The organism is Methylocella silvestris, assembly GCF_002891535.1.
Classification (GTDB): domain Bacteria; phylum Pseudomonadota; class Alphaproteobacteria; order Rhizobiales; family Beijerinckiaceae; genus Methylocapsa; species Methylocapsa silvestris_A.
Window position 1 is genome coordinate 1 of sequence record NZ_PDZR01000004.1, and the last position, 111,220, is coordinate 111,220.

General features: G+C 63.0%; 113 protein-coding genes, 1 tRNA gene and 2 pseudogenes (1 of these 116 cut by a window edge). 55 read left to right on the plus strand and 61 right to left on the minus strand.

What is annotated here, in order from left to right; genetic code table 11:
• Positions 1 to 123: 123 nt before the first annotated feature.
• Positions 124 to 438: a hypothetical protein gene (locus tag CR492_RS05575; RefSeq protein ID WP_102842765.1), complete on the plus strand. Its 315-nt coding sequence runs from the start codon at positions 124 to 126 to the stop codon at positions 436 to 438.
• Positions 439 to 492: 54 nt separating this feature from the next.
• On the opposite strand, the gene tolB is transcribed toward CR492_RS05575, so the two are convergent.
• The 5 genes from tolB to ybgC all read right to left on the minus strand — a co-directional run bounded on the left by tolB (position 493) and on the right by ybgC (position 4,965).
• A complete protein-coding gene (gene tolB / locus CR492_RS05580; protein ID WP_180982441.1) occupies positions 493 to 1,875 on the minus strand; it encodes a Tol-Pal system beta propeller repeat protein TolB in 1,383 nt (460 codons plus the stop codon).
• Positions 1,830 to 3,002 (minus strand): cell envelope biogenesis protein TolA, encoded by a 1,173-nt coding sequence (locus CR492_RS05585; RefSeq protein ID WP_102842766.1) that lies wholly within the window; start codon positions 3,000 to 3,002, stop codon positions 1,830 to 1,832. Before CR492_RS05585 ends, tolB begins: the two co-directional genes overlap by 46 nt.
• Before the next feature lie 5 nt (positions 3,003 to 3,007).
• Complete coding sequence (locus tag CR492_RS05590) at positions 3,008 to 3,454, minus strand: ExbD/TolR family protein (RefSeq protein ID WP_180982442.1); 447 nt, start codon at positions 3,452 to 3,454, stop codon at positions 3,008 to 3,010.
• A gap of 130 nt (positions 3,455 to 3,584) precedes the next feature.
• On the minus strand, positions 3,585 to 4,331 hold the full coding sequence (gene tolQ, locus CR492_RS05595; RefSeq protein ID WP_102842768.1) for a protein TolQ: 747 nt from the start codon (positions 4,329 to 4,331) through the stop codon (positions 3,585 to 3,587).
• Positions 4,332 to 4,515: 184 nt separating this feature from the next.
• A complete protein-coding gene (gene ybgC, locus CR492_RS05600) occupies positions 4,516 to 4,965 on the minus strand; it encodes a tol-pal system-associated acyl-CoA thioesterase (protein ID WP_102842769.1) in 450 nt (149 codons plus the stop codon).
• A gap of 156 nt (positions 4,966 to 5,121) precedes the next feature.
• Here ybgC and CR492_RS05605 point away from each other — a divergent pair, with 156 nt between their 5' ends.
• The 3 genes from CR492_RS05605 (at position 5,122) to CR492_RS05615 (ending at position 7,897) form a co-directional block, all read left to right on the plus strand.
• The gene (locus tag CR492_RS05605) at positions 5,122 to 6,141 is read left to right on the plus strand and encodes an NAD(P)H-dependent glycerol-3-phosphate dehydrogenase (protein WP_102842770.1); all 1,020 of its coding nucleotides are present in this window, start codon (positions 5,122 to 5,124) and stop codon (positions 6,139 to 6,141) included.
• A gap of 47 nt (positions 6,142 to 6,188) precedes the next feature.
• On the plus strand, positions 6,189 to 6,605 hold the full coding sequence (locus tag CR492_RS05610) for an EVE domain-containing protein (protein ID WP_102842771.1): 417 nt from the start codon (positions 6,189 to 6,191) through the stop codon (positions 6,603 to 6,605).
• Between the two features lie 176 nt (positions 6,606 to 6,781).
• A complete protein-coding gene (locus CR492_RS05615) occupies positions 6,782 to 7,897 on the plus strand; it encodes a hypothetical protein (protein ID WP_102842772.1) in 1,116 nt (371 codons plus the stop codon).
• A gap of 64 nt (positions 7,898 to 7,961) precedes the next feature.
• Here CR492_RS05615 and ampH read toward each other — a convergent pair whose 3' ends face one another.
• The gene (gene ampH / locus CR492_RS05620; RefSeq protein WP_102842773.1) at positions 7,962 to 9,083 is read right to left on the minus strand and encodes a D-alanyl-D-alanine-carboxypeptidase/endopeptidase AmpH; all 1,122 of its coding nucleotides are present in this window, start codon (positions 9,081 to 9,083) and stop codon (positions 7,962 to 7,964) included.
• A gap of 125 nt (positions 9,084 to 9,208) precedes the next feature.
• Here ampH and CR492_RS05625 point away from each other — a divergent pair, with 125 nt between their 5' ends.
• A complete protein-coding gene (locus tag CR492_RS05625; RefSeq protein ID WP_180982443.1) occupies positions 9,209 to 9,622 on the plus strand; it encodes a protease inhibitor I42 family protein in 414 nt (137 codons plus the stop codon).
• Between the two features lie 186 nt (positions 9,623 to 9,808).
• Positions 9,809 to 10,129 (plus strand): annotated as a pseudogene (locus tag CR492_RS05630) (Rieske 2Fe-2S domain-containing protein); the annotation flags it as partial.
• Positions 10,130 to 10,221: 92 nt separating this feature from the next.
• Here CR492_RS05630 and ahcY read toward each other — a convergent pair.
• Both ahcY and CR492_RS05640 read right to left on the minus strand, forming a co-directional pair.
• A complete protein-coding gene (ahcY, locus tag CR492_RS05635; protein ID WP_102842776.1) occupies positions 10,222 to 11,628 on the minus strand; it encodes an adenosylhomocysteinase in 1,407 nt (468 codons plus the stop codon).
• An 89-nt stretch (positions 11,629 to 11,717) separates the two neighbouring features.
• A complete protein-coding gene (locus tag CR492_RS05640) occupies positions 11,718 to 13,043 on the minus strand; it encodes a glycosyltransferase (protein WP_102842777.1) in 1,326 nt (441 codons plus the stop codon).
• A 458-nt stretch (positions 13,044 to 13,501) separates the two neighbouring features.
• On the opposite strand from CR492_RS05640, the gene CR492_RS05645 reads away from it, so the two are divergent.
• From CR492_RS05645 to CR492_RS05660, 4 genes are all read left to right on the plus strand, one after another.
• On the plus strand, positions 13,502 to 14,290 hold the full coding sequence (locus tag CR492_RS05645) for a sulfotransferase domain-containing protein (protein WP_180982444.1): 789 nt from the start codon (positions 13,502 to 13,504) through the stop codon (positions 14,288 to 14,290).
• A 130-nt stretch (positions 14,291 to 14,420) separates the two neighbouring features.
• On the plus strand, positions 14,421 to 15,326 hold the full coding sequence (locus CR492_RS05650; RefSeq protein WP_245411980.1) for a hypothetical protein: 906 nt from the start codon (positions 14,421 to 14,423) through the stop codon (positions 15,324 to 15,326).
• Between the two features lie 11 nt (positions 15,327 to 15,337).
• Entirely contained in the window at positions 15,338 to 16,477 is a 1,140-nt protein-coding gene (locus tag CR492_RS05655) for an LptF/LptG family permease (RefSeq protein WP_102842780.1), read from the plus strand.
• Positions 16,474 to 16,869 carry a winged helix-turn-helix domain-containing protein gene (locus tag CR492_RS05660; RefSeq protein WP_102842781.1) on the plus strand — a complete coding sequence of 132 codons (396 nt, stop codon included), beginning with the start codon at positions 16,474 to 16,476 and terminating at the stop codon, positions 16,867 to 16,869. The genes CR492_RS05655 and CR492_RS05660 overlap by 4 nt, the downstream gene beginning before the upstream one ends.
• A gap of 38 nt (positions 16,870 to 16,907) precedes the next feature.
• Here CR492_RS05660 and CR492_RS05665 read toward each other — a convergent pair whose 3' ends face one another.
• Both CR492_RS05665 and CR492_RS05670 read right to left on the minus strand, forming a co-directional pair.
• Positions 16,908 to 17,672 carry an ABC transporter ATP-binding protein gene (locus CR492_RS05665; protein ID WP_102842782.1) on the minus strand — a complete coding sequence of 255 codons (765 nt, stop codon included), beginning with the start codon at positions 17,670 to 17,672 and terminating at the stop codon, positions 16,908 to 16,910.
• On the minus strand, positions 17,662 to 18,408 hold the full coding sequence (locus CR492_RS05670; RefSeq protein WP_348626706.1) for an ABC transporter permease: 747 nt from the start codon (positions 18,406 to 18,408) through the stop codon (positions 17,662 to 17,664). Before CR492_RS05670 ends, CR492_RS05665 begins: the two co-directional genes overlap by 11 nt.
• Positions 18,409 to 18,676: 268 nt before the next feature.
• Between CR492_RS05670 and CR492_RS05675 the strand changes: the two genes are divergently transcribed.
• Positions 18,677 to 18,871, plus strand: a complete 195-nt coding sequence (locus CR492_RS05675; protein WP_102842911.1) for a CsbD family protein — start codon at positions 18,677 to 18,679, stop codon at positions 18,869 to 18,871.
• 60 nt (positions 18,872 to 18,931) lie between these two features.
• Here the strand turns inward: CR492_RS05675 and CR492_RS05680 are convergent, their stop codons facing one another.
• Positions 18,932 to 19,678 (minus strand): GlcG/HbpS family heme-binding protein, encoded by a 747-nt coding sequence (locus CR492_RS05680; protein ID WP_102842912.1) that lies wholly within the window; start codon positions 19,676 to 19,678, stop codon positions 18,932 to 18,934.
• A 263-nt stretch (positions 19,679 to 19,941) separates the two neighbouring features.
• Between CR492_RS05680 and CR492_RS05685 the strand changes: the two genes are divergently transcribed.
• The 6 genes from CR492_RS05685 to CR492_RS05710 all read left to right on the plus strand — a co-directional run bounded on the left by CR492_RS05685 (position 19,942) and on the right by CR492_RS05710 (position 27,063).
• On the plus strand, positions 19,942 to 20,856 hold the full coding sequence (locus tag CR492_RS05685; protein WP_102842913.1) for a dienelactone hydrolase family protein: 915 nt from the start codon (positions 19,942 to 19,944) through the stop codon (positions 20,854 to 20,856).
• Between the two features lie 233 nt (positions 20,857 to 21,089).
• The gene (locus CR492_RS05690) at positions 21,090 to 22,253 is read left to right on the plus strand and encodes an efflux RND transporter periplasmic adaptor subunit (RefSeq protein WP_102842784.1); all 1,164 of its coding nucleotides are present in this window, start codon (positions 21,090 to 21,092) and stop codon (positions 22,251 to 22,253) included.
• 2 nt (positions 22,254 to 22,255) lie between these two features.
• A complete protein-coding gene (locus CR492_RS05695; protein ID WP_102842785.1) occupies positions 22,256 to 25,378 on the plus strand; it encodes an efflux RND transporter permease subunit in 3,123 nt (1,040 codons plus the stop codon).
• A 117-nt stretch (positions 25,379 to 25,495) separates the two neighbouring features.
• On the plus strand, positions 25,496 to 25,903 hold the full coding sequence (locus tag CR492_RS05700) for a thioredoxin family protein (RefSeq protein WP_102842786.1): 408 nt from the start codon (positions 25,496 to 25,498) through the stop codon (positions 25,901 to 25,903).
• A complete protein-coding gene (locus CR492_RS05705; protein ID WP_102842787.1) occupies positions 25,900 to 26,619 on the plus strand; it encodes a cytochrome c biogenesis CcdA family protein in 720 nt (239 codons plus the stop codon). The genes CR492_RS05700 and CR492_RS05705 overlap by 4 nt, the downstream gene beginning before the upstream one ends.
• A 21-nt stretch (positions 26,620 to 26,640) precedes the next feature.
• The gene (locus tag CR492_RS05710; RefSeq protein WP_102842788.1) at positions 26,641 to 27,063 is read left to right on the plus strand and encodes a hypothetical protein; all 423 of its coding nucleotides are present in this window, start codon (positions 26,641 to 26,643) and stop codon (positions 27,061 to 27,063) included.
• Here CR492_RS05710 and CR492_RS05715 read toward each other — a convergent pair.
• Together CR492_RS05715 and CR492_RS05720 are read right to left on the minus strand one after the other, a co-directional pair.
• The gene (locus CR492_RS05715; protein ID WP_245411981.1) at positions 27,048 to 28,316 is read right to left on the minus strand and encodes an MFS transporter; all 1,269 of its coding nucleotides are present in this window, start codon (positions 28,314 to 28,316) and stop codon (positions 27,048 to 27,050) included. The genes CR492_RS05710 and CR492_RS05715 overlap by 16 nt on opposite strands.
• Positions 28,317 to 28,330: 14 nt before the next feature.
• Complete coding sequence (locus CR492_RS05720) at positions 28,331 to 28,948, minus strand: helix-turn-helix domain-containing protein (RefSeq protein ID WP_102842789.1); 618 nt, start codon at positions 28,946 to 28,948, stop codon at positions 28,331 to 28,333.
• Between the two features lie 202 nt (positions 28,949 to 29,150).
• On the opposite strand from CR492_RS05720, the gene CR492_RS05725 reads away from it, so the two are divergent.
• The 5 genes from CR492_RS05725 (at position 29,151) to CR492_RS05745 (ending at position 36,779) form a co-directional block, all read left to right on the plus strand.
• Positions 29,151 to 29,969: a UDP-2,3-diacylglucosamine diphosphatase gene (locus tag CR492_RS05725; protein WP_102842790.1), complete on the plus strand. Its 819-nt coding sequence runs from the start codon at positions 29,151 to 29,153 to the stop codon at positions 29,967 to 29,969.
• The gene (locus CR492_RS05730; RefSeq protein ID WP_102842791.1) at positions 29,969 to 31,006 is read left to right on the plus strand and encodes a glycosyltransferase family 4 protein; all 1,038 of its coding nucleotides are present in this window, start codon (positions 29,969 to 29,971) and stop codon (positions 31,004 to 31,006) included. The genes CR492_RS05725 and CR492_RS05730 overlap by 1 nt, the downstream gene beginning before the upstream one ends.
• Before the next feature lie 184 nt (positions 31,007 to 31,190).
• Positions 31,191 to 32,210 carry a S1C family serine protease gene (locus CR492_RS05735; RefSeq protein ID WP_102842792.1) on the plus strand — a complete coding sequence of 340 codons (1,020 nt, stop codon included), beginning with the start codon at positions 31,191 to 31,193 and terminating at the stop codon, positions 32,208 to 32,210.
• Positions 32,211 to 32,542: 332 nt separating this feature from the next.
• The gene (locus CR492_RS05740; protein ID WP_102842793.1) at positions 32,543 to 34,036 is read left to right on the plus strand and encodes a DEAD/DEAH box helicase; all 1,494 of its coding nucleotides are present in this window, start codon (positions 32,543 to 32,545) and stop codon (positions 34,034 to 34,036) included.
• Between the two features lie 367 nt (positions 34,037 to 34,403).
• Complete coding sequence (locus CR492_RS05745) at positions 34,404 to 36,779, plus strand: TonB-dependent receptor (RefSeq protein ID WP_245411982.1); 2,376 nt, start codon at positions 34,404 to 34,406, stop codon at positions 36,777 to 36,779.
• 214 nt (positions 36,780 to 36,993) lie between these two features.
• Here CR492_RS05745 and CR492_RS05750 read toward each other — a convergent pair whose 3' ends face one another.
• Positions 36,994 to 37,632 (minus strand): transglutaminase-like cysteine peptidase, encoded by a 639-nt coding sequence (locus CR492_RS05750; RefSeq protein ID WP_102842915.1) that lies wholly within the window; start codon positions 37,630 to 37,632, stop codon positions 36,994 to 36,996.
• 348 nt (positions 37,633 to 37,980) lie between these two features.
• On the opposite strand from CR492_RS05750, the gene CR492_RS05755 reads away from it, so the two are divergent.
• Positions 37,981 to 38,838 carry an EcsC family protein gene (locus tag CR492_RS05755; RefSeq protein WP_245411983.1) on the plus strand — a complete coding sequence of 286 codons (858 nt, stop codon included), beginning with the start codon at positions 37,981 to 37,983 and terminating at the stop codon, positions 38,836 to 38,838.
• A 117-nt stretch (positions 38,839 to 38,955) separates the two neighbouring features.
• Positions 38,956 to 39,501 (plus strand): hypothetical protein, encoded by a 546-nt coding sequence (locus tag CR492_RS05760; protein ID WP_102842795.1) that lies wholly within the window; start codon positions 38,956 to 38,958, stop codon positions 39,499 to 39,501.
• Here CR492_RS05760 and CR492_RS05765 read toward each other — a convergent pair.
• The 3 genes from CR492_RS05765 to CR492_RS05775 all read right to left on the minus strand — a co-directional run bounded on the left by CR492_RS05765 (position 39,498) and on the right by CR492_RS05775 (position 41,996).
• Positions 39,498 to 40,208, minus strand: a complete 711-nt coding sequence (locus tag CR492_RS05765) for a hypothetical protein (protein WP_102842796.1) — start codon at positions 40,206 to 40,208, stop codon at positions 39,498 to 39,500. The two genes, CR492_RS05760 and CR492_RS05765, sit on opposite strands and share 4 nt — an antisense overlap.
• Before the next feature lies 1 nt (position 40,209).
• Positions 40,210 to 41,358, minus strand: a complete 1,149-nt coding sequence (locus CR492_RS05770; RefSeq protein ID WP_102842797.1) for an AI-2E family transporter — start codon at positions 41,356 to 41,358, stop codon at positions 40,210 to 40,212.
• An 89-nt stretch (positions 41,359 to 41,447) separates the two neighbouring features.
• Positions 41,448 to 41,996, minus strand: a complete 549-nt coding sequence (locus tag CR492_RS05775; protein WP_102842798.1) for a CDP-alcohol phosphatidyltransferase family protein — start codon at positions 41,994 to 41,996, stop codon at positions 41,448 to 41,450.
• 152 nt (positions 41,997 to 42,148) lie between these two features.
• Here CR492_RS05775 and purM point away from each other — a divergent pair, with 152 nt between their 5' ends.
• Positions 42,149 to 43,210, plus strand: a complete 1,062-nt coding sequence (purM, locus tag CR492_RS05780; protein ID WP_102842799.1) for a phosphoribosylformylglycinamidine cyclo-ligase — start codon at positions 42,149 to 42,151, stop codon at positions 43,208 to 43,210.
• 13 nt (positions 43,211 to 43,223) lie between these two features.
• Positions 43,224 to 43,880: a phosphoribosylglycinamide formyltransferase gene (gene purN, locus CR492_RS05785; RefSeq protein ID WP_102842800.1), complete on the plus strand. Its 657-nt coding sequence runs from the start codon at positions 43,224 to 43,226 to the stop codon at positions 43,878 to 43,880.
• A 15-nt stretch (positions 43,881 to 43,895) separates the two neighbouring features.
• Here the strand turns inward: purN and CR492_RS05790 are convergent, their stop codons facing one another.
• Positions 43,896 to 44,201: a putative quinol monooxygenase gene (locus tag CR492_RS05790; protein ID WP_102842801.1), complete on the minus strand. Its 306-nt coding sequence runs from the start codon at positions 44,199 to 44,201 to the stop codon at positions 43,896 to 43,898.
• Positions 44,202 to 44,303: 102 nt separating this feature from the next.
• Here CR492_RS05790 and CR492_RS05795 point away from each other — a divergent pair, with 102 nt between their 5' ends.
• On the plus strand, positions 44,304 to 45,326 hold the full coding sequence (locus CR492_RS05795) for a GlxA family transcriptional regulator (RefSeq protein ID WP_102842917.1): 1,023 nt from the start codon (positions 44,304 to 44,306) through the stop codon (positions 45,324 to 45,326).
• 71 nt (positions 45,327 to 45,397) lie between these two features.
• Entirely contained in the window at positions 45,398 to 46,342 is a 945-nt protein-coding gene (locus CR492_RS05800) for an aliphatic sulfonate ABC transporter substrate-binding protein (RefSeq protein WP_102842802.1), read from the plus strand.
• Between the two features lie 56 nt (positions 46,343 to 46,398).
• Here the strand turns inward: CR492_RS05800 and ndk are convergent, their stop codons facing one another.
• Positions 46,399 to 46,821 (minus strand): nucleoside-diphosphate kinase, encoded by a 423-nt coding sequence (gene ndk, locus CR492_RS05805; RefSeq protein ID WP_102842918.1) that lies wholly within the window; start codon positions 46,819 to 46,821, stop codon positions 46,399 to 46,401.
• A gap of 150 nt (positions 46,822 to 46,971) precedes the next feature.
• On the opposite strand from ndk, the gene CR492_RS05810 reads away from it, so the two are divergent.
• Positions 46,972 to 47,889, plus strand: coding sequence for a LysR substrate-binding domain-containing protein (locus tag CR492_RS05810; RefSeq protein WP_102842803.1), 918 nt, complete (start codon positions 46,972 to 46,974; stop codon positions 47,887 to 47,889).
• 72 nt (positions 47,890 to 47,961) lie between these two features.
• Here the strand turns inward: CR492_RS05810 and CR492_RS05815 are convergent, their stop codons facing one another.
• Positions 47,962 to 48,498, minus strand: coding sequence for a carboxymuconolactone decarboxylase family protein (locus tag CR492_RS05815; protein ID WP_102842804.1), 537 nt, complete (start codon positions 48,496 to 48,498; stop codon positions 47,962 to 47,964).
• Complete coding sequence (locus CR492_RS05820; RefSeq protein ID WP_102842919.1) at positions 48,498 to 49,052, minus strand: peroxiredoxin; 555 nt, start codon at positions 49,050 to 49,052, stop codon at positions 48,498 to 48,500. The genes CR492_RS05815 and CR492_RS05820 overlap by 1 nt, the downstream gene beginning before the upstream one ends.
• Positions 49,053 to 49,448: 396 nt before the next feature.
• Between CR492_RS05820 and CR492_RS05825 the strand changes: the two genes are divergently transcribed.
• On the plus strand, positions 49,449 to 51,329 hold the full coding sequence (locus tag CR492_RS05825; protein WP_102842805.1) for an ABC-F family ATP-binding cassette domain-containing protein: 1,881 nt from the start codon (positions 49,449 to 49,451) through the stop codon (positions 51,327 to 51,329).
• Positions 51,330 to 51,624: 295 nt separating this feature from the next.
• Complete coding sequence (locus tag CR492_RS05830) at positions 51,625 to 52,470, plus strand: class I SAM-dependent methyltransferase (protein WP_245411984.1); 846 nt, start codon at positions 51,625 to 51,627, stop codon at positions 52,468 to 52,470.
• 29 nt (positions 52,471 to 52,499) lie between these two features.
• On the opposite strand, the gene CR492_RS05835 is transcribed toward CR492_RS05830, so the two are convergent.
• The 5 genes from CR492_RS05835 to mobB form a co-directional block, all read right to left on the minus strand.
• Positions 52,500 to 53,012 carry a hypothetical protein gene (locus CR492_RS05835; RefSeq protein WP_102842807.1) on the minus strand — a complete coding sequence of 171 codons (513 nt, stop codon included), beginning with the start codon at positions 53,010 to 53,012 and terminating at the stop codon, positions 52,500 to 52,502.
• A 71-nt stretch (positions 53,013 to 53,083) separates the two neighbouring features.
• A complete protein-coding gene (locus CR492_RS05840; protein ID WP_146030184.1) occupies positions 53,084 to 53,263 on the minus strand; it encodes a hypothetical protein in 180 nt (59 codons plus the stop codon).
• A 172-nt stretch (positions 53,264 to 53,435) separates the two neighbouring features.
• Positions 53,436 to 53,831: a fluoride efflux transporter CrcB gene (crcB, locus tag CR492_RS05845; protein ID WP_102842920.1), complete on the minus strand. Its 396-nt coding sequence runs from the start codon at positions 53,829 to 53,831 to the stop codon at positions 53,436 to 53,438.
• Between the two features lie 60 nt (positions 53,832 to 53,891).
• Entirely contained in the window at positions 53,892 to 55,172 is a 1,281-nt protein-coding gene (locus tag CR492_RS05850) for a molybdopterin molybdotransferase MoeA (RefSeq protein ID WP_102842809.1), read from the minus strand.
• The gene (gene mobB / locus CR492_RS05855; protein WP_146030185.1) at positions 55,169 to 55,765 is read right to left on the minus strand and encodes a molybdopterin-guanine dinucleotide biosynthesis protein B; all 597 of its coding nucleotides are present in this window, start codon (positions 55,763 to 55,765) and stop codon (positions 55,169 to 55,171) included. The genes CR492_RS05850 and mobB overlap by 4 nt, the downstream gene beginning before the upstream one ends.
• A gap of 27 nt (positions 55,766 to 55,792) precedes the next feature.
• Here mobB and CR492_RS05860 point away from each other — a divergent pair, with 27 nt between their 5' ends.
• The 3 genes from CR492_RS05860 to CR492_RS05870 are packed head-to-tail and all read left to right on the plus strand — an operon-like array spanning position 55,793 to position 57,383.
• Positions 55,793 to 56,092: a sulfurtransferase TusA family protein gene (locus CR492_RS05860; RefSeq protein ID WP_432431198.1), complete on the plus strand. Its 300-nt coding sequence runs from the start codon at positions 55,793 to 55,795 to the stop codon at positions 56,090 to 56,092.
• A complete protein-coding gene (locus CR492_RS05865; protein WP_102842810.1) occupies positions 56,089 to 56,658 on the plus strand; it encodes a DUF2478 domain-containing protein in 570 nt (189 codons plus the stop codon). The genes CR492_RS05860 and CR492_RS05865 overlap by 4 nt, the downstream gene beginning before the upstream one ends.
• Positions 56,655 to 57,383, plus strand: a complete 729-nt coding sequence (locus CR492_RS05870; RefSeq protein ID WP_102842811.1) for an NUDIX hydrolase — start codon at positions 56,655 to 56,657, stop codon at positions 57,381 to 57,383. The genes CR492_RS05865 and CR492_RS05870 overlap by 4 nt, the downstream gene beginning before the upstream one ends.
• On the opposite strand, the gene CR492_RS05875 is transcribed toward CR492_RS05870, so the two are convergent.
• The 15 genes from CR492_RS05875 to CR492_RS05950 form a co-directional block, all read right to left on the minus strand.
• Complete coding sequence (locus tag CR492_RS05875; RefSeq protein ID WP_102842812.1) at positions 57,380 to 57,742, minus strand: hypothetical protein; 363 nt, start codon at positions 57,740 to 57,742, stop codon at positions 57,380 to 57,382. The genes CR492_RS05870 and CR492_RS05875 overlap by 4 nt on opposite strands.
• Positions 57,743 to 57,792: 50 nt before the next feature.
• Complete coding sequence (locus CR492_RS05880; protein WP_102842813.1) at positions 57,793 to 58,992, minus strand: FAD-dependent monooxygenase; 1,200 nt, start codon at positions 58,990 to 58,992, stop codon at positions 57,793 to 57,795.
• 22 nt (positions 58,993 to 59,014) lie between these two features.
• Positions 59,015 to 59,263, minus strand: coding sequence for a zinc-finger domain-containing protein (locus CR492_RS05885; RefSeq protein WP_102842923.1), 249 nt, complete (start codon positions 59,261 to 59,263; stop codon positions 59,015 to 59,017).
• Between the two features lie 67 nt (positions 59,264 to 59,330).
• Positions 59,331 to 60,389, minus strand: a complete 1,059-nt coding sequence (locus CR492_RS05890) for a glycosyltransferase family 4 protein (RefSeq protein ID WP_180982445.1) — start codon at positions 60,387 to 60,389, stop codon at positions 59,331 to 59,333.
• Between the two features lie 354 nt (positions 60,390 to 60,743).
• Positions 60,744 to 61,784, minus strand: coding sequence for a CgeB family protein (locus tag CR492_RS05895; protein ID WP_102842815.1), 1,041 nt, complete (start codon positions 61,782 to 61,784; stop codon positions 60,744 to 60,746).
• 124 nt (positions 61,785 to 61,908) lie between these two features.
• Entirely contained in the window at positions 61,909 to 62,478 is a 570-nt protein-coding gene (locus tag CR492_RS05900) for a D-glycero-alpha-D-manno-heptose-1,7-bisphosphate 7-phosphatase (RefSeq protein ID WP_102842816.1), read from the minus strand.
• Positions 62,479 to 62,564: 86 nt separating this feature from the next.
• Positions 62,565 to 63,707, minus strand: coding sequence for a glycosyltransferase family 9 protein (locus tag CR492_RS05905; RefSeq protein WP_102842817.1), 1,143 nt, complete (start codon positions 63,705 to 63,707; stop codon positions 62,565 to 62,567).
• Between the two features lie 512 nt (positions 63,708 to 64,219).
• Positions 64,220 to 64,831, minus strand: a complete 612-nt coding sequence (gene gmk / locus CR492_RS05915) for a guanylate kinase (RefSeq protein WP_102842924.1) — start codon at positions 64,829 to 64,831, stop codon at positions 64,220 to 64,222.
• 97 nt (positions 64,832 to 64,928) lie between these two features.
• Positions 64,929 to 65,813 carry a YicC/YloC family endoribonuclease gene (locus CR492_RS05920; RefSeq protein ID WP_102842819.1) on the minus strand — a complete coding sequence of 295 codons (885 nt, stop codon included), beginning with the start codon at positions 65,811 to 65,813 and terminating at the stop codon, positions 64,929 to 64,931.
• A gap of 100 nt (positions 65,814 to 65,913) precedes the next feature.
• Positions 65,914 to 66,846, minus strand: a complete 933-nt coding sequence (gene era, locus CR492_RS05925; protein ID WP_102842820.1) for a GTPase Era — start codon at positions 66,844 to 66,846, stop codon at positions 65,914 to 65,916.
• On the minus strand, positions 66,843 to 67,550 hold the full coding sequence (rnc, locus tag CR492_RS05930) for a ribonuclease III (RefSeq protein ID WP_102842821.1): 708 nt from the start codon (positions 67,548 to 67,550) through the stop codon (positions 66,843 to 66,845). The genes era and rnc overlap by 4 nt, the downstream gene beginning before the upstream one ends.
• 2 nt (positions 67,551 to 67,552) lie before the next feature.
• A complete protein-coding gene (gene lepB / locus CR492_RS05935) occupies positions 67,553 to 68,344 on the minus strand; it encodes a signal peptidase I (RefSeq protein WP_102842822.1) in 792 nt (263 codons plus the stop codon).
• A gap of 290 nt (positions 68,345 to 68,634) precedes the next feature.
• The gene (gene acpS / locus CR492_RS05940; protein WP_102842823.1) at positions 68,635 to 69,072 is read right to left on the minus strand and encodes a holo-ACP synthase; all 438 of its coding nucleotides are present in this window, start codon (positions 69,070 to 69,072) and stop codon (positions 68,635 to 68,637) included.
• Entirely contained in the window at positions 69,069 to 69,848 is a 780-nt protein-coding gene (locus CR492_RS05945; protein ID WP_102842925.1) for a pyridoxine 5'-phosphate synthase, read from the minus strand. Before CR492_RS05945 ends, acpS begins: the two co-directional genes overlap by 4 nt.
• A gap of 90 nt (positions 69,849 to 69,938) precedes the next feature.
• On the minus strand, positions 69,939 to 70,721 hold the full coding sequence (locus tag CR492_RS05950; RefSeq protein WP_102842824.1) for a pentapeptide repeat-containing protein: 783 nt from the start codon (positions 70,719 to 70,721) through the stop codon (positions 69,939 to 69,941).
• Between the two features lie 298 nt (positions 70,722 to 71,019).
• On the opposite strand from CR492_RS05950, the gene CR492_RS05955 reads away from it, so the two are divergent.
• Positions 71,020 to 71,790 carry a hypothetical protein gene (locus tag CR492_RS05955; RefSeq protein ID WP_146030186.1) on the plus strand — a complete coding sequence of 257 codons (771 nt, stop codon included), beginning with the start codon at positions 71,020 to 71,022 and terminating at the stop codon, positions 71,788 to 71,790.
• Between the two features lie 8 nt (positions 71,791 to 71,798).
• Entirely contained in the window at positions 71,799 to 72,704 is a 906-nt protein-coding gene (locus tag CR492_RS05960; protein ID WP_180982446.1) for a tetratricopeptide repeat protein, read from the plus strand.
• A 9-nt stretch (positions 72,705 to 72,713) separates the two neighbouring features.
• Here CR492_RS05960 and CR492_RS05965 read toward each other — a convergent pair whose 3' ends face one another.
• Both CR492_RS05965 and rpoZ read right to left on the minus strand, forming a co-directional pair.
• Positions 72,714 to 74,927 (minus strand): RelA/SpoT family protein, encoded by a 2,214-nt coding sequence (locus CR492_RS05965; RefSeq protein WP_102842827.1) that lies wholly within the window; start codon positions 74,925 to 74,927, stop codon positions 72,714 to 72,716.
• 321 nt (positions 74,928 to 75,248) lie between these two features.
• Positions 75,249 to 75,638 (minus strand): DNA-directed RNA polymerase subunit omega, encoded by a 390-nt coding sequence (rpoZ, locus tag CR492_RS05970; RefSeq protein ID WP_102842828.1) that lies wholly within the window; start codon positions 75,636 to 75,638, stop codon positions 75,249 to 75,251.
• A gap of 401 nt (positions 75,639 to 76,039) precedes the next feature.
• On the opposite strand from rpoZ, the gene CR492_RS05975 reads away from it, so the two are divergent.
• Together CR492_RS05975 and CR492_RS05980 are read left to right on the plus strand one after the other, a co-directional pair.
• Positions 76,040 to 76,657, plus strand: a complete 618-nt coding sequence (locus tag CR492_RS05975; RefSeq protein ID WP_102842829.1) for an NYN domain-containing protein — start codon at positions 76,040 to 76,042, stop codon at positions 76,655 to 76,657.
• A 32-nt stretch (positions 76,658 to 76,689) separates the two neighbouring features.
• Positions 76,690 to 77,379: a uracil-DNA glycosylase gene (locus CR492_RS05980; RefSeq protein WP_102842830.1), complete on the plus strand. Its 690-nt coding sequence runs from the start codon at positions 76,690 to 76,692 to the stop codon at positions 77,377 to 77,379.
• Positions 77,380 to 77,496: 117 nt separating this feature from the next.
• Here the strand turns inward: CR492_RS05980 and CR492_RS05985 are convergent, their stop codons facing one another.
• On the minus strand, positions 77,497 to 78,879 hold the full coding sequence (locus CR492_RS05985) for a M20/M25/M40 family metallo-hydrolase (protein WP_102842831.1): 1,383 nt from the start codon (positions 78,877 to 78,879) through the stop codon (positions 77,497 to 77,499).
• 210 nt (positions 78,880 to 79,089) lie between these two features.
• On the opposite strand from CR492_RS05985, the gene CR492_RS05990 reads away from it, so the two are divergent.
• The 5 genes from CR492_RS05990 (at position 79,090) to CR492_RS06010 (ending at position 83,781) form a co-directional block, all read left to right on the plus strand.
• Positions 79,090 to 79,428 carry a DUF1491 family protein gene (locus CR492_RS05990; protein ID WP_102842926.1) on the plus strand — a complete coding sequence of 113 codons (339 nt, stop codon included), beginning with the start codon at positions 79,090 to 79,092 and terminating at the stop codon, positions 79,426 to 79,428.
• 16 nt (positions 79,429 to 79,444) lie between these two features.
• A complete protein-coding gene (locus tag CR492_RS05995; protein ID WP_102842832.1) occupies positions 79,445 to 79,849 on the plus strand; it encodes a lysozyme inhibitor LprI family protein in 405 nt (134 codons plus the stop codon).
• 86 nt (positions 79,850 to 79,935) lie between these two features.
• Entirely contained in the window at positions 79,936 to 80,379 is a 444-nt protein-coding gene (locus CR492_RS06000; RefSeq protein WP_102842833.1) for an acyl-CoA thioesterase, read from the plus strand.
• Between the two features lie 116 nt (positions 80,380 to 80,495).
• On the plus strand, positions 80,496 to 80,888 hold the full coding sequence (locus CR492_RS06005) for a hypothetical protein (protein WP_102842834.1): 393 nt from the start codon (positions 80,496 to 80,498) through the stop codon (positions 80,886 to 80,888).
• 631 nt (positions 80,889 to 81,519) lie between these two features.
• Positions 81,520 to 83,781, plus strand: a complete 2,262-nt coding sequence (locus CR492_RS06010; protein WP_102842835.1) for a polysaccharide biosynthesis tyrosine autokinase — start codon at positions 81,520 to 81,522, stop codon at positions 83,779 to 83,781.
• A gap of 306 nt (positions 83,782 to 84,087) precedes the next feature.
• On the opposite strand, the gene CR492_RS06015 is transcribed toward CR492_RS06010, so the two are convergent.
• Positions 84,088 to 84,172, minus strand: a tRNA-Tyr gene (locus CR492_RS06015).
• 164 nt (positions 84,173 to 84,336) lie between these two features.
• Between CR492_RS06015 and rlmB the strand changes: the two genes are divergently transcribed.
• Positions 84,337 to 85,206 (plus strand): 23S rRNA (guanosine(2251)-2'-O)-methyltransferase RlmB, encoded by an 870-nt coding sequence (gene rlmB / locus CR492_RS06020; RefSeq protein ID WP_102842927.1) that lies wholly within the window; start codon positions 84,337 to 84,339, stop codon positions 85,204 to 85,206.
• A gap of 21 nt (positions 85,207 to 85,227) precedes the next feature.
• On the opposite strand, the pseudogene yidD reads toward rlmB, so the two are convergent.
• Positions 85,228 to 85,524 (minus strand): annotated as a pseudogene (gene yidD, locus CR492_RS06025) (membrane protein insertion efficiency factor YidD); the annotation flags it as partial.
• 141 nt (positions 85,525 to 85,665) lie between these two features.
• On the opposite strand from yidD, the gene CR492_RS06030 reads away from it, so the two are divergent.
• Positions 85,666 to 86,490, plus strand: coding sequence for a MipA/OmpV family protein (locus tag CR492_RS06030; protein WP_180982448.1), 825 nt, complete (start codon positions 85,666 to 85,668; stop codon positions 86,488 to 86,490).
• Between the two features lie 25 nt (positions 86,491 to 86,515).
• On the opposite strand, the gene CR492_RS06035 is transcribed toward CR492_RS06030, so the two are convergent.
• On the minus strand, positions 86,516 to 86,965 hold the full coding sequence (locus CR492_RS06035) for an iron-sulfur cluster assembly scaffold protein (RefSeq protein ID WP_102842837.1): 450 nt from the start codon (positions 86,963 to 86,965) through the stop codon (positions 86,516 to 86,518).
• Positions 86,966 to 87,193: 228 nt separating this feature from the next.
• Here CR492_RS06035 and folE point away from each other — a divergent pair, with 228 nt between their 5' ends.
• The 3 genes from folE to CR492_RS06050 all read left to right on the plus strand — a co-directional run bounded on the left by folE (position 87,194) and on the right by CR492_RS06050 (position 89,684).
• The gene (folE, locus tag CR492_RS06040; protein ID WP_102842838.1) at positions 87,194 to 87,835 is read left to right on the plus strand and encodes a GTP cyclohydrolase I FolE; all 642 of its coding nucleotides are present in this window, start codon (positions 87,194 to 87,196) and stop codon (positions 87,833 to 87,835) included.
• Between the two features lie 65 nt (positions 87,836 to 87,900).
• Complete coding sequence (gene hisI, locus CR492_RS06045) at positions 87,901 to 88,323, plus strand: phosphoribosyl-AMP cyclohydrolase (RefSeq protein ID WP_102842839.1); 423 nt, start codon at positions 87,901 to 87,903, stop codon at positions 88,321 to 88,323.
• Between the two features lie 392 nt (positions 88,324 to 88,715).
• Positions 88,716 to 89,684 carry a patatin-like phospholipase family protein gene (locus CR492_RS06050; RefSeq protein ID WP_102842928.1) on the plus strand — a complete coding sequence of 323 codons (969 nt, stop codon included), beginning with the start codon at positions 88,716 to 88,718 and terminating at the stop codon, positions 89,682 to 89,684.
• Between the two features lie 81 nt (positions 89,685 to 89,765).
• On the opposite strand, the gene CR492_RS06055 is transcribed toward CR492_RS06050, so the two are convergent.
• On the minus strand, positions 89,766 to 90,197 hold the full coding sequence (locus tag CR492_RS06055) for a CBS domain-containing protein (protein ID WP_102842840.1): 432 nt from the start codon (positions 90,195 to 90,197) through the stop codon (positions 89,766 to 89,768).
• 201 nt (positions 90,198 to 90,398) lie between these two features.
• Positions 90,399 to 91,124, minus strand: a complete 726-nt coding sequence (locus CR492_RS06060) for a carbonic anhydrase (RefSeq protein ID WP_102842841.1) — start codon at positions 91,122 to 91,124, stop codon at positions 90,399 to 90,401.
• A gap of 171 nt (positions 91,125 to 91,295) precedes the next feature.
• On the opposite strand from CR492_RS06060, the gene CR492_RS06065 reads away from it, so the two are divergent.
• Entirely contained in the window at positions 91,296 to 92,219 is a 924-nt protein-coding gene (locus CR492_RS06065) for a cation diffusion facilitator family transporter (RefSeq protein WP_180982449.1), read from the plus strand.
• Between the two features lie 15 nt (positions 92,220 to 92,234).
• Here CR492_RS06065 and CR492_RS06070 read toward each other — a convergent pair whose 3' ends face one another.
• A complete protein-coding gene (locus tag CR492_RS06070; protein WP_102842843.1) occupies positions 92,235 to 94,043 on the minus strand; it encodes an ABC-F family ATP-binding cassette domain-containing protein in 1,809 nt (602 codons plus the stop codon).
• Positions 94,044 to 94,222: 179 nt separating this feature from the next.
• Here CR492_RS06070 and CR492_RS06075 point away from each other — a divergent pair, with 179 nt between their 5' ends.
• Complete coding sequence (locus tag CR492_RS06075; protein ID WP_146030187.1) at positions 94,223 to 95,947, plus strand: adenylate/guanylate cyclase domain-containing protein; 1,725 nt, start codon at positions 94,223 to 94,225, stop codon at positions 95,945 to 95,947.
• Between the two features lie 119 nt (positions 95,948 to 96,066).
• Positions 96,067 to 96,339 carry a hypothetical protein gene (locus tag CR492_RS06080; protein WP_102842845.1) on the plus strand — a complete coding sequence of 91 codons (273 nt, stop codon included), beginning with the start codon at positions 96,067 to 96,069 and terminating at the stop codon, positions 96,337 to 96,339.
• A 321-nt stretch (positions 96,340 to 96,660) separates the two neighbouring features.
• Here the strand turns inward: CR492_RS06080 and CR492_RS06085 are convergent, their stop codons facing one another.
• From CR492_RS06085 to leuS, 8 genes are all read right to left on the minus strand, one after another.
• Entirely contained in the window at positions 96,661 to 97,062 is a 402-nt protein-coding gene (locus tag CR492_RS06085; RefSeq protein ID WP_102842846.1) for a F0F1 ATP synthase subunit epsilon, read from the minus strand.
• A 121-nt stretch (positions 97,063 to 97,183) separates the two neighbouring features.
• Complete coding sequence (atpD, locus tag CR492_RS06090) at positions 97,184 to 98,635, minus strand: F0F1 ATP synthase subunit beta (protein WP_012589392.1); 1,452 nt, start codon at positions 98,633 to 98,635, stop codon at positions 97,184 to 97,186.
• 27 nt (positions 98,636 to 98,662) lie between these two features.
• Positions 98,663 to 99,538 (minus strand): F0F1 ATP synthase subunit gamma, encoded by an 876-nt coding sequence (locus CR492_RS06095; protein WP_102842847.1) that lies wholly within the window; start codon positions 99,536 to 99,538, stop codon positions 98,663 to 98,665.
• A 55-nt stretch (positions 99,539 to 99,593) separates the two neighbouring features.
• Complete coding sequence (atpA, locus tag CR492_RS06100; RefSeq protein ID WP_102842848.1) at positions 99,594 to 101,123, minus strand: F0F1 ATP synthase subunit alpha; 1,530 nt, start codon at positions 101,121 to 101,123, stop codon at positions 99,594 to 99,596.
• Positions 101,123 to 101,689 carry a F0F1 ATP synthase subunit delta gene (locus CR492_RS06105; protein WP_102842849.1) on the minus strand — a complete coding sequence of 189 codons (567 nt, stop codon included), beginning with the start codon at positions 101,687 to 101,689 and terminating at the stop codon, positions 101,123 to 101,125. The genes atpA and CR492_RS06105 overlap by 1 nt, the downstream gene beginning before the upstream one ends.
• A 262-nt stretch (positions 101,690 to 101,951) precedes the next feature.
• A complete protein-coding gene (gene holA / locus CR492_RS06110) occupies positions 101,952 to 102,968 on the minus strand; it encodes a DNA polymerase III subunit delta (protein WP_102842850.1) in 1,017 nt (338 codons plus the stop codon).
• 57 nt (positions 102,969 to 103,025) lie between these two features.
• Positions 103,026 to 103,565, minus strand: coding sequence for a hypothetical protein (locus tag CR492_RS06115; RefSeq protein ID WP_102842851.1), 540 nt, complete (start codon positions 103,563 to 103,565; stop codon positions 103,026 to 103,028).
• On the minus strand, positions 103,552 to 106,176 hold the full coding sequence (gene leuS, locus CR492_RS06120) for a leucine--tRNA ligase (RefSeq protein WP_102842852.1): 2,625 nt from the start codon (positions 106,174 to 106,176) through the stop codon (positions 103,552 to 103,554). The genes CR492_RS06115 and leuS overlap by 14 nt, the downstream gene beginning before the upstream one ends.
• A 146-nt stretch (positions 106,177 to 106,322) precedes the next feature.
• On the opposite strand from leuS, the gene CR492_RS06125 reads away from it, so the two are divergent.
• A complete protein-coding gene (locus CR492_RS06125; RefSeq protein ID WP_102842853.1) occupies positions 106,323 to 107,015 on the plus strand; it encodes a YggS family pyridoxal phosphate-dependent enzyme in 693 nt (230 codons plus the stop codon).
• Positions 107,016 to 107,053: 38 nt separating this feature from the next.
• Here the strand turns inward: CR492_RS06125 and CR492_RS06130 are convergent, their stop codons facing one another.
• Positions 107,054 to 107,611, minus strand: a complete 558-nt coding sequence (locus CR492_RS06130) for a L,D-transpeptidase family protein (RefSeq protein ID WP_245411985.1) — start codon at positions 107,609 to 107,611, stop codon at positions 107,054 to 107,056.
• A gap of 310 nt (positions 107,612 to 107,921) precedes the next feature.
• On the opposite strand from CR492_RS06130, the gene CR492_RS06135 reads away from it, so the two are divergent.
• On the plus strand, positions 107,922 to 108,608 hold the full coding sequence (locus CR492_RS06135) for a response regulator transcription factor (protein WP_102842854.1): 687 nt from the start codon (positions 107,922 to 107,924) through the stop codon (positions 108,606 to 108,608).
• 22 nt (positions 108,609 to 108,630) lie between these two features.
• Positions 108,631 to 109,083: a cyclic nucleotide-binding domain-containing protein gene (locus tag CR492_RS06140; protein WP_102842855.1), complete on the plus strand. Its 453-nt coding sequence runs from the start codon at positions 108,631 to 108,633 to the stop codon at positions 109,081 to 109,083.
• Between the two features lie 13 nt (positions 109,084 to 109,096).
• Here the strand turns inward: CR492_RS06140 and CR492_RS06145 are convergent, their stop codons facing one another.
• Together CR492_RS06145 and CR492_RS06150 are read right to left on the minus strand one after the other, a co-directional pair.
• Entirely contained in the window at positions 109,097 to 109,909 is an 813-nt protein-coding gene (locus CR492_RS06145) for an exodeoxyribonuclease III (RefSeq protein WP_102842856.1), read from the minus strand.
• A 272-nt stretch (positions 109,910 to 110,181) separates the two neighbouring features.
• Entirely contained in the window at positions 110,182 to 110,892 is a 711-nt protein-coding gene (locus CR492_RS06150; RefSeq protein WP_102842857.1) for an outer-membrane lipoprotein carrier protein LolA, read from the minus strand.
• Between the two features lie 219 nt (positions 110,893 to 111,111).
• Here CR492_RS06150 and metB point away from each other — a divergent pair, with 219 nt between their 5' ends.
• Positions 111,112 to 111,220: the 5' portion of a cystathionine gamma-synthase gene (metB, locus tag CR492_RS06155; RefSeq protein WP_102842858.1), read on the plus strand. 1,055 nt of this gene lie beyond the right edge of the window; 109 of the gene's 1,164 nt are visible here — the first part of the coding sequence; its start codon is at positions 111,112 to 111,114; its stop codon lies off the right edge, out of view.

Here is a 111,220-nt window from a genome sequence, read left to right on the forward strand (position 1 = left end):
GTTTGGCGCGGTAATCACTACTTTTTTTTTTAAAGCGGAAGACGGCATACGAGATTACTACGCGTCTCGTGGGCTCGGAGATGTGTATAAGAGACAGCCCCCGCGGAGCCCGAGCCGCCACAGATGACCTTGGTCGGCGTGGTCCGCGGCGAAGAGTTCAGCGTCGGCCTGTTTGCCGATGAATCCGGGAAGTCCCTGCGGTTGCGCATCGGCGAGGCGGATGACGGCGGGTGGACCGTGCGCTCGGTCGGCCCGCGCTCGGCGACGCTCGAAAAAGAAACCCGTGAGGTCACGCTGGAATTGCCCGCGCGCGACGCCGAGATCGCTTCCGAGCCGCCGCCTGCCATGGCGGCCCTGAATGGGGCGAGCGAGGAGCGCGTCATTCCGAGGCTCCGCGGCAGGCTCGGGCGCGCGGAAGAATCCCCTTCAGGCGAATAAATTTCAGTCCCGCGCGACCATGGCCGCCGGCTGTTGTCGGCCGGCGGCGCCCGGTCAATTCAGCAAGGGGCTCCAGGTCGGGTCCGACGCATAGCTCGGCGTCGGCACCAAAAACTCCCCGCGGCCGAACACATCGACCATATAGATCTTTGAGCCGCCGGAGCCGCCGGGATCGCGGAAGAACATCAGATATAATCCGTTCGGCGCCCAGGTCGGTCCCTCATTGTGGAATCCTTCCGTCAGGATGCGCTCGCCCGTGCCGTCTGGACGCATCACGCCGATGGCGAAAGTGTCGCCCTTCTGTCGTGTGAAGGCGATGAGATCGCCCTTCGGCGACCAAACCGGCGTCGAATAGCGGCCTTCGCCAAAGGACAGCCGCTTTGGCACCCCCCCGCTCGCCGACATCGTATAGAGCTGCGGGCTGCCGCCGCGATCGGATTCGAACACGATCTGCGAGCCATCCGGCGAATACGACGGGGACGTGTCGATCGCGCCTGAATCGGTCAGTCGCGTCGTCGTGCGCGACTTGATATCCATGGCGTAGAGATTGGTCGCCGCGCCCTGCGAGAGAGACATGACGATCTTCTGTCCGTCGGGCGAGAAGCGCGGCGCGAAGGTCATGCCGGGAAAATTTCCGACTACCTCCCGCTGTCCGGTCTCGATGTTCAGCAGCAGAACTTTGGGATCGGCCGCGCCAAAGGACATATAGGTCACGTCCTGCGAGGACGGCGAGAAGCGCGGGGTCACGACGAGGTCGTCGCCGCGCGACAGATAGCGCACATTGGCGCCGTCCTGATCCATGATCGCAAGGCGCTTGCGGCGGCGCTCCGGCGGCCCCGTCTCATCGACGAAGACGATCCGCGTATCGAACACGCCGCCCTCCCCGGTGATCCGCGAAAATATGGCGTCGGAGACGATATGGGCGACGCGCCGCGAATTATTCGGATCGGTCACATATTGCTGGCCGGCGACCTGCTGACCGGTTGCCACGTCGAACAGACGAAACTCCGTCTGCAACCTCCCGTCGGCATTGCGCCCACTCCGGCCGGTCACCACGAATTGGGCGTTTAATGCGCGAAACGGCGTCATATCGGGCGTCTGATCTGGACTTGCCGCCGGCCCTGCAAAACTTTTCGGGTCAATCGGCGCGAGAAAGACCGAACGCTTGAAATTATTGGTGATGATGTTCGTAACCTGCGCGGCGGCCGTCGGATCGCCGGCGAAGGGCGTCACCGCGATCGAGACCGGATTGAACTCGCCGCGGCGGACGTCGAGATAGCGGTCCTCGGCGTGGGCGCTCCACAGCGCCAACGGGTTGACGGCGAGGATCGCGCACAGGGCGAAAGGAGCGATCAGGAGGGCGAAAAAACGGCGGTTCAACCTTGCAATGTTCAAAGCATGTCTTCCGGATCGAAGCGGACGATCCGGCCTTTCCATTGGTCATAGAAGGGCTGGTACTGCGCGGGAATGCGCAGCGGGTTACAGCGGCGCACTGCCCGCAGCGCGCTGTCGGCGAGCGAGCGCAGATTGGGGTCGGCCGGCGGGTTCAGCAATTCAGGCGCGCCGACGAGCCCGCCATCCTGCGCATATTGCACATGAATCTGCGGCACATATTTCTGTTGCCCGGCCAGTCCGACGAAATTCCAGCAGTGGCGGTACTGGTCCTGCAGGATGCCGTCGAGCTGGGCCCACAGGCTGGGCGACATTTTTGACGCGCTCGCCGTCGGAGAGCCGAGCGAGGCAACCTGCTGCAACTCGCGTCCCGTCGCCGCTTTCTGCTGCGGCGCGTCCTTGTTGAGCAAGCGGCTAATCGCCGAGAGGTCGAACTTTGGCGTCGGTTCGGCGCTCTCCTCGCCCGATTTTGGCTTCGCCGGCATCTCCTGCGGCTTGTCCTTTGGCTTTTGCTCCTCAAGCAATTTGGCGAGCTCGTCCGGCTTGAATTTTGGCTCGGGCTTTTTCTGCGGCTCAACTGGCCGCGGCTTGGGCTCAGCAACGATTTTCTTCGGCTCGGGCTTGGCCTCCGCGACCTTCTTCGGCTCCGGCTTCGGTTTGGCGACGGGCTTTGGCTCTTCGGCGTCCGGCGCAACAGCGTCCGGCGGCGTCACGGCCGCCTGTTTCGCAGGCTCGGCTTTCGCTGCTGGCTCGGTCTTGGCGGGCTCGGCCTTCTGCGGCTCCGGCTGCGCTTTGGCGGGTTCGTCCACAGGACGCTCCGGGGGCGTCGGCGCGGCTTTCGCCTCCTCGCTGCGGCCGGGATCCTCCACCGGCTGGGCGCGCGGCGGCGGGGTGGGAACGTCGGTCTTGGCGGGATCGCGCGTGACAACCGGCTTCGCCTCGGCGATTTCAGCGAGCTTTTGCGCCTTCTGCTGCGGCTTCTCGCTGAGTTTGGCGGTCTTTTCGCCCTTCATGATCTGGTTGAATTGCGAGTCGGTCAGCATCTCGACAGGAATCGTCTCCTGCGCATCGTCGAATTTCGAGGAATGGGCGAACGAAAAGACCATGGCTGCGAGCAGCAGGGCGTGCCCGCCGCCGGACAGAGCGGCTCCTGGATGATCGCGCAGCGACATAGGCGTCAGGACTTGCTCGGATCGGTAACGAGGGCGACCTTCTTGAATCCGGCGGTCGTGATGATCGACATCACCTCGGCGATCTTGCCGTAATTCACCTGATTGGCGCCGCGGACATAAATGCGCTCGTCGAATCCGGACTTGGCGAGTTCTTTCAATTTGTCGGCGAGCTTGGCCATATCAACCGGCTCATCCATGACAAACACCGCGCCCTTGTCGTCGACCGCGACGGACAGAGGCTTTTGCTCGACATTGAGCGCCGCCGATTTGGTCTGCGGCAGATCGATCGCGACCCCGGTCGCAAGCAAGGGCGCCGCCACCATGAAGATAATCAAGAGCACCAGCATGACGTCGATAAAGGGCGTCATGTTGATGTCGGCCATCGGCCGGTAGCGCGGCGAGCCGCGGCGCCCGCGCCCGCCCTTGCGTCCCGCAATTGTCGACATCGCCATGGTCAATCTCCCGCGTGCGGCGCGCGGCCCTGTCCCTTCAGACAGAACCCTATCCCGCCTTCAGCGCTGTTCGCGACGCTTAAGCAGCGCCGTTTGAATGCGTCTTCTGCAGCCGGCCAGTCGGCCGACTTCACGCCGCTTGATCGTGGGCGGCGCGCTGATCGATCTGGCGCGACAGGATCGACGAGAATTCGTCTGCGAAGCCCTCGAGCTGGGCCTGCTTCTTGGCGACGTCGCCCTGCAGCTTGTTATAGGCGATCAGCGCCGGAATGGCGGCGAATAGGCCGATGGCGGTCGCAAACAGCGCCTCCGCGATGCCTGGCGCGACCACGGCAAGCGAAGTGTTGCGCGAGGCCGCGATCGAGCGAAACGACGACATGATGCCCCAGACCGTGCCAAACAGGCCGATAAAGGGGCTGGCGGAGGCGACCGTCGCCAGCACCAAAAGATTCGATTCGAGCTTTTCCACCTCGCGCGCGATGGAGACGTCGAGCACCTTCTCGATGCGCGCCTGCAAGCCCATGAAAGTGGAGGTTGCCGCCCCCTGCACTGAGCGCCGCCATTCGCGCATGGCGGCGACAAAGAGGCTCGCCATGCCTGAGGTCGGGCGCGCCGATAGCGTCGTATAAAGCTCGTCAAGCGAGGCGCCAGACCAGAAGACTTCTTCAAACTGATCGATGGCCCGCTGCGTGCGGCGCAAAAGGATCGCCTTGTTGATGATGATCGCCCAGCACCAGACGGAGGCCGCCAGCAGCCCGAGCATGACAAGCTTGACGACGATATGCGCCGACCAGAACATCGACAGAAGGGAAACTTCGCTGCCCTGGGCGAAACCTGTCGCGGCCACGCCGGTCGCCGCAATATCGGCTGGATTCATTTCAAATCATCCTCAAATCGGCTGGCGGCGGCGAGTCCCACGGGTCGCCGCGTCGCTCCGCCTCGAGACCCAAGCAGTTCTCTTGACGCCGAAATCGGTCATTTCTGCGGCTTGCACGTCTGTGTCCGGCAAGTCTGCGCCTTGCGTGACGCTTTCCGCCGGCCGCGCCCGATTTAGACTTCGTTCAGGTTAAGATCGGGTTAGCCGCTTCGGAATTGTCGATGAGTCTTGCCCGCATCTGTCCGGGGATACGGATCGCCTTGCCGGCGCCGACGACAGCGATCTTCACCTTCGCCTCGACCAGGATCTCGTCGCCGCGAAGAACCTTCTGAGCCATGCCGATCGAGGCGCCGCCAACTGCCTCGATCCGCGTCTCGACGACCAGGAGATCGTCCATCAGCGCCGGCTTCTTGAAATCGAGCGTCATGGCCCGCACGGCGAAATAGAAGCTGTCGCCCTGCTCGAAGATCGTCCGATGCTCAAGTCCGATCGCGCGCAGGAATTCTGTGCGGCCCCGCTCGAGGAAGCGCAAATAGGAGGCGTGATAGACGACGCCGGAAAAATCCGTGTCTTCATAATAGACGCGCAGCTCGAAAATGCGGGCGTGCGGATGCGGCTGGAGTTTTCGTTGCATGAATCCTTCTATCGCTGGCCGATCGCCCGGCGGCGATCACGAAAAAGCTTAGCTTCATTGCAATCGCTTGCCCAAGCTTCCGCCCGTTGCCAACGAATCGAAATCGAACGTAGTTAAGGTCGGGGGCGAGTCTCGTTCAATAAAGGGACGACGAGTATGGCGTCGAGGGAGGGCAGCCGCAAGATCGCGGTTCTGGGGGCCGGCGCGTGGGGGACGGCGCTGGCCAATCTGGCCGCGCGCGGCGGCCGCGCGAAGACGGACAGCGAGATTATCCTTTATGCGCGCGACCCGGATCACGTCGCCGAAATGGCGGCGACCGGCGTCAATGCGCGGCGGCTTCCCGGCGTGCCGCTGCTCTCCAATGTGACCCCCGTCGCCGACCTCAAGGCGGCGGCCGACGCCGACATCATTCTCGCCGTCGTCCCGGCGCAGGCGCTGCGCCAGGTGCTCATCGAGATCGCCCCCCTGCTCGAAGGAACGCCGCCGATCGTCGTCTGCGCCAAGGGAATCGAGCATGGCACGGGCCGTTTCGTGACCGACATCGTCCGTGAGGCGCTGCCGGAGCATATCGCTGCGATCCTGTCCGGCCCGAGCTTCGCGCAGGACGTCGCGCGGGGCCTCCCGACAGCCGTGACGCTCGCCGCCCGCGATCCGAATGTGGCGTCCGCCCTCGCCGCCATCGTCGCGGGGCCGGGCTTTCGCGTCTATTCGTCGAGCGATGTTCGCGGCGTCGAGATCGGCGGCGCAGCCAAGAATGTGCTCGCCATCGCGAGCGGCGTCGCCGCCGGCCGCGAGCTTGGCGCCAGCGCCGGGGCGGCGCTCATCGCAAGGGGCTTCGCCGAGCTCAGCCGATTCGGCCGCGCTTACGAGGCCGAGCCCGCGACGCTGATGGGCCTTTCGGGCCTCGGCGATCTTGTCCTTACCTGCACCTCGCCGCTCTCGCGCAATTTTTCCCTTGGCCTCGCGCTTGGCCGCGGCGAAACGATCGCGCAGGCAACGGAACGGGTCGGGCTGGCCGAGGGCGTCTTTACCTGCGGCGTGCTGGTCGATCTCGCGCGCGCCGCGGGCGTCGACATGCCCATCGCCAACGCGGTCGACGCCGTGCTGGCGGAACGGATCACCATCGATGAGGCCATCGCGGAACTTCTCGCGCGACCCTCGAAACCCGAAGGCTGACGCGGCATAATCGCAGCAGCGCCCGAATCGGCGCGCGGGAGAAAAAGATGGCGCATTGGCTGCTCAAGAGCGAGCCTTCCTCGTGGTCCTGGGACAAGCAGGTCGAGGCGGGCAAGAAAGGCACGTTCTGGAATGGCGTGCGCAACCATTCCGCAAAACTCAATCTGATGGCGATGAAGGTCGGCGAAGAGGCGTTTTTCTACCATTCCAACGAAGGCAAGGAGATCGTCGGGATCGTCGAGATCATCAAGCCCTATTATCCTGATCCATCCGACGCCAGCGGCAAGTTCGGCATGGTCGACGTGCGCGCCAAGGCGCCCTTGAAGCGCCCCGTGACGCTGGAGGAGATCAAGGCCGATCCGCGCCTCAAGGCTATGATCCTCGTGAATAACTCCCGCCTTTCGGTGCAGCCGGTGAGCGAGGCGGAATGGCAGATCATCTGCGCCGAAGGCGGCCGTGGTTGATTGCGGCTTCACGCTGAACGCGCGCCCGCAAGCGGTGGTCGAAGCGGACGCGGGCCGCGGGTTCTCGGCCCGGGGAAAAATACAAATCCGTATTTCATGGAACGATCGGAAGATCGTGGAAGACGGAGAGCGAACCCCATTGCTTATTGGCTCCCAAGCCAAGTGGGGGACGCCTGATGAGAGTTTACGCCAATTCGACCGTTCGCTGGATCACGCGCGCGGGGCTCGCCTGCGTCGCCGCTCTGGCGGCCTTCGCCGCTCCCGGCGCGCGCGCCAATGACAACAGCCCGTGGCAACCGCACAGCATGCGGCAGACCCTGGTCCTCGAAGATGAAGGAAGCTTTTTCATCGGCGGCCAGAAGCTCCATACCGATTTTCCGAGCTCAGCGCCGACAGGGTTGAATGCGCCCGGAACCTATACCGTCAACCAGATGTATGTTCACTACTGGATTCCGTGGCCCTCCGAACGCAAGCTGCCCGTCATCATGGTGCATGGGTCGAATCATACAGGCATGACCTATGAAACGACGCCGGACGGCCGAGAAGGTTGGGCGACCTATTTCGTGCGCCACGGCTATCCGGTCTATGTCGTCGACCAGGCCGGACGGGGCCGCTCGAGTTTCAACCCGACCGCAGTCAATCAGGCGATTGCGCAGCAGAATGTCGCGCTGCTACCCCCTGCCGGCTTTCAGCTCTATCCAGTCGAAGGCGCATGGGTGAATTTTCTGTTTGGCCCATCTTACGGAACCGCGTGGCCGGACGAACGCTTTCCGCTTCCCTCGCTGGATGAGTACCAGAAGCAGCTCGTCCCCAACACGGAAGTTACGCTCGTCAACGGCGGAACGAACACCACCAATGATCTCGCGCTGCTGCTCGACAAGATCGGCCCGGCGATCCTCGTCGTTCATTCGCAGTCCGGCGCCCTCGGTTTGGGAACGGTCGTGCAACGCTCCAATCTGGTTAAGGGCCTGATCTCCGTCGAGGGAGGCTGCACGCCGATCAATTCGTCGGACGTGACATCCCATTATAAGAAGGTGCCGTTCATTTCGTTCTGGGGCGATCACAGCGTCGGCGCGGTCGGCGCGAATGGCGATCAAAGACGCAATGACTGCAAGGCCACCGTAAATTCATTCAAAAGCGCCGGCGGCGACGCCACTTTTCTCTCGTTGCCGGATGATCTCGGCATTCATGGCAACAGCCATATGCTCATGATGGACAACAACAATCTACAGCTGGCGGACATCCTGCTGAAGTGGATCAAACAAAACGTCGAGAAACCCCGTCGCCACTAGGTCTGGTCAGCAACGCGCGTGGGGCCGGTCGCGACATCATCCTCGCGACCGGCGCAGCGCCTGGCTAGCGCGTGACGAGATCCATGACTATCCCGTTCGCCATTTCGGTGAGCGGTTTGAACATGCCAAAATCGGCGCGGTTGACGGCGACGAACAGGCCGACGCCGCGTCCGGGCGCAAAGACGATATAGCTCATGAACCCGACGCCGCCGCCGCTCTTGGCGATCAGCGTCGGACGAATCCCCTGCCCCGCCGTGATCACCCAACCGAGGCCAAGGCCCGACATCGGTCCCGCCTCGTCGAAACCGATCGCCGCATCGAGCGCCTGGCGCTGCCGGTAGACCGCATGGCTCAGCGCCAGCGGGCCGTCATTGGCGTCCTCAAGATTGTGGCGCAGCCAGCGCGCCATATCATTGGCCGTGCTGTAGAGTCCGCCGCTGCCGTCGGTCGCTGTCGTGTCGACGCAGGGGCCGGCGCCTCCGAGCCCCGAGCCAACCATCAGCCTTTCACATTGCGCCGGCGTCGGCGAAAACATTGTGTTGGCCATGCCGAGCGGCGCCGTCACGCGCGTGCGCAACACAGTTGGATAGGGTTCGCCTGCGGCGGTCTCGATCGCGTCGGCGAGAAGATCGAAGCTGACGTTCGAATAGGAAGCAATTGCGCCCGGCGTCCATGGCAGCTTGTAGCCCGGCAGCCAGGCCCAGCGGTCGGCCCTCGTCGGCCAGGCGCGCTGCATCACCCCTTCGGGCGATTGCCCCATTTCGCGCGGCAGCGCCGCCGAATGGGTCGCAAGATCGAGCAACGTAATCTCATGGCCGCTCAACGCCGGAACCTTGGCCGCGCCCGCATAACGTTGCAGCGTGTCGGTGAGCCGCAGCTTGCCTTCCGCCGAAAGAGCGGCGAGCGTTTCCGTCGCGAACACCTTTGTGATCGAATTCAGCCGAACCAGCGTCTCCCCGTCAGGCTGGCGCTTGTTGCCTTTTTCTGTCTCGCCATAGCCGACCACGAGACTGTGGCCGCCGCGCACGACCGCGAGCACCATGCCCGGCGCGCCGGACTCCATGAACATTACCACGCCGCCGACGTCGGTCGCCGCGGCGAGCACGGGGTCCGCGCCATCGTCGGCGCGCGACGCAAATGGCGCCGCCAGGATTGCAATCGACAGGAAAATGGCTCGCCTGTTCACGCAGATGCTCCCTTTCTTTGGCGAAGCGTTCCGAGGAAAGGACTGGCTCCCGGTCCGGCTGCGCCTATAATCTTGGGGAGACCTTAGCCGAGGCCATAGCCACGCGTAAGATAGCGAGATCGCCAATGGCCCGCGCACGTATCAAGGCCCTTATCGCAGCCTGCGCCTGCGCTGTGCTGGCGAGCGGCGCTGCCCTGGCGCAGGAGGCGGGCCGCATCGCCGACGAAGCGGACAATGGCGGAACGATCCGGCTTCACGCCGGAGAAACAATCACCCTGCGGCTGCCCGAAAATCCCTCGACCGGCTATGGCTGGAGCCTCGAGCCTTATGACGCCGAATTGCTCGACGTGCGGCAGGGCCCGTATCGGGCGCGGGCGGGCGCGCTCGGCGCTGGAGGCGAAGCAAGCTGGACGATTCGGGCAAGAGCGGCGGGATCGTCCACGAAAAAGACCACCCTCGGGCTCAAGTTGTGGCTCCAATGGGAGGGCGATCCATCCATCGTCAAGCGCTTTGGCGTGACGCTGCCGGTGGCGCCCTGAACGCCGGAGGAAAGCCGCCGCCGTTTCGTGGCGCATCGGCGAAACAGAATCGGCTGATTTGTTGAGAATCCTCCGCGGCAAGGTCATTTTCACGACATTTGACGGAGATCACGCCGGGCAGCGCGCCTTTTTTCTGGTCCGCAATTTGCTGCCCGGCTCTGGCGTTCACGGCGAGAGACGGAATCGATGGCGTTTATCTCAATCTGCAGCGCCGACGCGGTCGGCGAAGGAAGCATGGGCCTCTTCCAGGCTGGAAAGAAAAGCATTCTGCTGGTCTGGCCGGCCGGCGGCGAGCTCAAGGCCTATCGCGGGCGCTGCCCCCATGCCGACATGCCGCTGACCGAGTCGAGCTTCGACGGCAGAAAGGTGACCTGCCTGCACCATAACTGGGGCTTTGAGTGCGACACCGGCAAATGCGTCACCCACGCCGTGCGCAACGCCTTGCATCCCTATCCGCTGCGTATCGAGGGAGAGGAGATCTGGGCCCGGTCAGGGAGCCCCGCGCGAAGAGCTGAAGGCGGAAGGCAATGCCTCCGGCACAAAAGCAAACAAAAAGGCCGCCCTCGCGGACGGCCTTTTTTATGGGCTGAGTCTACCGCTCAATACCGGTAGTGATCCGGCTTGAACGGGCCGTGCTCCGGCACGCCGAGATAGATCGACTGGGCCGGGGTCAGCTTCGAGAGCTTCACGCCGATCTTGTCGAGATGCAGCAGCGCGACTTTTTCGTCGAGGTGCTTTGGCAGCGTGTAGACCTTCTTTTCATAATGGCCCTGCTTGGTCCACAGCTCGATTTGCGCCAGCGTCTGATTGGTGAAGGAGGCCGACATCACGAATGACGGGTGGCCTGTAGCGTTGCCGAGATTCACGAGCCGGCCTTCCGACAACAGGATGATGCGCTTGCCGTCCGTGAACTCGATCTCGTCCACCTGCGGCTTCACATTATGCCATTTGAGGTTGCGCAGGCCCGCGACCTGAATTTCGGAATCGAAATGGCCGATGTTGCAGACGATGGCGCGGTCTTTCATCGCCCGCATGTGGTCGAGCGTGATGACGTCGATATTGCCGGTACAGGTGACGAAGATGTCGGCGCGGGGCGCCGCGTCTTCCATTGTGGTGACTTCATAGCCTTCCATCGCCGCCTGCAAAGCGCAGATCGGATCAACTTCCGAGACCAGCACGCGGGCGCCGGCGTTGCGCAGCGAGGCCGCAGAACCCTTGCCGACGTCGCCGAAGCCCGCCACCATCGCCACCTTGCCAGCCATCATCACATCGGTGCCACGGCGGATGCCGTCGACGAGCGATTCACGGCAGCCGTAGAGATTGTCGAATTTCGACTTGGTCACGGAATCATTGACGTTGATCGCCGGCCACAGCAGCTTGCCGTCCTTCTCCATCAGATAGAGCCGGTGCACGCCAGTGGTGGTCTCTTCGCTGACGCCTTTGATCGCCTGGCCATATTTCGTGTAGATGCCGGGATGGGAGGCGAGCCGCCGCTTGATCGCGGCGAAGAAGAATTCCTCTTCTTCATTGCCGGGCGTCTCGAGGAAAGCCGTATCGCCCGCTTCGGCGCGCATGCCAAGATGCACGAGCATGGTGGCGTCGCCGCCGTCGTCAAGGATGAGGTTCGGCGCGCCGCCGTCGTCCCATTCGAAAATCTTGTGGGTATATTCCCAATAGTCGTAAAGGCTCTCGCCCTTGCGCGCGAAGACCGGAATGCCGGCCGCGGCGATCGCGGCGGCGGCGTGGTCCTGCGTCGAATAGATGTTGCAGGAGGCCCAGCGGATGTCGGCGCCGAGCGCCTTGAGCGTCTCGATCAGCACCGCCGTCTGGATCGTCATATGCAGCGAGCCGGCGATGCGCGCGCCCTTCAGCGGCTGGCTCGGCCCATATTCCGCGCGGGTCGCCATGAGCCCGGGCATTTCCGTCTCGGCGATGGCGAGTTCGCGCCGGCCCCAATCGGCGAGCTTGATGTCGGTAATGGCGTAATCATTGAAAGAATGGGTCATGGCTGGCTCCGGCGCTCTAAATTTCGAAGCTGTATAACAGGCGCGGCCAACCAAGGCAATAAAGATATAAGCAAGTCTTTATATGGTTTTTAAAGCCCAAGCATCGGCCCGGCGATCCGCGCCAGCGCCGAACGATAGGCGTCAAAACCAAAATGCGCCTCATAGGCGCGTCGCGTGTCCGAGGAGCTGCGGTCGGCGGGTTGCGCGTGACATGATGCATGCGCCCGGGCCAGCGCCGCGGCGAAGGCCGCCGGCTCCGTCGCCAGCGCCACATTGCGCAATTGCGCCGGATCGATCTGCATGCCGCGAAAGGCGTGCGGCGTCGCGATCAGCGGCGCGCCGGAGGACAGCGCCTCGATTGTCTTGATCGAAATGCCATGCCCCTCGGTCGTCGGCAGGAGGATGGCGGCGGCGGCGGCGTAGGCCGCGTCAAGATCCTCGATCCGCCCGGAAAACAGCGCGGCATGGCGCCTGAACAGAGCCGGCGCGCGGGTGCGGAATTCGCGATCGATATTGCCGATGATTTTCACCGCGACATTCGGCGCGAGCGGCAGAACCTGTTCGAGAAACCAGACAACGCCAAGAAAATTCGCATAATTGGCGCTGGCGACGATGATGAAATCAGGGCCGCCGGCTCCGATCCCGACGGGCGGCGTCGCCGGATAGACGAGTTCATGCCGGCTCGACGGCAACAGCATCTTGAAACTCGCCGCCTCCTCATTGTTGAGATGCAGCAGCACGTCGGCTTTGCCGAGCTCGGCGAGCTCGATCCCGAGCATGGCGTCGAATTTTGCCCGCGGCGGGACGGTCCAGCCGGATTCATTGCGCAGGGCATATTGCCGCGCCTGGAGATCATGGGTGTCGAGCGCGACCGGTGCGCCATGGCGCTGTTTCATCGCCATGGCCACGGGCATGCAGAAAAAATGATTGCAATGGATGAAATCGATCTTTGTCTCGGCCGGGAGAGCGGCGGGGATCGGCGCGAGCCTTGCGCTTTCGACCAGAATGGCGGCGAAATTGCCGTGCAGCCAGAGCCGAGCCGCATTGAGAAAAGCCGGACGCGGCACGCGCGCCAGCGGCATGCCCGAATAGAATCGAGTGTCCGCCTCAAGATCCTGCGTCGCCGCGGCATAGGCTTTATGCGCGCGTGAGCCTTCCACTGCGCCCGGTGAATCGGCGATGGCGAGGCTGAGGACACGCGCGCCAAGGCTGCGATAGGCTCGCGCTTGCGATACAAACACCTGATGGCTGCCGCAGGAATGCCAGGCCGGATGGATGAGCAGCACGGTCTTGCCGGCAAGTTCGGCAGTGATCGCCAGGCGCCGATCCTCTTGCGCAAGCGCCGCCTCCGCGTCCTGCGGCGGCGGGGAAGCCGCCGCGCGACCGAGGTTGGAATTTGTCGTGATGCCCGTCATCGCCCGCTCATGAAATCACGTTTGCGTGAGGGCCGAATCGCTTCAAGCCCAAGAAACTCATTGATCCATCGGGGCGCCGGATGCGGCCGTAAGCCGGCCTCTGCGCCACGACATCAGGCTCTAGGGCATTTTCGGCGAACGGGGCAAATCTCAGACAGATCCGCACGCAAGTTAAATAGCAGCTTGTTCAAAAACACGCCGCCAAGGATGGCTTAGGGCAGCGCGACGCGCGAAGGCGAAGATTTAAAACGTTCCAAATCGGGGGCCTTGATCGGGAAATAATTATTCTATTTTAGCGAAACGCGAAAATCAGTTCTGTCCAAACAAAGCATGATTTGTAATATTCCGTGAAGAAAAACCCAAAACCGCGCCAGCGGCCCGGCGCGGGCAACTTGAGGAAAAGGGCTGATATGTCGGCTTTCGAAAGGATCGGCGCTTTCTTGCAAAGGACAGGAGCCTTGCAAGGCTCGTCAAAAAAAAAATTCGTCCCTGAAGGCTTTACGCCGATCGGCGAATATTTGCCGGAAGATATTTTCGTCGTGGGATTTCCCAAGTCCGGCAACACCTGGTTTCAAAACCTCGTCGCCGGCGCGGTGTTCGGCGTGGACATCAATCTCAGTCCGCCGGGACTGGCGCATGATCTCGCGCCCGACGTAAACCATGGCAGATTCTACAAGCGCTATGCGACGCCGATGTTTTTCAAGTCGCATGATTTGCCTTTGCCTAATTTTCGGCGGGTCGTTTATCTGTTGCGCGACGGCCGTGACGCCATGGTGTCCTATCGCCACTATCGCGAGGTGATGGACCGCCGGGCGATCGATCTTCTGGAGTTTGTCAACCGGGCGACGCCGCTTTATCCCTGCCATTGGAGCGAACATGTCGAGGCCTGGGCGAAAAACCCCTATGGCGCGGACATGATCGTAATCAAATATGAAGATCTGCTGCGCGATACCGTGGCCGAGCTGCGGCGCTTTTGCGCATTCGCAGGCGTCTCCCGCGACGACGAGCATCTTCGGAGGGTGGCGGAAGCGAGCTCCTTCGACAAATTGCGCGAAAAAGAGACAAAACAGGGATTCGGCCGCGACGATCACGCTTTTGACCGCCCGTTTTTTTTCCGTCGCGGCGAAGCCGGCAGCTACAAGGATGAGATGTCGCCCGAGGCGTTGCGAATCTTCATGGATCAGGCGCGATCCACGCTCGAACGATACGGCTATCTCGACGAGGCGGATCAGGCTGCATCGCGATGAACCGGAGCCCCGCGCTCTGGCGCGATCGGCGTCGATGAAGCCTCACCGGCGCCGATTTTACTTGCATGCGGCGTTGCGCTATGGGCGATGCTTAATCAACATGGCCTGACTCATTCTGATGCGCGAACCTATGTTAGACGATCAAACCGGCCAGCAGCCGGCTGTCGCCGCCCCCGTTGTGCGGCCCGCCGAGGCCGCGGCGGGCAAGACGGGCGCAAGGGGCGTCGCCATCGTCGCCAATGACCGGATTTCCGACTGGCTGCTGCCCTTTCTCGAAAGCTATGCGGCGACAAATGCGAAAACGCCGCTCTATCTCATTCCTTATGACGATAATTTGACCTTGACCCGCCGGGCGGCCGACATCTACGGCGTCCACCTCGTCACCGAGGATTCGCGCGAGCTCGACGCCCTGGCCAGCCGGCTCTATCCCCTGTTTCCGGGACATCGGCGCCGCTTGCGGAAATTTCTGTCTCTCGCCCTGCCGCTTGACGAGGTGCTCTATATCGACGTCGACACAATCCTCTTCCGCGACGTCAGCGAGGCGTTCGGCAAGCTGGAGCCGGGCAAGACCGATTTCATCATGGCGTCGACCAGCGATGAATATGTCTACAACAAGAAACGCGCGAAATATGATTTTCTGCGCGACGTCAGGCTGTTCAACGACGGCTTTTTCATCACCTCGAACAAGATCCTGTCGCTGCAGCATTTTTATGAAGTGATCGAGCGCGACGAGGCGATTTTTCATGACGTGCGCAAGCATGGCATGCTGTTCGCTCAGCCTCTGAGCAATTTCATCACGCATCGGCGCGGGCTCAAGATCGCCTCGCTGACGGAACGCGTTCCGGGCGCCTCCGACGAAAGCTTCTACAAGGCGCAGGACGTCACCTTCGACGTCGAGGGTCTGCCGCTCGACGGAGCGAAAGACCGGATTTTCTTCGCCCATTGGGCCGGCGCCACGTCGCTGCCAAGCCGCCGCGTTTTCGACAAGGCATGGCTCGATTATTCAAAGAGAGCGCACGCGCGCCTCAAACTCTGAGGAGCTGCGATATGCCGCGGCTGCTGACCCTCTATCTTGCGAAACGGATTGCCGTCGCCGCGCTACTGATAGAGGCGATGCTGTGCATTCCGCTGGTGATGACGTCCTTGTTCCAGACGCTGCCGGCGGCGGCCATCCGCGGCGGCCTGCTCTTGCCCGCCCTGCTCGGCACCTTGCCGACCGTGCTTTATCTTGCCCTGCCGCTGTCGGTCGGGGTCGCCGTTGCGCTCGAATTCAGCCGCATGTCGTCGGACGGCATGATCGCGGTCCTCTACTCGATCCGGCTTTCGGTCTGGTCCCTCTGCGCGCCGGTGCTAATCGTCGCTGTGGCGGCCGTCAGCCTCGGCTACGCTCTTTCGTCCTACATCGCCCCCTCTTATGTCGGTCAGATGCATGACGTCATCCATGTCATCCGCAATTCGCTCAATCACCGTATGCTCGAGCCGGCGCATTTCTACACTTTCGACAAGGGCGCGCGGACCATGTTCTTCCAGCGCTGGCGCTCCTCCGACGTCGCCTCCGGCATGTTCATCTACCAATATTCCGCTGAAAAGAACGAGGAGCAGATCATCAATGCGGAGGAGGCCGAATTCCGCCGCAACGAGCAGGGCGTGGTGATCGTCCTCAATCATGGCTCGATCCAGACGCTGCCGTCCGGGGCGCAGGCGATGCGCAACGCCAATTTCGAGCAATATGCGCTGCCGATCGACATGCAGGGCGCGGGAGCCCTGCCGAAACGAGACTGGCGCGGCGTTTTCGAACTGCCGCTTGGCGATTTCTTCGCCGCCCTGCCGCCCGAGCGATGGGATCCGCGCGGCTATGCGGAATGGATGAGCGAAGCAGCAAAGCGCTGCTTCATTCCGATTCTGGCGCTGACCCATGCGCTGCTCGCGGTGGGGCTCGTCTTGACCGTCGCGGCGGCGACGGGACGCGGCTCGGCGGCGACGACCTCGACCATTCTCGCCATTCCGCTGATCCACGTCGGCATCCTGGTCGGCTCGGAGTCGATCGTGCGTGAAAACCCGCATCTGATCTGGCTGATCGGCCTCGCCATCGCCGCCGAGCTTGGCCTTGCTCTCTTCCTGATCGCGCGGCGCAACGCCAAATTCGGCGCGGTCGAACCGCCAGAGCTTTTGCCGGCGCCCGCGTGACCGGCGGCAAGCGCGCCGCCGTCGTCAAGATCGAACTGCACTGGCCGAACGGCGGTTCGCTCGGGCCGGCGGACGTTGAACTGATCGACATGATTCGCGCCAAGCGATCCATCATCGGGGCGAGTCGCGCCGTCGGGCTCTCCTATAGAACATGCTGGCTAAGCGTCGATCGCCTGAACCGCTGCTTCGACCGACCGATCGTCGAGACCTTCCCGGGCCGGCGCGACTGGGGCGCGGCGATCACCGAATTCGGCGAAGCTCTGATCGCGCTCTATCATTCGATCGCCGCCGAGGCCGCAGCCTCTGCGCGCCATTCGCTGGCCCCTTTTGCAGCGGCGGCGGATTTGAATTTTGATCCGAAAGCGAAAGCCCCCCGAAAGGCGCGGGGCTGACCTTGCCGGAATAAACGCTCCGCCTCGAGACCGAGCCGTCAGGCCGAAGCCACCTTGACGGCGCGCGGCCGACCGTCGATCTCGTGGAGATAGTCGTCGATGATATCCTCCGGAGCGCCAAGGTCGCGCACGGCGCCGTCATCGATCCAGATCACGCGATCGCAGAGATGCGACAGCATCTTCATGTCATGCGAGACGACGAGGATCGTCCCCTTTTTGGCGAAATCCTGAATAAAGGCGTCGCATTTGGCCTGGAAGGCGCCGTCGCCCACCGAAAGCGCCTCATCGACGATCAGAATATCGGCGTCTGCATAGGCGCAGACGGCAAAGGCGAGCCGGGCCGCCATGCCGGTCGAATACATTTTCAGCGGCTGATAGAAGAAATCGCCAATATCTGCAAAGGCCGCGACATCGCTCAGCCGCGCCTCGATCACGGAGCGCTTGACGCCAAGGATCGCGCCGCCGATCAAGGCGTTCTCACGGCCGGTGAGTTCAAGGTCGAAACCCGAGCCAAGCGCGAGGATCGGCGCGACGCGGCCGGAAACGGTGACGCTGCCGATGGTCGGCCTGGTAATGCCGCAGATGATCTGCAGCAGCGTCGTTTTGCCTGCGCCATTGCGGCCGATGATGCCCACCCGCTCGCCCTGATGGACCTTGAAGCTGACGTCCTTCAACACCCAATGCTGGCGGTAAAACTGCTTCCAGCGGCCAAAAAGGGCCTGCTTCAGCTGGTCGTTGCGATGGATATACAGCTGATACGCTTTGCCGACATGGCTGCAGCTGATGACGAGTTCAGATGACATCGACGAAAACGGCCTTGTACTGCATGAAAAAACGATAGCCGAAATAAAAGACGAGGAGCGATCCGGCGACTGTCCCGAAATACAGCAGCGCATCGGGCAATCGGCCGAACAAAAGCAGATCGCGCATCATCTCTACGTTATTGCCTATGGGATTTAAATGTACGTAAAGGCGCAAATGCGGCGGAACGTCGTCGATCGAATAGAAGATGGGCGTCGCGAACATGAAAACCGGGACGATCGAGATCATCAGGTGAGCGACGTCGCGCGTGAAGGAGCCGAGCGCCATCAGGAACCAGGAGATCCCCAGCAGCGATAAAAAGAACGGGATCGCAACGAGGGGCGTCAACAATATCGTCCAGGGCAGCGAAAAAGACGCGCCGATCTTGAACAAGATCAGCACTGCGACGCTGATCAAGGCGTAGACCGAGCCGCGAATGGTCGCGGTCCAGGCCAGCGTCTCGCTGGGGAAGATCGATTTCTTGATGAGCGCCGCCTGCTCGTGCAGCATGCCCGGCGAGCGATAGGCGATCTCGCTGAAAAGATTGAAAATAATCAGCCCGGTAAAGATCGACAGGGCATAGCCGCCGACGCCGACGTTTTTAGCCGAGGCGGGAACGCCGACCGCGCTCGAAAAAATGATCGTATAGGCGGAGAGCATGACCAGCGGGCCGAACACCGCCCACAGCCAACCAAGAATGGAGCCGCGAAAGCGGACCGCCAATTCACGTCGAACCACGGCCCGGATCAGCTCCTGATACCGCCAGGCGTTCTCAAAAGGCGTCGCTAAGTTCATCCCCGAACCGGTTTTAAGTTGGAAGCCTGCGCAATGTCGGCGGATGTAGACCAGCTTGGGGCAAATTCGTCAACGCGGCTCGCTCAAGGCTGAACCTTGTCCCGCCAAACCGCAATTTTTCCGCCTGGCGCAGCGCCGATTCCCGCCCGCCGCCTTTGGAACCAAGCCGGAAGTCCGCCGTTTCCGGTGCATCTTCACGAGAGGAAAAGACATGGTCGATAAAGAGCACATCAAAGGCGCGGCTGACAAGGTGAAGGGCGCGGTTAAGGAAGCAGCCGGCAAGGTGACCGGCAATGACCGACTTGTCGCCGAAGGCAAGGCCGACAAGGCCGAAGGCGCCGTGCGCCAGTCGGTCGGCGATGTGAAGGACGCCGGCCGCAAGGTCTCGGACGCCGTCAAGCGCTGATTCCCGAAAATCTTTAGCTGATGGCGCGCCCCTTCAAGGGGCGCGCCTTTTCGTATTCGATCAGGGCGTTATATCGCTCGGGAAGCAGTGCGGCTGCTGGAAGCCGGTCGGCGCGACGCCGAGCGCAGCGTAGTCGATATTGTCTGTGCCGCCCGGGCCGACGCCACCGGGGATATTGTCGAGTTTGGCCGCCTTTCGCATGCGATAGGCGATCGCATGATCGGCGCAGGAACTGTCGCCGCTGACGCCAAGGCCGCCAAGGACTTTTTTGTTGGCGTCATAGAGGGCGACGCCGCCGCCAAAGGTGATAATGCCGCCGGGAACCTTGCCGTTGCGCGACAGCTCCGGGAAACTATCGACCGAGGCGACCTGCGACGACGACGCCTGCGGGAGCGAATCCTGCGCGAGGAACGCGGGATCGAACGGGTTTGAGTTGTTGAGCCCGTAGAGCGAGCCGCCGGGCTGCGTCGGCGCATAGAGATTTGCGGTCGACAAGGCCAAACCGTCATTGCTGAAGTCATTCGCCGTTCCGGCTTTGGCGATGGCGATGGCGCGGCTGCCCGGCCAGGCGTCGCCGATGCTTATCACGGAACAGATCTGGCCTTTGCGATCGACAATCGCCGACCACATGCGGTTCGGTTTGAAGATGCCGCCATTGGCGTCTGCAAGCTTGATGACTTTGTCGAGCTGAGCTTGAACATTCTTTACCGTCGCGTCAGGGATATTGCACGCCATGCGCGCGTCAGCGGGCGCCGCGGCAAGTTGCGCCAACAGGCCCAATCCGAGCACAACTGTCATTTTTTTCATATCGTCCCTCCCCACTTGTAATTCTTCTTTGAACGCGCGGACTTCGCGAGCCGAAACAAGGTGAGACGCGTCGAGATCGACGCTTCCGCCTTGCGAAGTCTGCGCGATCAAGAAATATCACGGTGCGGGAGGCGCCAAAATTATGAAACTATTAAGATTGCGAGGCCCGTGACGCTCGCGGCGGTATGTTGGATGCTCCGCGGCGACCTTATATAAGCGGCTCGCAATTTCGCTCGGAGAGCAACGTGGACGAAAGGTCGCTCATGCGCCGCAAAGCAACCCTCAATCCCAATGAAGTCGCCGCTGCAAGCGATACGTCCGACGTCCGCGGCTTGACCCGCGCAGCGCCCCTCTCGCGGCGCGGCTTCATGGGTTCGTCAGCGGCGCTTGCGGCCGGCTATACGATTGCGGGCGGCCCCGTCAGGGCTGAGGCCATTCGCACCGACGCCGATGGGCTTGTCGCAGGAATGACGACCATCAAAACCGGCGACGGCGCCATGCCGGCCTACTTCGCGCGGCCCGCGGGCGTCGACAGGCCGCCGATCATTCTTGTCGCGATGGAAGTGTTCGGGCTGCACGAGCACATCAAGGACGTCACCCGCCGCCTCGCCAAGCTCGGCGCTTTGGCGCTGGCTCCAGATCTCTATTTCCGCAAGGGCGACCTCACAAAAATCGAGAGCATTTCCGACCTGATGCCGCTCGTAAACAGCAAGCCTGACGCCGAGTTGTTCTCCGATCTTGACGCCAGCGCCGCCTACGCCATCGCGCAGGGGGGCGACGGCGAGCGTCTCGGCATCATCGGATTTTGTCGCGGCGGCCGCACCGTCTGGCTTTACGCGACGCATAATCCGGCTCTTAAGGCCGGCGTCTCCTTCTACGGCAGCCTTATGGACCCGCCGAGCGCGGCGATGCCGCAGAACGCCTTTGCGCTCGCCGGCCAGGTGCAGGCTCCGGTGCTCGGCCTCTATGGCGCCGAGGATCAAGGCATTCCGCCCGATCAGGTCCGCCAAATGGAAGAAAAACTCAAAACTGCGGGCAAAATCGCCGAATTTGAAATCTATGAGGGCGCGCCACATGGGTTTTTCGCTGATTACCGTGCGAGCTACCGCAAGGAACAGGCAGAGGACGCCTGGAAACACGCAATCGCCTGGTTCAGGACCTATCGGGTTCTCGCATAGGTTTTGCGACACCGCGAGGGGCCGGAATTCATGAGTTTGTTGTCGAGATTTTGTTTTGAAGGCCGGCCCTGCCCGAAGTAGTGATGGAGCCGTATTTGCCAAAGCCGGAATTTGGACGCAAAAACCCCGTCAGAGTGACAGGGAAGACGCTTTTGCTCTTGCGGTATTGAAGGGCGCGCGCTGAAACCGCGTCGTCCGACCGCTATTTCTTTCGACCCTACCAGGGCACAAACTTGAAACGCACACTCAGTCTTATCGTCGTTTTCCTCGTGCTCGCCGGGCTCGCCGCCGCACTGGGCTATTTTCAATTTGTAACCAAGCCGCAGATGATCCGGCAGTTCATCTCCCAGGCGGCGCCCCCGCCCGCGACAGTCGCCGTCGCCGGGGCGATGGCTGAATCCTGGACGCCGCAACTGCCGGCGATCGGCAGTTTTCGCGCCGTGCAGGGCATCGACGTCGCGCCGCAGATCGGCGGCGCGCTCGTCGCCGTCAAGGCGCAGTCGGGTCAGGACGTGGACAAGGGCGCGCCGCTGTTCGAGATCGACAATTTCGTCGAACAGGCCGACCTCAAGAACAATCTCGCCATCCTCAAAAACGCCGATTTTGCGCTGCAGCGCCAGCGCCAGCTGACCGTCACCGGCAATACCGCGAAGGCCAATCTCGACTCAGCCGAAGCGACGCGCGATTCCGCCGCCGCCGCCGTCGAAAAGGTGCGCGCGACAATCGCGCAAAAGCAGATCGTCGCGCCCTTCGCGGGCCGGCTCGGCATCCGCAAGATGGATCTTGGCCAATATGTCTCGCCGGGAACGACCCTGATCACGCTGCAGCAGCTCGATCCGATCTATGTCGATTTTCCCGCGCCGGAAAAATGGCTCGGCATGCTGAAGCCCGGCCAGGAGATCGAGGTCACGGTCGACGCCCATCCCGGCCAGATCTTCCGGGGCAAGATCGAGACCGTCGACGCGCGCGTCGCCGCCGACAGCCGCAATGTGCTGGTGCGCGGCCTGTTCGCAAACAAGGACAGGCTGCTTTTGCCGGGCATGTTCGCCAATGTGATGGTCGGCGCCGGCGCCCCGGTCGAGGTCACGACCGTGCCGCGCACGGCCATTACCTATTCGCTCTATGGCGACACCGTCTTCGTCGTCAAGCCGGCCGATCCCGCCCCGCAGGCGGGCGCGGCCCAGGCGGCGCCGGGCGGCGCCGACGGGCCGATGAAGCTGGAACGCCGTTTCGTTCGGCTCGGCGAGACGAAGGCCGATCGCGTCGCGATCCTCGACGGCGTCAAGCCAGGGGAGCTCGTCGTGAGCGAAGGCCAGGTCAAGCTCGCGCCCGATATGGCGGTGCAAATCGATCCGGACGCGAAACTTTCGCCGCTCCCTGTCCGCCCGAAGGAATGAGAATGTCCTTTACCGATATTTTCATCCGCCGGCCGGTTCTAGCGAGCGTCGTCAGCCTGCTCATTCTGCTGGTCGGCCTGCAGGCGATGTCGAAGCTTCAGGTCCGGCAATATCCCGAGCTGTCTTCGACGACGATCACCATCACGACGCAATATCCGGGCGCCAACGCCGACGTCATCAAGGGCTTCATCACGACGCCGATCGCGCAGGCTGTCGCGAGCGCCGAAGGCATCGACACGCTGGTGTCGAACTCGCAGCAGAATACCTCGACGATCACGCTGAACCTCATCCTCAACGCCAATGCTGACCGCGCCGTCGCGGACGTCTTGTCGAAGGTGAGCCAGGTCAAATATCAGCTGCCGCGCGAGGCGCTCGATCCGATTGTCGTCAAGCAGACAGGCGATTCCACGGCGCTGCTTTATATGTCCTTCAATTCGAAGGTCATGTCGGGCTCGCAAATCACCGACTATCTGACCCGCGTGGTGCAGCCGAAGCTGCAGACCATCGACGGCGTCGCCAACGCCCAGATTCTTGGCGGCCAGACCTTCGCCATGCGAGTCTGGCTCGACCCGAACCGGATGGCGGCGCGCGGCGTCACCCCAAATGACGTCAGGGCAGCTCTGGCCGCAAATAATTTCACGGCCGCCGCAGGCCAGATCAAGGGCGATTTCGTCCAGACCAGCATCAATGCGCAAACCTCGCTCGATTCCGCGCAGGCTTTCAGCCAATTGGTGGTTTCGGCGAAGGGCGACGCGCTGACCCGGCTCGGGGCCATCGCCGACATCGAGCTTGGCCCCGAATCGGTGGATTCCTCGTCCGTTTTCGATGGGCTGAAGGCCGTCTTCGTCGGCATCTATCCGACCCCGACCGCCAATCCGCTCGACGTCATCAACAATGTGCGCGAGGCCTTCCCCGAGCTCAAGGCGCAGCTTCCGGTCGGCCTCGACGCGGCGATCGCCTATGACGCCACGGAATTCATTCGCGCCTCGATCTACGAGGTCAAGAAAACGCTGATCGAGGCGGCGCTCGTCGTCATCGTCGTCATCTTTCTGTTTCTCGGCAGCCTGCGCGCAACGATCATCCCGATCGTCACGATCCCGCTCTCCCTCGTCGGCGTGATGATTATTTTGCTGGCGCTCGGCTATTCGCTCAATCTGATGACCCTGCTCGCCCTCGTGCTGGCGATTGGACTTGTCGTCGACGACGCCATCGTCGTCGTCGAGAATATCTACCGGCACATTGAGGACGGCATGTCGCCGAAAGAGGCCTCGCTGCAGGGCGCGCGCGAGATCACCGGCCCTGTCATCTCGATGACGATTACGCTCGCCTGCGTCTATGCGCCGATTGGCTTCGTCTCCGGCCTCACCGGCGCGCTTTTCCGCGAATTCGCCTTCACCCTCGCCGGCGCGGTGGTTGTCTCGGGCGTCATTGCGCTGACCCTGTCGCCGATGATGTGTTCGCTGCTGCTGAAGCCGCCCTCGGACAAGCATCGCGGCTTTCCGGCTTTGCTCGACCGCCTGTTCAACTGGCTGCGCGACGCCTATCAAAGGCGCCTGCACAAAACGCTGAATTTCCGCGCCATGACGATGCTGATCCTCGTCGGCGTGCTCGCCCTCACCGCCGTGATGTTCGTCTCGACGCCGCAGGAGCTCGCTCCCGAGGAGGACCAGGGCGCGATCTTCACGCTGATCAAGGCGCCGCAATACGCCAATCTCGATTATCTCGAAAAGGCGACCGCGCAGGTTCAGCGGGCGGCCGACGAGATTCCTGAGAAAGACCATGTCTTTCTCATCAACGGGTCGGGCGGCGTGCATCAAGGATTCGGCGGCCTGATCCTGAAGCCTTGGGGAGACCGCCAGCGCAATCAGAAAAAGATCCTGGCCGAGCTCCAGCCGAAATTGGCGAAAGTGACTGGCGCGCAGATTCTCGCCTTCTCGCCGCCAGCGCTGCCGGGATCGACCGGCGGCCCGCCGATCCAGTTCGTCGTTCGCTCGATCGGAGACTACAAGGACATCGCCGACGTCATGGCCAAGATTCAGGCGGCGGCGCAGGAGAGCGGCCTGTTTATCTTCACCGACAGCGATCTGAAATTCGACCTGCCGCAGATCGAACTGAAAATCGACGCCGCCAAGGCGAACCGGATCGGCCTCAATATGCAGGAGATCGGCTCCTCGCTCGCGACCTTGCTCGGCGGCAATTACGTTAATCGCTTTAGCATGAACGGCCGCAGCTATGAGGTGATCGCCCAGGCCCCGCGCGACTTCAGGCTGACGCCGGACTGGCTGACGCGCTATCAGGTCCGCGCCGCCAATGGCGACCTCGTCTCGCTGGCGACGGTCGCCAGCATTTCGAACAGCGTGCAGCCGAACGGACTGCCGACCTTCCAGCAATTGAATTCGGCTACCTTGCAGGCGGTGCCCTTCCCCGGCCACACCATGGGCGAGGCAATCAATTTTCTGCAAGCCAAGGCGAAGGAACTGATGCCTGCCGGCTTCACCGTCGATTACCAGGGCGAGAGCCGGCAATTTGTCCAGGAAGGCAATACGCTGCTGCTGACGTTTGTCTTCGCGCTGATCGTCATCTTCCTGGTGCTCGCGGCGCAGTTCGAAAGCTTTCGCGATCCCTTCATCATCCTGATCGCTTTGCCGACCTCGATGTTCGGCGCGCTCCTGCCGTTGAACATCCTCGGCGTCGTCGGCGCGGCGAGCATGAACATCTATTCGCAAATTGGTCTCGTGACGCTGATCGGGCTGATTTCGAAGCATGGCATCCTGATGGTCGAATTCGCCAACCGGATGCAGGAAGACGAAGGCATGAACCGGCGCGAGGCGATCGAACATGCGGCGGCGGTGCGGCTGCGGCCGATCCTGATGACGACGGCGGCGATGGTCGTCGGCATGATCCCGCTGATCCTCGCCGAGGGCGCAGGCGCGAGCAGCCGTTTCGCCATTGGCGTCGTGATCGCCTCCGGCATGAGCATCGGCACGCTGTTCACGCTGTTCGTGACGCCGGCGGTCTATACGCTGATCGCGCGCGATCACAACCGGCCGGAGGCCGCGGCCGATCTCGACATTTACCCGGCGATCGCCACCGCGGCGACGAAACATTCCGACGCGGCCGAATGACGACGGCGCCGCCGGTCAAGAAAGAGTGAGGCCGTAATAAATCCGGCCGCTCCGGCGAAGACAGAGACGCCAAGCCTGCAAATCAGGACGGCGTTCTTTCGCGCACGGAGTTAAAACATGCATCGCCGCACTGTCCTTGCCGCCTTGGCGGGCGCTTTGGCCCTTTTCAGCGTCGCGTCCGGCCACGCCGCCGAGCCCGCGGAATTTACGCAGGGCGACTTCGAGGCAGCGCAGAAGGCGGGCCGGCCGATCCTGATCGAGATTACCGCGCCCTGGTGCCCGACCTGCCGCGCGCAAAAGCCGATCCTCAGCGAATTGACCGCCGCGCCAAAATTCGAGGATTTGGCCGTGTTCGATGTCGATTTCGACAGCCGCAAGGATGTCTTGCGGCTTTTTCACACACAATCGCAGAGCACCCTGATTGCGTTCAGGGGACCAGAAGAGGTCGGCCGCTCCGTCGGCGACACCGCTCCCGCGTCCATCGCCGCCCTGCTCAACAAAACGCTATCGAGCGCGACGCCATGATCCTCCCCCTTGGACTGGCCTTCGTCGCCGGACTGCTCTCGGCCTTATCGCCCTGCGTGCTTCCGCTCTTGCCGATTGTGTTCGGCGCTGCAGCCAGCGAGCATCGACTTGGCCCCGCCGCCCTCGCCTGCGGCGTCGCGCTGTCTTTCGTCGCGATCGGCCTCTTCGTCGCGACGGCCGGTTTCGCCATCGGTCTTGACGGCGACGTTTTTCGCAAGGCCGCGGCGGCTCTCCTGCTCGTCCTAGGCGTCGTGCTGATCTTCCCAAAACTTCAGGCGTGGGCGGCCGCCGTGGCGGGGCCCGTCAGCGATTGGGCGAACCGCCGGCTCGGGCGGTTCTCGACGAGCGGGCTCGCCGGGCAATTTGGCGTCGGACTGCTGCTTGGCGCGGTTTGGAGCCCATGCGTCGGCCCGACGCTCGGCGCCGCCTCCGTGCTGGCGGCGCAGGGAAAAAACCTCGGACAGGTCGCGCTGACCATGGGCGCATTCGGTCTTGGCGCGGCGGCGCCGCTGCTCCTGCTTGGCATGCTCTCGCGCGAGACGTTTCGGCGTTGGCGCGGCAATCTCGCCAAGGCCGGCAGCGGGTTTAAATCGGCGCTTGGCGTCGCTTTCGTCGCGACCGCCGCAAGCCTCCTGCTTGGGGTCGACAAGGCGATCGAGGCGGCGTTGGTCGCCGCGTCGCCAGAGTGGCTGACGCAACTCACGACGCGGTTTTAGGTTTTTCGGGGACCGAACGCCATGGAGACACGCAAGACGGCGACTGCCCCCGAGGGCGCGACGTGGGCGCGGATCGGAGCAGGCTTCTATGTCGCCTGGGGCTTGTTTCACCTTCGTGTCGCCTATGACATTTATGAACTCGGCGCCGGGCAGTCGGGTCTGGCGCAGGGCCGAATCTTTCAGCTCGCGGCCTATATGCTGACGATCTCCCTTTTCGTGATCGCCGTCGCCGTCCTCAAGAATTCACGGAACGATCGAACAGGCTATTGGCTCAATCTGATCGTCGCCGGTTGGGCTGACCTGATTTGGGTCGCGGTCGTCGTCGCGCCTGGCTATGTCGGCCTCTTGCGCGGGCTCGCGCCGCCCGCGATATTTCTTGCGGGCGCGGCCGCGACGACGCTCGCGCGGCGCGCCAAGATTTTGTCTGATCAGCCGGTAATCTGAAGCCCGCGCTTCAGCCAGCCGGCGGCGAGGGCGATCACGCCGCCCGTCGCGGCAAGCGCGGCCATCGCCAGATAGGCCTCGTCGCCAAAGCGCGCCGTCAGCCAGCCGCTGCCATAGGTCGCGGCGGCTAGGCTCAGCGCCCCCGCCGCCGCAAGCCAGCCCTGCATGCGGGCGCGGTGGGTCGCAGAGGCGAGCGCGCCGAGCAGAAGCACGCTGCCGCAGGTCGTCGCGCCGAAGCTGAAGGCATGCAAGGTCTGCAGCGCGATGACGGCTTCGGCGCCGGGCGCGAAGCTCATGGCGGTCCAGCGCAAGGCCGCCCCAGCCGCCCCGAGCAGCAGCAAGGGGACGGCGCTCCGCTCGGAGCGGAAATAACGCGCGGCGAGCAAAAAGATGAGGATTTCCGCCCCGACCCCGACCGCCCAGGCGGCGCCAATCGCGCCGGGCGAAAGGCCTGCCGCGCGCCATCGGATCGTCCCGAATGCATAGACTTCGGCGTGGCTCGCCTGAATCAGCGCGGCCGCGGCGATCGTCAGCAGCGCGAGCCGCAGCCGGGCCGAATCGGCGGTGAGGCGGCCCGCCGTCGCGCCTGCGTAAAGATGCGCCCGGTTCATCCGGATGGCCGCGAACAATGCCGCCCCGACCGAGGGCAGCGAGAGCAGGATCAGCGCGACGATGATCTGTTCGCCGGGCAGCGCCTCGACGATCGCGGCCGAGGCCAGCATCGTCGCGAGCACCCCGATCGAGGTCCAGACCCGGATATGGCCATAAGCGATTGGCGGGCGCCCATCCGTCTCGGCGTGGCGGATTTCGCTCAAGGTGAGCGCATCGGCGAGCGCGGGCATTGATCCCATCGCCACCGAGACAAGCACCGCGCCGGCGAAGATCGGCGCAAAGCCTGAGCCAAAGCGCAGCCCGCAATAGGTTGCAAATACGGTGAGGGCGCAGGCGGTGACGGCGAGGCCGACGCCGCGTTTGTCGGCGAAGGCGGCGATGAGCGGAGTCGCGATCACGCGCGCGACCAGCGGCGTCGCGATGGCCGCGGCGATCTCTTCCGCGGTGAGCCCGCGCGCGGCGAGCCAGACCGGAAAATAGGGCAGATGCAGGCCCAGCGGCAGAAACAGCAGGCCCGCAAAAATCGAAAGATCGCGCGCTTCATGGCCGCCGGAGACCTCAGCCTTGCGATGGCGGGGGTCGGCGAGGGTCAAATGCGGTCCGCCTTGCTGGTTCTTGCTGGGAAGTTCGGTCAGCGTCACACAGGAAGGCGCCTCTACTCCATCGCCGCGGCCTTCAGGATACACACCATCATTGCGCTCGCCGGCCGGTCGGAAACATTGCGAATGATATGGGGGCGGTCGCAACGGTAGCGCAGCGTGTCGCCGGTCTTGGCGCGCTCGATCACGCCGGCGACCTCGACTTCGAGTTCGCCCTCGCTGATCGAAAGACTTTCCACCGAGCCGCGCTGATGCGCCTCGGATTCCAGCGCGCCGCCGGGCTCGGCGGAAAAATCATACCATTGCAGCCATTCGACCGTCTTGATCCAGCCGATGATCGAAAGCCTGCATTTGCCATCGTCGGAGACGAGGATCGGCGTCTCGTGACGCGCCGTCTTTTCGAGGAAGGGCTCGTCGTCGGCCGCCTGCAGAACGCGCTCGATCGAGACATCGAGGGCCTGCGACAGCCTCCAGATCGTCGCCAGCGTCGGATTGGTTTCGTTGCGCTCGATCTGGCTGATGATCGATTTGGCGACGCCGGATTGTTCGGAAAGCTCCGACAGCGAGAAATTATAGGCCTTGCGCAGTCTTTGTACGGTTTTGCCGAGCTGCCCCGACAAAGCGAGCGCGCCAGCTTCCATCACCTTGACCTTGTCGCGTCCCTCGACGCCCATGCTCGATCCGCTCATTCATTTGACGACGCCGCTGTCGCGCAGGACGCGTTTGCGTCCCGAACGGTAGCGGATTTCGTTTGGAATATCGAACGATTTGTCGGTTCCGCAAGCCCCCTCGGCGGATCGCCCCCGGCGGTGTCATCCAAAAGCCACGCGAATCTGTTCTTTAGGACGTGACGCAAATCAGGTTCGGGGTCCGCCGGTGAGCGACGTAAAAGAGCCAAGACGCTTTCGCACTCTCTTCCTGTCCGATATCCATCTCGGCACGAAAGACTGCCAGGCCGGTCTCCTGATCGACTTTTTGAAGCACAATGAAGCGGACACGATCTATCTTGTCGGCGACATTATTGACGGCTGGCGGCTGAAAAGCGGCTGGTACTGGCCGCAGGCGCAAAATGACGTCGTTCAGAAGCTGCTGCGCCAAGCGCGCAAGGGCGTCAAAATCTATTATACGCCGGGCAATCACGATGAATTCGCGCGCGATTTTCTCGGGATCTTCTTTGGCGGCGTCGAAATCATCGACCATGCGATCCATGAGACGGCTGACGGCAAGCGCCTTCTCGTCATCCACGGCGATCAGTTCGACGTCGTCGTCAAGCATGCCCGCTGGCTCGCCTTTCTCGGCGATTGGGCTTATGAATTCGCGCTCTGGGCCAATCGCTGGTTCAATCAGATCCGGCGCTCGTTCGGTTTTCCCTACTGGTCACTGTCGGCCTGGGCCAAGCTCAAGGTGAAGAATGCGGTGAGTTTCATCGGCGATTATGAATCCGCCCTCGCCGACGCGGCGCGCCGTCATCAGACGGACGGCGTCGTTTGCGGCCATATTCATCACGCTGCGATCCGCGACATCGACGGGATGCTTTACGTAAATACCGGCGATTTCGTCGAATCCTGCACGGCTGTCGCCGAACACGCCAACGGGACGCTCGAGATCCTGCACTGGCAGGCGACCGCCGCCGAACAGGCGCAGGCCAATGCTCTGGCGCAGGCCCGCCTTCCAGGCCGTCAGGCGGCGGCCTGATGCGGATCCTCATTGCCACCGACGCCTGGAAGCCCCAGGTCAATGGCGTCGTGCGATCGCTGGAGTCGGTCGCAAAAGCGCTGCGGGAATTCGGCGCCGAGATTGAATTTTTGACGCCGCAGGGATTCGCCTCCGTGCCGCTGCCGACCTATAGCGAAATCAAGCTCGCCTTCGCCAGCGCCGGTTCGATCCGCAAGAGGCTCGACGGCGCGCCGATCGACCATATCCATATCGCGACTGAGGGGCCCGTCGGCTTTGCCGCGCGACGCTATTGCCTGCGTAACAAACGGGCTTTCACGACGAGCTACCACACGCGTTTTCCCGAATATATCAGGGCGCGCACCTTTCTCCCGGAGTCGATCACCTATTCCGTTCTGCGCCGGTTTCACAATGCAGGTTCGGGCGTCATGGTGTCGACGGCCTCGATCGCCAATGACCTCGAAAAACGCGGCTTCGAGAGGCTGATGTTCTGGTCGCGCGGCGTCGACCACCGCCTGTTTTCGCCGGACCGGCGGATCAAGCTCGATCTGCCGGGGCCGATCTATCTTTACGCCGGCCGTCTTGCGCCCGAAAAAAACATTGAGGGCTTTTTGTCGCTCGATCTGCCGGGCTCAAAAGTGGTGGTCGGCGACGGGCCCTCGCGCCGCGCGCTGGAGGCGGCCTACCCCGACGCCCATTTCGTCGGCGCGAAGGACAGCGACACGCTCGCCGCCTATTATGCGTCCTCCGACGTTTTCGTGTTTCCGAGCCGCACCGACACCTTCGGCATGGTTCTGCTTGAGGCGCTCTCCTGTGGATTGCCGGTCGCCGCGCTGCCCGTCGCCGGCCCTCTTGACGTCATCGGATCGAGCGGAGTCGGCGTGCTCGACGAGGATCTGCGCGCCGCCTGCCTCAAGGCGCTCGAAACCCCCCGCGAAAAAGCGCGCGCCTATGCGCTGACCTTTACCTGGGCGAACAGCGCCCGGCAGTTTCTCGACAATATCATCCGGGCGAAAGCCCTGGGCCAGGTCAAGATGGTCCCTACCCCGCTCTTTTGAGGTCGGCCGAGAAGCTTGGCCAGGCGGGGCCTTTAACAAGCCGCATTTCGTCCCATATCAGCGGGAACGCTTATCAGGGCGCGATGGGATTGCACGCAATCCCATACCGCTTTGGCTGAGCTTCAAGTCTCACGCATGACGTCGATAGTCCGCGACTTTTCGAACGCGTGCCGAGGGTTTCCGAATGGACTATTTTCCTTCCTTTGTGCTCGATGAATCCGAGGCTGCGCCGCAGGAAGAGGCGGCCGCCCTGACGCACGATTTCCCCGCCGATGACGAGGCGCTGCTCGACGCCTATTCGAAAAGCGTAACGCGCATCGTCGAGGACGTCGGCCCGAGCGTCGTGCGGCTCGACGTCAAACGCGGCGACGGCCGCAGCGGCGGCTCGGGCTCCGGGGTGATCGTTTCCCCGGACGGGCTCATTTTGACCAACAGCCATGTGGTCGGCGGCGCCCGCCGCGCGAGCGTGACGACGCTTGACGGACGCAATCTGTCCGGCCGCGTCCTCGGCGATGATCCCGACACCGATCTCGCCCTGGTGCGGGTCGATGAGAACGTCACTTTGCCGGCGGCGCGGCTCGGCGATTCGAAACGGCTGAAACCGGGCGAAATCGCGGTCGCGATCGGCAATCCGCTCGGCTTCGATTCAACCGTGACGGCGGGCGTCATTTCGGCGCTCGGGCGTTCGCTGCGCTCGAACAACGGCCGCATGATTGATGATGTGATCCAGACCGACGCCGCGCTCAATCCCGGCAATTCCGGCGGACCGCTGGTCGCCTCAAACGGCGCCGTCATCGGCGTCAACACCGCGATCATCGCCGGGGCGCAGGGCATCTGCTTTGCAGTCGCGGCGAATACGGCGCGTTTCGTCCTCGGCGAGCTCGTCGCCCATGGCCGCGTGCGCCGCGCCTATCTTGGCGTCGGCGCAAGCACGATCGTCCTGCCGCGCCGGATCGCGCTCCGGCTCGGCCTCGAGCAGACCACGGGCGCGGTGATCAGCCAGGTCGAAAAGGATGGCCCGGCGGATCACGCCGGCCTGCTCACCGGCGATATCGTTCTTGCCGTTGACGGCGCGCCGGTCGCCAGCGCCGGCGATCTTCTGCGCCTGCTGGGCGCTGACAAGATCAACCAGGTCGCGCCGCTCGATATTCTGCGCCGCTCCGACCGGCGCCGGTTCTGGGCCGCGCTGCGCGAGCGCGTTTGAACCGCAGCTTTGCCCGAGAATCAGGCAATCGCGCACAGTCACGGGAAAATCGATGGATTTTCCCGCTCGAGCAGCGCTGCGATGTCGCTATTCCATTGCTTCAGCCTGCGTTTTCAGGCAAGAGAGAGATCGATATCGCTTAAGTTCCTGCTGCGGCCGCGGCAGGAATGACCGGCTTCAGGCGGCGCTTTGGCGCAACTGCCTGCAAGTTACGGCAAAAAACCAAACCGTTACGTTGAGCCCAAGGGTTGCGCCAAAGGGCTCGTCGGTGTCGGCGGCCTTATGGCCGCAGCCCGTGTTTGCAGGGCGCAAATGCCCGTTTCAGGAACAAAATGACTTTTGAGGAACTCGGTCTCAGCGCGAAGGTGCTGCAAGCGGTCGAAGCTTCCGGCTACACCACGCCGACGCCGATCCAGGCCCAAGCCATCCCCTTCGCGCTCACCGGACGCGACGTTCTGGGCATTGCGCAGACAGGCACGGGCAAAACCGCCGCCTTTACGCTGCCGATGCTCTCCCGCCTCGAACAGGGCCGCGCCAGAGCACGCATGCCGCGCACCCTGATCCTTGAGCCAACTCGTGAACTGGCGGCTCAGGTCGAGGAAAGCTTTGTCCGCTATGGCGTCAATCACAAGGTCAATGTCGCGCTTCTGATCGGCGGCGTTTCCTTCGCGGACCAGGAGGCGAAGATCACGCGCGGCGCCGATGTGCTGATCGCGACCCCCGGCCGCCTGCTCGATTTCGCCGAGCGCGGCAAGCTGCTGCTGACCGGCATCGAGATCCTTGTCATCGACGAAGCCGACCGCATGCTGGACATGGGCTTCATCCCCGACATCGAGCGCATCTGCAAGCTGGTGCCCTTTACCCGGCAGACGCTGTTTTTTTCGGCGACCATGCCGCCGGAGATCACCCGGCTGACCGAGACCTTCCTGCACAATCCGGCGCGGGTCGAGGTCGCGCGCGCCTCCTCGACGGCGACGACGATCACGCAAGGCCTGATCGCTTCGGCGCCCGGCCCGGCCAAACGCGAAACTTTGCGCCGCCTGCTCCGGGGCGCCGCCGATTTCAAGAACGCCATCATTTTCTGCAATCGCAAGCGCGACGTTGCGCTGCTGCATAAATCGTTGCTGACGCACGGCTTTAACGCCGGCGCTTTGCATGGCGACCTCGACCAGCGGGCGCGGATGGCCTCGCTCGACGCTTTCAAGACCGGCGAAGTGGCGTTGATCGTCTGCTCCGACGTCGCCGCGCGCGGCCTCGATATTCCGGACGTCAGTCATGTCCTGAATTTCGACGTTCCGACCCATGCCGAAGATTATGTGCACCGCATCGGCCGCACCGGCCGCGCCGGCAAGAGCGGCGTCGCCATCACCATCGTGACAAAAGCCGATCAAAAACATATCGCCGAGATTGAGAAGCTGATCGGTCGTTCGATCGACTTTCTCGACGGGAAAACAATGGCGGACGTCGTCGAGGACGGGGCGGAAGAAGCTCCCGAGCGCGACGAGCGGCGGCCAAGGCGCGGCGAACGCCGCAACGGCCAGACGGAGGCCGAGGCGCCCCGATCGCGCCGCCGCGAAAGATCGGAAGGGGCGCGCCAACATACGGCGCAGCCGCCTTCAACGCCCGCCGCGCCGGCTCAGGCGGCGCCGCGGCCAACCGGCGGCCCGGCGGCCCCGCCGCGTGAGCAACGCAAACCGCGGCGCGAGGACGATGACGCGCCCGTCATCGGCATGGGCGATCATGTTCCGATGTTCCTGCTTCGGCCGGTCAAGCTGAAGCCGGCCAAAACCCGCGAAGACGCCGAAGAGTCAACCAGCGTCAGCTGATTTCGCAGCCCGCTCCTTCGACTTAGGCGCACGCGCCCCCGCGTTCAGCGGGGCGGCCGCCTGGCCATGCAAAGAATCGCGGCGATCTCTCAGCGCCCGGCGCTTCTGGCCCCTCATGATCGAAGCTGCCTTTATTTCCCTTATATGCCGTGAACTTTTCCACGCATTATTGGAATTAACTCCCTCGTCGATTGCCATATGACGCAATTGCGCAACAGCAGCGGCGTTTCTCCGCGCTCTGCTTTCGCTGTGCTTGTCCGGCCATGCACCTAATCTTATCGTCACCGCATAGGCATGAACGGCCGATGCGGCGCGGATTGGGAGACAAGCGGCTGTGACCCGAAACTTACCATTAAAGACAGTATTGATGCTGGCTGTGGCGCTCGCGCCCTTGGGCTTTTCCGCAGCCCTTGCTCAGGATGGCGCGGCTCCGGCCGACGCCAATGTTGTCGCCCTCCCGGAAGTCGATGTGATCTCGACCTCGCCCCTGGCTGGCGCCGGAGGGGAAGACCGCTTCAGCTTTCCGAGCCAGGTGCAGACGGTTGACGCGCCGGCGTTCGAGCGCACGCGCTCGCCGAGCGTCACCGATACGCTGCAGCAGCGCGTTCCGGGCGTCACCGTGACCGACATCAACGGCAATCCATTTTCGCAGGATCTGATGTATCGCGGTTTCGAGGCCTCGCCGCTGCAGGGAACGCCGCAAGGCCTTGCCGTCTATCAGAACGGCATGCGCGTCAACGAAGCCTTCGGCGACACCGTGAACTGGGATCTGATCCCGCCGCAGGCGATCGCCCGCACCGATATTTTTACGGCCAATCCGATCTTCGGTCTCAACGCCCTTGGCGGAGCCGTCAGCATTGAAATGAAAAACGGCTTCAACTGGCAAGGTTTCGAGGCGCAGATTCTCGGCGGCTCCTATGGGCGCGTCAGTGGCTATTTCCAGTATGGCAAGCAGGTCGACAACTTCAGCCTCTATGTCACCGCCGATGTGGCGCATGAGGGCGGCTGGCGCTATTTCTCGCCGTCGACGCTGGTCCGGGCCTATGGCGATTTAGGCTACAGGACGCAGGATGCGGAGGTGCATTTCATCGCCTCCGGCGCGACGTCGAACCTTGGCGTGATCGGACCGACGCCCGTCAATCTCCTGAGCCAGAGCCTCAGCAGCGTCTTCACTTTTCCGCAAACGACCCAGAATGACATGGGTTCGATTGCCCTGACCGGCAAATTCGATATCAACAAGAACTGGCAGATCGCCAGCAATTTCTACATGAGGACGTTCCGGCAAAAGCATTCGGACGGCAATGACGCCGATCTTGGGGCATGCGACGATCCCAATGACGGCCTGTTATGCCTTGACGAAGACAACTTCCCGGCCGTCACCAATCCAAACGCCTTTGTTGTTCGGAACAACCATACAGGCCAGGCGATTCCCTACACGGATGGCGTCGTCTATGGGACGATCGATCGCACCGAGACCCATTCGACGACTGCCGGCGTAACGCTACAGGCGACCGACAACGAAAAGCTGTTTGACCACGCTAATTATTTCACTTTCGGCGGCAGCGTCGACCGCGGCTTCTTCAATTTCGCGTCGACGAGCACGCTCGGCGCTATCCAGGCCAATCTCAACGTCGTCCCAACCGGAACATTCGCCGGATCGAATGCGATTCTGCAGACGGCTGGCGACATCGGCTATGTGCCAACCTATCTCAACGGCACGACGACCTATTACGGCATTTATGCGCTCGATACCTTCAACATCACCCCCGAATTCGCGGCGACCGCGGGGGCGCGGCTCAATATTGCGAATATCAACACAGAGGACGCCAGCGGCCTCAACTCCGAGTTGACGAGCGCCAGTAATTTCAACCGCATCAACCCTGTGTTCGGGCTCACCTACAAGATCCTGCCGTGGCTTTCGGCCTATGGCGGCTATTCCGAAGCCAATCGCGCCCCGACGCCGCTCGAACTCGACTGCGCCAATCCGCAAAAACCGTGTCTCCTTGAAAACTCCCTGGTGTCCGACCCGCCGCTACAGCAGGTCGTCTCCCACACCATTGAAGCCGGCCTGCGCGGTACGGCGAACAATGTGCTCGGCGGCCAGATCAATTGGAAGGCCGGCTATTTCCACACCGAGAGCACAAACGACATTATTTCGCTGGCCAGCACAATCACCGGGCGCGGCTATTACGCCAATGTGCCCGCTACGCTCAGACAGGGCGTTGAGGCGAGCATCGAATACCACAGCGGCAACCTCATGGCTTATGCGAATTATGCATTGGTCGACGCCACCTATCGCTTCACGGCTGAACTTGCCTCGCCGAATAATCCTTATGCCGACGCGAATGGAAATGTCCTTGTCACGCCGGGCGATCATATCCCCGGCATCCCGCGGCAGACGGGGAAGTTCGGCCTCGAATATTCCTTCACGTCGCAATTCAAGGCCGGAGCGGATATATTGATTGTCGGCAGCCAATATTATGTCGGCGACAACTCGAATCTCAACCCACAATTGCCGCTCTATTGGACGGCGAATATTCACGCGTCCTATCAGGTGACCGAGAACATTCAGGTGTTCGGGCTCGTCAACAATCTCTTCAACAACCGCAACGCCACCTATGGCGCGTTCTTCGACACCACCACCAACGCCCAGATCGCCAATGGAACGTCCTTGACCGATCCGCGCACCTTGACGCCGCTCGCGCCCATCTCGGTCTATGCCGGCGTCAAAGTCAATTTTTGAAATATTGGCTTTCTCCGGTCGCAGGAGCAGAAGGCATGGTTTGCGCGATCCTCGTGCGACCATGCCCTTTTCGCGCGACTTTAGGCGCGGCGCCGCGCCGATGTTGGCGACGGACTTAGAGGGAAGGCCGATCGCGCTCTAACCATTGTTTCAACGCAAGCGCTTGGTCCAAAAAGAGCCTTGAGCTCTTTGAGCGGGGATCCAGCCTGCACCCTCAGCGCGACACGTAATCGGGCTCGGCGGTCGGATCGCCGATCTGGACCCAGACATTCTGATCGGCCTGGGACTGGCGTTTGACGAAACGATAGGGCGTGCGGCTCCAGAGCTTCACGTCGGGCGCCAGATTATCCAGAATGAAATCGCCATTGCTGGTCTTCACCGTCAGCACCGCATGACCTTCATTGCTCTGATCCTTGACGACGGTCATCAGCAGCGCCTGACGCGGAAAGCCTTCCTCGAGGAGGATCTTGCGCTTCAAAAGCGCGAAATCCTCGCAATCGCCCTTCCCGTCGGCGGGATAGTCCCATTGGTCGAGGACGCCCCAATGCTCTTTGTCCGTGATCGCGACGATATGGGCGTTGACCCATTTGTTGACGCGTTCGATCTCGCGCAGTGTTTTTGGCGCGGCGACGACGTCAAGCGGCTCGATCGCGCCGCCGTCGCAAACGCCCTGATAGCGGCGGCAGAAGTCGGCCCATCCGAAGGGAACGCTGGTCACCGATCCGATCGGCATGAATGAGGACGGGCTTGGCGCGCCGACGGCGAATGCGCCCGAGGTCAGCATAGAGAGAGAGATTAAAGCGGACGAAAGAAGCTTCGTCGCTCTCCGGCTTCTCTCGCTCAAGCTTTTCATTCCCAAGCCTCCAACGTCGCGCATTCGAACTTGCCGGCGGCGCGTTGTCGCGAAATTAAATCCAGTATTTCAATTTTAACGTGCCGCAGCACACGCACGGACGAATTCCGACGTTGCTTAATCTCGTCTTCCCGCAAAGGCGTCCAATCTTAAGCAGTTTTGTTTGGAGCCTTGGGAAAACTTCCTCTTGCGCTATCGAATGGGGATCCGCACTTAAGGCTTGCCCGGAGGTTTGAACCCGCGTCCGCCCAATTCGTTTCTAAATCGTTAACCGCAGGGCGCCATAGGGTCAAGCCGAAGTCGGGCGGCCGGCGCCGTCGCATTAAAACATTGTTAACGAGGTGAGGCGTGAGCTCAATCGAAATGGGACCTCCCGGCAGGGCGATTGTGGCGACGGCAGGGCTTCTTCCCGCCGATGAGGCCGCCTTGCGCCGCGCAATCGATGAATTGCGGCGATCGAGCCTCGCCATGCGCCTCACCGCGCTGATCGGTCGCCAGTTGGGGGCGATCAGCCTCGCCGTGCCCAGCCAGTTTACCGAGGCCGTCAACAAATCGGCGGAAGCGGCGATCCGCAGCGCGATGGCCGTTGCCCTTCGAAGCCTCGCGACCGCCGAAAAACGCGACCGCCGCCGCCTGCACCGGTCCGTGGCGACGCTCGCGGGCGCCGCCGGCGGCGCAATCGGTCTTGCCGGCCTGCCCTTCGAGTTGCCGTTCACGACAACGGTGATGCTGCGCTCGATCGCCGACATCGCCTTGAGCGAGGGCGAGGATCTGAGCGATCCCGACGTCGCGATCGCCTGCCTTGAAGTGTTCGCGCTCGGATCGGAGCAGCAGCACCCCGCCGACAGCATCGAGTCCGGCAGCGCTCTCGATACCGGCTATTTCGCCGTGCGGGTGCTGCTCGCAAAATCAATCACGCAATCGGCGAAACGGTTCCTGCAAAGCGGCCTCACCGACCAGGCCGCCCCCCTGCTGGTGCGTCTCATCACCCAGATCAGCGCCCGTTTCGGGCTTGTCGTGTCGCAAAAGCTTGCAGCGCAAAGCATCCCGATCATTGGCGCGGCCAGTGGCGCGGCGATCAATTACGCCTTTGTCGATCATTTTCAAACGCTCGCGCGCGGCCACTTCACCGTGCGTCGCCTCGAGCGGATCTATGGGGCAGCGCAGGTTCGTGTGGAATATGACCGACTGGCGGCGCAAATTTGAGCGAAACCCTCATTGCCGCCGCTTGCTGCATTGTGGTAAGACCGTGGCGTTTTAGGGGCGCATTCGCCACGCCTTGGCCGCCGCCATTCAATTTGCCAGCCCACCTTGGAGCCTCCCGTGAAAAATGTGACGGTTCCGCTCGCCCGGATCGCACGTCGCTGCGCCGCCGCAACCATCGCGGTCGGCGCATGCCTGTCGCTCACGGCAGGCGAAGCCAATGCCGGCTTTTTCGATTTTCTGTTCCAGCCGCCGCCGCAATATTCGGCGCCGGTTTACCGTCCGATGCATGTCGCGCCCCATGTGAAAAAGAGGGTGGTGACGCGCAAGCCCAAAGCGTTCGCCGACAAGCCACACACGCCGGCGCGGGTCGTCTCGAACTATCTCGACGACGACAGCCTCCAGAAAGGCGACGCGGTGATGACGAGCGAGGGCTTGCGGATTTTTACCGGCTCATCCGGACTTCCGCATAAAACCGCCGATTTCGCCCGCGTTTCGGACACCAAGCGCCTGTCCGGCCGGCAGCGCGACGCGCTGCTCGCCATCGATACGCGCGGCGCGAACGGCTCTCTTCTTTCCGGCCGCTCCATCGCCGAGCCGGGCGTTTCGGCGGGCGAGATGATCGTCGACGCCAAAGGCGCGAAGATTCGCTACGTCGGACCTTAAGCGTTAGCGTCGCCGGCGGCCGCTTCGTCGTCCTCGCCGCTGGCCATTGCGCCCAGCACCTCGGCGGCGATCTGACGCGTGACGCGGCTCTTGCGGGCGAGCGCCTCGCGGTCGAGCCTCTCGATAAAGCTGCGCGCGGCTTCAAGCGAGTAATCAAGCCGCAGCGCCGCGTAATCGACGAGCCGCACGTCGACGACGAGCTGGCGATCCATCAACAGCTTGACCAACACCATGCGCATCAGCGCGTCGTCCGGCGCGCCGATCGAGACGCTTGGCGCAAGCCGCAGCCGCGAGAGCAAGTCCGGAAGGTCGAAACTTTCGGGCCCCGGCGGGCGCCGCGCCGTCATCACCAGCGGCAGGCGGCGCGAAATCCCGAGATTGACCAGGTGAAAGAGCTGCGCCTGCCCTGGCCCGATCGCTTCTATGTCTTCGATCAGCAAGGCGCCGGCGGCGGCGAGCGCGGCGGCCTCGCGTCCGACAAGGGATGCGGCGGCGATTGTCGTCGCCCCCGACCTCGCGGCCCAGATCGCGCCAAGATGGCTCTTGCCTGAGCCCGGCGGCCCGATCAGGATCAGCGCCGGATTCGGCCAGTCGGGCCAGCGCTCGATCATTTGATAGGCGCTCTCATTCGAGCCGGAAATAAAGAAATCCTCTGCGCTGAAGCCGGGCTCCAGCGCAAGATCGAGCGGCAATTGACGCGCCGCCATGTCAGCTTGTTTCCTTGAACGAGCCGCCTGGAGCCTCGATCAAAATCTTGGACCCCGGCCCTTCGAGCTCGGTGTAGAGCTTGCTCGAACGATAGCGCCGGACCGCAAAGCGCAGGATGACCCCGAAGGCGGCGGCGCAGGGCACGGCGATGATGAGCCCGGTAAATCCAAACAGGCTGCCAAAGGCCAGCAGCGCGAAAATCAGCCACACCGGATGAAGGCCGACCGATCCGCCGACGAGCTTCGGCGACAGAATATTGCCTTCGAGAAACTGGCCGGACACGACGACGCCAATCGCCATGATCGTCAGCCGCCACTCCGGCCAGCCCTGCACGATGGCGATGACGGCGGAGAGCACGAGGGCCGTCAGCGAGCCGACATAGGGAATGAAACTCAAGAACCCGGCGGTGATGCCGATCAAGAGCCCGAAGTTGAGGCCGATCAAGGACAGGCCGACGCCGTACCAGAGGCCGAGAAAAAGACAGACCAGCGACTGGCCGCGCAGAAAACCGGCCAGCGCCGCATCGATCTCGCGGGCGAGCTCGCGCACCGTGCCGCGATGGCGCAGCGGGACCAGGCTATCCACTGTCGCGATCATCTTGTCCCAGTCGAGCAGCATATAAAAGGCGACGACGGGGGTCAGCACGAGAAGCGACACAACGCTGATCAGCGCGGCCCCGCTGCTCCAGATCGACTTGACGAAAGCGCCGGCCCATTGCGCCGCCTGATTGACGAGATCGCTCGTCGAATTGCGCAAATCCGTCGAGGTCTCCTTGCCGAACCCGAGCTTTTCGAGGATCGAGCCGCCATGGTCCTGTGCGAACCGCGCGCCGAAGTCGGCGGCGAGATCCTCAAGCCGGACGGCATAGTCCGGCAGCGCCTGAAGGAAGCTCGACAGCTGACGCCAGAACGCGGGCATGACAAGCACCAGGATCAGGGCAAGGATCAGGATGAATCCCGCCATGATGAGCAGGGTCGCGCCAAGCCGGTTCAACCCCAGCCGTTCAAGCCGGTCGGCGACGGGATTGAGCAGATAGCCGAGCGCCAGAGCCGCGGCGAAGGGAAGCAGAACCCCGCTGAACAGCCACAACAGCAGCACGAATAAAACGAGCGCGCCGAGCCAGAAGCCGATCTGCCATTCGAGGCGCATGAAACTGTCCTTCTCCTCAATGCGATGACGGCGAAAGCCCCTCCGCGCCCGCCCGCTCGGAGGCGCGGCTCGCTTGCTCCGGCGGCGCCTCAGGCGCTCATATGCCGGATCCACCGATTGAAATAGGCTCCGAGCGAGGCAAGCGCGAGCGCTGCGACGATATAAAGCGACGCGTCGAACCAGGCTCCCTTCGAGACGCCGAAGGCCTCGACGCTCAGCACGAGCGCCGCGAACAGGATCTGCGCCAGCGTGTTGAGCTTCGAGATCCAGAGCGGCCTGACCTTCAGGGGCTTGTCAAGAATGCGCGCGATCAGAAAGGCGCCGACGATCATCACATCGCGGGCTACCACGATGATCGCGATCGTCGCCGGGATCGCGCCAACGATGGCGAGCGTCACGAAGATCGAGACGAGCAGCGCCTTGTCGGCAATCGGATCGAGATAGGCGCCGAGTTCGGTCCGCCAGTTGAAGGTCTTGGCGATCCAGCCGTCGAGCCCGTCGGAAATGCCGGCGACGATAAAAGCGATGCAGGCTTCCTTCCAGCGCTGCGCCGTGATCAGCGAAATGATGACCGGCACGAGGATCAGGCGGCCGAAGGTAATGAGATTGGGCAGGCTGCCGAAACTGTAAAAATCCATGCGCTTTGTCGGTGAGCTTCTCGTTGGGCGAAACCTATCATGCGGCGAGGCAAAATCACATGCCGCAAGCCGACGTGCGACCGGACTTCGCCGCCTGCTTGCTTTGCCGCGCCGGAGAGGCTAGCCGTGGACCCTCACAGGCCGGACGGACGATGACCGACGAAACCAAGTTGACCTATGCCGACGCTGGCGTCGATATCGACGCCGGAAACGCCATGGTCGAGGCGATCAAGCCGCTTGTCAGGGCGACGCGAAGGCGCGGCGCCGACGCCGAGATCGGCGGCTTTGGCGGATTGTTCGATCTCAAGGCCGCGGGCTTTATTGATCCGATCCTCGTCGCCGCCAATGACGGCGTCGGCACCAAGGTGCGGATTGCGATCGAGACTGGCGTCCATGACACCATCGGCGTCGATCTCGTCGCCATGTGCGTCAACGACCTCATTGTCCAGGGCGCCGAGCCGCTGTTCTTTCTCGACTATTATGCGAGCGGCAAGCTCGACGGCGGCGCCGCCGCCGCCGTGGTCAAGGGCATCGCGAATGGCTGCATCGAAGCCGGCGCCGCCCTGATCGGGGGCGAGACCGCCGAGATGCCGGGGCTTTACGCCGGCGCCGACTATGATCTTGCGGGATTTGCGGTCGGCGCGGTCGAGCGCGGCGCGCTATTGCCGCGGAGCGATATCGCGGCGGGCGATATTGTGCTCGGCCTGCCCTCCTCGGGCGTCCATTCCAATGGATTTTCGCTTGTCCGCAAGATCGTCGCGGCGCGAACGCTCAGCTGGGACGCGCCCGCGCCTTTCGCGCCCGGCCAAAGCCTCGGCGCGGCGCTGCTCACGCCGACGCGCATCTATGTCAAAACGCTGCTGCCGCTGCTGCGCGCCGAGGCGGGCGTCAAGGGGCTCGCCCATATCACCGGCGGCGGCTTTCCCGACAATCTGCCGCGCGTGCTGCCGCAGGGCCTTGGCGTCGAGGTCGACCTTTCGGCGATCGCGGTCCCGCCCGTGTTCGCGTGGCTGGCTGAGGCCGGAAATGTCAGCGCGGCCGAAATGCTGCGGACGTTCAACTGCGGCATCGGCATGGCCCTGATCTGCGCGGAACGCGACGCCAGCGCGCTTCTATCAAGCCTTCGCGCGGCCGGCGAACAGCCGGTCACGCTCGGCCGCGTCTCTCTCGCCGGGGCCGAACGCGTGACCTATTCCGGGCGCCTTTCGCTTTGACGAGCTTTTCGCTTTGACGACATGGCGCAAGCGCACGGCCGTCCTCATTTCGGGACGCGGCTCCAATATGCAGGCGCTGGTCGAGCGCGCGCGCGAGCCCTCGTTTCCGGCTGAAATCGTGCTGGTCCTGTCGAATCGGCCGGAGGCCGCGGGCCTCTCCTTCGCCAAATCGCAAGGGATCGCCTGCGCCGCTGTCGACCACAAGATCTACGCCGGGCGCGAGGAATTCGAGCGCTCGATGCAGGCGCTGCTCGAGCTACACCGGATCGAGCTCATCTGCCTTGCCGGCTTCATGCGGCTGCTGACGCCCTGGTTCATCGGGCAATGGCGCGGACGCATGCTCAACATCCACCCGGCCCTCCTGCCCGCCTATCGCGGCCTCAACACGCATGAGCGGGCGCTCGCCGATGGCGTCAAGATTCACGGCTGCACGGCGCATTTCGTCGTTCCGGCCATGGACGAGGGGCCGATCGTCGCACAGGCGGCAGTCGCCGTGCTTGACGACGATACGCCGGCGACATTGGCGGCGCGCGTGCTGGAGCAGGAGCATCTCATCTATCCGGGCGCGCTGGAGCGGCTGGCGCGCGGGTCGCTGCATGTCATCGGCAATCGGGTGTTTTGCGACGACGGGACAGAGGCGCCGAAGGCGCTGCGCAATCCCGCCGACTAAATAAGGCTGACCCGCTCAGCTTTGGCCGAGCTTTGCGGCCAGCACGTCGACTTTGTCGATGCGCGGCGGTTCGGCCAGCAACTCTTCCGCGCGCGCCATCAAAGCCGCGGCGATGGCGCCATTGAGATGCGCCTCGCGCCCATGCTCGTCGGCGAAGGCGTCGAAGATGCCGAAGCTTTGCGGCCCGAAGCGCAGAGCGAACCAGACCGTGGTCTCCGGCTCCGCATTGGCGAGTTGCAAACCGCTTTCCAGAAATGTCTGCAAGGCCTCCGCCTGCCCCGGCTTGGCTTCGAGGCGCACAAACAAAGCTAATCGGACCATTTACTTTTCCTTCTTGCAGCGATGAAACGAACGCTGTCTTTTTAAGCCACTGCGGGCCCCTTGCCGCTTGGCGAGATCGCCAAACTTGTTATCATTCTCGCCATGATCATTTATCTTTTGGCGCTTGATGGCGTATTCGACACGGGTCTTGCCGCGCTGCTCGACGCCTTCGGGGCAGCAAACGACCTCTCGGGCGCAGCGGACATTGCGACGGCTCCCTTCACGGTCCGCATCATCGGCGTCCGCAAGCATGTGAAAACAGCTCAAGGCCTCATCGTTCCTGTCAGACCGTTCAGGGATTCGCCGCCGCCAGACCTTGTCATCGTTCCAGCGCTCGGAACGAAGACGCCTGAAACCCTGCTGGCCGCCATGGAGCGCAAAGACGTCGCCGAGGCGCGCCGGTTGCTGCGGGCCTTCGCCGGACAAGGCGCCGAAATCGCCGCCGCCTGCACGGCCACTTTTCTCCTCGCCGGGGCCGGGCTGCTCGACGGCCTGCCGGCGACGACGAGCTGGTGGCTCGCGCCCTTATTTCGCGCGCGCTATCCGCAGGTCGATCTCGACGAATCGCGCATGATCGTGGAAACCCGGCGCCGGATTACGGCGGGGGCGGCGCTCGGCCATCTGGATCTTGCTTTACGCGTGATTCGCCGCGTCAGTCCGGCGCTCGCAGCCATCACAGGAAAATATCTGCTGGCCGATCCGCGGCCCTCGCAGGCCGCCTTCATCGTCCCTGACCACCTCGCGCATAACGACCCGATCGTCGAGCGTTTCGAACGCTGGGCGCGAAGCCATCTCGCCGATGGATTTTCGCTGCCCGCAGCGGCGCTCGCCATAGGCTCGAGCGAACGCACTTTGGCGCGACGGCTGCGCAGCGTCCTTGGCAGGTCTCCTTTGTCGTTTTTCCAGGATTTGCGCGTCGAGCGCGCCACGCATCTTCTGCAAACAACGAGCGATAGCGTCGAGCAGATCGCGGCGCAGGTCGGCTATGCCGATGGCGTCACGTTGCGCACGCTGCTGCGGCGCAGGACCGGCCGGAGCGCCCGCGATCTGCGGCTGCGCGACGCGTCGCACGAACCAGAATCGCGGCCCCGCGCGGCAGGCAATCCTGTCTCCACAAATATTTGACTATTTCTATAGACTAAGATTGAATATGGCCGCCTCGCCAGCTGCGCGACGCCACGTCAAGGAATCCGCCTATGTATCGCAGACATTTTCTCAGCGCCGCCCTTGGCGGAGCGATCGCCGCGCTAGCCGTCAAAGCGCAAGCCGCCGCATTGAAGGAAATTCGCATCGGATTTCAAAAGGCGGGCGTTCTCTTCGCATTCAAGCAGCGCCGCACGCTGGAGTCGGCGTTCGAAGCGCAGAACATCGCCATCAAATGGATTGAATTTCCGTTCGGGCCGCCGATCCTCGAGGCGCTCGCCACGGGCAGCGTCGATTTCGGTTTCACCGGCGATGCGCCGCCCATCTTCTCGCAGGCGGCCGGGGCCGATCTGCTTTATGTCGCAGCCCTGCCGAAGAATTCGATCGAGGGAATCGTCGTGCGTGAGGATTCGCCGATACGGACCATTGGCGATCTTAAAGGAAGGGCGATCGCCATCCCGAAGGGTTCGAGCGCGCATAACATGACGATCGCCGCGCTGGAGAAGGCCGGGCTGTCGTTTGGCGATATCAAGCCGGTCTATCTCGCGCCAGCCGATGGATTTGCGGCCTTCTCCCGCGGCAGCGTCGACGCATGGACGATTTGGGATCCCTATTTCGCGCTCGCCCAAAAGGCCGGCGCCCGCGTCGTCGCGCTGAACACCGAGGTCGAACAGCCCTCGCAATTCTTCCTCGCAGCCAGAAGCTTCGCGGAGCAGAATCCACGGACGCTGAGCCAGCTGATTGACGTCTTCGCCGGCGAGTTTGCCTGGGCGCGCGCCCACCGCCCCGAACTGGCGCAGGCCATTCATGATGCGACGGGCATTGACGAAGAGGCGATTCTCAAAGCCGTCCAGCGCGCCGACCTCGATGTCGTCCCGCTGAATGACGCGATCGTCGCCAATCAGCAGGCCGCGGCCGATCGCTTTTTCAGGACCGGCCTCATTCCAAGAAAGATCGCCGTCCGCGACATCATCTGGACCTGGACGCCAAGCTCCTGAGCGCGGTTTGAAAGCCCCGGCGGCGAGGCCGGCTCAAACAGCCTAACTACCGCCGATCAGCCGACGATCTCGTTGCCCGAAAACCATTGCGCGATCTCGATCGCCGCCGTTTCCGGCGCGTCCGAGCCATGGCCGGAGTTTTCGCCGACCGACAGCGCGAACTCCTTGCGGATCGTTCCGGGAGCCGCTTTGGCCGGGTCGGTCGCGCCGAGGACGTCGCGATAGGCCTTGATGGCGTTCTCGCCTTCCAGCACCTGCACCACGACCGGGCCAGCGGTCATCGTCTCGACGAGCTCGCCGAAGAAGGGGCGCTCCTTGTGCACCGCATAAAAGGTTTCGGCCTGCGCCGTGGTGATCCGAACGCGCTTCTGGGCGATGATCCGCAGCCCCGCCTTTTCGATCAGCGCATTGATCGCGCCCGTCAGATTGCGCCGCGTGGCGTCGGGCTTGATGATGGAGAAAGTGCGTTCGATCGCCATAAGCGAAAAATCCTTGGAGAGTTGGGGGGAGAAATTGGCAAGGCAAATTCGAGGGCGCTTATAGAGGCGCGCCGCCGCCGCCGCAAGCCGCCCTCCCGCGCCGCTCACGCCGCGATTGAATTGCGCGGTCAGGATTGATATTCGAGTTGCATGAACCTGCGCGACCTTCGCTACATCATCAAAGTCGCCGATCTCAAGCATTTTGGCCGCGCAGCCACCGCCTGCCATGTCAGTCAGCCGACGCTGAGCGGCCAGATTCTGAAGCTCGAGGAAGAGCTTGGCGTCGCCATTTTCGAGCGGGTCGGCAAATCGCTGACGACGACCGCCGCCGGCGACCTCATCCTCGCCCATGCCCGGCGCGCGGTCGCCGCCGCCGACGATCTCCTCGCCTGCGCCAAGGCGAGCCGCGATCCGATGGTGGGGCCCCTGCGCCTTGGCGTCATCCCGACGCTCGCGCCCTATCTGATGCCCTTCGTGCTGCCGCTCGCGCGCGCCGCCATGCCGCTGACGCCGCTGGCGCTGGTCGAGGATTTGACCGAGCGTCTGATCGACCTTGTCGCGCAAGGCGATCTCGACGCAGCCCTGATCGCCTCCGATCCCGAAAGCGAGACCCTCTCCGTCGTAAAATTGTTCGCCGAGCCGTTTTTCCTCGTGCTCGCGCGCGATAACCCCCTCGCGGCGCAAAACGAGGTGAACGCGGCGGCGATCGATCCGCAGCAGCTGCTCTTGCTCGCCGACGGCCACTGTCTGCGCGATCAGGCGCTCGATCTCTGTTCAAGCCCGCGGCGCAATGAAGGCGATTTGACAGACATGCGCGCGACGAGCCTGCAAACGCTGCTGCATATGGCCGCGGCGGGCTATGGCATGACGCTGATCCCCGCTCTGGCGCTGATCGAGGAGTCCCGCCTGCCCGGCGACCTGACGGCGCGCCGGCTCACAGGACCGCATACGTCGCGGACGATCCGGCTTGTGTCGCGCCCGACCCATCCGCGCCGCGTCGCCATCGACGAACTGGCGCGGCTGATCGTCCAGAGCGTTCCGGACAAGCTGACCGCCCTATCGAAATGAACGGCTCCAGAACGCGTGAAGCCCGCTTGGCCGTTTGGCCAGCGGGCTCCATTCTTGACTTAATGTCCGACGTTAAGCGTAGGCCGGAAGCTGCGCCGCCTCGAGAGCGATCGCCGCCGACTGAACGATGGCGGCATAACGCACCGCCGTCTGGATGACCTCCTGGGTCACGCCGGCGTCGGCCAGAACCTTCTCATGCGCGTCGATGCACATGCCGCAGCCGTTGATCGCCGAGACGGCGAGACACCAAAGCTCGAAATCGGTCTTCGGCACGCCCGGAGAGCCGATCACGCCCATGCGCAGCTTCGCCGGCATGGTTTTGTAGACCGGGTTCGAAGCGAGATGAACAAAGCGGTAGTAGACGTTGTTCATTCCCATGATCGTCGCCGCGGCGCGCGCGGCGTCGCGCGCTTCGGGGGTGAGATGCGAGGCTGCCTCGCGATCGAAAGCTGCGGCCACCTCGGCGTTTCGGCTTGCGAGCGCGCAGGCCAGAAGCAGACCATATTTGGTCTGCTCCTTGAGACTGTCGTCATTCGCGATCGAGCCGAGGTTAAGGCGCACATCCTTAGCAAAATCAGGAAGTTGCGCCTTGAGGCTATCAATCGACATTAAGCCGCCTTGAGAACGTCGCCGCCAACCTCGCGGTTGCAGGGGCAAAGCTCGTCCGTCTGCAGCGCGTCGAGAACGCGCAGCGTATCCTTCGGGGCGCGGCCGACATTGAGGTTGGTCGCGTAAATATGCTGGATCACATTGTCGGGATCGACAATGAAGGTGTAGCGATAAGCGACGCCGGCGGGCGAGCGAACGTCAAGACCGTCCGTAAGTGATCCATTTGTGTCTGCAAACTGCCAGATTGGCAGCTTGGCAAGGTCCTTGTGATCACGGCGCCAGGCGAGCTTGACGAATTCATTGTCGGTTGAACCGCCGAGGACGACAGCGTCGCGATCGGAGAACTCTTCGTTGAGACGCGCGAATTCGGCAATCTCGGTCGGGCAAACGAAGGTGAAGTCCTTCGGATAGAAGAAGATAATCTTCCATTTCCCAGGAAAGCTGGCCTGCGTGATTTCTTCGAAGGCGCTTTCGCCATTCTCTTCATGCTTCTCGAAGCCCGGCTTGACGCCGGTCACAGAAAATTCGGGAAGCGTTTCGCCGATACGGGCCATCTTTGCTGTCTCCTTGTAGAGCATGACTATCGATATGAAGATTTATTACCAAACGGTTCCCCGCGTCCAATCGTTCATGCAAATCGACAGGATCGCCAGAACCAATATTGCTGCATCGCATGAAACGCGTTTGCTTACGCGGGCGCTGGGCTCAAGATGCAAAACATGTGCGACCTTTGCCTTGACCCTGAATGCGCAAGGCGCGGCCGAACTCCCCGCGCCGCGGACGAATGCGCAACCTGTTAGAATTGCTCTAACTCCACCGTCACAATCTAGGCTCGCGCCCCTCGGGGCTCCACGCGACATTGCGTCGCAGCAATTTGCGGGGCCGGCCGCGCCGCTTCCCTGTGTGGCCGTCCTCCTTGCATTGCAGCGCAACTCAGGCGAAAAGCGTCGATGCTTCACATCAATGACGTCACGCTGCGGCTTGGACCGCGCGTTTTGTTCGACAAGGCCAGCGCCGCCTTGCCCGACGGATCTCGCGTTGGCTTCGTCGGCCGCAACGGGACCGGCAAGACGACGCTGTTCAAGATCATTTCGGGCGAACTCCACGCCGAATCGGGCGAGGTCTCCTATCCGCGGCAGATGCGCCTTGGCCGGGTCGAGCAGGAGGCCCCGGGCGGTCCGCAATCGCTGATCGATTTCGTGCTCGACGCCGACGTCGAACGCGCCGCGCTGATGCGCGAGTCAGAGACCGCCACGGACCCCGGCCGCATCGCCGACATTCATTTGCGCCTGGTCGACATCGACGCACATGCGGCGCCCGCCCGCGCCGCCGGCATTCTGGCCGGCCTTGGCTTCGACGAGCCGGCGCAGCTCAAACCCCTGTCGGAGTTTTCGGGCGGCTGGCGCATGCGCGTCGCCCTCGCGGCGGTGCTGTTTTCCGCGCCCGACCTGCTTCTGCTCGATGAGCCAACCAATTATCTCGATCTCGAGGGCACGCTCTGGCTGATCGACTATTTGCAGCGCTATCCAGCGACCATCCTCGTCATCAGCCATGACCGAGACCTGCTCGACGCCGTCTCGGACCACATTCTGCATCTTGATTCCGCCAAGCTGACGCTCTGGCGCGGCAATTATTCGAGCTTCGAGAAGCAGCGCCGCGAGCAGCAGGCCATTCTTGTGAAACACAAGAAGAAGCAGGACGATCAGCGCAAACATTTGCAAGCCTTCGTCGACCGGTTCCGCGCCAAGGCGACCAAGGCGGCGCAGGCGCAATCGCGCCTCAAGATGCTGGCCAAGATGGAGCCGATCGCGGCGATCGTCGACGGGCACATCCTGCCCTTCTACCTGCCCTCGCCGGCAAAGCCGCTCAATCCGCCGATCGTCGCCATGGATGACGCCAGCGTCGGCTATGGCGAGACGCCGGTGCTGCGCCGCCTCTCCCTCAATATCGCCGAGGATGACCGCATCGGCCTGCTTGGATCGAACGGCAACGGCAAATCGACCTTCGCCAAACTCGTCGCCGGGCGGCTGTCGCCCCTTTCCGGCGTCGTGCGGCGCTCGTCAAAACTCGATGTCGGATTTTTCGCACAGCATCAGGTCGACGATCTCGACGAAAAGGCGACGCCCTATCAATGCGTCGCCGACCATATGCGCGACGCCACAGAAGCCAGGATCCGCGCCAAATGCGCCCAGTTCGGCTTTCCGAACGTCAAAGCGGACACAAAAATCGCCCAGCTCTCCGGCGGCGAGAAGGCGCGGCTGCTCATGGGTCTTGCCGCCTTCAACGGGCCGCATCTCCTGATCCTCGACGAGCCGACGAACCACCTTGATATCGACAGCCGCGGCGCCCTGATCGAGGCGATCAACGATTACGAGGGGGCGGTGATTCTCGTCTCGCATGACCCCCATCTGCTGGAGGCCTGCGCCGACCGCCTCTGGCTCGTCGCCGACGGAACGGTGACCTCTTTCGACGGCGACGTCGACGACTACAAGAAATTCATCCTTGATCGCACCGGCGGAGGGTCCGGCAAGGGACGGAAAGAGCGTCAGGCCAAGGGGGACAACGCCCCGCGCGAACCTGCGCCCATCCGCGTCAAGGATCCCGGGCCGCTGAAGAAACGCATCGCCGCGGCCGAGGACAAGATGCGCAAATTCCAGGATCTCGCCGAGCGCATCGACAAGGCGCTGGCCAATCCGGAAAGCTTTGCCAAGGATCCTGCCAAGGCCGCGCAGCTTTCCGCCCAGCGGGGCGAATTGGAAAAGGCGTTGCGCGCCGTCGAAGAAGACTGGCTTGAACTGACCGGCCAGTTCGAAGCGGCCCAGACGGCGTAGCCTCACCTCGGCAAACATCGCGACAAACTGAGTTTTCGGGCGCGCCTTGCGGCGCGCGCGGGGAAGCACGTCTTCGAAGCGGGTCAATTTGACGTGGGATTTATTCCCACGTAGTATATTTATACGACTGGAGCGTTCCACATCTGTTTCAAGAATTTCATGACCACAAAGGACTGAGAACTTGGCAAAAAACAACACGAACAATTCTCGGTCCCCTCGTCATGCTGACTTCGTGTTGGAAAATTTAATCTCTCCAAGAGCCTGTATCGACTGGTCGCAAAAGATGCCGACCGACTTGAATATCGAATGGACCGAGGCGATCGAGGCGAACGTCCGTTATTTCCGCAATCCGCTTTGGCTGAAAAGCTATTTCGATCATGTGCATCGTGACGCCGGCTTCAGGGAAAGATGGATCGCGGCGGCAGGCGTGCTGGACGACAGGATCGTCGTCGATGTCGGCTGCGGACCCGGTAATGTCTTTGCGACCCTCGGCGGCCGGCCGCGCAGGCTGATTGGAATCGACGTCGCCTCCGAGGCGCTGGAGCATGCGCGCCAGCTTGGCTATGATCCGCTCCTCGCCGACGCTCAGAACATGCCGCTGTCGTCCGGGATCGCCGATCTCGTCATCGTCAATGCGAGCCTGCATCATTGCAACGACATGTCGGCCGCCTTGAAAGAGGCGGCCCGGCTTGTCGCGCCGGGCGGGCTGTTGGTCACTGACCATGATCCGCAATTGAGCGCCTGGAATTTCAAGGGGCCAGGGAAATGGCTCTGGGATCTTCGTCTGCGCCTTTATCATTGGGCGAAGATTGGCTTTCACGCCTCTCTCGAAGAACAATCCGTCGCGCTCGCTTCCGAAATCCACCATCGGCCCGGCGACGGGGTGACGCGGCATTTTTTCGAATCGACGCTTAGGCCGCTTGGCTTTGACGTTGAAATTTTTCCCCACAACCATCGGCTCGGCGCCAACGTCCTGCACGGTGGATGGGGAAAAGCAGATTTCAAATACCGGCTGGGACAACGCCTGTCGTCCATTGAGCCAGACGCGCCTGAAGCGGCGTTGTCCTTGATGTGCCGGGCGCGACGGCGTCTGCCGGGCGAGTCTCCCCTTGATCGACAAGATGTCGAGGCCGTGATTTGAAAATGGCGCCAGTCGCGCGCCGCCCCCGTCTAGTGCCAGGTCGTTTGCGGCAGCACTCGTCCGGCCCGCCCGATGCGGGTCAGGACTCCCTCCAGCGGCGCCAGAACAAACTGTTCCGCCTTGAGCGCCCGGCCCAGCGACCGGCTTGCGCCAAGCAGGGCGCGCGCATCGTCGATGCCGACGAGTTCGGCCGCGGCCAAAAGCTCCTCATGGGCATGGCCCTGCTGCGAGGCGGCGACGAGGTTCAAGACCCAATATTCATCGCGGCACAGGCAGCGGCAAATATCTGGCAGCCAACCAATCGGCCGCCGCGAGCTCTGATTGAGGATGCGCGTGAAAAGGTGGAATTCGGCGTAAAGCGCCTTGCCGACCTCCGGCGCGACATAGCGCAGGAGCGCGTCCCAGGCGCAATCCCAGCAGAACATGTCGCGGGTGGCATAGCCCGCCATCCAGTAGCGGTATTGCGCGAAGAACAGATGTTCCGCGGGCGCGTCGGCGTGCTGGCCCGCGACTTCGGGCGCATGGGTTTGATGTTCTGACATTGGGGGAAGTACTTTCATGGATCGAGGTCAAGGTTCGAGACATGGAATTGACGTTCAGAAGCGCGCGGCTTTCAGGCGGCGGCCCGCTCTGCTTCCTCGGCGAAAGCGGCGACCCAGTCTTCGGCCCGTCTGCGCAGGCATTCCTCGACGCAGGATCCGACATAAACGGCCTCAAGCGCGGAGACGCAGCGCGCAATGAGGTCGCCGGATTTTTGAGGATCTTCGGCGGCCCAGGCGGCAGCCGCAGTCATCAAGATTTGATTTATTCTATTTCGCTCATTGGCAAGGTCGCACATAGTATCCCTCCGCTTCTGGACGGATATCTATTTTAATCATGTCTTTCTTTGCTGCAACAAGGATGTTTGATATCTATTCTAATTCGCGATCATCGAATGCGTGGATCGAATAGACTGCAATGGAGCCTCAGGCGCCCTTCATCTGATTGATCGCCATGGCCGCGACATGGCCGAGCCAGACGGCAAGAAGGCAAAGCGCGACGGAGAGCGCGATGTTGCCCCCGGCGCGAATCATTTCGCCCTGGCGCATCAGATTCAGCGTCTGCAGGCTGAAGGAGGAAAAGGTCGTGAAGCCGCCGCAGAGGCCGATCATCACGAACAGGCGCGCTGATTCGCCGACGACAAAACGCCCCTCGGCTCCCGTCAGGGCCGCGAAGAAGCCGATGACGAAAGAGCCCGACACATTGATGAGGACGGTGCCCCAGGGAAAGATCCCGCCGGTCTGTTCGGCGACGAAGCCGGTGACCCAGAAACGCCCTGCCCCGCCGAGCGCGCTGCCGATCATGATCCACAGATAATTCATCGAGCCCCTCAGCATCATGCCGAAAAGTTGCAGTTTTCGGACCAGATGATGCTCTGAAAACTAGCGTATCAGGTCGTAGTCAATGAAATTCACGCGGTCGCCCGGAGCGATCTCTACGGTGTCTTCCGCCAGATCGACGAAGCCGCGCGTTCGCGTCAGCGAGGTCAGCACCGCCGCGCCCTGGCCGGCGTATTTTTCGGCGGTCAGTTCGCCCGAGGCGTCGCGAGAAAGGCTCGCCCGCAAAAATTCACGCCGTCCAGCCTTTTTCCTGTAGGCGAAACCCGAGATCACGGGGACGGCTAGCGGCGGGTTAAAACGGGCGCCGGACAAAGCCGCGATGAGGGCGCGCGCAACGAACACGAAGCCGATGAAGGCCGCGACCGGATTGCCGGGCAGGCCGACAAAGGGCGCGCCGTCGATCACGCCCATCGCCAGCGGCCGGCCAGGCTTGATCGCGAGACGCCAGAAATGGAGGGAGCCCTGCTCGAGGATCGCCGCCTTGACATGATCCTCTTCGCCGACGGAAACGCCCCCCGAACTGACAATGAGGTCGTGGCCTTTCGCCGCCTTGTGCAGCGCTGCGGCGATCTGCGCCTTGTCGTCGGGCAGAATACCGAGATCGGTCACCTCGAGGCCCTGACGGCGCAGCAGCGCGCCAAGCAGAAACCGGTTGGCGTCGTAGGCGTCGGGCGCGCGCAGCGCCCCTTCCATGCGGGGCCGCGCGGGGCAGACAAGTTCGTCGCCGGTCGAAAAGATCGCCGCCTTCAATCGGCGCCGGACGGTCAGCCGATCGAGGCCAAGCGCGGCGGCAAGGCCGATGTCTTCGGGCGCCAGCCTGCGTCCTGCGGCGAGAGCGAGCGCGCCGACATTGATGTCCTCGCCGCGCATTCGTCGATTGTCGCCGGGTTTGAGGCCAGGCGGCAGGATGACGCGGCCGTCCTCCGTGAGGCGGCAATCTTCCTGCATGAAGACCGTATCCATCCCGGGCGGGATCATCGCGCCGGTGAAGATCCGCACGGCCTTGCCGGAGAGATCGCCGCCGCCCACGGGATCGAAAGAGCGCCCGGCCGCCATTCTGCCGCCGATCGGCAGCACGCTCTCGCACGTCGCCGCAAGATCCTTGTAGGCGATCGCATAGCCGTCGACGGCCGAATTATCGAAGCCCGGCAGAGCTAGCGGCGCGATCAGATCATGCGCCAGGATGCGCCCGTCGGCCTCGAAGATCGAGATGGTCTCGACGTCAGGCGTCGCCGGCGCCCGCGCCGCCAGCCAGGCGGCCGCCTCCTCGATCCGCATCGGCTTCTCGCCCGCCGCGAATATATCCTTGCCAAGCTGCGTCATCGGCCGCTTTCAGGCGCGCCGCCGCGCGCGAGCGCGGCGAGCGTCGCCTCGACCGGCTCGGCGAAGCGCAAAACGAGGTCCGCCGCCGCCGCAATATCATCGAGATCGGCGTGCGGCAGCGGGCCGGCGCCGGCGGGATCGTCGCTGATCACCGCGACGATGCCCGGATCGTCGGGAAAAAGCGGCGGCTTTGCATTGGCGGCGCGGCTGACCTCGATTTTGACATGGGCGTCGCGCTTGAACCCCTCGATCAGAACGAGATCGACCGGGCTCAATCGCGCCAGCAGCTCGGAAAGGGGCGGCTCGCGGCAATCGCGGATCTCATGCATCAGGGCGAAGCGTTTGCCGGAGGCGATCAGGACTTCGCTGGCGCCGGCCTCGCGGTGGCGATAGGAATCCTTGCCCGGCTGGTCGATGTCGAAGGCGTGATGAGCGTGTTTCAGCGTCGACACATGAACTCCGCGCGCGATAAGGTGAGGAATGAGCTTGACGATCAGCGTTGTCTTTCCGGCTCCGCTCCAGCCCGAAAGTCCGATCACGCGCATGCGCGCCGTCCTTTCAGGCAGGCGCGCGGGCACGGGACAGCCGGCCATTCTGTGTTATTCCTCATGGAATATAGCATGCAGATCGTCTATCCTACCGAAATTCCCGCGCCGGCCCGGAGCCAGCAGACGCGCATGAGCACCGATTCCGCCGCAACCTCGCTCGACCTCAGGGGCCTTGCCTGCCCGCTGCCCGTGCTGCGCACCGCCAGGGCGTTGCGCAAGCTCAACGGCGGCGACCTGCTCATCGTCGAATGCACCGACCCGCTCGCCTCGATCGACATTCCCCACCTCATTAACGAGACAGGGGATGCGCTCGAACGTCAAGACCGCCGCGCGGACGCGCTGATTTTCCATATCAGGCGGAAGCGCTCATGAGCGACGAGAATCGCTGCGACATCAAGACCCTCGCCGCGCTGGTGTTCGAGGACGGCGAGCTCGCCAACAGGATCGTCGAGGCGTTTGTCGCCGAGCTTTCCGCCGCGGGCTACAAGCTTGGCGGCGTGATCCAGATCGCTGATGCCACGCAGAGCTGCGACTGCCGCGACACCGAGCTTCGCAATGTCGAAAGCGGCGAGACCTTCTCGATTCTTCAGGACCTCGGCCGGCAATCGCAATCCTGCCGCGTCGATCCGGGCGCGATCGCAAGAGCCGCCGTCGAGATCGCCGGGGCCCTCGAGCGATCCCCCGATCTTCTGTTCATCAATCGCTTTGGCAAGCTTGAGATCGAGGGCAAGGGCCTTTACGCCGAAATCGGCGCGGCCGCCATGGCGGGCGTGCCGACGCTCGTTTGCGTGCCGATGCGTTTTCTGGGGGCGTGGCGGGACTTCACCATGGGCCTCGACGAGGAGTTGCCTTGTTCGGCCGAAGCGCTGCGGCGCTGGTGGAGCGCTTTCGCCATAGAAGGCGCCCTCGCGCCGATCCGGTTTGGCGCGGCGTCTTGAGCGCATATGAGCCGCCTCGCATTGAAGAAGTCGACGAGCTGATCTTCAAGATCGAAGACAGGGGCTGGGCCTTTGCAAGCGATCAGGCGGCGGCGATCGACCGTCACTGGCAAAAGCTGCGCGAGGCCAATTCGCATCTTTTCAACGGCCGCGTCTTTCTGAATTTCGAGCGCGTGCTGGAGAGGCGGAACGATCGGCGGGTTTTGTCGGGCGTCGCCGCCGCGGTCGATTTCAAGGCGTTCCTGGCCTGGCGCGATTTCGGCTTTCCCGATGTTAAGACGCGCAATTGCTTTGCGATGGCGGCGCTCGTCTCGGCTGACGGCGCCTTCATGCTCGGACGCATGAGCGACTCGACCGCCAACGCCGGAAAAATCTATTTTCCGGCCGGCACGCCCGACCTCAGCGACGTCGTCGGCGACCAGCTCGACCTTGAGGGCAGCGTCGCGCGCGAATTATTGGAAGAGACCGGAATCGCGGCGGATGAAGTCGCCTTCGATGCCGGCTGGCGCGTCGTCTTCGAGGGGCCACGCATCGCCTGCATGAAGATCACGCGTTCGCCGCTGGCCGCGTCGGAAATCGAGGCGCGATTTCGCGCTTTCGCCCGGACGCAAGAAAAGCCCGAGTTTTCCGCGCTGCATCCGGTGTATTCAAAAGAGGATCTGGTCGAAGGCAGGATGCCCGACTTCACGCTGCGCTATCTGCGCAGCGAATTGTCGAAAGCTTAAGCCCGGTAGCCGTGCTTCGTCTTGGTGGCGCGCAAGATGCCAAGCGCCTCGCCGTCCTGGCCCGCGGCGCAAGCGCCCGCCGCGCGCGACAAATCGGCGGCCATCGAATCATAAACTGTACGGTTGACGTTGCCGGTCTTGACGTCCGACCAGATGACTTTCTGGAAGTCGTTCAACGGGCCGGAGCAGGAGGCGGCAGCTGGCAAGGCTGGCCAGTTCGGCGGCGAGGGCATTGTCGGGGCGCCGGAGGATGGCGCGGCGGCGACCGGCGCGGAATAAGGGTCGCGCGCGATCTGATTGCAGCCTCCAAGCGTCGCCGCTACGCCAAACAACAAACCCGCCAGGATAATCCGCTGCATCTTCAACTCCGCCGGAGAGACGCCCCAATTTCACCGGCCATTCCCGCCTGTCAAGCGGCCTCGGCGCGATACAGCCAGTCGTAACGCGCAAGCAGGCGCTCCCCGCCCATCGCCCGCAAGGCAAGATCGCGCGCAAAGGCGGCAGGTCCGGAAAGATGATAGATGCGTTCCTGCGCGCGCGATTCGAGCTGCACGCGGCTCGCCCGGGGAAGCCGGCTGGCGCCATAGGCGTTCAGCGCGCCCGCAATGGCGCCATCCGCCCCCGCTGCGCCGAGAGCCGCGCCTAGCGCGTCAGCGTCCTCGATCGCCTGCGCCGCGCCCTGAGCCAGGAAGGGCAGCATCGGATGAGCGGCGTCGCCAAGCAGCGCGACGCGTCCCGCGCTCCAGCCCGGCAGCGGGTCGCGGTCGTGCAGGCGCCATTTGCGCCATTCGCCAGCGCCGGCGAGCAGAGCGCGCGCCGATTCATGCCAGCTCTCGAATGTCGCAGCGAGTTCGGCGGGATCGGCGGCGTTCGACCAGAACGGTCCCTGATCGGCCGTCCCCTGCTCCTGCGCGACGATGGCGACGACATTGACGACGGAGCCGCCGCGCAAGGGATAATGCACGAGGTGCGCCTTGCGCCCGAGCCATAGGCGACTTTCCGGGGCGAGCGCCTCGGGTGGCGCGCGATCGGCCGGAACCAGCGCGCGCCAAGCGGCGCGGCGGGACATATTGAGCGCGTCATTGCCGCCAAGAAGCCTGCTGCGCACGAGCGACCGCGAACCGTCGGCGCCGATCAGACAATCGCCGGCAATTTCAAAGCGCGTCATTCCCTTGCACAGCGCCGCCGTTACGCCGCTTGGCCCCGATGCGAAGCCGGTGAGGGCGACGCCGGTATGAATCGCGATCGCCGGGTCGCCAGCTGCGGCGTCGAGCAGCGCGCCCTGCAGATCGGCGCGATGGGCGAGAAGATAGGGCGCCCCCCAGCGGCTTTCGGCCCGATCGAGCGGCATAAGCGCGAGCGTTGCGCCGTCGCGCGCGCGCAGCACCCGCACGGCTCTTGGCGCGAGACTCGTTTGGCCGAGCCTTGCGAGCACGCCGATTCGGCGCAGGATCGCGGTCGCGTTGGGCGAGAGTTGAAGCCCGGCGCCGACCGCCTCGATCACCGGCGCGGATTCGAAAAGGCTGACGCGCCATCCCGTTGCGGCAAGGCAAAGCGCGGCGGCGAGGCCGCCGATCCCCGCCCCGGCGATCAGGGCATGTCCGGACATTTATGAAAAAGCCGGCGAGGCGTTAGGCAGCGGCGGATTGGGGATCGAAGACGCATTCGACCGGCTCGCAGGGCCCGCGCAGCGAGGCGTCGAAGACATAGAGCGTCGAGCAATAGGGGCAGATCGCTTCATCGGCGTCGCCCATATCGATGAAGATATGCGGATGGTCGAAGGGCGGCAGCGCGCCGACGCACATAAACTCCCTCGCGCTGACGCGCACGCGCGCGACGCCAGGCTGATTGTGGAAATGCGGCGTCGCATGAGCGGCCATGATCTCTTGATCCCGTTGTGAAAACAGCTGAAGCATAAAGGGCGACGGACGGCTTGAACAGGCCCGGTCAGAATTTGAGCTGTGAGTGGCGGCTGGCGACCGCGCCCTCGCCTTCAGACGCGCCGAGTTCGTCGAGAATAGTCGAAAGATCGACGCGGAAATTGGCGTTGAGATATTTTGCCTCGACCTTCTGGCGCCCGCGCTCGCCCATCTCCCGCGCGAACGCAGGCTTCGACAACAAATCATAAAGGCGCGTCGTCAGCGCGGAAATATCGGCAGGATCGACCACGAAACCATCGACGCCATCCGACACGACTTCGCTCGCGGCGCCGTGGATGCTGCAGATGACCGGCAAGCCATATTGCCAGGCCTCGAGATAGACGATGCCAAACCCCTCTTTGTCGGACGGCATGGCGAAGACGCAGGCCGAAGCATAGGCCGCCTGCAGGGTGTTGACGTCGACGAGACCGCGGAAGGTGACCACATCGTCGACGCCAAGCTCACGCGCAAGCGCTTCAAGTTCTGGACGCAGCGCGCCCTCGCCGATGATCTCATAGGACACGCCCGGCAAAAGCTGCCGCAAGGCGGCGACGGCGGCGATCGTTTCATGGACGTTCTTGGCGCGTTCGCCGGCGCTGAGGCGCGTCACCGTGAGGATCGAGAAGGGTCGGCGCGGCGGGGGCGCAAGCGGCAGCTCGATATGATCGACCGCATTCGGCAGAATCCGGAATTTTTCGATCGGAACGCCGAATTCGCGGCTCATCACGGCGGCGGTATAGCGGCTCACGGAAACGATCCGCGTCACCGCTTTCAGGAACAGATGTTCGGTCAGCTTGCGGGGCCGCTTTTGGCTGTTCCAGGCCTCAAAACCATGCACGAACAACACGATCGGCAGACGGGGACGAAACAGCCGGACGGCGATCGCGAGCGGCAGCAGGTTGATATGGCAGACAAGGAGCGTGTTCGCCTCGAAGACGGCGCTCCAGAAAGCGCCCGCGAAAAATGCGAGCCTTGATTTTGGCGCGACCAATTCGACGCCCGGAAGCGGGGGGATCGCCACATGGGCGTCGTCGTCGACAAAGGCGCGCACCGGCGCCTCACCGGCCTCGACGGCGCGGCGGCCCAAGTTCTGAAACAACCTGCGATTGAAGCTTTGTAGCCCCCCGACCTTGGAGTAGGTCTGGAGAGCGCATGCAACAGTGCGATTCTTCGTAAACGCCGAATGCGATTTGTTTGCGTTTGCGCCGATGGTCAAACACTCCGCAGGTCTGTCGAACATACCCATGCATTAAGCTGCGGCGTTACGAGCAAAGTGGAACAGCATTTTCTTTAGGTCTTTTAAAAAGTTATCATGCCCGTAAATGCCGCGCCATAGTCGCCGTCATTTTTGATTTCCCCGGCTTACCCGCAAACTGCGACTCCGCGCCGCGGCGCTGAAACTTCGGCCGGCGCGAAGCGGCGAGCGATCTGGCCGAAAGGCTCAAGCGTCCGCCTTCGTCTCAAGCGCGGCATCGACGATCTTCCCCAGCAGCTCCTCATTAAAGTCGCCGTTCTGCCGCACGCGCCGGCGTCCGGCATCGGCGATCTCCTTGATGCGGTCGGGCTTTTGCAGCAGCGCCAGGCAGAGGTCGGCGCATTCGTCGGGACCGTCAAAGAATATCGCCTCCTCGCCGTCCTTGTACATTTCGAGATGGTCGCTCGTCCGTTCGGCGCAAAACAATGTGCCGATGGCCGGGATCTCCAGGCTTCTTGTAGTGTGCAGATCCTCATTGCCCTTCGACAGGAGGCCGATCGCGATGGAGGCGCCGCTGATCGCCTTCACATAATCGCGACCATTGAGGGGGCCAAGCACAACGTGCGCGCGTATTGCGTCATACTCTGCCGCCTTGTTCCACCGTGGACCGTATATCCGCAATGGGACGCCGCGTTCGATCAAGCGCAGCATGAAAGGACCGCGCTCGGCCATCCAGGTGCCGACAAAAGCCACTTTAGCGGCATAGCGCGCGCGATCCGCGTCCGATAGCGACATTGGCTGATGCACGGCCTCGTCCGCCGCGAATCGGACTTCAAGAACGCGCCTCGCCCCGGCCCGCTTCGCCGGCCCGACGCTCGAATGGCGCGGCGTGACGACAAGATCGTAATAGGGCAGCGCGTCAAGAAAGAGACGCCATTTCCGCCCATCGCGCGGAACATAAGGATTATCCTGGTTGTAATTGACGACGACCCTGGCGATTTTCTTCAACCGCTTCACGCTGGAGGCGTTGACGAGATCGCCGTGATCGACGAACGCAACGTCGAACGTCTGGCCGGCGATATGCTGGAACAGCCAACGCTCGGCGATCCAGTCGAGGCCGAGACATCCGGTGCGAAAGATCCAGGCGTCGGTCAGGGCCATCGGCGCGGGCAAATTGTCGAGCGGAAGACCGACGTCGGCGACAAAGACGTCGTGACCCAGCCTGCGGAAGGCGTCGATGCGCTGGATCGCCGTTCCTTCTTCCGGCCCGAGGTACAAGATTTTCATCGATTTCACCAAGGAATGACCGAAGAGAATGCGCGGCGAGCGCCGACGCAGCAGACGATGGAAAAGGCGCTCACGCCAACAAACTCGTGCTCCATGTTCCCGCCCGTCCCCGTCGCGGCGACCCCTAAAGATCGTTCGCCGCAACCTCTTGCAGCGCCAGAAGACGGTCGATCTCTTCGCTTGCCGCCACGAGATCGCGACAGACCGGAACGCCCTGCCCCCGCGCGCGCTCGGCGTCGAGATAGCCGTGCCCCGTGACGACAAGAAGACCGGCCGCTCCGACCGCCGCAGCGAGTTCGACGTCGGACCATTTATCGCCGATCACGAACGACCGCGCCGGATCGAGATGGAGATCTCGCGCCGCTTCCTGGATCATGCCCGGCGCGGGCTTGCGGCACGCGCAATCCTCACCCGGCCCATGCGGGCAGCGATACCACCCGGCGATCTCGACGCCCTCGCGCGCGAGCAAATCCCTGACCCGTTCCTGCACCGCGTCGGCCTGTTCGACCGAGAAATAGCCGCGTCCGATCCCCGATTGGTTGGAGACGACGACGAGGGGAAAGCCCCGCCGCGCCATCGCCTTCAACCCGTCCACGGCGCCGGGCAACAACCCGACCTGGTCTGGATCCGATGGATAATTCTTCTCGATAATGATCGTCCCGTCCCGATCGAGAAAAATCGCTGGCGAAAGCATGCGTAATCCTTGAGCTTAAGCTGTCAAGCAACAATGGGGCCAGTGCAAATGGCCCTCTGCGAGCATCGGCGGCGGGCGGCGGCGCGCTACGTCCCGGCCTTCGGCGCGCCGGCCGGAATGGCCGGCAGAACGTCGCGCACCTCATGAGCCATCTCCTCGACGCGAACCTTGTCGATGCCGTCGAGGCGATGAATGATTCGATGGTTTGGCCCATAGGGATGCCAGCGGCGCGGTCGATTCAGCGCGCCGAAAGGCGCGACGCAGGTCACGCCCATTGCGGCGGCAAGATGCATCGGCCCCGAATCATGCCCGACAAACAGGCTCGCCCGCGCCAGCGCCGCGGCGCTCTCACGGGGCGCAAGCCGTCCGCAAGAGTTGACGACAATTCCCGGCCATCCCGGCGTCACCTTCTCCACCGCTCCGGCCTCGTCGGCGGCGCCAAGGAACAACAGCCCATAGCCGCCGTGCGAAGGGGCGAGATCCTTCAGCAGACGGCGCCAGTTCTCTTCGCCCCAATGATTGGCCGCAGATTTGCCGCCCATATTAACGCCGATGAAGCGGCCGCCGAGGAAAGGCGCGAGAGCCCTTTCTCCCGCCTCTTTTTCCGCGTCCGTGACCTTGAGATCCCAGTTCTTGCGGTCGTCGAGATCGATCGGTCCCAGCTTTCGGAGCGTGCGCGAAAGACGCACGCTTTCCATCGTGCCAAAACCTTCCGCGTCGTGAATGAGGATTTGGAGGTCATTTGCGAGCGGAGCGCCGATGATGCGCTTGATGCCGCTGAAACGGAAAAACAGCATGTCGCGAATGACGAGCAGGCGATTAAGCCGCGGCGTCAGATAGACTAGCGTCGTCGCCTCGAGAGACTTGAGGCGACGCGACAATTTCCACATTTCGCGGATAGAGCGCGTCTTGATGGGATAATCGACGACGCCATGAATGAGACCAGAGCCGCCCAGGATCAGTTCGAGCGCGGCGGCTTTTTTGGAGACCGGGACATTGGTCAACACATAGCGCTCGGCGTCGGGAAACGCCTCCGCCAGCTTGTGGAAACAGGGCAATGCGACAACCGTGTCGCCGAGACTGCCGATTCGGTAGATCAGGATGCGCTGCTTGGCGTTGCCCTCGCCTTTGCCGGGAGCGGCGTCCGGCTCGGCCCTTCCCTGATAAGTCATGAGCGCCCCGGGATCATCGACGGTGACTTTGTTCAAGGCGTCGACCTCGTTCGGCATGATCGCGAAGATCCTTTGTGTTGTTCGCCAGCCCCTGCTTGCAGGACTTCGCCGCGAGCTTGCTATGCGCGCGCAAGCCGCGCAAGCCTTGAGCAAAACCCCGGACGCGCCGCGTTGTTCGATATTCTCAGGCTTCGGGCTGCACGGCCCCGACCCGGCGCCACGCTGCTCGCGCCTGTTGATCCTCTTGACTGATTTTTTTGGCTGCGGTCCGAACCGCCGGTCTGGAGACCGATATTATAACCCGGCACGCCGCGCCATTGACCGCGCGTCACAAGCTGTCGGCTGAATTTGCCTATCATAATCCGCGCTTGAAAAAAAGCGTGGCCGCAAGCTTGGCGGCAGGCGTTTCGCGCGCTTTGAAGGGTTTAGACGCCAGCGCTCGCGTCAAAGATGCACATCTCGCCCACAGGGTTGATTCCCGCAAGCTTCGCCTCTGCTTATGCCAAATCGACGCGACAATCCGCCACACAATGCGCCCGGCGCCGCGTCGCCTCGGCCGGCGCGATGGGTTATTCCTGTTGCAGCAGGCCTTCGACGAAGGCGCCGATCGCCTGCGTCGAGCGGGCGGCGCGGCTGCGTTCGGCGGTGACGATCGCCGCGAGGTCCCTGAACGCGCCCTGCAGATCGCTGTTGACCAGCACATAATCATACTGCGTCCAGCGGCGGATCTCGTTGCGGGCGTTCTCCAGCCTCTTGGCGATGACGTCGGGCGGATCTTCCGCGCGGCGTTCGAGCCGGGCGCGCAGCTCCTTCATCGACGGCGGCAGAATAAATATGGTGACGACATCGGCGCCAGCCTTTTGGCGCACCTGCTGGGCGCCCTGATAATCGATATCGAACAAGACATCGCGGCCCTCGGCGAGCACTTTGTCGACCGGCTCGCGCGGCGTCCCGTAACAATTGCCATGTACCTCCGCCCATTCGAGCAATTCGCCGCCATCACGCATCGCTTCGAATTTCTTGCGGGAAATGAAGCTGTAGTGAATGCCGTCGACCTCGCTCGAGCGGCGCGGCCGGGTCGTGACCGAGATCGACAGAGTGAGATCGAGCTCCTTGGTCTGCAGCAGCATGCGCGTCAGCGTGGTCTTGCCGGCGCCGGAGGGAGAGGACAGGATCAGCATGAAGCCGCGCCGCGGCGCGCCTTCTTGCAGCGCCTCCGCCAGCGCGACGTCTCCCTCGGCGACGTCCCCGACGCGCTGCGCATCTTCCGGCATAAGGCTACTCGACATTCTGAACCTGTTCGCGAAACTGCTCGATTTCGATGCGCAATTCCATGCCAATCGCGGTGAGCGCCGCGTCATTCGATTTGGCGCTGAGCGTATTGGCCTCGCGCGACATTTCCTGCGCCAGGAAATCGAGCTTGCGCCCGATCGGGCCTCCCCCGGCGATCAAGGCGCCTGCCGCACTGGCATGGGTCCCGAGCCGATCTAGCTCCTCGCGAATGTCGCCTTTGGCGGCAAGAATCGCGGCTTCTTGATGCAGTCTGTTTAGATCGAGACTCGTATTCTCGCAAAGCGCTTCCACGGCCTGACGCAGCCGCGCATTGATCGCCGCGGGCTGGCGCCCCGGGCAGGCGTCCGCCTCCTGCGTCAGAAGCGCGATTCGCGCCAGTCGCGCCTCCAACATCTTTCCGAGCGCCGCGCCCTCCGCGCGACGCATTACAACCAGCGCATCGAGCGCGTCGTCAAGATTTTTGAGCGCGCCGAGGCGGGCCTCATCGAGTGCGGCTTCCGATTCAGGAGCATCGACCGTCTCGACGACGCCGCGCAGCGCGAGCAATCCGTCGAGCCTTGCGGGTGCGACGCCGGCCGGCAGATCGAGCCCTTGCACGGCGGCAAGGAGCTTGCCGAGCAGATCCTGATTGATGCGGATCTCGGGGCTTTCCGCCTCGCGCTTTGCCGATAAGGTCGCGTAGACGGTGCCGCGATGAAGTTTTTCGCCGAGGCGGCGGCGCGCCTCGGGCTCGATCGGATCAAAGCCCTGCGGCAGACGCAGGCGCAGATCGAATCCCTTGGCGTTGACGGATTTCAGTTCGAAGGCCCAGCTATAGGCGCCGGCCCCTCCCGCGATCCGGGCGAAACCGGTCATGCTGGCGATCGTCATTGTTTATGTTTGCGCCGGGCTCGAAGCCAAAGATGGAGCAATACATAGGCCGGGCGGACGCCGCGCTCAAGCGTCATGCCGGCGGCAGGAAAAAGCGCCCTCACTTCGGGAAATCAAGGCCCATTTCGCGGTAGCGCTCGGGATCATCGGCCCAGTTCTCGCGAACCTTGACGAACAAAAACAGATGCGCCTTCTGCTCGATCGCCTCGGAAATCTCCTTGCGGGCGGCGGTGCCGATCGCCTTGATGGTGCGGCCGCTCTCGCCGAGCACGATTTTCTTGTGGCCATCGCGCATGACGAAAATCGTCTGCTCGATGCGAACCGAGCCGTCCGGCAACTCGGTCCAGATATCGGTCTCGACGGTAGACTGATAGGGCAGTTCGTCGTGCAGCCGCTCGAAGATTTTTTCGCGGGTGATTTCGGCGGCGAGCGAGCGCATCGGCGCGTCGGAAATCTGATCTTCCGGATAATGCCAAGGACCCGGCGGCATCAAAGCGGCGAGCTGGCGGCGCATGGTTTCGACGCCATAGCCGCGCAGGGCCGAAATCATGAAAGTATGATCGAACGCGAGCCTTTCATTGAACTGCGCGGCGATGTCGAGCAGTTTTGGCGGCTCGACCGTGTCGATCTTGTTGATGACGAGAATTTTCGCCGCCCTGACGTCGGCGAGCCGCGCCAGGATCGCCTCGACGTCTTCGTCGAGGCCTTTGCGCGCATCGATCAGCAGGGCGACGGCGTCGGCGTCGCCCGCCCCGCCCCAGGCCGAGGTGACCATCGCCCGGTCGAGCCTGCGCCTTGGCGCGAAAATGCCCGGCGTGTCGACGAAGATGATCTGCGCGTCGCCCTCAATGGCGATGCCGCGCACCTGCGCGCGCGTCGTCTGCGCCTTACGCGAGACGATCGAGACTTTCGCGCCGACGAGTTGATTGATCAGCGTCGATTTGCCCGCGTTCGGCGCGCCGATCAGGGCGACGAAGCCGCAGCGCGCCGCCTGCCCGCCGCCGCCCGCGATTTGCTTGTGATCCTCGCTCATGCCGCGCCTTTCCGGTCGCCGGGATCGACGATTTTTTCCCGCGTCAGAAAGGCCGCCGCCGCCGCCTGCTCCGCGAGACGCTTGGCGAGACCCCTCGCTTCAGCCTGCTGAAAGCCGGAGATCTCGACCGAAATGGTAAATTCCGGCGCATGGTCCGGTCCGGTCCGGGCGGTCTCGCGGTAGGACGGCGGCGGCAAGCCGCGCGCCTGCGCCCATTCCTGCAAGGTCGTCTTCGGATCACGCAAAGGCCGGCGCGGCGAGCGCATACGCGGCTCAAAGGCTTGCGTCACCACCAATTGGGCCGGCGCGAAGCCGCCGTCCAGAAAAACGGCGCCAATAATCGACTCGCACACGTCGCCAAGGATCGCCCGATTGACCGAGGCGTTCTGCTTTTCGCTTTCGCCGACCCGCACAAAGGCCTCGACGCCCCATTCGAGCGCGACCTCGGCGCAGCTTTCCTTGCGCACGAGATCGGCGAGGCGGCGCGATAACTCGCCCTCGTCCGCGTCGGGAAAAGCGGCGTAGAGCATATTCGCGACGATGACGCCCAGAACGCGGTCGCCAAGAAACTCAAGCCGCTGATAGCTGACGCGTTTGCCCTGCGCCGCGCTGACATGGGTGAGCGCGGCCTCGATCAGGTCCGCCGCCGAAAAACGATGACCGATGCGCGCCTCGAGCGCGCTCAAATCCGGAGCTGCGGCCATCGCTAATGCACGGGCTTCAGCATCCGGTCCCAACGCACGGTCCAAGGCCACTCCCAGAACGCCCATGCCGGGGCGCCCTTGCCGACAGAGAAGAAAATAAGCTCGGCGCGGCCGACAAAATTGTCAAACGGCACATAGCCGACGCCGCCCTGATCTGGCGAAACGCGGCTGTCGGTTGAATTGTCGCGATTGTCGCCCATCATGAAATAATGCTCGGGCGGGACGATGAACGCCTGCGTGTTGTCGTTGAAGCCGGAATCGCCCTGAATCTCAATGATGGTGTGCTTGACGCCGCCAGGCAGCGTCTCCTCATAGGTCGGGACATCCGTCTCGCGGCCGTAGAAATCTTCCGTATGGGCCTTGGCGATCGGCTCGCGCGGCACGAGCTCATCGTTGATAAAAAGCCGTCCGTCCTTCATCTGGATCTTGTCGCCGGGAAGGCCGATCACGCGCTTGATGTAATCCGTCTGGCCGTCGCGCGGCAGTTTGAACACGGCGACGTCGCCGCGTTTCGGCGGAGAGGCAAAAACCCGCCCGTGAAACAGATCCGGGCTGAACGGAATCGAGTGACGCGAATAGCCATAGGCGTATTTCGAGACGAACAGATAATCGCCGATCAGAAGGGTCGGGATCATCGAGCCTGACGGAATATTGAACGGCTGGAACAGAAAAGTCCGGACGACGAGCGCGATCAGCAGGGCCTGAAGCACGACCTTGACGGTCTCGCCGATCCCGCCTTCGGCCCGGGGCTTAACCTGGGCCGCCTTTTCATTCAACCGCACTGGCTCTGTCATTCAACTCGTCTCTCAAGGAGGCTAGAGCGCTGTCATAATTCGCGAAGTTGCGAAGACGCTCTATCTGTTTGTTTCAACGCATTTTATTTTCGCAAAAATCGGCAACTCTTGCGGAAAATGCTCTGGAAATCGGCTTGGCGTCGCGCTCGAGCAGCATCTTGCGCATTGTCACGACCCGCGCCAAAAACTCGGCCGCAAGCCGCCGCAGCATTGCGGCAACCTGATGGAAGACCGCTCCTTACCATGCGTCGAAACCGCGGTACAGGGCGTCCAGCATCGGGGCGCCCGCATCAGGCCTCGAACACATCTGGCGGCTGCAGCAAAGCGTCGGGGTCTTCAAGCGCTTCGATGATGACCTGCGCCTGCGCCCATGGATATTCGTCGGTGATGGAAAGATGCAAGACCGGGCGGCAGCCGAGCGGGGTCATGCTTTTGAGTCGGCGCAGCGCCCCTCCGGTGAGGCTGAAGGTGGGTTTTCCCGACGGCAGATTGACGACGCCCATTTCACGCCAGGCGACGCCAAAGCGCAGCCCCGTCCCCAGCGCTTTCGAGCAGGCCTCCTTGGCCGCGAATCGCTTCGCGTAGGAGGCCGCGCGCCCTGCCCGTCCGTCGGATTTCGCGCGCTCGATCTCGGTGAAGCAGCGCTTCGTGAAGCGCTCGCCGAACCGCGTGAGCGAATCCTCGATGCGGCGGATGTCGCAGATATCGACGCCGAAGCCGATGATCACGGATGCTCTCCATGCGCCCCTTGAGACGCTTTCGCCCGGCCGGCGGCGATCGCTTCCCGCATGGTTCTGATCGCCTCGGGCAGCCCGATGAAGATCGCCTCGCTCACGAGAAAATGACCGATGTTGAGCTCGGCGATCTGCGGCAGCGCCGAAATCGTGGCGGCGGTCGCAAAATCGAGCCCATGGCCGGCGTGACATTCGAGGCCAAGGTTTTCCGCCATCGTCGCGGCAGCCTCGATGCGCAGGAATTCCTGCGCGGCGCGCTCCTTCTCGCAATGGGCGAGCGCGTCGCACCAGGAGCCGGTATGCAATTCGACGACGGGAGCGCCGATCGACTTCGCCGCCTCGACAGCGCTTTTGCCTGGCTCGATGAATAGAGACACGCGCACTCCGGCCTTGCCAAGCTCCGCCGTGACCAGTTTCAGATGATCGTGGCCATCGAGCACATTGAGACCGCCCTCCGTCGTGCGTTCGCTGCGCCGCTCGGGCACGAGGCAACAGGCATGCGGTCGCGTCGCGATGGCGATCGCCACCATCTCATTGGTCGCGGCCATCTCGAAATTAAGCGGGACGGAGATTTCCCGCTTCAGGCGCGCCATGTCCTCGTCGCGAATGTGGCGGCGATCCTCGCGCAGATGGGCGGTTATGCCGTCGGCGCCCGCGGCGATGGCGACAAGGGCGGCGCGGACGGGATCGGGAAAGACCGCGCCGCGCGCATTGCGCAGGGTGGCGACATGATCGACGTTGACGCCAAGGCGGGGAATTTTGTGGGACATGGTTTTTGAACGCTCTTGCGCCGCTGCGGGCGGCGAGCGCATGCGCTTATCATGAATTGGCCGCCGCGCCATCCGAAAGGGCGCCGGCGATCACTCCGTCAGGACACGCGAAAAGTTCTTTGCTTTTGCAAAGGCGCTGGACTGCCCCGCGTCGATCCGTGCCGAGCTTATGTCGAGGCCCGTGAGATCGGCGTCCTTGAAAACCGCGCCACGAAAATCGGCGCCGCTGGCGTCGGCCCCAGCCAGTGAGGCGCCCGTGAAATTCGCCCCGACGAATTTGGAAAACTGCAAATCATCGCGCGACAGATTGGCGCCTGAAAAATCCGCTCCGCTCAAATCGGCCGACTTCAGCACGGCCCGGATGAGGCCCATGGATTGATTCTGCATGTCGGCGGAGAGATTGGCGCCGATGAATTTGGCGTTACGCATGCTCGCTCCGGACATGTCGGCGGTGATGCGAGACCTGGACAGATCCGCGCCCTCAAAATTCGCGCCGCGCAGCTGGCTGGCAAAAAGACCCGCGCCGCGCAGGCTCGCGCCCGAAAAATTCGCCTTGAGCGCCCAGGCCTGATCGAGCACAGCGCCGTCGAGCTTGCCGCCGGCAAAATTCGCGTTATTCATCCGCGCCGCGCGGAAATTAACGCCGGAAAGATCGAGGTTCGACAGATCGAGGCCGTTCAGGCTTTTGTTCGAAAAATCCGGCCGGCGGCCAACGTTCTTCAGCGCCGCCTCCACGTCGGCGCGGGTCATTTCCGCCTTTGTGAACATGGGACTCGCCAGATCGACCTGGCTCATCATGTCCTGCGCGCGCAACACGCGTAGGGGCGTTGACGCAAGCGCGACGATCAGAACGCAGCGAAGACGAGTTTTCATGGCGCGCTCCCCTTTTTGGCGAGCATATCACTCTTTGCATAAACCGCTTGGGCTGTGGGCCCCGCGACGCGCACTGCGACATCCACATATTTTGCGCAAGCCTAAGCTTAAGCCACGTAAACGTCCGGCGCCTCGCAATAATAAAGACAGAATAACGCGGACAATGGGGCGCGGCAGGAGAGCAGATCTCAAGATTGCCCCCTGCAGCGATCAAACGTACAATATAAGCGTGAAATACAACTGAAATATTTCGAAAATTATCAACAATACTTTGACACCCAGCGGGAGGGTCGAGCGCGTGGAAAATGCCACTCCGGCGACGCGGGATTTTGCGGTCACCTCTCACGCCCCGGCAGGACCGATGAACTGGACGGCGCCGGCGCCTGAACTGCCGAGCGCATCGCAGCCGGCGGGGCCTTTGCGCGAAGCGATCGTCACCGCCTGCTGTGTCGTGACGGTCACCGTTTGCCTTGCTTTCGCGATCGACCATCGGCAGGCGGCGTCTCTTTCCGCGCCGACGGCCTCCTCGCGCGGCGAGGCCCCCCGCGGCGCAGCCCGCGCGGAATTATCTTTCGCGCCCGTGGCGGCCCCCTCGCAACAACCGGCGCCTAGGGCTGAAAAATCCGGCGCGGCCGGGCAAAAGCCGGCGCAGGAAATCGCGCCCGCCACAGGCGCCGATCGACCGACTCTGACACGATCCATCGGCCGCGCCGAGGCGGAGATGACAATCGCCCCGGTCCGCCTCGCCCCGACGCCGCCGGCCGGGGCGCCCGTCCGCGTCGTGCTGATGGTTTCAAGCGGGGAGCAAGGTTCAAAACAAGTGGAGGATGTCAGACGCGCGCTCGCCGCAGCGGGTCTTGAAATCGCAGCCGTCAACGTCGCCGACAAACCGGTCACGAAGCCCGGGGTCGCCTATTATTTCCGGCCCGACCGCGACGCCGCCATCGCCCTGCGCGAAACGATCGCTCCTGTCATTGGCGCCGTCGACGTGCAGGCGGCGGAGCTGCGCGCGGCCGGCCAAAAGGGTCTCCTCCCCTCGCCGGGTTCGATCGAAATCTCGATCCCATGATTTCAAACGTGGCGCTAAGCTCGGCCTGCCGCGCGGCGCTTTTTGGCGGTCTGGCGTTAGCGCTCGCGGGTTTTGCTCGCGTCGTTGCTGTCTGCGCCGCCGCGCCTTCGGAAAGCGCGGACGATCATGTCGATGCGGATCTCGGCCTTTCCGCCTTCAACGACCGTCACTACGATGAGGCGCGGCAAATCTGGCGCGATCTTGCCGAACGGGGCGATCCCCGCGCCGCGTTCGGCCTTGGCCTTCTGAACGATCTTGGCGTCGGCGGCGCGCAAAACGCCGCCGCGACCTTGCAGTGGTATTTGCGCGCCGCAAAGGCGCAGTTCGCTCCGGCGCAGTTCAAAGTCGCAGTGATGTATGACAGCGGGATCGGAGTCGCGCGCGACCCGGCCGTCGCCGCGGTTTGGTATGCGAGGGCGGCGGCGCATGAACATACGAGGGCGCAGTATAATCTGGCCCAGCTCTATGAAACGGGCGAGGGAACGCCGCGCAATATCGCTCTCGCCAAGGTGTGGTACGAGGCGGCGGCAGCCAATGGGCTCGACGCCGCGACGACGAAGGCCACGGCTGCGCGAATATTCCTCTCTTCGCACAAGCCGCCGGCGGCGGTCACGCTGACTCCCGCGATCCTCTCCTCTCTTACAGCCGAAGCGATCGCGAGCGTCGGCGACAAAACTACTCTCGAACTGTGTTGGTCCGCGCAGGCGCAGCAAACGCCGGTAGAATATTATGTGCAGATCATCTCGCTTGCGAGCGCGCCCGCCGAAATTGCATTTTCGGCTTACACGGAGCGATCGGCCCTGCTGGCGCGACTGCCGGCCGCTCCCGCGGATTATGCCTGGCGAGTCTACACAGTCGCTCCCGCGCTAGGCGATTATGCGCCGAGCGCCTGGAGTTATTTCTCGGTTCGTTGAAGCTGCGCCTCAGGCGTTCACACGTTCGACCTTGCTCACCACCGAACGCGCGCGCAAATTTGAGATGATGGCGTTGAGATGCTTCAGATCGTTGACCTCGACGTCGATGGTCATTTCGCGGAAATCGGCCGACAGCGGCCGGAACACGATATTGTCGATGTTGGCGTCATTGTCGCCGATGACGGTTGAAATCGTGCCAAGCGCGCCCGGCTCGTTGATCGCGGTGATGACGATGCGCGCCGGAAAGAATTCATGCGTTCCCTCCTCGACGTCCCAGCGCACGTCGAGCCATCGCTCCGGCTGCTCGTCGAAGTCGGTCAGCGCCGGCGACTGGATCGGATAGATGGTGATGCCTTCGCCGGGCGTCAGAATGCCGACGATGCGGTCGCCCGGCACCGCGCCGCCATTGGGCGCGAAGCGCACCGGAAGATCGCCCTGAAGGCCACGAATCGGGATCGATTGCTGGCTTGGCTGGTCGCCGCCTTCGCCGGGGATCTTGAAGACAAGGCCCGCCGCCTTCTTCATGCCAAACCAACCGGCCTCGCCATGCGGGCGCGCGGCGGCGGCGGCTTTCCGATCCTCCTTGAAGTCGGGATAGACCGCCTTGACGACATCGCCCGAAAACATTTCGCCGCGTCCGACGGCGGCGAGCACATCCTCGACATTGACTCTGGCGAGCCGCGCCAGCACCGGCTTCAGTCGATCCTCGGAATAGGCTTTTCCGGCGCGCTCGAAGGCGCGCGCGACGATCTGGCGGCCAAGCCCGGCGTATTGCGCGCGCACGGCCTCGCGCGTCGCCCGTCGGATCGCCGAACGCGCCTTGCCGGTCACGACCAGCGACTCCCAGGCGGCCGGGGGGACCTGGCCTTCGGTCCGCGTAATCTCGACCTCGTCGCCGTTCTGAAGCTCGGAGACGAGCGGCGCGTGGCGCCCGTTGATCTTCGCACCGACCGCGGAATTGCCGACGTCGGTGTGGACCGCATAGGCGAAATCGATGGCGTTCGCGCCGCGCGGGAGAGCAATCAGCCGCCCCTTCGGCGAGAAGCAGAACACCTGATCGTGAAACAGTTCGAGCTTGGTGTGCTCGAGAAATTCTTCCGGAGTGTCGCCCTCGGCAAGCATCTCGATGGTGCGGCGCAGCCATTGATAGGCGCGGCTTTCGCCTGTCAGCGTCTCGCGGTCGGCGACGCGGCCGTCCTTGTAGAGGGCGTGAGCGGCGATGCCGTTGCGGGCGATGTCCTGCATCGCTTCCGTGCGCACCTGCAATTCGACGCGCTGCCGGCCCGGCCCGACCACTGTGGTGTGGATCGACTGATAGTCGTTCGGCTTCGGGGTGGAGATATAGTCCTTGAAGCGGCCCGGCACGACGGCCCATTTGGTGTGGACTGCGCCGATCACGCGATAGCAGTCCTCGACGCTTTCGACCACGACGCGAAAGCCGAAAATGTCGGACAGCTGCTCGAAAGCGATCGATTTGCGCTCCATCTTGCGCCACACGGAATAGGGCTGCTTTTCGCGTCCGGCGACCTTGGCCTTGATGCCATGGGCGGCAAGTTCGTCGACAAATTCTTTCTCGATTGTGGCGATCGCTTTGCCGTTCTTGCGCCGGAACTCGTCGAGACGCGCTTCGATCGTCGCATAAGCTTCCGGCATCAGATGACGGAAGGCGAGGTCTTCGAGTTCGTCGCGCATCCCCTGCATGCCCATCCGGCCGGCGAGAGGCGCATAGATGTCGAGCGTCTCCTCAGCGATCCGCTCGCGCTTTTCAGGCGGTACGAAATGCAGGGTGCGCATATTGTGCAGCCGGTCGGCGAGCTTGACGAGCAGCACGCGGACGTCTTGCGCGATGGCGAGCAGGAGCTTGCGGAAATTTTCGGCGTGAGCGGCTTTTTTCGAGACGAGATCAAGCTTCTTGAGCTTTGTCAGCCCGTCGACGAGGCGGCCGATGTCCTGACCAAACAGCCGGTCGATCTCCTCGCGCGTCGAATCGGTGTCCTCGATGGTGTCATGCAGCACGGCGGCGACGATCGTCGCGTCGTCGAGCTTCATGTCGGTGAGGATCGCGGCGACTTCGAGCGGATGGGAGAAATAGGGATCGCCCGAGGCGCGCTTTTGCGCGCCATGCGCCTTCATCGCATAGACATAGGCGCGATTGAGCAATATTTCGTCGGCCTGCGGATTATAGCGCCGCACCCGGTCGACAAGTTCATATTGCCGCATCATGGCTCGGTTGGATCCGCTGCTTCAGGCGACGCCTGCCGCCGGACCTGGCGCAAGCATGGCTGTCTTGAAATCCGGCCGGCGGCGGGACGCGAGGCCTGACGACATGCCCTCGCGACGCGCGCCGTTTCGCCGCACTCCCGCCGGATCTGATCTTCAATCGGCGTCAAAGCCGCGCCGGAGGCGCCGCAAGGGCCTCCGGCAAAGCTTCTCAACAACCTGGGATCAAGTTTCGTCCCGAACGCCGCGACGCTCAACCCCCGCCGCGCCGGCGCGGCTGACGGCAGATCAGGCTGACAGAATATTGCCGATTTTAAAAGCCGGCTATTCGGAATCGTCTTCGGTTTCGGCCGGCGGAACAAGCCCTTCAAGGCCACGCAGGAGATCTTCCTCGGTCATGCGGTCGAACTGAATGTCGCCGATCGCTTCGGGACCCTGCGGCGCCGATGACAGAGCGGGAACGACTTCGGGCTCTGGCTCGTCGACCTCGACATGCTTTTGCAAGGACTGAATGAGATCTTCCTTCAGATCATCCGGCGTCAAAGTGGAATCGGCGATCTCGCGGAGCGAAACCACCGGATTTTTGTCGTTGTCTCGATCAATCGTGATCGGCGCTCCCGCGGCGATCATGCGGGCGCGGTGGCTCGCAAGCAGCACGAGTTCAAACCTGTTCTCAACCTTGTCGACACAATCTTCTACGGTGACGCGGGCCATGAAGCGCTCGCTCCTTCATCAATAGGCGGATGTTACTGATTAATGTGGATTTATCTCGCAAAGCGCTCACGAAGCAAGCAATTTATGTTTTGGCCGCCTTACCCGCGCGAAAATGGAAATCTTCAAATTATCAAATGCGGGCTATATTTGGTCATGATCTTGCGCAAGAATCCACCGTTCGGCGCCCGTAGGGGTGTGGGGTTCACTGATGATTGCGGGCTGGACAATAACTGTTCCAGCTCATTTTTGACGCAGTCATCAATTTTTGTAAATATTTTGTGGGAACCCTTCACACATCCTGTGAGTTAGAATACTCGTAGTTGTATCGATCACCTAAGGTTTAACTTGCTCGACTAAGTTTCGGGCCGGGTTACAATCGAATATTGAAGAGCACGCAAAATATGGCAGATCAGGAGAGAATTGCGCTTTTTATTGATGGCGCGAACCTTTATGCGACCGCAAAGTCTTTGGGCTTCGACATTGATTATAAACGGCTGCTCAAGGAATTTCAGAGTCGCGGTAAGCTGATCCGCGCTTTTTACTATACAGCTTTAGTTGAAGATCAGGAATATTCCTCAATTCGTCCGCTGGTCGACTGGCTGGATTATAACGGTTATTCAGTCGTGACCAAGCCGACCAAGGAATTCGTCGACTCCCTCGGGCGGCGCAAGGTCAAGGGCAATATGGATATCGAGCTCGCCGTCGACGCGATGGAGATGGCCGAACATCTCGACCATATCGTGCTTTTTTCCGGCGACGGCGATTTCCGCTCGCTCGTCGAGGCGATACAACGCAAGGGCGTGCGCGTCTCCGTCGTTTCGACTAACGCCACCCAGCCGGCGATGGTCGCCGACGAGCTGCGGCGTCAGGCCGACGAATTTATCGACATCATCCATCTCGCCTCAAAGATCGGACGCGACGCCGGGGATCGCCCCGAGCGAGCGCATCGGACCGCCGAGCGCCGCTCGCCGACGGCGCCCTCGGTCGACGCCGAGCTCGCTGACGACCGGCTCGACTGAGCGCGGCCGGCCGCTTTCGGCGCCGCCGTCCGATGACTTTGGATGATTCCGCAGGCGCAGTTGAGTCCGGCGCGCTTGAGCCTTCACGCGACTGCCCGCTTTGCCCGCGTCTTGCGGCATTGCGGCGCGCGCTGCGCGAAGAACAGCCCGACTGGAGCAACGCGCCCGTCCCGACCTTTGGCGATCCTTCGGCTCCGGTCCTGATTGTCGGCCTCGCGCCGGGCCTGCGCGGCGCGAACCGCACGGGGCGCCCTTTTACCGGCGATTACGCGGGCGATCTTCTCTATCGGACGCTGCTCGCCTACGGCTTCGCGACGGGCGCCTATGGCGCGAGCCGCGACGACGGCCTTAGCCTGCGCGATTGCGCGATCAGCAACGCTGTGCGCTGCGTGCCGCCGCAAAACAAGCCGACGCCCGGGGAAATCGCGACCTGCCGCAGCTTTCTCAAAGCAACGCTGGAGCAGTCCGTCAATCTCGCCATCGTCGTCGCGCTTGGCAGGATCGCCCATGAGTCGACCCTGCGGGCGCTGGGGGCGAAGCTGTCCGCCTTCCCCTTCGCCCATGGCGCAGAACATAATCTGCGTCATCCGAGCGGGCGGAGTTTGACGCTGATCGATAGCTACCATTGCTCCCGCTACAACACCAATACGGGCGTGCTGACGCCGCAAATGTTTGTCGACGTGTTCGCCGCCGTCCGCCGCCGCATCGCCGACGCGAGCTAGGCTGACCGTCGCCAAGCATGGCGACGCGAACCTTGGGCGTGGGCGCATCATTCCGCCAAATCCGAAGCGGGCCGCGCGGCGCCTGTATGACGCTCCCGGCCTCCTGTTTTCAGCGCGTTACAGCGCCAAAGCGTCCAGCACCCGCGCCCAGCTGCGCGCGCCCTTGTGGAACGAGCTCAGCTCATATTTTTCGTTAGGCGAATGGACGCGATCGTCCTCGAGGCCAAAGCCGATCATCAGCGTATCCATATTGAGGTCGCTCTTGAAACTGCCGACGATCGGGATCGAGCCGCCGCAGCCGGCAAGCACCGGCGTCGCGTCCCACTCGGCCTGCAGCGCCCGGCTCGCGCGCGACAGCTGCTCCGAACTGAACGGCAGGTTCAGCGCCTTTGATCCGCCATGGGGGATGAATTCGACGCGGCAGTCTTGCGGCAGGCTCTTGCGCACATAGGCGCGAAAGCTCTCGGCGATCTTGGCCGGATCCTGCGCCCCGACCAGCCGGAAGGAAAATTTGGCGCTCGCCTGCGCCGGCAGCACCGTTTTCGAGCCCTTGCCAGTGTAGCCGCCGATGATTCCGTTGACGTCGCAGCTTGGCCGCGACCAAACCATCTCGAGCACGCTGCGGCCTTTCTCGCCAGCCGGAACCGAGAGGCCGACGGCGGCAAGAAAGGCCGCTTCGTCGAAATTCAGATCGCGCCATTGCTCGGCGACCTCCTCGGGCAATTCGGCGACGCCGTCATAAAAGCCCGGCAGCGTGATTTTTCCCTCGGCGTCATGCAGGCCGGCAATGACGCTTGCGAGCGCGTGGATGGGATTGACCGCGGCGGACCCAAAAATGCCAGAGTGCAGATCGCGGTCCGCGCCGCGGATGATGACTTCCTCCGTGACGAGGCCGCGCAGCATGGTGGTGATCGCGGGCGTCGTCCGATCCCACATGCCGGTGTCGCAGACAAGCGCGAGATCGGCCTCAAGCTCGCTCTTGTTGGCGGCGAGAAAGGCCGGCAATGAGGGCGAGCCGGTCTCTTCCTCGCCTTCGAGCAGCACCGTGATCTTGCAGGGGAGATCGCCGGTCTCCTTGAAGGCGCGAACGGCCTCGATGAAGGTCATCAGCTGACCCTTGTCGTCGGCGACGCCGCGGCCGACGATACGCCGGCCCGTCGCGGCCTCGACGATTTTCGGCTCAAATGGCGGGCTCTCCCAAAGCTCAAGCGGATCCGGCGGCTGGACGTCATAGTGGCCGTAGAAAAGCAGATGCGGCACATCGGGCCGGCCCGCTTTGGCGTGGGCGACGACCATCGGATGGCCGGCGGTGGGGCGCACCGAGGCCTCAAAACCGAGCGAGGTCAGTTCGTCTGATAAAAATTGCGCCGCGGCGACGCAATCGCCGGCGAAGGCGGGATCGGTCGACACTGATTTAATCGCGACGAGCTTGAACAGCCGCGCCAGCGCGGCGTCGAGGTTGGCGTCGATTCGGTCGAGAACGGTTTCCAGCGCGGCCATGAGGCAATCCTTCGATCAAGCAGGCGGCAATTAAACGCGGCGACGGGAAACCGGCGCATGGATTCAGTGCAAGATCGTCACGATCCACCGCCTTTGCGGCCGCCTCGCCGGCCGCCCGACGATGCGTACACGGATTTTGCATCGACGGGATACATGTCCTTTCTATAAAGGCAAAGGCGATTGGGGATCACCCTGGCGACGGATGGAAAAATGAGGCTGCGCGCCGATTTCTGGGTCTCGGCCTATCTGCGGCGTTGCGCGCATGAGGGCGCCGCAGCTGTTCTGCGGCGGCGCGGCGCGGCCGAGGCGGGAGCGATCTTCGTCAAAATCGATCGCCTCGACGGCGCGGCGGCGCTGTTCGGGCCGGCGCCGCAGAGCGAAATGATGGAGGCGGACGCTCGACTGTTCACGCGCCTGCACGCGGCCGAATGGATCGATCCGGCCGAGGCCGAACAGAAGCTCGCGCGGCAGATCAAATTCGATCCAGATCTGTGGATCGTCGAGACAGAGGACCGCCAGGGGCGTTCCTTCCTCGATCTCGCTGTTTGACGGAGAACACGAACCGATGCGCTCCATAATGATCGCCTTTTGTCTCTTCGCCACGCTGTCCGGCATGAACGCCAGGGCCGAGGATTGCAGCGCGGCGGCGACCCAGGCCGCGATGAATGATTGCGCCAATACAGCGTTGAAAAATACGGACGCGGAACTCAATGCGATCTACCGCGACCTCATCGGCCGCCTCAAAAACAGCGAGGATTCGAAACAGGCCCTGATCGTCGCGCAACGCGCCTGGCTGCAGTTCCGCGACGGCGAATGCGCCTTCGCCGCCAGCGCCGTGAGCGGCGGCAGCATCTATCCAACGATCGTCGCGAACTGCCGCAACGCGCTCACCGCGGACCGCGTCAAGGCGCTCGGCGTCTATCTGAACTGCGCGGAGGGCGACATGGCATGTCCCGTACCGCCGAAATGAGCGGAGACCCACAGAAATGTTTGGAGGGGCAATGAAATCGCTCGACCGTCAATTCAACGCCTGCGGCCGGCGTCGGGAGCCGCATCATGACGAATGAATCCGAACAAAGCTCCGAGCCGCGTTCCGCCGAATCCGGACCGCCGGATCGGTCTCCGGTGATCCGCGCCATCGCCATGCCGGCCGACACCAATCCGGCGGGCGACATTTTCGGCGGCTGGCTGATGGCGCAGATGGATCTTGCGGCCGGCAATGTCGCAGCGCGGCGCGCGCGCGGGCGCTGCGCAACCGTGACCGTCGAGGGAATGACCTTTTTGAGCCCGGTTTTCGTCGGCGACGAAGTCAGCCTCTATGCCTGGCTGACGAGCGAAGGCCGCACGTCGATGCGCGTCAAGGTCGAGGCCTGGCGGCGTTATCGCGAGGAAGAAGCCGTGAACAAGGTCACCGAAGCGCTGTTCGTTTTCGTCGCCATCGGCAAGGATCGCAAGCCGACGCCGCTGCCGCCCCGCCTCGCCACGCTCGAAACGAAATAAGCGGGTTATTTTCCGCTCTGGAAAAAAGCGAATCATGCGGCATCTTTCCTCAGCCTCGCTTGGTCTTTGCAGCGAGATCTGCAATTTTAAATGGTCTGACGCGCGGAGATCTCGCAATGGGTTTCGCCCACCCCTGGATTAGCCCTTCTCTTGCCCTTGCCGTTTTTCTCGCGGGCGCGACGACCGGCGGCGCGGCGGGGTCGCCCGCGCTGAGGGCCGGCCCGCATGATGGCGTCTACACTGTAGAAATTCATACAAGGAGCGGCGGCTGCGATCCGGTCTACCGCTGGAGCATCACCGTTTCGGCAGGACGCGTCAGTTCTCCCGTGGATGGATTCATGCAGGCCTCTGGCAAGGTCAGCGCGCAAGGCGGCGTTTCGCTGGCGTTCCGGCGCGACAATCAGGTCGCCAATGTCGCCGGCAAGGTCAAAGGCGGGCGCGCCTCGGGCACGTGGTCGTCGCCCACCCTGCAATGCGCGGGATCATGGAGCGCTGTGCGCAACGGATGAGCCGGCTCGACCTGATCGTCGCAGGGAAGCCAGCCGCGGCGCGAGCGTGACAATAGAATGGAAAGAGAGTTGGCCTAACTATTGCTTTTGATCGCTGGAGAAGATGACGCCAGCTTTGCCATAGGGGCAAGCTTTAACCGCCATTGATCGATCATACGCAGGTAAAGTTCGTCATATTGGCGAATCTGCTAAAGATCAACCTTCGGTCGCAGTCAATTGTTTGTCATGATTCTAGGCAAGATAGACGACAACGCGATGACCCAGGAAAAATAAAGCTTTGCTCGACGCCTTGATAGTTGGGGTCCTGATTGTAAGTCTTGCGGCCATCTGTTAAGGTAAAATGGCTTTCGAAGAGAATAATTCAACGCAAGTGGGGGATGCGCGAGGTGCGTCGCGCGCGTATTTTGCGCGCCGGGTCGCGGACGGCTGCTCGCGTCGCTTTCCCCGGCTGCGATACGCCCCCGCAACGACTCAACCTTGCGTGGTGTTGTCTTCGAGGCGAAGCAATAAAGAGACGCCCCAACGATCTCTACAGTATCCGCTGAGAGGCCGGCCGCGCGCGATATTTGTAGTGACGCAAGCTTATATGGTAACGAATTAATCTGATCCGGCCGACAGCGAGTTGACATTTATGCTTCAGATCAACAAAAGGGCGCCCCTCGCCGGCCAGGACTCGCAAAAAGTCATCGCGCCGCTGATCGACGCCTTGCAGAATGGCGCGCGCATCATTCGCCGGCAGCTGCCGATCGTCATCGTCATCATGATCTGCAGCGTCGCCCTGGCGATCCTCTATCTCGCCAATACGCCGCCGAAATTCACCGCCGTCGGGTCGATGGTGATCGACACGCGCAAGATGCAGGTGTTGTCGGAAAAGCAGACCCTGATGGGCGAAGCGCAGATCGACGCCGCGCAGGTCCAGACGCAGGTCGAGCTCCTGAAGTCCGACAGCGTCGCCCTTGCGGTGATTCGTCAGCTGCATCTGATCGACGACCCTGAATTCGTTGCGCCGCCGACCGAGTCGAAGGGCGGACTGCTCAGCTTCCTGTTCCCGCCGAAACCGGTCACGCCGCTCACCGACGCCGAAAAGGAGCAGATCGCCCTCGGCGTTTTCAGGGGCGGCCTGACCGTCACCCGCGAGGGATTGACCTATGTCATCGACATCGGCTTCACCTCGCTGCAGCCGGCGAAATCGGCGCTGATCGTCAACACGACCGTCGACGCCTTCGTCGCCAATCAGATGGACGCCAAATATGACGCCACGAAGCGGGCCGGCATATGGCTCGCCGAACGCATCAAGGAGCTCCGCACCCAGGCCTCCGCAGCGGAACATGCCGTCGTCGAATTCAAAAAGGCGAACAATATCGTCGACACGGGCGCCGGGACAGGCGGCAAGCTGATCAACGATCAGCAATTGTCTGAAGTGAACAGCCAGCTTATTCTCGCCAGCGCCGCGACCGCCGAAGCTCGCGCCCGCCTCGAGCGCATCACCGCGGTCATGTCGCAGGATGTTCCCGACGCCTCCGTCGCCGACGCGCTGAAAAGCGAAGTCATCATCAAGCTACGCCAGCAATATCTCGACCTCGCACAGCGCGAGGCCATTTTCTCGCAGCGCTACGGCGCGAACCATCTCGCTACGGTCAATCTGCGGACGCAGATGCAGGAGATTCGTCACAGCATCTCCGACGAAATGCGCAAGATCGCCGAGAGCTACAAGAGCGATTACGAGATCGCGCGCACCCGAGAGCAGTCGCTCAAGGATCATTTGTCCGCCGCCGTCACGCAGTCGCAGACCTCAGGGGAAGCCGGCGTCCAGCTCCGCGAACTGACCAGCAATGCGGAAGCGGCGCGCTCCCTCTACGACAATTTCCTGCAGCGCTACATGGAGGCCATGCAGCAGCAGGATTCCGCGCCGATCAGCGAAACGCGGCTGATCAGCCCCGCCATGCCGCCGATGGTGAAAAGCGCCCCCAAGGGTTCGATGATCCTGATGCTGGCGCTCGCGGGCGGCGGATTGCTGAGCTTTGCCGTCGCCTATCTGCGCGAGGCCTCCGACGGCGTCTTCCGCACCAGCGATCAGATCGAAGAAACGCTTCGGGTCAATTGCCTCGCCATCGCGCCGGCGCTCAAGGCCGCCGGTCCACGCGCCGACGGAGAAGACGGCGATACCAAGTCCGTGAGCGGCCAGGGCTTTCTGCGCAATGTCGTGGACGCGCCTTTCTCACGCTATGCCGAGGCAGTGCGATCCGTGAAAATTGCCGCCGATCTCAATGGCGCGCTGAAATCGCACAAGGTCATCGGCCTGACTTCGACCCTTCCCAATGAGGGCAAATCGACCTTCGCCTCCAATCTGGCTCATTTGATCGCCGACGCCGGCGGCAATGTCGTCCTCGTCGACGCCGATCTGCGCAGCCCTTCGCTGTCGCGCTGGCTGGCGCCTGACGCGCCCGGCCTGATCGACGTCGTCATTGGCAACGTCTCGCTTGAAAAGGCCATTATCCAGGTTTCGACCAGCCGGCTGCACTTCCTTGCAGCGGGAGCTACATCGAAGCTGCCGCACACCAATGAAATCCTCGCCTCGGCGGCGATGAAGAGCCTGATCGACAGCCTGCGGACAAATTATGATTACATCATCGTCGATCTGTCGCCGGTGGCGCCGATCGTCGACGTGCGCACCACTGGCCACGTCATCGACACCTATGTTTACATCATCGAGTGGGGCAAGACGAAGATTGACGTGGTCGAGCGCGGCCTGTCCGAAGCGCAGGGCGTCTACGACCGTCTCCTGGGCGTTGTCCTGAACAAGGTCGATATGGCCGCGCAGAGCCGCTATCAGCGCTATCACGGCAATCATTACTACCGGAAATATTATTCGAAATATGGCTATCTCGAATAGAGGCGCCGCTGCTGTCGGGCGTCCTGCAGTTAGAGCATCCCTCCAAAAAGCTTAAGGCTCTTTGGACCAAGAGGATGCGTTGAAAAAATGAGTTGGAGCAAAAATCCGTTCCAGTCGGATCAGTTTTGCTCTGGCGCGTCATGGAACAAGAAGCGCCGCGGCAATCTCTTGACGCCAGCGGCGCTTTTTTTTTGCGCAGGAGGCCCCTTCTCGGATTTGCGTCGGTTTACGGATTTACAAAGGGCGGCCGGCGCCGCTTTCGGCCGCCCCCTGCGGACAGAAGCAGGGCGCGATCGGGAGCGGCGGTGGTGGGGGAGGTAGGACTCGAACCTACGAAGGCGTAGCCAGCGGATTTACAGTCCGCCCCCTTTGCCGCTCGGGACACTCCCCCAAGATTCCGTCGCCGGACTTGGTGGACGGCTTATGGAAACCCCGCCCGCTGCTGTCAACTGGAAATCTCCGGCGACCGGCGCGGCGCCGCAGATTGCGCGCGGCCTTCGCTCGTGACACAGACGTCAAACCAGGATGACGCGCGCAGCAAAGAGTATTTTGAATTTGAAACGCGATAGACCCAAAGGCGCCACAGGCGAACCGGCGCGGCGCGACAAGCCGTCCCCCCCCCACGCAGCCGCCTCTGCCAAAGCGCCGCCGCGGCAGGCGCGCCCGCCCGAGCCGCGCAAAAGCGCCGCCCAACCCTTCCGCAGCGCCTCGGCCGACATCGTCGCCCTTTATGGCTTCCACGCCGTGCGTGAGGCTCTGCGCGCCGGAAAACGCAAGCTGTTCGACATTTACGGGACCGAGGCCGCCGCGCAAAAGCTGGCGCCGGAGATCGCTGCGGCGGCGCTATCTGCGCGTCTTGTCACGGCCGAGGATCTGTCGCGCCGCCTCGGCCCCGCCGCTGTGCATCAAGGCGTCATGCTGGAGGCGCGCCCGTTCGAAGCTCTCGACCTTTCCGATATCGTCCCTGACAGCGGCGTGGTCCTCGTGCTCGACCAGATCACTGATCCGCATAATGTCGGAGCCATCGCGCGGACAGCGGCGGCGTTTCGCGTCGACGCTTTGGTGATGACCGAACGCCATGCCCCCGAATTGACCGGCGTACTGGCGAAAGCCGCTTCAGGCGGCCTTGAACATGTGCCGATTATCCATGTCGTCAATCTCGCGCGCGCGCTACGCGCCCTGAAGGATCAGGGCTACCTGCGCGTCGGCCTCGATTCGGCGGGTGAAAGCACCCTGACCGACGCCCCGCTAAGCCGGCCGCTGGCGCTCATCCTTGGCGGAGAGGGCAAGGGGCTGCGCCGGCTCACCCGGGAGAATTGCGATCTCGTCGCGCGCCTCGACATGCCGGGACCGATCAAAAGCCTCAATGTCTCCAACGCCTGCGCCGTCGCCCTGGCCCTCGTCGCGCTTCGGCCCGGAGCCTGACGCCGCATCGGCCCGCTCGTTCTCGCCGTGCGGAAGCGGACCGCGCCAGCGGCCATAGCGCCAGGGCCGCCACCAGCGCGCGCGAATCGGCAATTCGGCGGGAACGGGATCAAATCCCGCCGTGCCAAAAGGATGGCAGCGGCAGAGCCGTGCAAATCCCATCCAGCCGCCGGCCCAAAGCCCCTGCCGCGTGATCGCTTCGCTCATATAGGCCGAGCAGCTTGGCAGATGGCGGCACTGCGAGCCGACCAGCGACGACAGCGTCAGCTGATAGGCTCGGATCAGTCCAACGGCCGCCCTGCGCCCAATTTGCGTCATGCGCTGCCTCCGTTTCCGGTCGAGCCCCGGCCAGCCGTGCGGATCGCGCGGGACTGTGGCGCATATACACTATGAGCCGCCACAGACTCGCCGCATAGTATCGCAGCGTTTTCCTGCCTTATAGCTTGTGGTGCCCATCCCGTGTCCATTATCAAAACTTTGGCTCTCGCTGGACTTATTTCCGCCACGGCCTCGGCAGGCTTCGCCGCCGACATCGCGCCCACGCCGCCGCCCGCGAGCGGCTGGACCCTCACGGTCGGCCTCGGTCCGCAGGTTCAAACATCCTTTCCCGGCGCGAAGTCGGTGACCGTGTGGCCGACAGGCACTATGGCCCTGCGCCGCCCGGGCGAGCCTGAGCCCTTTGCCTCCCCGGATGACGGGTTTGGCCTGGCCTTGTTTGACATCGGCTGGTTCAAGGCCGGCCCCGTCGGCCGCATCATGTCTTCACGCGGGCTCAGCGGCGGCAACGGAGCCTTCTATGGCCTCCACGACGTCGATTGGACGCTGGAGCTCGGCGTCTATGGCGAACTTTGGTACACAGAGCATTTCCGCGCCCGCGCCGAGGTCCGTCAGGGCGTCAATGGCCATGACGGGCTCGACGCCAACATCGCGCTCGACGCCATTCAAAAATACGACGCCTTCACCTTCGCAATCGGCCCGCGCCTGCAATTCGGCGACACCCAATATATGAATGCCTATTTTTCCGTGACGCCCTATGAGGCCTCGGTAAACGGAAGGGTCGGGGCTTATCAGGCGAACGGCGGCCTCGCTTCCGTCGGCGGCCTCGCTTCGGTCAAATATGATTTCCTTCCGAATTGGAGCGCGACCGTGTTCGGAGGCTATAGCCGTCTCGTTTCCAGCGCCGCGGCGAGCCCGATCCCGAATAATCTTGGCTCATTGAATCAATATACCGGCGGCGTCGTCATCGCGCATTCCTTCCATCTCGACATCCCCTTCCTCCCCTGAGTCGGCGAAAGGGGCCTCGCGGCCCCTATCCCTTCTGCTGCTGCGCCTGCGCCGTCTCGATCTGATTGACGCAGTCGAGCGTCGCATCGAAGGTTAGCAAGGTGGAGGCATGCCGCGCCTTATAGTCGCGGACGGGCTCCAGCACCGCCGCCTCTGCCCATTCGCCGTCCGGAGGCGGGCCGTTCTCCTTGAGCATCGCGCGCATCCGGTCGCGCAGCGCGCGGATTTCCGGCGCGGTGGCGCCAATCACATGGCGCGCCATGATCGAGGCCGCCGCCTGGCCCAGTGCGCAAGCCTTCACATCATGGGCGAAATCAGCGATCTTTCCGTCTTTCATGATGATGTCGACGATGACCGTCGAGCCGCACAGCCGCGAATGCGCCTTGGCCGTAGCGTCGGGCGCCGCCAGCCGGCCGAGCCGCGGGATATTTCCCGCCAGTTCCAGGATGCGGCTATTGTAAATCTCTGTCAGCATGGGTGGTCCGCAACTCAAGCTTCGGGGTGACGGATAATTTGTCTTACTATATAGAAATCTAACGGCGTAACCGCGAGACTTTGGCGCATCTCTCGGCAGTTCCCTGAGGAACGGACCGTTCGGCGCCTCTGCTTTCAGCAGCAATCTGCTTCTGGCCGCGGAAATAAGGCTGCTCCCCCTCCGGGAGCCGCTGCGAGTTGAACATTGACGTTTTTGGAGGCGCCACTGATGGATGCCGTGGTTAAGTCCTTGGTTGAACGGTCCGAGCCCCAGCGCGACATTTCAGCGCGGGAAGCGCGGCCGACGCGCGAAGAAGCCGAAGCCGCGGTTCGCGTGCTGCTGCGTTGGGCCGGCGACGATCCCAATCGCGAGGGCCTCATCGATACGCCCGCCCGCGTCGTTAAAGCCTATGGGGAGCTTTTTTCCGGCTATGGCGAGGATGCGACCGAGGTGCTCTCCCGCGTGTTCGAGGAGGTCCACGGCTACGACGATCTCATCCTCGTGCGCGACATCGAGTTTTCGTCGCATTGCGAGCATCACATGGTGCCCTTCGTCGGCGTCGCGCATATTGCCTATTATCCCTCCGAGGAGGGAGTCGTCGGCCTCTCCAAGCTGGCTCGTCTCGTCGACGTGTTCGCCCGCCGCCTGCAAACGCAGGAAGCGCTGACGGCGCAGATCGTCGGCGCCATCGACCTGCATTTGCGCCCGCGCGGCTGCGCCGTCATGATCGAAGCCGAACATATGTGCATGTCGATGCGCGGCGTCCGCAAACACGGGGCGCAGACCATCACGACCCAGTTCACCGGCGTCTTCCGCGATGATCCGGCCGAGCAGGTTCGCTTCCTCACCCTGCTGCGGCGCGGAAAGTAAAGTCCCGTCCCTCATGCGCGACGGGGTGACCCCGCGCCTGCGCTTCGGCGAAGGAGGATTTGCCGATGTCCGAAGCTCCTGCCCCGCCTGACGTCGCAAATGACCGGAAGCACGAGCTTGAAGAGGGCTCCGCCTTCGCGCCGCGGTTCGGACCCGACGGCCTCATCGTCTGCGTTACGCGGGCGGCCGAAGACGGCGAGGTTCTGATGGTCGCCTACATGAACGTGGAGGCCTTGCAGCTGACTCTTGCAACCGGCGAAGCGCATTACTGGTCGCGCTCGCGTCAGTCGATCTGGCGCAAGGGCGCAACATCGGGTCAGACTCAGAAAATCAGGGAGATCCGCGCCGATTGCGATCAGGACGCTCTGCTGCTGACGATCGAAGCCGGCGGCGACGGCGGCGCCTGCCACACCGGACGGCGTTCCTGCTTCTATCGCCGCCTGTCCGCGACGGACGATGGCGAGACGGTTCTCCTGTTCGACGCTTGATCTGCCCATTTCGGCCGCCTCTCGGCCGCGACGCGAGCGAAGAATCGCAAATCATCGCGCCTGAGCTTGTCTTTCGGACGAATCACGCCACGTCTATGATGCGACGCGCATTGGCGCGTCTCGATTCATACGGGCGTCGCGCTCGGAGATTGCCGTGAAAAAAGTCTATCTCGCCTATGCGCTGCTGGCGGCAGTGGTGGCGCTTCTTCTTGCCGCGCAATTTGGCCGGCTTCCTACGTAATTCCATAGCGGGCGAATTCGAAAATCCGCGCGCCTGGCTCTCTGTTCAACAAATGTCAATCTCGGGAGCGAACACTCGCGCGGGAAGCGACGCGGGCGATGTCGACGCATCGCGCGCGCCCGGTTTCCTGACGAGGGAAAGAGTTTATTTCATGCGCGCCGCGCCAAAAATCGGGATTGCGCTCGGAGCCGGAGCCGCACGCGGGTGGGCCCATATCGGCGTTCTGCTCGAACTCGCAGAGCATGGAATTTTTCCTGACGTCATCGCAGGAACGTCGGTCGGGGCCGTGGTCGGCGGCTGCTATGCCGCCGGCAAACTCGAAAATGTCGAGCTATTCGCGCGCAGCCTGACGAAGAAAAGCGTCTTCGGCATGATGGACGTTTCTTTTTCGGGCGTCGGCCTCCTGACTGGAGCCCGCCTGCGCCGACGGCTGCATCAGGCGCTCGACGGTCAGCGGCTGGAAGAATTGCCAAGGAGCTTCGCCGCAGTGGCGACGGAGGTCGGAACCGGTCATGAGATCTGGCTGACCAAGGGCGACGCGGTCGAGGCGATCTGCGCTTCCTACGCCCTTCCCGGCATTTTCGAGCCGGTTCGCATCAACGGACGCTGGCTGTTCGATGGGGCGCTCGTGAATCCCGTGCCGGTCACGGTTTGCCGCGCGCTCGGCGCGGAAATCGTCCTCGCCGTCAACCTCGTTGGCGACAATGGCTACCGCGGCTCCGTCGTCAACGACCGTCTGTCAATCGAGCCGACGCTGGAGAAGCTGACGGTGGCGATCGAAAGCGAGCCGCGCAAAAACGGGCTGTTCGGCGCCTTGCGCGGCAATCACCGCCGACATTTCGGCAAGCGCGAGGACGGCGCGCCGGGAATGGGCAGTGCAATGATGGACGCCTTCAACATCGCGCAGGGCCGTATTTCGCGCTCCCGGCTCGCCGGCGACCCGCCGGACGTCATCATCAATGCGCGCGTCAGCAAGATCGGGCTCTTTGATTTTCATCGCGCCGGTGAGCTGATCGAGATCGGCCGCGAGTCTGCCCGCCGCGCCATCACGGAAATAGCCGAGCATATTGCGCTGACGCCGCGAAGCGAGGACTTGGCGCCGCTCAAAGGGTCTGACTGAAACAGGGACCGCGCTATGGGGCGATAGACGCCGCAGAGTCAACGCGCGCGACTGAAATTCGCGCGCTGTCTTCGCTTCGGCTCAGGCGCTGGCGATATATTCCTTCAGCGCTTCGTGCTGCTGCTCCATCTCGGCAAGACGGAATTTCACAAGATCGCCGATCGACACGAGCCCGGTAAGTTTGCCTTCCTTCACCACCGGAAGATGGCGGAAGCGCCGTGTCGTCATTTTCTCCATGGCCGTGCTGACGCATTCGCTTTCCAGCGTCGTGACGACCTTCGCCGTCATATATTTCGACGCCGCATCCGCCAGCGCGCCGGCGCCGTCCCTGCCGAGCGCCCGGACGATATCGCGCTCGGAAAGAATGCCAAGAACGGCCCCCTCGGCATCGGTTACGACGACCGCGCCGATATTCTGGATCGCGAGAATCTGCAGAACCTCCGCAAGGGTGCGATGAGGCTGGATGGTGCTCACGTTCCGGCCTTTTTCCGCGAGAATCCGAGCGATAGTCATTTTGGGTCTCCTTCCCGCATTGTCTCTGTGCGCCCTCTTCGGAGCGCTCCCGTCCGATAAGATGCACGCCTTGTGACGCGGGCGCAACACTGCTTTCGCGGGCTCGGGCGCCTTGCCAAGCAGAAGCGCGGCAGCAGCTGCGGCGACGCCTCATCCTGATAATCAGGATCAGCTGGCAACCTTCAGATTTAATTAGCGAGTCTAGAAGCGCGGCTCGCTCAGCACCGCCGCATGCACCTCAGAAGAAACCGGCTCGAAACGTCCCGTGCCTTCATCCAGCGCGAGCAGTTTTCCAGCCGCAATGCCGAAATAAGCGCCGTGCAAGGTCAGCAGGCCGCGCTTTTCGAGGGCCGCAATTTTCGGGAATGTGCGCAGATTGGCGAGCCCCTGAATGATCGAGGCGAAGGCCAGACGCTCGCAATAATCTTCGACCGGTTCCGTCGCCGGGCCAATTCGATCTGCCGCCGGCTTGATCAGGCTGATCCATTTGCCGATGAAGTCGCCGCCCGAAAGAGGCTTTTGATAGGGATCGAGATCTGCTTCCGCATAGGCCCGGACGCCGCCGCAGCTGGCGTGGCCAAGGATCAGAATGTGCTCGACGCGCAGGGCGAGCACGGCATATTCCAGCGCCGCCGAAGTGCCATGCAGATCGTCGTTCGGTCCGAATGGCGGGACCAGATTGGCGACGTTGCGGACGCAGAAAATTTCGCCGGGACCGGCGTCGAAAATAACTTCCGGCGACACGCGCGAATCGCAGCAACCGATCAGAAGGATGCGCGGACTCTGTCCCGCCTCGGCAAGATGCTGGAAGCGGCTATGCTCGCGCGCGAAGCGCCCGCCGAGGAAAGCCTCGTAGCCGGCGACAAGACGCTCCGGCAAATGCCGCGCAGGAGCAGCGTCGGCTCGATCGGATGGGGAGCCTGTCATGCGTTGCACTCACGGAAATTGGCGGCTCAACCTCTCCGCGCATGGCGCGAGGATTGTGCATTGCATGATCTTACAGATACGAGCCTCGCGAGACAAGGCGCCTTGCGGCCGCGGGCGCCTTGACCGGCGATCGATTTCCCCGCACAGCGGCCTCAACAAGGAGAGCGAAATTTGACTGAAATCGCGCAGCCTCAAGACGCCGGCGCGGAGCAGACCCTGCTGCGGCTCTCGATCGCCGTCACGCTCGGCTTAGGCGCTCTCGGACTTGTCGCCGGCCTCGCCATCGGATCGCGCTCGATCCTGTTCGATGGCTTCTATTCCATTGTCGACGTCGCCATGACCAGCCTCGCCCTGATCGTATCGAAGCTTCTGACACGGGACGGCAGCCGCCGTTTCCAGTTTGGCTATTGGCATTTCGAGCCCATCGTCGCCGCGTTAAACGGGACGATTCTGACGCTGTCCTCCATTTACGCCTTTTTTGACGCTGTCAGCCTTCTGATGCAGGGCGGCCATCGCGTCGAATTCGGTCCTGCCGCGCTTTACGCGATCATCTCCTGCGCCGTGTGTCTGGTGATGGCCGTCCGCATGCGCCGCGCCGGCGAGGCGCTGAACTCCGATCTTCTCCGAGTGGACGCGCGCGGCTTCCTTATCGGCGGCGCGGTAAGCCTTGCCTTGCTGGTCAGCTTTCTTGGCGCGATGGCGCTCGAACGCACCACCCATGCGTCGCTGTCGCCCTATGTCGATCCGGTCGTCCTCGCCACGGTTATTCTCGTTCTGGCGCCGCTGCCGATCATGACTGTCATACGCGGCGTCAAGGAGATTTTTCTGGTCGCGCCGAAAGATCTCGACGAAGAAGTCCGGCGCGTGCTGGAGGCGGCCAATGCCCGTCATGGCTTTGCCGGCTTCACCAGCTATGTCGCCAAGACGGGGCGCGCCCGCTTCATCGACGCCTATTTCATCGTGCCGCCCGGCTTTGCGGCGACGCGCATTGAGGTCTTCGACCAGATCCGCGACAAGATCGCAGCCGAACTCGAGGAGGCGGAAACCCCGCTCTGGCTCAACATCAGTTTTACCGCCGACCGCAAATGGGCGTAACTTCCGGGCGGCGGCTCAACCCCCAACCTCCTCGCGCCGAATCTCCAGCTCCAGCCAATCCTCCTCGGCGGCGTTGAGTTCAGCCTCATATTGGGCGAAAGCCGCCGAGGTTTCCGCGAATTGCGCGGGGTCGCGCGCGTAAAATCCCGGATCGTCAAGCAGCGGACGCAGGCTCGCCATCTGCTGGCGCAAATGCTCCATGCGCGCGGGGAGCGTCTCCAGCGCATGCTTTTCCTTGAAACTCAATCTCGGCTTCGCCGGCGGCTTTTCCGCACGCGGGGGCGGCGAGCCCTTTGCTTTGCCTGGCGCGGCCGCGCCAGGGTCGGCGCCGACGCCAAACCCGCGCTGCGCGACCATATCGGAATAGCCGCCGGCATATTCGACCCAGCGGCCGCCGCCTTCGGCCAGCACGACAGAGGTCGCGACGCGGTCGAGAAAATCGCGGTCATGGCTGACGATGATCAGCGTGCCCTTATAATCGGCGAGCATTTCTTGCAGGAGATCCAGCGTCTCGAGATCGAGATCGTTGGTCGGTTCATCGAGAACCAGCAGATTGGACGGCCGCGCCAGCGCCCGGGCCAGCATCAGCCGGCCGCGTTCACCGCCGGAGAGGCGCCCGATCGGCGTGCGCGCCTGCTCCGGCCCGAACAAAAAATCCTTCATATAGCCGACGACATGCTTGCGCTCGCCATTGATCTCGACGAAGTCGCTGCCGCCGCCGGTGAGGGCGTCCTTCAGCGCGGTGTCCGGATCGAGGCTCGCCCTGCCCTGATCGAGGCTCGCCAACTCGACATTGGCGCCAAGGCGCACGAGTCCCAAATCGGGGGGCGCGGCGCCGGTCAGGATCTTGATCAGCGTCGTCTTGCCGGCGCCATTGGCGCCGATGACGCCAACCCGGTCGCCGCGCAAAATCCGCGTCGAAAAATTGGCGACGATCACGCGCTCGCCATAGGATTTCGTAATCTCATCGGCCTCGACGACGAGCTTGCCGGAAATCTTGCCCTCGCTGGCGACGAGTCTGACGTCGCCCGCCGCCCCTTGACGCTGGCGTCGTTCGACCCGCATCGCGTTGAGGCCGGACAGGCGCTTCTGGTTGCGCTTGCGGCGCGCCGTCACGCCATAGCGCAGCCAGTGCTCCTCGGCGACAATCTTGCGGTCCATCTTGTGGCTTTGCCGCTCCTCCTCCTCCAGCGTCTGATCGCGCCAGGCCTCGAAATCGGCAAAGCCACGAGACAGCGCGCGCGTGCGGCCGCGATCGAGCCAGACCGTGCTGCGCGAGAGATTCTGCAAGAAGCGGCGATCATGGCTGATGATCACGAGCGCCGAGCGCAGGCCTTTGAGTTCCGCCTCGAGCCACTCGATGGCAGGCAGATCGAGATGGTTGGTCGGCTCGTCGAGCAGCAAAATATCGGGCTCGGGCGCAAGAACCCGCGCCAGCGCGGCGCGGCGCGCCTCGCCGCCGGAGAGGGTTTTGGGGTTTTCCTCGCCGGTCAGCCCAAGATCATTCAAAAGCCGCCTGCCGCGGTAAGGATCGCCAAGCGGCCCGAGCCCCGCCTCGACATAGGCGAAGACGGTGTCAAAGCCGGAGAGATCCGGCTCTTGCGGCAAATAGCGGATGCTAGCGTCGGGCTGCAGAAAACGCGATCCGCCATCGATGTCGAGAAATCCCGCGGCGATCTTGAGCAGCGTCGATTTGCCGGAGCCATTGCGTCCGACAAGGCACAGCCGCTCGCCGGCGCTGACGGAAAGATCCGCGCCTTCGAGCAGAGACCGTCCGCCAAAAGTCAAGGACACGCTTTGCAGCACGAGGAGAGGTGGCGCCATGTAATCCAAAAAATCCTTGCGTAAACCAGTCGATCACTTCAATTCCGTCGACAGCGGCCGCGGAATTTTGTTCCGATGTCTGCGGTTTATATCAGCAGGAAGTTGTGACGCCGCAGCCATAACGCCAATGGCGCGGCGGCGGCTTTCTGCGGTTGCGCCTCAAGAGAGAAGACTCCGCCTTGTCGAGCGTCACGTCTCCAACGTCAACTTTTTCGCGGAAAGGCGCGCGCTTTCCGCCGGTCGAGCGAACCCTCCGGCTCAGCACGGGCCTCATTCTTTTCACCTTCGCCGCGAGCCATTTTCTCAACCACGCCTGCGGCATATTCCGGCTCCCGGCCATGGAGGCAGTCCGGTTTGTTCTGCTTTGGCCCTGGCGCACGCTCCTCGGACAGACGCTGCTTTACGGCTCCTTCCTGATCCATGGCGGCCTTGGGCTTTACGCCATCTATCGCCGCCGCCATTTGCAGATCCCGCGCAACGAATTGTTCCAGATCCTGCTCGGACTCTCAATTCCGCCGCTGGTCATTCTCCATGCGGTCAACGTCCGGCTTGGCTACCAGCTGTTCGATCTTCCGCTCAGCTATCCCTGGTTGATCTACCGCTACTGGGAGCTTTCTCCTTTCGTCGGCCTGCCGCGCCAGTTTCTCCTCCTCCTGATCTTGTGGATCCACGGCTGCATCGGATTGCGCAGCTGGCTGCGTTTTCGGCCATGGTATCCGGCATGGACGCCGGTCCTCGCCTCGCTGGCGACGCTGGTTCCGATCCTGGCGATGAGCGGCATTATCGCCGCGGGACGGGATTTCGACGCCACAGCGGCGCAGGATGCAGCCTTCCGCGGCGCTTTCGCCCGGATGCAGACGCCAGCGGAGGCGGCCGCGCTCGCCAAGATCGGCGAAACCCTGATTCTCATCTATCTGGGGCTCGTCGGCGCCGTCTTCGCGGCGCGCGCCGCGCTCGACTGGCGCCGACGGCGCTATCGCGCGATTGCGATCACCTATCCGGACGGCGCGCGGGCGATCGTTCCGCGCGGCTTTTCGATTCTCGAGGCAAGCCGCTGGGCTGGGACCCCGCATATGTCGATGTGCGGCGGACGCGGCCGCTGTTCGACCTGCCGCGTGCGCATCGGGTCAGGCCTTGCCGCGCTGCCTTCGCCGAATGTCGCCGAAGCGAACACTCTGGCGGCGATCGGGGCGCCCGCCGATGTCCGGCTCGCCTGTCAGCTGCGGCCGATCGAGGACGTCGACGTCACGCCGCTGCTCACCTTGAAACGATGGGAAACGCGGATGGCCGCGAGCCGCCCCGCGGCTTCAAACGAGCATGAAATCGTGGCTCTCTTCGTTGACCTGCGCGATTCGACGCGGCTCGCCGACGGGCGCCTTCCCTATGACGCCTTTTACGTCATCGATAAATATGTCGGCGCCGTCTGCAAAGCCGTCGAATCTCAGAGCGGCGAGGTCACCAGCGTCGCCGGCGACGGAGTTATGTGCTTTTTCGACGGCGGCGGCGATCCGCGCGCCGCGGCAAGGCGAGCCATGATCGCCTTGCGCGACATATGGATCGCCCTCGCCGAACTCAGCGTCGATTTCGAAGCTGCGTTCGATTTCCCGATCCGCTTCGGCGCCGGTTGCCATGTGGGGATCGCCATTGTCGGCGGCCTCGAGAGCCGTCACGCCATTCAGTTCCTGGGCGAGGTCGGCAATATCGCGGCGCGGCTCCAGGCCCTGACGAAAGAGGCCGGATGCGCCGCTATCCTGTCGCGGGCCGTCATCGAGCGCGCCGGCCTCCCCGTTCCGGCGCTCGAGCGCCGCCGAGTCCAGATCAGAAGCGTGTCGCAAGAAATAGAAACCGTCGCCTTCCGGGCGAAGGAGGATTTCACCGATCTCATCGGGCATCAGGCCAGTTGAGCGGCGGGCCGGATCGGAGCGGCTCCAAGAGGTGTGAAATCCCACCGGCGCCCGCCGCGGGCTGAGATTAATCCTTGGTGCAAGGCGGCGTCATTCGCCAAACATCAAGGAGACCGATCATGAAAGTTCTTAAAATTGCGCTCTTCGGCGCCGCGCTGCTCATTCCAGCCGCGGCTTTCGCGTCCTACGCCCCGGAAGGAAATGGCCATGTCGACGTCGCGAACTACGCGGCGCCAGAAGGTAATGGCAACGTCAATTCGGCCAGCTATGCCGCGCCGGAAGGCAATGGCAGCGTCAACACGGCCAGCTACGCCGCGCCCGAAGGCAATGGCAATGTCAACACGGCCAGCTACGCCGCGCCCGAAGGCAATGGCAATGTCAACGTCGGCTAGAACTGCAGCAGGGCGAGCGTGGGGGCGCAATCACCCGGCGAACGGCCTGCGGGAGCCGCCGCCCAGGAGCGCATCCATCGGAGCGCCCCACCCCCAAGACGTTCGATCTCGCTCGATCAGGGCAGGCGCGCGAGCCGCGCTGAAACTCATCGGAATGACCGTGCTGGCGACTGGCCTTGCGGCCTTCGGACTGCTTGCAGCATCCCGTGCCGCAAGAGACCACTCGCCTCACCCCGGCATTGGCGCGCCGTTGGCTTCGTCGCCCGCGGTCGCCACCAGCGATGGCAAACCCTGGCAGATCTGAGCGCCGGAAACGGGCGCTCAGATTTTCAGAGCGGCTTTCAGCTCGAGCAGTTGATCGCGCTTTTCAGCGGCGAGGCGCCGCGTTTCATCGACGGAGGCGTCGGCAATGTCTTCCTCGGCGTCTTTGATGTCGGCGTCGATCCGCGCCGCGTCGAGGCTTTCGAGCGGGATCGCCTGCTCGGCCAGAATGGTCAGTCCCGCCGGAGATACGTCGGCGAAGCCGCCACGCACAAAATAGCGGTGAACCAAGGCTTTCGACTCGGCGATATCGATCACGCCGGGCTTCAGCGTCGTCATTAGCGGCGCGTGATCCTTCAGAACCGTGAACTGCCCCTCGGTCCCGGGCACGACGACGAACTCGACATCGCCGGCAAACACCAGCCGCTCAGGCGAAACGAGCTCGAAATGAAAGTCCGGCATGGCCGCGTCCCCAAAAATGATCCTGCCGCCTGATCCGCGCCAGCCTGACGGGCTGGCGCGGCAAGGGCTTCAGCAAGCCTTGACGCGCGCGGAAAAATCCGCGCGCAGCTTCGTCGCAGGCTCAGGCTGCTTCGGCGGCGAGGCGCTGCGATTTCTCCACCGCTTCCTCGATGGAGCCGACCATATAGAAGGCCGCCTCCGGCAGATGGTCATATTTGCCTTCGACGAGGCCCTTGAAGCCCTTGATCGTGTCAGCGAGGGCGACGAGTTTGCCCGGCGAACCCGTGAACACTTCGGCGACGTGGAATGGCTGCGACAGGAAGCGCTCGATCTTGCGGGCGCGCGCCACCGTGAGCTTGTCTTCTTCGGACAGTTCGTCCATGCCGAGGATGGCGATGATGTCCTGCAGGCCCTTATAGCGCTGCAGCGTCTGCTGCACCTGGCGGGCGACCGCATAATGCTCCTCGCCAACGATCAGCGGCGAGAGCATGCGCGAGGTCGAATCGAGCGGATCGACCGCCGGATAAATGCCCTTTTCAGCGATCGAGCGCGACAGCACGGTCGTCGCGTCAAGATGGGCGAAGGAGGTGGCCGGAGCCGGATCGGTCAGATCGTCGGCGGGCACATAGATCGCCTGCACCGAAGTGATCGAGCCCTTGGTGGTGGTGGTGATGCGTTCCTGCAGCGCGCCCATGTCGGTCGCCAGCGTCGGCTGATAGCCGACCGCGGAGGGGATGCGGCCGAGCAGCGCCGACATTTCCGAGCCCGCCTGGGTGAAGCGGAAGATGTTGTCGACGAAGAACAGAACGTCCTGGCCCTTGTCGCGGAAATCCTCAGCGATGGTGAGGCCGGTCAGCGCGACGCGGGCGCGGGCTCCCGGCGGCTCGCTCATCTGGCCATAGACCAGCGCGCATTTCGATCCGGCCGCCGAACCATTGTTCTCGCGCGGATTGAGGTTCACCTTGGATTCGATCATCTCGTAATAGAGATCATTGCCTTCACGGGTGCGCTCGCCGACGCCGGCGAAGACGGAATAGCCGCCATGCGCCTTCGCGACATTGTTGATCAGCTCCATGATCAGCACGGTCTTGCCGACGCCCGCGCCGCCGAAGAGGCCGATCTTGCCGCCCTTGGCATAGGGCGCGAGCAGATCGACGACCTTGATGCCGGTGACGAGGATCTGCGCTTCGGTCGCCTGTTCGGCATAGGTCGGAGCCAGCTGATGGATGGCGCGGAAGTCGCTGGCGAGGATCGGACCGGCCTCGTCGACCGATTCGCCGATCACATTCATGATGCGGCCGAGCGTTCCCTCGCCCACCGGCACCGTGATCGGCGCGCCCGTATCGCGCACCGCCTGGCCGCGCGTCAGCCCCTCGGACACGTCCATGGCGAGGCAGCGAACGGAGTTCTCGCCGAGATGCTGCGCCACTTCGAGCACAAGCCGGTTGCCGCCGTTTTCGGTTTCCAGCGCATTCAGGATTTCGGGCAGCACGCCATCGAACTTGACGTCGACGACGGCGCCGATGACCTGCGTGACATAGCCTGTTGGCGTATTGGTTGCGGCGTCAGACATGGTTCGACCTCTTCAAATCCTTCAGGCTCAAAGCGCTTCGGCGCCGGAGATGATCTCGATCAGCTCCTTCGTGATCATCGCCTGGCGCGACCGGTTATATTGCATCGTCTGCTTCTTGATCATTTCGCCGGCGTTGCGCGAGGCGCTATCCATCGCGCTCATGCGGGCGCCCTGTTCGGAGGCGGCGTTTTCGAGCAACGCGCGCAGAACCTGGATCGAGACGTTGCGGGGCAGCAGCGTCGTCAGGATCTGCTCTTCGTCGGGCTCATAGTCGTAGACGGCTTGCGGCGCGGCCGCTTCCTCGCTTGAAACCGTCAGCGGCACAAGCTGCAACGCCGTCGGGATCTGCGAAATGACGCTCTTGAAGCGTGCATAAAAGAGGGTGCAGACGTCGAATTCGCCGGCCTCGTACAACGAGACGATCTTGCGGCCGATGGCCTCGGCATTGACGAAGCCAAGCTGCTTGACGCTGCGAAGATCGACGACTTCGATGATCTCGCGCTCAAACTGGCGGCGCAAGATGTCATTGCCCTTCTTGCCGACGCAGATGATCTTGACGGTCTTGCCCTGCCCGATCAGCGAGTTCGCCGCTTCGCGCGCAAGACGCGCGATCGACGAATTGAAGCCGCCGCAAAGACCGCGTTCGGCCGTGCAGACGATCAGGAGATGGACCTTGTCGCGGCCGTTGCCGGCAAGGAGGCCCGGCGCGGGCGAACCCGGCGCGATGGAGGCGGCGAGCGCGCTCATAACCCGCCCCATGCGTTCGGCGTAGGGGCGAGCGGCCTCGGCCGCGTTCTGCGCGCGCCGCAACTTCGCAGCGGCGACCATCTGCATGGCCTTTGTGATCTTCTGCGTCGCCTTGACTGAGGCGATGCGGTTGCGGAGATCCTTTAACGAGGGCATGGCGTGTCCGCTTCGCTGAGTTCCGGGTTTCGGTGCAGGTTCAAGCGAAGTTCATTCAAGCGAAGTTCTTGGCGTAGGTCTCGACGATCGTCTTCAGCGCTTGCGCCGAGGCGTCGGAGAGATCCTTCGACGAGCGGATCGTCTCGAGCAGATCGCCGTGGCTGGTGCGCACCAGCGCGAGCAAACCGTCCTCGAAGGCGCGCACCCGAGCGACCGGAAGCGCGTCGAGATAGCCGTTAACGCCGGCGTAGATCACGACAACCTGCTCTTCCATCTTCAGTGGTGAGAACTGCGGCTGCTTCAGGAGTTCGGTCAACCGCGAGCCGCGAGCCAGAAGCCGCTGCGTCGTGGCGTCAAGATCGGAGCCGAACTGCGCAAAAGCCGCCATCTCGCGATATTGCGCAAGCTCGCCCTTGATCTTGCCGGCGACTTTCTTCATCGCCTTGGTCTGGGCTGCGGAGCCGACCCGCGACACCGAGAGGCCGACGTTCACCGCCGGACGGATGCCCTGATAGAACAGGTCGGTTTCGAGGAAGATCTGGCCGTCGGTGATCGAGATCACATTGGTCGGGATATAGGCCGACACGTCGTTGGCCTGGGTCTCGATCACGGGAAGCGCGGTCAGCGAGCCGGCGCCATTGGCGTCGCGCAGCTTGGCGGCGCGTTCGAGCAGGCGCGAATGGAGATAAAACACGTCGCCGGGATAGGCCTCGCGGCCGGGCGGCCGGCGCAGCAGCAGCGACATCTGGCGATAGGCGACGGCCTGCTTCGAGAGATCATCATAGACGATCAGCGCATGCATGGCGTTGTCGCGGAAATATTCGCCCATGGCGCAGCCGGAGAAGGGCGCGAGGAACTGCATCGGCGCCGGGTCCGAAGCGGTCGCGGCGACGATGATCGAATATTCGAGCGCGCCGTTCTCTTCGAGCACCTTGACGAACTGGGCGACGGTCGAGCGCTTCTGGCCTACTGCGACATAGACGCAATAGAGCTTGGCGCTTTCGTCCGTGCCCTGGTTGGCCGTCTTCTGGTTCAGGATCGCGTCGAGAGCGACAGCTGTCTTGCCGGTCTGGCGGTCGCCGATGATCAGCTCACGCTGGCCGCGGCCGATCGGGATCAGCGCGTCAATGGCCTTGAGGCCTGTCGCCATCGGCTCATGCACCGATTTGCGCGGAATGATGCCGGGGGCCTTGACGTCGACGCGCGAGCGCGTCTCGTAATGGATCGGGCCCTTGCCGTCGATCGGGTTGCCGAGGGCGTCAACGACGCGGCCGAGCAGCCCCCTGCCGACCGGAACGTCGACGATGGCGCCGGTCCGCTTGACCGTCTGGCCTTCCTTGATGTCGCGGTCGGAGCCGAAGATGACGACGCCGACATTGTCGACTTCGAGGTTCAACGCCATGCCCCGCACGCCGTTCTCGAACTCGACCATCTCGCCGGCCTCGACATTGTCGAGGCCGTAGACGCGGGCGATGCCGTCGCCGACCGACAGCACCTGGCCGACTTCAGTGACCGAGGCTTCGTTGCCGAAGTTGGCGATCTCATTCTTGAGAATTTGCGAAATTTCAGCGGCGCGGATGTCCATCAGCCGACCTCTTTCATGCGTGCGCGGATCGAATTGAGTTTTGTCTTGAGCGAATTGTCGACCATGCGGGAGCCGAGCTGGACGATGATGCCGCCGATGATCGAGGGATCGACCTTGACCGACATTTCGACGCGCTGGCTTCCTGCGACCGCGGCGAGCGCGTCCTTCAGGGCTGCGACATGCTCGTCTTTCAGCGGTTCGGCCACCGTCACCGCGGCGCGGGAGAGGCCGACCGCATGGTCGTGAAGAACATTGAAGTCGCGGATCATGTCGGCGACGGCGAACAGGCGCCGCTTGGCGGCGACGAGGTTCAGGAACTGCGAGGTCGTCGTTCCACCGAGGCCCGCCCGCTCGAGCAAAGCGTTCAGCGCTTGGCTTTGCTGCTCGGCGGAAAAGACCGGGCTGCGCACGAAATTGCGCAGATCTTCGCTCTCGTCGAGCATGGAAGCGAAGGTCGCAAGATCGTTCGCAACGCCTTCGGTGGCGCCGCGCTCCTGCGCCAACGCGAACAGGGCCTGGGCGTAGCGCCCCGCCATCCCTGAAACCAATGTTTCCTGCTTCGCCAAATGACGCCCCAGCGCTCAATCGCCCTCCGTCCCGCGCGCCTTTCGCGGGAGCCGGCCTTTCATGACGTAACACGAAAGGCCCAGACAGAAGACTTTAGTGGAATCTATTTAGATGCGGCGCGGGAGAAGAGCCGCTTTCCGCCGGCGAAGGGGTTGCTAACATAGGATATTTTGTGGCGCAACCCTGGCCACACGAATGCGTGAGCCAGCGTCAATTAAGCGCAATCTTGGCTGCACGGAAAGGCGGCGGCGCTCAGCGGGCTCAGGCTCTGGCTCCCCGCGCCTTCGCAGCCGAGGCGACGCTCCACAGCGCCCGCAACGCGATCGGCTGGGCGAGTTTCGGTTCGCGCCGCGTGCGCCGCACGGCCTCGGCGAGAATGTCGATCGCCCGCGCGAGGCGTTCCGCGCTCCAGAGCCGGACATGCTGATCGAAGGCGCGCGACCGGCCGAAGCCATAGCCATGCCCCTGTCCGCCGCCCGCGTCGATCTCGAGTCGGGCGCGGCGCAGACCGAGACTGTAGCGAAGCGCCGCGCCGAGAAGCTGATTGACGTCGGCGCCCTGCGCGGCGAGCCGGCGCGCGCCGGCCTCGACCGCGTCGAAATCCCCGCCAAAGGCGCCGTCGACGGCGTGGTCCAACAGAAGGCTCGAGGCGTCGGAGACGATCGCCTCGACATGCTGAAGCCCGATCGCGCTGGCGCCATGGGCGTAAAGGACCAGTTTCTCGAGTTCGCCGCGCGTCGCCAGCCGGTCCTGGCCGAGCAGCGAGACCAGCAGCGTTTTCGCCTCGGGCGTAACGGAAAGCCCCGCTGCCGCGGCCTCGCGCTCGATCAGATGGGCGATCTCCTCCGGCCTGTCAGGTTCGCAGGCGATGGCGGCCGCGCTTTTCTCGCGCTCGCAGAGCCGCCTCAGGGCGGAGTCCTTTTTCAGGGCGCCCGCCTCTATGATAATGGTCGAGCCCTGCGGCGGGGCGGCGAACAAAGGCTCCAGCGCCGTGACGAACGCCCTGCCCTGCGCCTCGATCCAGATCGCCCGGCGGTCCCCGAAAAGGCCGATGGTGTTCGCCTCATCGGCGAGGCGCAGCGGATCGGCGGCGAGATCGTCGCCGCCGATCCGCAGCAGCTGGAAGGGATCTTTCGGATCGGCGACGGACTTTTTGACAAGCGCCCGCGCCCGTTCGGCGACGAGGCCGGCGTCGGGACCATAGAGCAAATAGACAAAAATATGCGGCGCGGGCCGATCAAGGAATTTATCCGCTTCAAAGCTTTTGATCGCGACCATAGCGCCGATCTTTCCTTGTGCGGATCTTCCCCGGCGCTGCTTTTCGGCGCCCCGGGATCAGCTTTTGCTGGCGAAAGCCGCCGCAATATTGGTGCGGATCTGTTCGCCAAGCAGATGCGCGTCGCGAATTTCCGCATCGCGCGAGGCGCGCACATTGGCGTAGCGCTGCGACGTTCGGTCGTAGCTCGACGCCACGGTCGCCGTGCCTTTGGCGATCGTCGCGCCGCTGAGGGTCTCGGTTAGCGTATATGTCGCGACGATAACGACGGTGCCCGACGTCGGATAGCCGGTCACGGTGTCGATCAGAGGCGAGCGAACCGATTCGGCGAGGCCTACGTAGAGCGTATAGCGCGGCTCGACATGGGATCCCGTGCCGTTGAAGCCAAATCTCAGATCATTTTCAAGGTAATGGCCGGAGCGGTTGGCGATCGGAACGATCCGTATCTCCTGCAGCTTGCCCGCAACATCGGCGCCGCCTTCCGAGAGCGGTCCGTACAGCGGCTGCAGGCAACCGGCGAGCGCAAGGCAAAGCGCGGCGGCGAGCGCGCAGCCCGTCAGTGGCTTGCCTCGCGAAATCATGGATTTAAGCGACAACATTGACGATTCTCTGCGGCACGATGATGATTTTCTTGACGGGTCGGCCTTCGAGCGCGCGCTTCACGGGCTCAAGCGCCAGCGCCGCCGCCTCGATCGCCTCGCGGCCGGCGGCGCGGTCGATGACCAGATCGCCGCGTTTCTTGCCGTTCACCTGCACTGGCAGATCGATCGTCTCCTCGACGACGAGGGAATGATCGGCCTGCGGCCAAGGCGCCTCGGCGGCGAGACTCTCATGGCCAAGCCGCGCCCAGCATTCTTCGGCAAGATGGGGCATCATCGGCGCGATCATCAGCGTCAGGATCTCCGCCGCCTCCCGGAAAGCAAAGCGCAGGTCCGGCGCGATCTCGACGCTGTCGATATCGCCGACCGCGGCGCCGAGCTTGTTGGCGAGATCATGCGCCTGCGCGACGGCGCGATTGAAGCGCAGCCGGTCGAGGTCTTCCTCGAGGCGGATGAGGCTTTGATGCGCCGCACGGCGGATCGCGGCGGCCTGCGGCGAGATCGATTGCGGCTTTGGCGCGCCGTCGGCGCCGGACAGGAAGACCAGTTCGCCGATCAATCGCCACAGCCGCTGGATGAATTTCGCCGCGCCCAGCACGCCTTCCTCGGTCCAGATCACGTCGCGTTCGGGCGGCGAATCGGAAAGGACGAACCACCGCGCGGTGTCGGCGCCGAAAGTCCCGATGATCTCGTCGGGGTCGACCGTATTGCGCTTCGACTTCGACATTTTCTCAATGCCGCCGATCGAGACTTCAGCGCCGCTTGCAAGATCGTAGGCTCTGCGGCCCGCCGGCCCGCTCTCAATGCGGACGTCGGCCGGAAACATCCAGTCGCCCGCCTCCGAGCGATAGGTTTCATGCACGACCATGCCCTGCGTGAAGAGGCCGGCGAAAGGCTCCCTGATCTCGCCCGCGTGCCCCGTCGCCTGCATGGCTCTCGTAAAAAAGCGGGCGTAAAGCAGGTGCAAAATCGCGTGCTCGATGCCGCCGATATATTGATCGACCGGCAGCCATTGGGCGATCGCGCTCGGGTCGGTCGGGGCGTCCTCCATCCAGGGCTGCGTGAAGCGCGCGAAATACCACGAAGAATCGACAAAAGTGTCCATCGTGTCCGTCTCGCGCAGCGCCGGCGCCGCGCAGATCGGGCAGTTCACATGCTTCCATGTTGGATGCCGGTCGAGCGGATTGCCGGGCTCGTCGAAGCTGACGTCGGGCGGCAGCTCCACCGGCAAATCCGTGGCCGGAACCTGGACTGCGCCATGCTCCGGACAATGGATGATCGGGATCGGACAACCCCAATAGCGCTGGCGGGAAATGCCCCAGTCGCGCAGGCGGAAATTGACCTGTCGCTTCGCCTGCGGCCGGTTGCCAAGAGGATGCTCCTCGAGGCGCCGCGCGACCTCCTCCTGCGCCGCCGCGACGGTCATCCCGTCTAGAAAGCGGGAATGGAACAGGAGGCCATCGCCGTCATAAGCTTCATCCGTGATCGCGAAAGCTTCGGGGTCGGCGCCCGCCGGCAGGATCACCGGCGTCGCGCCAAGCCCATAGGCGTTGGCAAAATCAAGGTCGCGCTGATCATGCGCCGGGCAACCGAAGATCGCGCCCGTGCCATAATCCATCAGGACGAAATTGGCGACATAGACCGGCAGAAGCCAGTTTTTGTCGAAGGGATGGCGGACTTTCAGACCGGTGTCATAGCCCTTTTTCTCGGCCGTCTCGACAGCCGCGACCGAGGTGCCGCGTTGACGACATTCAGCAATGAAAGCGGCGAGCGCCGGGTCCGCCACGGCGCATTCGGCGGCGAGCGGGTGATCGGCGGCGAGCGCGAGAAATTTCGCGCCGAACAAGGTGTCCGGGCGCGTCGTATAGACTTCGATTTCGCCCTCCGACACATGTTCGCGCAGCTCGAAGCGCACGAGCAGTCCTTCGGAACGGCCGATCCAGTTCGCCTGCATCAGCCGGACTTTTTCAGGCCAGCGCGTCAGCCCATCGAGAGAGCGCAGCAGATCCTCGGCATAGTCCGTGATCTTGAAGAACCATTGCGTCAGCTCGCGCTGCTCGACGAGCGCGCCGGAGCGCCAGCCGCGGCCGTCGATCACCTGTTCATTGGCGAGGACCGTATGGTCGACCGGGTCCCAATTCACCTTCGACTTCTTGCGGTCGACGAGGCCGGCGGCAAGAAAATCGAGAAACATCTTTTGTTGATGCCGGTAATAGGCCGGATCGCAGGTGGCGATCTCGCGCGACCAGTCGAGCGACAGGCCCATCGACTTCAGCTGCGTCCGCATGGATTCGATATTGGCGTAGGTCCAGGCGGCGGGGTGGCTCTTGTTCTGCATCGCAGCGTTCTCGGCCGGCATGCCGAAGGCGTCCCACCCCATCGGATGCAGCACGCTGAAGCCGCGCGCCCTTTTATAGCGCGCAATGACGTCGCCCATCGTGTAATTGCGAACGTGACCCATGTGGATGCGTCCCGAGGGATAGGGAAACATCTCGAGCACATAGTATTTGGGGCGCGGGTCGTCGTTGTCGGTTTTAAAGGTCGCCGACCGTTCCCATTTTTCCCGCCATTTTGGCTCCGTTTCGCGGGCGTTATAGCGCTCGAAGTCCATGATCTCTAAAGGCCGTTCGCTTGAATGTCGTCGATTGAGGTTGCGCGGAGACAGCATTATTGAGAGAGCGGGTCAACCTGACCGCGGGGCCGCGCCCCTCTCGTTCAGTAGAATGCGCTTCTTTGTGTGAAGGAAAGGCTGCGGCTTTGCAACCAACGGTGAAAAATTCGCCCTCCGTGCTGGACCGGCTGGAAAAGGTGCGCGAAGAGATCAGGCGCGCCGCCGCCGACGCTGGACGCGCGCCCGGCGATATCGCCTTGGTCTGCGTCTCAAAGACTTTTTCCGCCGCGGAGATCCAGCCTGTTCTTGCAGCCGGCGAAAGGCGCTTCGGCGAGAACAGGGTGCAGGAGGCGCAGGAGAAATGGCCCACGCTGCGGCAAGCCTATCCGGACGTCGAGCTTCACCTGATCGGCCCGCTGCAATCGAACAAGGCGCATGAGGCGGTCAAATTGTTCGACGTCATCGAGACTGTCGACCGCGACAAGATCGCCAAAGCCCTCGCCCTGGAGGCGGCAAAGGCGGGCCGGAGCCCAAAATTCTACGTGCAGGTGAATACCGGAGCCGAGCCGCAGAAAGCGGGAATTTTGCCGGGCGAGGCTGACGCCTTCATCGCCCGCTGCCGTGACGAATATGGTCTGACAATCGCCGGGCTGATGTGCATTCCTCCGGTGGACGATCAGGCCTCGCCGCATTTCGCGCTTCTCAATCAGATCGCCGCCCGCAATGGGCTCAGCGCGCTCTCCATGGGCATGAGCGGCGATTTCGCGCTGGCAATCCAGCTTGGGGCGACGCATGTGCGGATCGGCAGCGCGATTTTCGGCGGCCGCCCGAAACTTTGAGCAGTACATTCAATATTACATGTAAATTATTGAAGTTTTTATCTAATTGTCAATATCGTCTGGCTTGAGAGTCGCGGCAACAGACGCCGGAAATCTTGTGGGCGCAGGGCGATGCATCCCTCGGTCGGGGCAAACCCGTCCCGCGCGCAATGCAGGAAAATCGCGCTGCCCCGACCCTTGCGCCGCGGGTGGATATTGTAATCGAGGACGATGACGATGTCGTAGAGGCGGTCGTCGCGCCACAAAGTTTCAAACGAACTGGCAAACGGCGTCGCCACTCGCCGGTTATAGAGCGCGCTCGCCGGATCGTCGCACCAGCCGTCCTGCCTGCGGGCGGCGCGCATCGGAAGCAGCGGCGCTCTTGGCGCATGCCGGTCCGCGCGGAAAAAACCGTAAAGCAGGCGCCAGCTACCGGCCGGAGAGGCGTGATCGCCCTCCCGCTTGTCGTGTCTCACCCCGGCGGAGCCGATCGCGCAAGGCAGACTGAGATCTGCGGCTTGGAGTCTGCCGGCGGGCGTCCGTCCGGGCAGCCGGGTCGCGACAAGACGGCCGAGCAAGCGTTTTGGCGGCGTCTTCATGCGAATCACGTCCATCATTCCAATATGGCCGTCGCTCTCCGCAACCGGGCCTTAAAGCATTCAGCCGCCGTTCATGCGCCCTGACTAAAACTGTGCGGCAAGACTCCTCGATCGAATCGGTGGAATTTCGAGGAGAGCGACAATTTTGCAATAAATGCCATAAATCCTTATGAGTTATTCGCGCTGTCGGCGAGGAGGTGGGGCCGCAGGCTTGCCGGCGGCGCCGCACGGGACTTCAGGGCCCCGTGTCAAGAGATGCTGATCATAGCGCGACCGCTCCTGCCAACGGTGAGGAGCGACGTCGCAGATTGAAATCAAGGACAGGTCCATGCCGCAAGTTATGAAAATCTTGATCGCGGACGATGATCCCGACTTGCGTGCGGCGCTGGCGGAACAACTCTCGCTCCATGAAGAGTTTTCGGCGGTTCATGCCGATTCGGCGCAGAGCGCGCTATCGGCCTCGCGGCAGGAAACGCCGGACCTCATCATCATGGACGTCGGCCTGCCGGACATGGACGGGCGCGAGGCGGTCAAGCAGATGCGCGAGGAAGGATTCAAGAATCCGATCATCATGCTGACCGGCCAGGATTCGGATTGGGATACGGTGCAGGGCCTTGACGCCGGCGCGAATGATTATGTGATCAAGCCCTTCCGCTTCGCCGTGCTGCTGGCGCGCATGCGGGCGCATCTGCGCCAGCACGAGACCAATGAGGAAGCGCTGTTCCGAATCGGCCCCTATACGTTCCAGCCGGGCGCGAAGCTGCTGATCAGCGAAAAGGGCGAAAAGCTGCGCCTTACCGAGAAGGAAACCGCGATTCTGCGGTTCCTCTATCGCGCCGGTCAGAGCGTCGTCATTCGCGAAGTGCTGCTGCGCGAGGTGTGGGGCTACAACTCCAACGTCACCACCCACACGCTTGAGACGCATATCTATCGGCTGCGGCAGAAAATCGAGCGCGACCCCGCCAAAGCCCAGTTGCTGATCACCGAAGCCGGCGGCTACAAGCTAATTCCCTAGAACGGAATTAGAAAAGGCGGCAATGGCTCTCGAGGACGACGTCGCCAAGCTGAAGCGCAACGCCGCCTTCGCGGCGCTCGAGCCGGAGGCGTTGCGTCTGCTTGCCTTTTCGGCGGAAACAAAGGTCCTGCGCGCCGGCGACATTCTGTTTCGCCGCGACGAGCCGTCAAATTGCGGCTTTCTTCTCTTGTCTGGCTCGATCGCGCTCGACCCCTCCGGAGAGGGCTCCGCCGCCGCGCGCATTCTGCGGCCGCCCGCGCTGATCGGCGAAATAGCCCTCATTACCGAGACGCTCCGTCCCGCGACAGCCATCGCGCGGGAGCCCTCGACCGTACTGCGGCTGTCGCAGCAGATGTTCCGGCGCGTGCTATCGGAATATCCGCAGAGCGCCGAGCGGCTACGGGATGCCCTCGCTGCGCGCCTGGCGGAGTTTACGGCCGAGGTCGAAAAGGCGTTGGGAGCGCCATTGGATTAGGCGGTCTCCTCCGTCAGGCGTTGAAGCGGACGATCACCGGCACATGGTCGGAGGGACGCTCCCAGCCGCGGCTTTCGGTCAGTACTTTCATGCCGCCAAGACGCGGCGCAAGGCTTTCGCTGACGAGGACATGGTCGAGGCGCCGGCCGCGGCCGGAAAGGGCCCAGTCCCGCGCGCGGTAGCTCCACCATGTATAGAGCTTCTCATCCGGCGGCACGTAGCGGCGCATGGCGTCGACCCAAGGTCCCGCCTTTTGAAACACGCCGAATTTTTCGACTTCGATCGGCGTGTGGCTCACGACGCGGAGCAGCGCCTTATGGCTCCAGACGTCCTCCTCAAGCGGCGCGATATTGAGATCGCCGACGAGGATCGCATCCGTGGCGGCGATCGCGCCATGATGCATCCAAGCCGCCATCTCATCGAGAAAGGCGAGCTTATGGGCAAATTTTGGATTGATCAGCGGGTCTGGCTCGTCGCCGCCGGCCGGAACATAGAAATTATGGAGGCGCACGGGCCGCGCCGCGCCCTCCGGCGTGAAGCTGACGGCAAGATGACGCGCGTCCCCCTTCTCGCAGAAACCGCGGCGGTCGATATCGTCAAGAGGCAGCCGCGAGGCGATTGCGACGCCGTGATAGCCTTTCTGGCCGTTGATCTCGACGTGCGGATAGCCAAGCTTGTGAAACGCCGAAAGCGGAAACTCCGCGTCGCGGCACTTGGTCTCCTGCAGGCACAAGAGGTCCGGCGCATGCTCATTCAGGAAGCGCGCGACAAGATCGATGCGCAGGCGGACGGAGTTGATATTCCAGGTGGCGACGGAAAAGGACATTTTAGGGCTCCGCTGGCGATTGATCACAGCGGAGCTTGCGTCGCAACATCAGACAGCGGCGACGCACAGAAAAACGCGGCGCTGAGCGCGCGGCGCGAAAGAAACGAAAAGGGCGTCCGGCTTTAGGCCGGACGCCCTAGGAGCGAAGCTTGCCGGGAGGGGGGCCGGCAGAGCCTTCAAGGCGAAGCGGGGGGAAACGCCCTGTCAGCTGAATCGCTCACATGAACCCAAGATAAGCGCCCCCTGCCTCAATTCAAGAGTAAACAACGGCCTCAATTATTTGTGTTCGGAATCCGTTCCTGCGTCAGCTGGAAAATGTTCGGGTCTGGTTTCTTGGTCAAATCGATGTTGAACAAAGAGATTACTGTTTCGTAACCTTGTGGATCTGTAACCTGCCACTGTTTGAGCGTGAACTTGGCTGGATCGAAGATGAGTTTTATCTCGGAGGTTCCGCCGAAAGTCGCCGTATCCTCGACCTGAATCACGACGGAACTCGGATCGCTCGCAACATTAACAATTTTAACGTCGCGATTGAGATCGACATGGTCCTTCAGCAAAAACTTCAGCGGCGTCTGGCTGATGAAATAGACGTCCTTTGTCGCGGTCTTGCGATCATGCACGGCGACGGAGAGGCCGTCCGCGACGATCTCAAGCGTCGCAGGCGGCGCATATTCGAAGCGCAGCTTCCCAGGCCGCTGGACGAAGATCTTGCCCTCCGCCCGGCGCCCGTCCGGGCCGATCTGGACGAAATCGCCGATCATCGTCGTCGCCGTATTGAAATAATCATTCGCCTTCTGGATCGCGACCAGCGGGTCCATGGGAACGAAAGGCTTTGTCGGAGCCGCCGCCGCGGCGGGCTTGGCTGGCTTTACCATCGCAGGCGCCGGCTCGGCATGGAGGCCAGGGCCGCCAAGCCCTGCAATGAGGCCGAAGGCGGCGAGCCCGGCGATGCCTGCGAAAACAAAGGCTGGCGTTCGCGTCATGAAACCTTCCCGATGATGGCGCCTGTCAGGGCGATCCTAAACCCACGATCCTTAAGGGTTGCAGACGTTGTAGATAGGATCGCGCCGCAAGACAAAGATGACGGTCTGGCGCCCCTCGGCGCGGGGGCTGGTTCAGAAGCGGCCAGCAGCCTTGCGCCGCAGCGCGAGCTTCTATTCTATAGGCGCCAAGCTCGAAAACCCGCTTGTGGAAAATTAAAAATGACGCATGAAAAAGCGCTCCAGACCATCGCGGCCGCGAATGGCGTCGCGGCGGACAGCGCCTATGGATCGGCGGCGCCGCCCATCTATCTTTCGAGCACCTTCGCCT

Coding starts and splice junctions, on each gene's coding strand:
- CR492_RS05840 (WP_146030184.1), bottom strand. CDS start 53,263: ATGACTGCGGCTGCCGCCTGGGCCGCCGAAGATCCTCAAAAATCCGGC.
- CR492_RS05585 (WP_102842766.1), bottom strand. CDS start 3,002: ATGTCGCTGCGCGATCATCCAGGAGCCGCTCTGTCCGGCGGCGGGCAC.
- CR492_RS06005 (WP_102842834.1), top strand. CDS start 80,496: ATGGGTTTCGCCCACCCCTGGATTAGCCCTTCTCTTGCCCTTGCCGTT.
- CR492_RS05790 (WP_102842801.1), bottom strand. CDS start 44,201: ATGGTCCGATTAGCTTTGTTTGTGCGCCTCGAAGCCAAGCCGGGGCAG.
- CR492_RS05710 (WP_102842788.1), top strand. CDS start 26,641: ATGGAGACACGCAAGACGGCGACTGCCCCCGAGGGCGCGACGTGGGCG.
- CR492_RS05610 (WP_102842771.1), top strand. CDS start 6,189: ATGGCGCATTGGCTGCTCAAGAGCGAGCCTTCCTCGTGGTCCTGGGAC.
- CR492_RS05950 (WP_102842824.1), bottom strand. CDS start 70,721: ATGAAAACTCGTCTTCGCTGCGTTCTGATCGTCGCGCTTGCGTCAACG.
- CR492_RS05695 (WP_102842785.1), top strand. CDS start 22,256: ATGTCCTTTACCGATATTTTCATCCGCCGGCCGGTTCTAGCGAGCGTC.
- ahcY (WP_102842776.1), bottom strand. CDS start 11,628: ATGACCCATTCTTTCAATGATTACGCCATTACCGACATCAAGCTCGCC.
- CR492_RS06060 (WP_102842841.1), bottom strand. CDS start 91,124: ATGACAGGCTCCCCATCCGATCGAGCCGACGCTGCTCCTGCGCGGCAT.
- CR492_RS05985 (WP_102842831.1), bottom strand. CDS start 78,879: ATGGCCGCGCTGGAAACCGTTCTCGACCGAATCGACGCCAACCTCGAC.
- leuS (WP_102842852.1), bottom strand. CDS start 106,176: ATGGACTTCGAGCGCTATAACGCCCGCGAAACGGAGCCAAAATGGCGG.
- CR492_RS05990 (WP_102842926.1), top strand. CDS start 79,090: ATGAGGCTGCGCGCCGATTTCTGGGTCTCGGCCTATCTGCGGCGTTGC.
- CR492_RS05880 (WP_102842813.1), bottom strand. CDS start 58,992: ATGTCCGGACATGCCCTGATCGCCGGGGCGGGGATCGGCGGCCTCGCC.
- CR492_RS05865 (WP_102842810.1), top strand. CDS start 56,089: ATGAGCGACGAGAATCGCTGCGACATCAAGACCCTCGCCGCGCTGGTG.
- CR492_RS05735 (WP_102842792.1), top strand. CDS start 31,191: ATGGACTATTTTCCTTCCTTTGTGCTCGATGAATCCGAGGCTGCGCCG.
- ndk (WP_102842918.1), bottom strand. CDS start 46,821: ATGGCGATCGAACGCACTTTCTCCATCATCAAGCCCGACGCCACGCGG.
- CR492_RS05965 (WP_102842827.1), bottom strand. CDS start 74,927: ATGATGCGGCAATATGAACTTGTCGACCGGGTGCGGCGCTATAATCCG.
- CR492_RS05700 (WP_102842786.1), top strand. CDS start 25,496: ATGCATCGCCGCACTGTCCTTGCCGCCTTGGCGGGCGCTTTGGCCCTT.
- folE (WP_102842838.1), top strand. CDS start 87,194: ATGGATGCCGTGGTTAAGTCCTTGGTTGAACGGTCCGAGCCCCAGCGC.
- CR492_RS06010 (WP_102842835.1), top strand. CDS start 81,520: ATGCTTCAGATCAACAAAAGGGCGCCCCTCGCCGGCCAGGACTCGCAA.
- CR492_RS06115 (WP_102842851.1), bottom strand. CDS start 103,565: ATGTTGTCGCTTAAATCCATGATTTCGCGAGGCAAGCCACTGACGGGC.
- CR492_RS06000 (WP_102842833.1), top strand. CDS start 79,936: ATGACGAATGAATCCGAACAAAGCTCCGAGCCGCGTTCCGCCGAATCC.
- CR492_RS06095 (WP_102842847.1), bottom strand. CDS start 99,538: ATGCCCTCGTTAAAGGATCTCCGCAACCGCATCGCCTCAGTCAAGGCG.
- CR492_RS05975 (WP_102842829.1), top strand. CDS start 76,040: ATGGCAGATCAGGAGAGAATTGCGCTTTTTATTGATGGCGCGAACCTT.
- CR492_RS05705 (WP_102842787.1), top strand. CDS start 25,900: ATGATCCTCCCCCTTGGACTGGCCTTCGTCGCCGGACTGCTCTCGGCC.
- crcB (WP_102842920.1), bottom strand. CDS start 53,831: ATGAATTATCTGTGGATCATGATCGGCAGCGCGCTCGGCGGGGCAGGG.
- CR492_RS05615 (WP_102842772.1), top strand. CDS start 6,782: ATGAGAGTTTACGCCAATTCGACCGTTCGCTGGATCACGCGCGCGGGG.
- CR492_RS06070 (WP_102842843.1), bottom strand. CDS start 94,043: ATGGCGCCACCTCTCCTCGTGCTGCAAAGCGTGTCCTTGACTTTTGGC.
- CR492_RS05720 (WP_102842789.1), bottom strand. CDS start 28,948: ATGGGCGTCGAGGGACGCGACAAGGTCAAGGTGATGGAAGCTGGCGCG.
- CR492_RS05815 (WP_102842804.1), bottom strand. CDS start 48,498: ATGTCGATTGATAGCCTCAAGGCGCAACTTCCTGATTTTGCTAAGGAT.
- CR492_RS05680 (WP_102842912.1), bottom strand. CDS start 19,678: ATGAAAAAAATGACAGTTGTGCTCGGATTGGGCCTGTTGGCGCAACTT.
- CR492_RS05945 (WP_102842925.1), bottom strand. CDS start 69,848: ATGTCCCACAAAATTCCCCGCCTTGGCGTCAACGTCGATCATGTCGCC.
- CR492_RS05810 (WP_102842803.1), top strand. CDS start 46,972: ATGAACCTGCGCGACCTTCGCTACATCATCAAAGTCGCCGATCTCAAG.
- atpA (WP_102842848.1), bottom strand. CDS start 101,123: ATGGACATCCGCGCCGCTGAAATTTCGCAAATTCTCAAGAATGAGATC.
- CR492_RS05675 (WP_102842911.1), top strand. CDS start 18,677: ATGGTCGATAAAGAGCACATCAAAGGCGCGGCTGACAAGGTGAAGGGC.
- CR492_RS06050 (WP_102842928.1), top strand. CDS start 88,716: ATGCGCGCCGCGCCAAAAATCGGGATTGCGCTCGGAGCCGGAGCCGCA.
- rpoZ (WP_102842828.1), bottom strand. CDS start 75,638: ATGGCCCGCGTCACCGTAGAAGATTGTGTCGACAAGGTTGAGAACAGG.
- tolB (WP_180982441.1), bottom strand. CDS start 1,875: ATGGAAAGGCCGGATCGTCCGCTTCGATCCGGAAGACATGCTTTGAAC.
- atpD (WP_012589392.1), bottom strand. CDS start 98,635: ATGTCTGACGCCGCAACCAATACGCCAACAGGCTATGTCACGCAGGTC.
- CR492_RS06085 (WP_102842846.1), bottom strand. CDS start 97,062: ATGCCGGACTTTCATTTCGAGCTCGTTTCGCCTGAGCGGCTGGTGTTT.
- tolQ (WP_102842768.1), bottom strand. CDS start 4,331: ATGAATCCAGCCGATATTGCGGCGACCGGCGTGGCCGCGACAGGTTTC.
- CR492_RS06150 (WP_102842857.1), bottom strand. CDS start 110,892: ATGACGCGAACGCCAGCCTTTGTTTTCGCAGGCATCGCCGGGCTCGCC.
- CR492_RS05900 (WP_102842816.1), bottom strand. CDS start 62,478: ATGCTTTCGCCAGCGATTTTTCTCGATCGGGACGGGACGATCATTATC.
- CR492_RS05825 (WP_102842805.1), top strand. CDS start 49,449: ATGCTTCACATCAATGACGTCACGCTGCGGCTTGGACCGCGCGTTTTG.
- CR492_RS05800 (WP_102842802.1), top strand. CDS start 45,398: ATGTATCGCAGACATTTTCTCAGCGCCGCCCTTGGCGGAGCGATCGCC.
- rnc (WP_102842821.1), bottom strand. CDS start 67,550: ATGGCCGCAGCTCCGGATTTGAGCGCGCTCGAGGCGCGCATCGGTCAT.
- CR492_RS06145 (WP_102842856.1), bottom strand. CDS start 109,909: ATGTCCTTTTCCGTCGCCACCTGGAATATCAACTCCGTCCGCCTGCGC.
- lepB (WP_102842822.1), bottom strand. CDS start 68,344: ATGACAGAGCCAGTGCGGTTGAATGAAAAGGCGGCCCAGGTTAAGCCC.
- CR492_RS05655 (WP_102842780.1), top strand. CDS start 15,338: ATGCCGCGGCTGCTGACCCTCTATCTTGCGAAACGGATTGCCGTCGCC.
- CR492_RS06130 (WP_245411985.1), bottom strand. CDS start 107,611: ATGATGGACGTGATTCGCATGAAGACGCCGCCAAAACGCTTGCTCGGC.
- CR492_RS05650 (WP_245411980.1), top strand. CDS start 14,421: ATGTTAGACGATCAAACCGGCCAGCAGCCGGCTGTCGCCGCCCCCGTT.
- hisI (WP_102842839.1), top strand. CDS start 87,901: ATGTCCGAAGCTCCTGCCCCGCCTGACGTCGCAAATGACCGGAAGCAC.
- CR492_RS05850 (WP_102842809.1), bottom strand. CDS start 55,172: ATGACGCAGCTTGGCAAGGATATATTCGCGGCGGGCGAGAAGCCGATG.
- CR492_RS05795 (WP_102842917.1), top strand. CDS start 44,304: ATGATCATTTATCTTTTGGCGCTTGATGGCGTATTCGACACGGGTCTT.
- holA (WP_102842850.1), bottom strand. CDS start 102,968: ATGGTCGCGATCAAAAGCTTTGAAGCGGATAAATTCCTTGATCGGCCC.
- CR492_RS05920 (WP_102842819.1), bottom strand. CDS start 65,813: ATGACGATCGCCAGCATGACCGGTTTCGCCCGGATCGCGGGAGGGGCC.
- mobB (WP_146030185.1), bottom strand. CDS start 55,765: ATGGCCGGCTGTCCCGTGCCCGCGCGCCTGCCTGAAAGGACGGCGCGC.
- era (WP_102842820.1), bottom strand. CDS start 66,846: ATGAGCGAGGATCACAAGCAAATCGCGGGCGGCGGCGGGCAGGCGGCG.
- CR492_RS05875 (WP_102842812.1), bottom strand. CDS start 57,742: ATGCAGCGGATTATCCTGGCGGGTTTGTTGTTTGGCGTAGCGGCGACG.
- CR492_RS05750 (WP_102842915.1), bottom strand. CDS start 37,632: ATGAAAAGCTTGAGCGAGAGAAGCCGGAGAGCGACGAAGCTTCTTTCG.
- CR492_RS05895 (WP_102842815.1), bottom strand. CDS start 61,784: ATGAAAATCTTGTACCTCGGGCCGGAAGAAGGAACGGCGATCCAGCGC.
- CR492_RS05995 (WP_102842832.1), top strand. CDS start 79,445: ATGCGCTCCATAATGATCGCCTTTTGTCTCTTCGCCACGCTGTCCGGC.
- CR492_RS05820 (WP_102842919.1), bottom strand. CDS start 49,052: ATGGCCCGTATCGGCGAAACGCTTCCCGAATTTTCTGTGACCGGCGTC.
- CR492_RS05685 (WP_102842913.1), top strand. CDS start 19,942: ATGCGCCGCAAAGCAACCCTCAATCCCAATGAAGTCGCCGCTGCAAGC.
- gmk (WP_102842924.1), bottom strand. CDS start 64,831: ATGCTGATCCTGTCCTCTCCCTCCGGCGCCGGCAAGACCACGCTGACG.
- CR492_RS06035 (WP_102842837.1), bottom strand. CDS start 86,965: ATGCTGACAGAGATTTACAATAGCCGCATCCTGGAACTGGCGGGAAAT.
- CR492_RS05590 (WP_180982442.1), bottom strand. CDS start 3,454: ATGGCGATGTCGACAATTGCGGGACGCAAGGGCGGGCGCGGGCGCCGC.
- CR492_RS06080 (WP_102842845.1), top strand. CDS start 96,067: ATGAAAGTTCTTAAAATTGCGCTCTTCGGCGCCGCGCTGCTCATTCCA.
- CR492_RS05730 (WP_102842791.1), top strand. CDS start 29,969: ATGCGGATCCTCATTGCCACCGACGCCTGGAAGCCCCAGGTCAATGGC.
- CR492_RS05885 (WP_102842923.1), bottom strand. CDS start 59,263: ATGGCCGCTCATGCGACGCCGCATTTCCACAATCAGCCTGGCGTCGCG.
- CR492_RS05905 (WP_102842817.1), bottom strand. CDS start 63,707: ATGCCGAACGAGGTCGACGCCTTGAACAAAGTCACCGTCGATGATCCC.
- CR492_RS05770 (WP_102842797.1), bottom strand. CDS start 41,358: ATGCGCCTCGAATGGCAGATCGGCTTCTGGCTCGGCGCGCTCGTTTTA.
- CR492_RS05665 (WP_102842782.1), bottom strand. CDS start 17,672: ATGTCATCTGAACTCGTCATCAGCTGCAGCCATGTCGGCAAAGCGTAT.
- CR492_RS05860 (WP_432431198.1), top strand. CDS start 55,793: ATGCAGATCGTCTATCCTACCGAAATTCCCGCGCCGGCCCGGAGCCAG.
- CR492_RS05640 (WP_102842777.1), bottom strand. CDS start 13,043: ATGACGGGCATCACGACAAATTCCAACCTCGGTCGCGCGGCGGCTTCC.
- purM (WP_102842799.1), top strand. CDS start 42,149: ATGACCGACGAAACCAAGTTGACCTATGCCGACGCTGGCGTCGATATC.
- CR492_RS05745 (WP_245411982.1), top strand. CDS start 34,404: ATGCTGGCTGTGGCGCTCGCGCCCTTGGGCTTTTCCGCAGCCCTTGCT.
- CR492_RS05575 (WP_102842765.1), top strand. CDS start 124: ATGACCTTGGTCGGCGTGGTCCGCGGCGAAGAGTTCAGCGTCGGCCTG.
- CR492_RS05835 (WP_102842807.1), bottom strand. CDS start 53,012: ATGTCAGAACATCAAACCCATGCGCCCGAAGTCGCGGGCCAGCACGCC.
- CR492_RS05775 (WP_102842798.1), bottom strand. CDS start 41,996: ATGGATTTTTACAGTTTCGGCAGCCTGCCCAATCTCATTACCTTCGGC.
- CR492_RS05625 (WP_180982443.1), top strand. CDS start 9,209: ATGGCCCGCGCACGTATCAAGGCCCTTATCGCAGCCTGCGCCTGCGCT.
- ybgC (WP_102842769.1), bottom strand. CDS start 4,965: ATGCAACGAAAACTCCAGCCGCATCCGCACGCCCGCATTTTCGAGCTG.
- CR492_RS06055 (WP_102842840.1), bottom strand. CDS start 90,197: ATGACTATCGCTCGGATTCTCGCGGAAAAAGGCCGGAACGTGAGCACC.
- CR492_RS05765 (WP_102842796.1), bottom strand. CDS start 40,208: ATGGCGGCGCGTCAATTGCCGCTCGATCTTGCGCTGGAGCCCGGCTTC.
- CR492_RS05980 (WP_102842830.1), top strand. CDS start 76,690: ATGACTTTGGATGATTCCGCAGGCGCAGTTGAGTCCGGCGCGCTTGAG.
- CR492_RS06140 (WP_102842855.1), top strand. CDS start 108,631: ATGGCTCTCGAGGACGACGTCGCCAAGCTGAAGCGCAACGCCGCCTTC.
- CR492_RS06135 (WP_102842854.1), top strand. CDS start 107,922: ATGCCGCAAGTTATGAAAATCTTGATCGCGGACGATGATCCCGACTTG.
- CR492_RS05740 (WP_102842793.1), top strand. CDS start 32,543: ATGACTTTTGAGGAACTCGGTCTCAGCGCGAAGGTGCTGCAAGCGGTC.
- CR492_RS05605 (WP_102842770.1), top strand. CDS start 5,122: ATGGCGTCGAGGGAGGGCAGCCGCAAGATCGCGGTTCTGGGGGCCGGC.